This window comes from Modestobacter sp. URMC 112, assembly GCF_053502575.1.
This window is the reverse complement of the sequence record NZ_CP199957.1, coordinates 3,850,746-3,963,980: the sequence shown is the minus strand read 5'-3', so window position 1 is coordinate 3,963,980 and position 113,235 is coordinate 3,850,746. Positions and strand designations below refer to the sequence as shown.

The 113,235-nt window shown below is 74.4% G+C and carries 112 protein-coding genes, 1 other RNA gene and 1 pseudogene (1 of these 114 cut by a window edge); 79 read left to right on the top strand and 35 right to left on the bottom strand.

Features of this window, described 5'->3' with window-relative positions:
- Positions 1–105 precede the first annotated feature (105 nt).
- Entirely contained in the window at positions 106–1,155 is a 1,050-nt protein-coding gene (locus ACWIX6_RS18855; protein ID WP_448613968.1) for an App1 family protein, read from the top strand.
- Positions 1,156–1,169: 14 nt separating this feature from the next.
- Here the strand turns inward: ACWIX6_RS18855 and ACWIX6_RS18850 are convergent.
- The 3 genes and pseudogenes from ACWIX6_RS18850 to ACWIX6_RS18840 all read right to left on the bottom strand — a co-directional run.
- Positions 1,170–2,177, bottom strand: a pseudogene (locus ACWIX6_RS18850) (MsnO8 family LLM class oxidoreductase); the annotation flags it as partial.
- Positions 2,171–3,838: a SpoIIE family protein phosphatase gene (locus tag ACWIX6_RS18845; RefSeq protein WP_448613967.1), complete on the bottom strand. Its 1,668-nt coding sequence runs from the start codon at positions 3,836–3,838 to the stop codon at positions 2,171–2,173. The pseudogene ACWIX6_RS18850 and the gene ACWIX6_RS18845, both read right to left, overlap by 7 nt.
- Positions 3,839–3,936: 98 nt before the next feature.
- Entirely contained in the window at positions 3,937–5,052 is a 1,116-nt protein-coding gene (locus ACWIX6_RS18840) for a spore photoproduct lyase family protein (RefSeq protein ID WP_448613966.1), read from the bottom strand.
- 100 nt (positions 5,053–5,152) lie between these two features.
- On the opposite strand from ACWIX6_RS18840, the gene ACWIX6_RS18835 reads away from it, so the two are divergent.
- From ACWIX6_RS18835 to ACWIX6_RS18820, 4 genes are read left to right on the top strand one after another with little or no spacing between them, the layout of a single operon-like run.
- Positions 5,153–5,572: a DUF350 domain-containing protein gene (locus tag ACWIX6_RS18835; RefSeq protein ID WP_448613965.1), complete on the top strand. Its 420-nt coding sequence runs from the start codon at positions 5,153–5,155 to the stop codon at positions 5,570–5,572.
- A gap of 2 nt (positions 5,573–5,574) precedes the next feature.
- Positions 5,575–5,874, top strand: coding sequence for a hypothetical protein (locus ACWIX6_RS18830; protein WP_448613964.1), 300 nt, complete (start codon positions 5,575–5,577; stop codon positions 5,872–5,874).
- Complete coding sequence (locus ACWIX6_RS18825) at positions 5,858–6,148, top strand: SH3-like domain-containing protein (protein WP_448613963.1); 291 nt, start codon at positions 5,858–5,860, stop codon at positions 6,146–6,148. Before ACWIX6_RS18830 ends, ACWIX6_RS18825 begins: the two co-directional genes overlap by 17 nt.
- On the top strand, positions 6,145–6,735 hold the full coding sequence (locus tag ACWIX6_RS18820) for a nitrile hydratase subunit alpha (protein WP_448613962.1): 591 nt from the start codon (positions 6,145–6,147) through the stop codon (positions 6,733–6,735). Before ACWIX6_RS18825 ends, ACWIX6_RS18820 begins: the two co-directional genes overlap by 4 nt.
- Positions 6,736–6,738: 3 nt before the next feature.
- Here the strand turns inward: ACWIX6_RS18820 and ACWIX6_RS18815 are convergent, their stop codons facing one another.
- Positions 6,739–7,191, bottom strand: coding sequence for a MarR family winged helix-turn-helix transcriptional regulator (locus ACWIX6_RS18815; RefSeq protein ID WP_448613961.1), 453 nt, complete (start codon positions 7,189–7,191; stop codon positions 6,739–6,741).
- A 52-nt stretch (positions 7,192–7,243) separates the two neighbouring features.
- Here ACWIX6_RS18815 and ACWIX6_RS18810 point away from each other — a divergent pair, with 52 nt between their 5' ends.
- Positions 7,244–7,891: a maleylpyruvate isomerase family mycothiol-dependent enzyme gene (locus ACWIX6_RS18810; RefSeq protein WP_448613960.1), complete on the top strand. Its 648-nt coding sequence runs from the start codon at positions 7,244–7,246 to the stop codon at positions 7,889–7,891.
- Between the two features lie 24 nt (positions 7,892–7,915).
- Here the strand turns inward: ACWIX6_RS18810 and lepB are convergent, their stop codons facing one another.
- From lepB to glgA, 7 genes are all read right to left on the bottom strand, one after another.
- The gene (gene lepB, locus ACWIX6_RS18805; protein WP_448613959.1) at positions 7,916–8,479 is read right to left on the bottom strand and encodes a signal peptidase I; all 564 of its coding nucleotides are present in this window, start codon (positions 8,477–8,479) and stop codon (positions 7,916–7,918) included.
- Positions 8,455–9,171 carry a hypothetical protein gene (locus tag ACWIX6_RS18800; protein ID WP_448613958.1) on the bottom strand — a complete coding sequence of 239 codons (717 nt, stop codon included), beginning with the start codon at positions 9,169–9,171 and terminating at the stop codon, positions 8,455–8,457. The genes lepB and ACWIX6_RS18800 overlap by 25 nt, the downstream gene beginning before the upstream one ends.
- Entirely contained in the window at positions 9,072–10,967 is a 1,896-nt protein-coding gene (locus ACWIX6_RS18795) for a multicopper oxidase family protein (protein ID WP_448613957.1), read from the bottom strand. Before ACWIX6_RS18795 ends, ACWIX6_RS18800 begins: the two co-directional genes overlap by 100 nt.
- Positions 10,968–11,105: 138 nt before the next feature.
- Positions 11,106–12,494: a sensor histidine kinase gene (locus ACWIX6_RS18790; RefSeq protein ID WP_448613956.1), complete on the bottom strand. Its 1,389-nt coding sequence runs from the start codon at positions 12,492–12,494 to the stop codon at positions 11,106–11,108.
- Complete coding sequence (locus tag ACWIX6_RS18785) at positions 12,484–13,164, bottom strand: response regulator transcription factor (RefSeq protein WP_448613955.1); 681 nt, start codon at positions 13,162–13,164, stop codon at positions 12,484–12,486. Before ACWIX6_RS18785 ends, ACWIX6_RS18790 begins: the two co-directional genes overlap by 11 nt.
- A 183-nt stretch (positions 13,165–13,347) precedes the next feature.
- The gene (locus tag ACWIX6_RS18780) at positions 13,348–13,749 is read right to left on the bottom strand and encodes a response regulator (RefSeq protein ID WP_448617010.1); all 402 of its coding nucleotides are present in this window, start codon (positions 13,747–13,749) and stop codon (positions 13,348–13,350) included.
- Positions 13,750–13,890: 141 nt separating this feature from the next.
- Positions 13,891–15,063 (bottom strand): glycogen synthase, encoded by a 1,173-nt coding sequence (glgA, locus tag ACWIX6_RS18775; protein ID WP_448613954.1) that lies wholly within the window; start codon positions 15,061–15,063, stop codon positions 13,891–13,893.
- A 70-nt stretch (positions 15,064–15,133) separates the two neighbouring features.
- Here glgA and glgC point away from each other — a divergent pair, with 70 nt between their 5' ends.
- The 3 genes from glgC (at position 15,134) to ACWIX6_RS18760 (ending at position 17,838) form a co-directional block, all read left to right on the top strand.
- Complete coding sequence (gene glgC / locus ACWIX6_RS18770; protein WP_448613953.1) at positions 15,134–16,354, top strand: glucose-1-phosphate adenylyltransferase; 1,221 nt, start codon at positions 15,134–15,136, stop codon at positions 16,352–16,354.
- The gene (locus ACWIX6_RS18765; protein WP_448613952.1) at positions 16,252–16,983 is read left to right on the top strand and encodes a 2'-5' RNA ligase family protein; all 732 of its coding nucleotides are present in this window, start codon (positions 16,252–16,254) and stop codon (positions 16,981–16,983) included. The genes glgC and ACWIX6_RS18765 overlap by 103 nt, the downstream gene beginning before the upstream one ends.
- A 168-nt stretch (positions 16,984–17,151) precedes the next feature.
- Entirely contained in the window at positions 17,152–17,838 is a 687-nt protein-coding gene (locus ACWIX6_RS18760; protein ID WP_448613951.1) for a hypothetical protein, read from the top strand.
- A 106-nt stretch (positions 17,839–17,944) separates the two neighbouring features.
- On the opposite strand, the gene ACWIX6_RS18755 is transcribed toward ACWIX6_RS18760, so the two are convergent.
- Positions 17,945–18,622, bottom strand: coding sequence for an O-methyltransferase (locus ACWIX6_RS18755; protein ID WP_448613950.1), 678 nt, complete (start codon positions 18,620–18,622; stop codon positions 17,945–17,947).
- Positions 18,623–18,828: 206 nt separating this feature from the next.
- Here ACWIX6_RS18755 and sigE point away from each other — a divergent pair, with 206 nt between their 5' ends.
- From sigE to ACWIX6_RS18735, 4 genes are all read left to right on the top strand, one after another.
- A complete protein-coding gene (sigE, locus tag ACWIX6_RS18750; RefSeq protein WP_448613949.1) occupies positions 18,829–19,476 on the top strand; it encodes an RNA polymerase sigma factor SigE in 648 nt (215 codons plus the stop codon).
- A complete protein-coding gene (locus ACWIX6_RS18745) occupies positions 19,473–20,078 on the top strand; it encodes an anti-sigma factor family protein (protein WP_448613948.1) in 606 nt (201 codons plus the stop codon). The genes sigE and ACWIX6_RS18745 overlap by 4 nt, the downstream gene beginning before the upstream one ends.
- Positions 20,079–20,155: 77 nt before the next feature.
- A complete protein-coding gene (locus tag ACWIX6_RS18740) occupies positions 20,156–21,694 on the top strand; it encodes a S1C family serine protease (RefSeq protein ID WP_448613947.1) in 1,539 nt (512 codons plus the stop codon).
- A gap of 113 nt (positions 21,695–21,807) precedes the next feature.
- Positions 21,808–22,203, top strand: a complete 396-nt coding sequence (locus ACWIX6_RS18735) for a twin-arginine translocase TatA/TatE family subunit (protein ID WP_448613946.1) — start codon at positions 21,808–21,810, stop codon at positions 22,201–22,203.
- 95 nt (positions 22,204–22,298) lie between these two features.
- On the opposite strand, the gene ACWIX6_RS18730 is transcribed toward ACWIX6_RS18735, so the two are convergent.
- Positions 22,299–22,739, bottom strand: a complete 441-nt coding sequence (locus ACWIX6_RS18730; protein WP_448613945.1) for a VOC family protein — start codon at positions 22,737–22,739, stop codon at positions 22,299–22,301.
- A gap of 142 nt (positions 22,740–22,881) precedes the next feature.
- Positions 22,882–24,042: an Mrp/NBP35 family ATP-binding protein gene (locus tag ACWIX6_RS18725; protein ID WP_448613944.1), complete on the bottom strand. Its 1,161-nt coding sequence runs from the start codon at positions 24,040–24,042 to the stop codon at positions 22,882–22,884.
- 149 nt (positions 24,043–24,191) lie between these two features.
- Here ACWIX6_RS18725 and ACWIX6_RS18720 point away from each other — a divergent pair, with 149 nt between their 5' ends.
- The 4 genes from ACWIX6_RS18720 to ACWIX6_RS18705 are packed head-to-tail and all read left to right on the top strand — an operon-like array spanning position 24,192 to position 26,753.
- A complete protein-coding gene (locus ACWIX6_RS18720; protein WP_448613943.1) occupies positions 24,192–24,890 on the top strand; it encodes an AzlC family ABC transporter permease in 699 nt (232 codons plus the stop codon).
- Positions 24,887–25,204, top strand: a complete 318-nt coding sequence (locus ACWIX6_RS18715; protein WP_448613942.1) for an AzlD domain-containing protein — start codon at positions 24,887–24,889, stop codon at positions 25,202–25,204. The genes ACWIX6_RS18720 and ACWIX6_RS18715 overlap by 4 nt, the downstream gene beginning before the upstream one ends.
- 50 nt (positions 25,205–25,254) lie before the next feature.
- Entirely contained in the window at positions 25,255–25,908 is a 654-nt protein-coding gene (locus ACWIX6_RS18710; RefSeq protein ID WP_448613941.1) for a DUF6518 family protein, read from the top strand.
- 5 nt (positions 25,909–25,913) lie between these two features.
- Positions 25,914–26,753, top strand: a complete 840-nt coding sequence (locus tag ACWIX6_RS18705; protein ID WP_448613940.1) for an AAA family ATPase — start codon at positions 25,914–25,916, stop codon at positions 26,751–26,753.
- Between the two features lie 8 nt (positions 26,754–26,761).
- Here the strand turns inward: ACWIX6_RS18705 and ACWIX6_RS18700 are convergent, their stop codons facing one another.
- The 3 genes from ACWIX6_RS18700 to ACWIX6_RS18690 are packed head-to-tail and all read right to left on the bottom strand — an operon-like array spanning position 26,762 to position 29,302.
- Positions 26,762–27,520 carry an SDR family oxidoreductase gene (locus ACWIX6_RS18700; protein ID WP_448613939.1) on the bottom strand — a complete coding sequence of 253 codons (759 nt, stop codon included), beginning with the start codon at positions 27,518–27,520 and terminating at the stop codon, positions 26,762–26,764.
- Positions 27,517–28,071: a DUF1003 domain-containing protein gene (locus ACWIX6_RS18695; RefSeq protein ID WP_448613938.1), complete on the bottom strand. Its 555-nt coding sequence runs from the start codon at positions 28,069–28,071 to the stop codon at positions 27,517–27,519. The genes ACWIX6_RS18700 and ACWIX6_RS18695 overlap by 4 nt, the downstream gene beginning before the upstream one ends.
- Complete coding sequence (locus tag ACWIX6_RS18690) at positions 28,064–29,302, bottom strand: magnesium transporter MgtE N-terminal domain-containing protein (RefSeq protein ID WP_448613937.1); 1,239 nt, start codon at positions 29,300–29,302, stop codon at positions 28,064–28,066. Before ACWIX6_RS18690 ends, ACWIX6_RS18695 begins: the two co-directional genes overlap by 8 nt.
- A gap of 102 nt (positions 29,303–29,404) precedes the next feature.
- Between ACWIX6_RS18690 and ACWIX6_RS18685 the strand changes: the two genes are divergently transcribed.
- From ACWIX6_RS18685 to ACWIX6_RS18670, 4 genes are all read left to right on the top strand, one after another.
- Positions 29,405–30,289: a PhzF family phenazine biosynthesis protein gene (locus ACWIX6_RS18685; RefSeq protein WP_448613936.1), complete on the top strand. Its 885-nt coding sequence runs from the start codon at positions 29,405–29,407 to the stop codon at positions 30,287–30,289.
- Positions 30,290–30,444: 155 nt separating this feature from the next.
- The gene (locus ACWIX6_RS18680; protein WP_448613935.1) at positions 30,445–31,305 is read left to right on the top strand and encodes a DMT family transporter; all 861 of its coding nucleotides are present in this window, start codon (positions 30,445–30,447) and stop codon (positions 31,303–31,305) included.
- A 259-nt stretch (positions 31,306–31,564) separates the two neighbouring features.
- Positions 31,565–32,518, top strand: a complete 954-nt coding sequence (locus tag ACWIX6_RS18675; RefSeq protein WP_448613934.1) for an HpcH/HpaI aldolase/citrate lyase family protein — start codon at positions 31,565–31,567, stop codon at positions 32,516–32,518.
- Between the two features lie 138 nt (positions 32,519–32,656).
- Positions 32,657–33,052, top strand: a complete 396-nt coding sequence (locus ACWIX6_RS18670; RefSeq protein WP_448613933.1) for a VOC family protein — start codon at positions 32,657–32,659, stop codon at positions 33,050–33,052.
- Positions 33,053–33,139: 87 nt separating this feature from the next.
- On the opposite strand, the gene ACWIX6_RS18665 is transcribed toward ACWIX6_RS18670, so the two are convergent.
- Complete coding sequence (locus ACWIX6_RS18665) at positions 33,140–33,664, bottom strand: DUF4190 domain-containing protein (protein WP_448613932.1); 525 nt, start codon at positions 33,662–33,664, stop codon at positions 33,140–33,142.
- A 137-nt stretch (positions 33,665–33,801) separates the two neighbouring features.
- On the opposite strand from ACWIX6_RS18665, the gene ACWIX6_RS18660 reads away from it, so the two are divergent.
- The 4 genes from ACWIX6_RS18660 (at position 33,802) to ACWIX6_RS18645 (ending at position 37,868) form a co-directional block, all read left to right on the top strand.
- Positions 33,802–34,998 carry an acyl-CoA dehydrogenase family protein gene (locus ACWIX6_RS18660; RefSeq protein ID WP_448613931.1) on the top strand — a complete coding sequence of 399 codons (1,197 nt, stop codon included), beginning with the start codon at positions 33,802–33,804 and terminating at the stop codon, positions 34,996–34,998.
- Positions 34,995–35,510, top strand: a complete 516-nt coding sequence (locus tag ACWIX6_RS18655; protein WP_448613930.1) for a hypothetical protein — start codon at positions 34,995–34,997, stop codon at positions 35,508–35,510. Before ACWIX6_RS18660 ends, ACWIX6_RS18655 begins: the two co-directional genes overlap by 4 nt.
- Complete coding sequence (locus tag ACWIX6_RS18650; protein WP_448613929.1) at positions 35,507–36,133, top strand: LysE family translocator; 627 nt, start codon at positions 35,507–35,509, stop codon at positions 36,131–36,133. The genes ACWIX6_RS18655 and ACWIX6_RS18650 overlap by 4 nt, the downstream gene beginning before the upstream one ends.
- Positions 36,134–36,320: 187 nt before the next feature.
- Positions 36,321–37,868, top strand: coding sequence for an acetolactate synthase large subunit (locus tag ACWIX6_RS18645; RefSeq protein ID WP_448613928.1), 1,548 nt, complete (start codon positions 36,321–36,323; stop codon positions 37,866–37,868).
- Positions 37,869–37,878: 10 nt separating this feature from the next.
- On the opposite strand, the gene ACWIX6_RS18640 is transcribed toward ACWIX6_RS18645, so the two are convergent.
- The gene (locus ACWIX6_RS18640) at positions 37,879–38,535 is read right to left on the bottom strand and encodes a class I SAM-dependent methyltransferase (protein ID WP_448613927.1); all 657 of its coding nucleotides are present in this window, start codon (positions 38,533–38,535) and stop codon (positions 37,879–37,881) included.
- Between the two features lie 161 nt (positions 38,536–38,696).
- Here ACWIX6_RS18640 and ACWIX6_RS18635 point away from each other — a divergent pair, with 161 nt between their 5' ends.
- The 4 genes from ACWIX6_RS18635 to ACWIX6_RS18620 all read left to right on the top strand — a co-directional run bounded on the left by ACWIX6_RS18635 (position 38,697) and on the right by ACWIX6_RS18620 (position 41,998).
- Complete coding sequence (locus ACWIX6_RS18635; RefSeq protein WP_448613926.1) at positions 38,697–39,566, top strand: AraC family transcriptional regulator; 870 nt, start codon at positions 38,697–38,699, stop codon at positions 39,564–39,566.
- Between the two features lie 31 nt (positions 39,567–39,597).
- Complete coding sequence (locus tag ACWIX6_RS18630; RefSeq protein ID WP_448613925.1) at positions 39,598–39,840, top strand: hypothetical protein; 243 nt, start codon at positions 39,598–39,600, stop codon at positions 39,838–39,840.
- Between the two features lie 97 nt (positions 39,841–39,937).
- Positions 39,938–40,399 (top strand): hypothetical protein, encoded by a 462-nt coding sequence (locus tag ACWIX6_RS18625; RefSeq protein ID WP_448613924.1) that lies wholly within the window; start codon positions 39,938–39,940, stop codon positions 40,397–40,399.
- A 210-nt stretch (positions 40,400–40,609) separates the two neighbouring features.
- The gene (locus ACWIX6_RS18620; protein ID WP_448613923.1) at positions 40,610–41,998 is read left to right on the top strand and encodes a C40 family peptidase; all 1,389 of its coding nucleotides are present in this window, start codon (positions 40,610–40,612) and stop codon (positions 41,996–41,998) included.
- Between the two features lie 27 nt (positions 41,999–42,025).
- Here the strand turns inward: ACWIX6_RS18620 and ACWIX6_RS18615 are convergent, their stop codons facing one another.
- Positions 42,026–42,751 (bottom strand): DUF4230 domain-containing protein, encoded by a 726-nt coding sequence (locus ACWIX6_RS18615; protein WP_448613922.1) that lies wholly within the window; start codon positions 42,749–42,751, stop codon positions 42,026–42,028.
- Positions 42,752–42,870: 119 nt separating this feature from the next.
- Between ACWIX6_RS18615 and ACWIX6_RS18610 the strand changes: the two genes are divergently transcribed.
- The 8 genes from ACWIX6_RS18610 to ACWIX6_RS18575 all read left to right on the top strand — a co-directional run bounded on the left by ACWIX6_RS18610 (position 42,871) and on the right by ACWIX6_RS18575 (position 52,791).
- The gene (locus ACWIX6_RS18610; protein WP_448613921.1) at positions 42,871–44,283 is read left to right on the top strand and encodes an amidase family protein; all 1,413 of its coding nucleotides are present in this window, start codon (positions 42,871–42,873) and stop codon (positions 44,281–44,283) included.
- Positions 44,283–44,900, top strand: a complete 618-nt coding sequence (locus ACWIX6_RS18605; protein ID WP_448613920.1) for a TetR/AcrR family transcriptional regulator — start codon at positions 44,283–44,285, stop codon at positions 44,898–44,900. Before ACWIX6_RS18610 ends, ACWIX6_RS18605 begins: the two co-directional genes overlap by 1 nt.
- A gap of 82 nt (positions 44,901–44,982) precedes the next feature.
- On the top strand, positions 44,983–47,331 hold the full coding sequence (locus ACWIX6_RS18600) for a hypothetical protein (protein WP_448613919.1): 2,349 nt from the start codon (positions 44,983–44,985) through the stop codon (positions 47,329–47,331).
- A gap of 89 nt (positions 47,332–47,420) precedes the next feature.
- Complete coding sequence (locus ACWIX6_RS18595; protein ID WP_448617009.1) at positions 47,421–48,128, top strand: neutral zinc metallopeptidase; 708 nt, start codon at positions 47,421–47,423, stop codon at positions 48,126–48,128.
- 302 nt (positions 48,129–48,430) lie between these two features.
- Complete coding sequence (locus ACWIX6_RS18590) at positions 48,431–48,877, top strand: hypothetical protein (RefSeq protein WP_448613918.1); 447 nt, start codon at positions 48,431–48,433, stop codon at positions 48,875–48,877.
- Positions 48,877–51,303 carry a N,N-dimethylformamidase beta subunit family domain-containing protein gene (locus ACWIX6_RS18585; RefSeq protein ID WP_448613917.1) on the top strand — a complete coding sequence of 809 codons (2,427 nt, stop codon included), beginning with the start codon at positions 48,877–48,879 and terminating at the stop codon, positions 51,301–51,303. The genes ACWIX6_RS18590 and ACWIX6_RS18585 overlap by 1 nt, the downstream gene beginning before the upstream one ends.
- The gene (locus ACWIX6_RS18580; RefSeq protein ID WP_448613916.1) at positions 51,300–52,178 is read left to right on the top strand and encodes a hypothetical protein; all 879 of its coding nucleotides are present in this window, start codon (positions 51,300–51,302) and stop codon (positions 52,176–52,178) included. The genes ACWIX6_RS18585 and ACWIX6_RS18580 overlap by 4 nt, the downstream gene beginning before the upstream one ends.
- A complete protein-coding gene (locus ACWIX6_RS18575; protein WP_448613915.1) occupies positions 52,171–52,791 on the top strand; it encodes a hypothetical protein in 621 nt (206 codons plus the stop codon). Before ACWIX6_RS18580 ends, ACWIX6_RS18575 begins: the two co-directional genes overlap by 8 nt.
- 55 nt (positions 52,792–52,846) lie before the next feature.
- On the opposite strand, the gene ACWIX6_RS18570 is transcribed toward ACWIX6_RS18575, so the two are convergent.
- From ACWIX6_RS18570 to ACWIX6_RS18555, 4 genes are all read right to left on the bottom strand, one after another.
- On the bottom strand, positions 52,847–54,940 hold the full coding sequence (locus ACWIX6_RS18570; protein WP_448613914.1) for a dipeptide ABC transporter ATP-binding protein: 2,094 nt from the start codon (positions 54,938–54,940) through the stop codon (positions 52,847–52,849).
- Complete coding sequence (locus ACWIX6_RS18565) at positions 54,937–55,989, bottom strand: ABC transporter permease (RefSeq protein WP_448613913.1); 1,053 nt, start codon at positions 55,987–55,989, stop codon at positions 54,937–54,939. Before ACWIX6_RS18565 ends, ACWIX6_RS18570 begins: the two co-directional genes overlap by 4 nt.
- 46 nt (positions 55,990–56,035) lie before the next feature.
- Positions 56,036–56,962 carry an ABC transporter permease gene (locus ACWIX6_RS18560; protein WP_448613912.1) on the bottom strand — a complete coding sequence of 309 codons (927 nt, stop codon included), beginning with the start codon at positions 56,960–56,962 and terminating at the stop codon, positions 56,036–56,038.
- 63 nt (positions 56,963–57,025) lie between these two features.
- Positions 57,026–58,135 carry an Lrp/AsnC family transcriptional regulator gene (locus ACWIX6_RS18555; protein WP_448613911.1) on the bottom strand — a complete coding sequence of 370 codons (1,110 nt, stop codon included), beginning with the start codon at positions 58,133–58,135 and terminating at the stop codon, positions 57,026–57,028.
- A 265-nt stretch (positions 58,136–58,400) separates the two neighbouring features.
- On the opposite strand from ACWIX6_RS18555, the gene ACWIX6_RS18550 reads away from it, so the two are divergent.
- The 21 genes from ACWIX6_RS18550 (at position 58,401) to ACWIX6_RS18450 (ending at position 79,949) form a co-directional block, all read left to right on the top strand.
- On the top strand, positions 58,401–60,098 hold the full coding sequence (locus tag ACWIX6_RS18550; RefSeq protein WP_448613910.1) for an ABC transporter substrate-binding protein: 1,698 nt from the start codon (positions 58,401–58,403) through the stop codon (positions 60,096–60,098).
- A 17-nt stretch (positions 60,099–60,115) separates the two neighbouring features.
- Positions 60,116–60,856: an amidohydrolase family protein gene (locus tag ACWIX6_RS18545; RefSeq protein ID WP_448613909.1), complete on the top strand. Its 741-nt coding sequence runs from the start codon at positions 60,116–60,118 to the stop codon at positions 60,854–60,856.
- Complete coding sequence (locus ACWIX6_RS18540) at positions 60,853–61,596, top strand: amidohydrolase family protein (protein WP_448613908.1); 744 nt, start codon at positions 60,853–60,855, stop codon at positions 61,594–61,596. Before ACWIX6_RS18545 ends, ACWIX6_RS18540 begins: the two co-directional genes overlap by 4 nt.
- A complete protein-coding gene (locus tag ACWIX6_RS18535; protein ID WP_448613907.1) occupies positions 61,593–62,354 on the top strand; it encodes an SDR family oxidoreductase in 762 nt (253 codons plus the stop codon). The genes ACWIX6_RS18540 and ACWIX6_RS18535 overlap by 4 nt, the downstream gene beginning before the upstream one ends.
- Positions 62,351–63,106: an SDR family NAD(P)-dependent oxidoreductase gene (locus ACWIX6_RS18530; RefSeq protein ID WP_448613906.1), complete on the top strand. Its 756-nt coding sequence runs from the start codon at positions 62,351–62,353 to the stop codon at positions 63,104–63,106. The genes ACWIX6_RS18535 and ACWIX6_RS18530 overlap by 4 nt, the downstream gene beginning before the upstream one ends.
- Positions 63,103–63,786: a cysteine hydrolase family protein gene (locus ACWIX6_RS18525; RefSeq protein WP_448613905.1), complete on the top strand. Its 684-nt coding sequence runs from the start codon at positions 63,103–63,105 to the stop codon at positions 63,784–63,786. The genes ACWIX6_RS18530 and ACWIX6_RS18525 overlap by 4 nt, the downstream gene beginning before the upstream one ends.
- 4 nt (positions 63,787–63,790) lie before the next feature.
- Positions 63,791–65,071 (top strand): allantoate amidohydrolase, encoded by a 1,281-nt coding sequence (locus tag ACWIX6_RS18520; protein WP_448613904.1) that lies wholly within the window; start codon positions 63,791–63,793, stop codon positions 65,069–65,071.
- Positions 65,072–65,276: 205 nt separating this feature from the next.
- Positions 65,277–67,259, top strand: a complete 1,983-nt coding sequence (locus tag ACWIX6_RS18515) for a helix-turn-helix domain-containing protein (protein WP_448613903.1) — start codon at positions 65,277–65,279, stop codon at positions 67,257–67,259.
- 77 nt (positions 67,260–67,336) lie between these two features.
- Entirely contained in the window at positions 67,337–69,007 is a 1,671-nt protein-coding gene (locus ACWIX6_RS18510) for a class I adenylate-forming enzyme family protein (RefSeq protein WP_448613902.1), read from the top strand.
- Between the two features lie 43 nt (positions 69,008–69,050).
- Positions 69,051–70,316, top strand: a complete 1,266-nt coding sequence (locus ACWIX6_RS18505) for an urea ABC transporter substrate-binding protein (protein ID WP_448613901.1) — start codon at positions 69,051–69,053, stop codon at positions 70,314–70,316.
- A 38-nt stretch (positions 70,317–70,354) separates the two neighbouring features.
- On the top strand, positions 70,355–71,221 hold the full coding sequence (locus tag ACWIX6_RS18500) for an ABC transporter permease subunit (RefSeq protein WP_448613900.1): 867 nt from the start codon (positions 70,355–70,357) through the stop codon (positions 71,219–71,221).
- Positions 71,218–73,077 carry an ABC transporter permease subunit gene (locus tag ACWIX6_RS18495; protein ID WP_448613899.1) on the top strand — a complete coding sequence of 620 codons (1,860 nt, stop codon included), beginning with the start codon at positions 71,218–71,220 and terminating at the stop codon, positions 73,075–73,077. Before ACWIX6_RS18500 ends, ACWIX6_RS18495 begins: the two co-directional genes overlap by 4 nt.
- On the top strand, positions 73,064–73,768 hold the full coding sequence (locus ACWIX6_RS18490; RefSeq protein ID WP_448613898.1) for an ABC transporter ATP-binding protein: 705 nt from the start codon (positions 73,064–73,066) through the stop codon (positions 73,766–73,768). The genes ACWIX6_RS18495 and ACWIX6_RS18490 overlap by 14 nt, the downstream gene beginning before the upstream one ends.
- A gap of 81 nt (positions 73,769–73,849) precedes the next feature.
- Positions 73,850–74,074, top strand: coding sequence for a hypothetical protein (locus ACWIX6_RS18485; protein WP_448613897.1), 225 nt, complete (start codon positions 73,850–73,852; stop codon positions 74,072–74,074).
- Positions 74,075–74,079: 5 nt separating this feature from the next.
- Positions 74,080–75,495 carry an amidase gene (locus ACWIX6_RS18480; protein WP_448613896.1) on the top strand — a complete coding sequence of 472 codons (1,416 nt, stop codon included), beginning with the start codon at positions 74,080–74,082 and terminating at the stop codon, positions 75,493–75,495.
- A 235-nt stretch (positions 75,496–75,730) separates the two neighbouring features.
- Complete coding sequence (locus ACWIX6_RS18475; RefSeq protein WP_448613895.1) at positions 75,731–76,963, top strand: CpaF family protein; 1,233 nt, start codon at positions 75,731–75,733, stop codon at positions 76,961–76,963.
- Entirely contained in the window at positions 76,960–77,823 is an 864-nt protein-coding gene (locus tag ACWIX6_RS18470) for a type II secretion system F family protein (RefSeq protein WP_448613894.1), read from the top strand. Before ACWIX6_RS18475 ends, ACWIX6_RS18470 begins: the two co-directional genes overlap by 4 nt.
- A 16-nt stretch (positions 77,824–77,839) precedes the next feature.
- Positions 77,840–78,781, top strand: a complete 942-nt coding sequence (locus tag ACWIX6_RS18465) for a type II secretion system F family protein (protein WP_448613893.1) — start codon at positions 77,840–77,842, stop codon at positions 78,779–78,781.
- Positions 78,782–78,815: 34 nt separating this feature from the next.
- Positions 78,816–79,022: a hypothetical protein gene (locus ACWIX6_RS18460; RefSeq protein ID WP_448613892.1), complete on the top strand. Its 207-nt coding sequence runs from the start codon at positions 78,816–78,818 to the stop codon at positions 79,020–79,022.
- Positions 79,023–79,137: 115 nt separating this feature from the next.
- On the top strand, positions 79,138–79,497 hold the full coding sequence (locus tag ACWIX6_RS18455) for a TadE/TadG family type IV pilus assembly protein (RefSeq protein WP_448613891.1): 360 nt from the start codon (positions 79,138–79,140) through the stop codon (positions 79,495–79,497).
- Complete coding sequence (locus ACWIX6_RS18450; RefSeq protein ID WP_448613890.1) at positions 79,494–79,949, top strand: hypothetical protein; 456 nt, start codon at positions 79,494–79,496, stop codon at positions 79,947–79,949. Before ACWIX6_RS18455 ends, ACWIX6_RS18450 begins: the two co-directional genes overlap by 4 nt.
- A gap of 21 nt (positions 79,950–79,970) precedes the next feature.
- Here ACWIX6_RS18450 and ACWIX6_RS18445 read toward each other — a convergent pair whose 3' ends face one another.
- Positions 79,971–80,633 carry a hypothetical protein gene (locus ACWIX6_RS18445; RefSeq protein ID WP_448613889.1) on the bottom strand — a complete coding sequence of 221 codons (663 nt, stop codon included), beginning with the start codon at positions 80,631–80,633 and terminating at the stop codon, positions 79,971–79,973.
- A 279-nt stretch (positions 80,634–80,912) separates the two neighbouring features.
- On the opposite strand from ACWIX6_RS18445, the gene ACWIX6_RS18440 reads away from it, so the two are divergent.
- On the top strand, positions 80,913–81,428 hold the full coding sequence (locus tag ACWIX6_RS18440) for an OsmC family protein (RefSeq protein ID WP_448613888.1): 516 nt from the start codon (positions 80,913–80,915) through the stop codon (positions 81,426–81,428).
- A gap of 278 nt (positions 81,429–81,706) precedes the next feature.
- Here the strand turns inward: ACWIX6_RS18440 and ACWIX6_RS18435 are convergent, their stop codons facing one another.
- The gene (locus tag ACWIX6_RS18435; RefSeq protein ID WP_448613887.1) at positions 81,707–81,844 is read right to left on the bottom strand and encodes a hypothetical protein; all 138 of its coding nucleotides are present in this window, start codon (positions 81,842–81,844) and stop codon (positions 81,707–81,709) included.
- Between the two features lie 794 nt (positions 81,845–82,638).
- Here ACWIX6_RS18435 and ACWIX6_RS18430 point away from each other — a divergent pair.
- Entirely contained in the window at positions 82,639–83,328 is a 690-nt protein-coding gene (locus ACWIX6_RS18430; RefSeq protein ID WP_448613886.1) for a hypothetical protein, read from the top strand.
- 70 nt (positions 83,329–83,398) lie between these two features.
- On the opposite strand, the gene ACWIX6_RS18425 is transcribed toward ACWIX6_RS18430, so the two are convergent.
- Positions 83,399–84,313, bottom strand: coding sequence for a hypothetical protein (locus ACWIX6_RS18425; RefSeq protein WP_448613885.1), 915 nt, complete (start codon positions 84,311–84,313; stop codon positions 83,399–83,401).
- A gap of 519 nt (positions 84,314–84,832) precedes the next feature.
- On the opposite strand from ACWIX6_RS18425, the gene ACWIX6_RS18420 reads away from it, so the two are divergent.
- Positions 84,833–85,477, top strand: a complete 645-nt coding sequence (locus tag ACWIX6_RS18420) for a laminin G domain-containing protein (RefSeq protein ID WP_448613884.1) — start codon at positions 84,833–84,835, stop codon at positions 85,475–85,477.
- Between the two features lie 59 nt (positions 85,478–85,536).
- Here the strand turns inward: ACWIX6_RS18420 and ACWIX6_RS18415 are convergent, their stop codons facing one another.
- A complete protein-coding gene (locus ACWIX6_RS18415) occupies positions 85,537–85,773 on the bottom strand; it encodes a hypothetical protein (protein ID WP_448613883.1) in 237 nt (78 codons plus the stop codon).
- Between the two features lie 240 nt (positions 85,774–86,013).
- Between ACWIX6_RS18415 and ACWIX6_RS18410 the strand changes: the two genes are divergently transcribed.
- The 5 genes from ACWIX6_RS18410 to ftsX all read left to right on the top strand — a co-directional run bounded on the left by ACWIX6_RS18410 (position 86,014) and on the right by ftsX (position 91,675).
- Entirely contained in the window at positions 86,014–87,786 is a 1,773-nt protein-coding gene (locus tag ACWIX6_RS18410; protein WP_448613882.1) for a putative bifunctional diguanylate cyclase/phosphodiesterase, read from the top strand.
- Positions 87,787–87,827: 41 nt separating this feature from the next.
- Positions 87,828–88,796, top strand: coding sequence for a hypothetical protein (locus tag ACWIX6_RS18405; protein WP_448613881.1), 969 nt, complete (start codon positions 87,828–87,830; stop codon positions 88,794–88,796).
- A gap of 88 nt (positions 88,797–88,884) precedes the next feature.
- Positions 88,885–89,997: a peptide chain release factor 2 gene (prfB, locus tag ACWIX6_RS18400; protein WP_448613880.1), complete on the top strand. Its 1,113-nt coding sequence runs from the start codon at positions 88,885–88,887 to the stop codon at positions 89,995–89,997.
- Between the two features lie 61 nt (positions 89,998–90,058).
- Positions 90,059–90,748 (top strand): cell division ATP-binding protein FtsE, encoded by a 690-nt coding sequence (ftsE, locus tag ACWIX6_RS18395; RefSeq protein ID WP_448613879.1) that lies wholly within the window; start codon positions 90,059–90,061, stop codon positions 90,746–90,748.
- 42 nt (positions 90,749–90,790) lie between these two features.
- On the top strand, positions 90,791–91,675 hold the full coding sequence (gene ftsX, locus ACWIX6_RS18390) for a permease-like cell division protein FtsX (RefSeq protein WP_448613878.1): 885 nt from the start codon (positions 90,791–90,793) through the stop codon (positions 91,673–91,675).
- 72 nt (positions 91,676–91,747) lie between these two features.
- Here ftsX and ACWIX6_RS18385 read toward each other — a convergent pair whose 3' ends face one another.
- Positions 91,748–92,626 (bottom strand): endonuclease domain-containing protein, encoded by an 879-nt coding sequence (locus tag ACWIX6_RS18385; protein ID WP_448613877.1) that lies wholly within the window; start codon positions 92,624–92,626, stop codon positions 91,748–91,750.
- Between the two features lie 132 nt (positions 92,627–92,758).
- Here ACWIX6_RS18385 and smpB point away from each other — a divergent pair, with 132 nt between their 5' ends.
- Positions 92,759–93,235, top strand: a complete 477-nt coding sequence (gene smpB / locus ACWIX6_RS18380; RefSeq protein ID WP_448613876.1) for an SsrA-binding protein SmpB — start codon at positions 92,759–92,761, stop codon at positions 93,233–93,235.
- Positions 93,232–94,152 carry an NADP-dependent oxidoreductase gene (locus ACWIX6_RS18375; protein WP_448613875.1) on the top strand — a complete coding sequence of 307 codons (921 nt, stop codon included), beginning with the start codon at positions 93,232–93,234 and terminating at the stop codon, positions 94,150–94,152. The genes smpB and ACWIX6_RS18375 overlap by 4 nt, the downstream gene beginning before the upstream one ends.
- Positions 94,153–94,177: 25 nt before the next feature.
- Here the strand turns inward: ACWIX6_RS18375 and ACWIX6_RS18370 are convergent, their stop codons facing one another.
- Positions 94,178–94,504, bottom strand: coding sequence for a DUF1905 domain-containing protein (locus ACWIX6_RS18370; protein ID WP_448613874.1), 327 nt, complete (start codon positions 94,502–94,504; stop codon positions 94,178–94,180).
- 87 nt (positions 94,505–94,591) lie between these two features.
- On the opposite strand from ACWIX6_RS18370, the gene ACWIX6_RS18365 reads away from it, so the two are divergent.
- The 3 genes from ACWIX6_RS18365 to ACWIX6_RS18355 are packed head-to-tail and all read left to right on the top strand — an operon-like array spanning position 94,592 to position 97,435.
- Positions 94,592–95,482 carry an amidohydrolase family protein gene (locus ACWIX6_RS18365; protein WP_448613873.1) on the top strand — a complete coding sequence of 297 codons (891 nt, stop codon included), beginning with the start codon at positions 94,592–94,594 and terminating at the stop codon, positions 95,480–95,482.
- 11 nt (positions 95,483–95,493) lie between these two features.
- Positions 95,494–96,492 carry a GNAT family N-acetyltransferase gene (locus tag ACWIX6_RS18360; RefSeq protein ID WP_448613872.1) on the top strand — a complete coding sequence of 333 codons (999 nt, stop codon included), beginning with the start codon at positions 95,494–95,496 and terminating at the stop codon, positions 96,490–96,492.
- A 52-nt stretch (positions 96,493–96,544) separates the two neighbouring features.
- Positions 96,545–97,435 carry an SCO6745 family protein gene (locus tag ACWIX6_RS18355; RefSeq protein ID WP_448613871.1) on the top strand — a complete coding sequence of 297 codons (891 nt, stop codon included), beginning with the start codon at positions 96,545–96,547 and terminating at the stop codon, positions 97,433–97,435.
- Between the two features lie 22 nt (positions 97,436–97,457).
- On the opposite strand, the gene ACWIX6_RS18350 is transcribed toward ACWIX6_RS18355, so the two are convergent.
- Entirely contained in the window at positions 97,458–99,605 is a 2,148-nt protein-coding gene (locus ACWIX6_RS18350) for an acyltransferase family protein (RefSeq protein ID WP_448613870.1), read from the bottom strand.
- Positions 99,606–99,943: 338 nt separating this feature from the next.
- Between ACWIX6_RS18350 and ACWIX6_RS18345 the strand changes: the two genes are divergently transcribed.
- The 6 genes from ACWIX6_RS18345 to ACWIX6_RS18320 all read left to right on the top strand — a co-directional run bounded on the left by ACWIX6_RS18345 (position 99,944) and on the right by ACWIX6_RS18320 (position 105,672).
- Positions 99,944–100,498, top strand: coding sequence for a carboxymuconolactone decarboxylase family protein (locus tag ACWIX6_RS18345; protein WP_448613869.1), 555 nt, complete (start codon positions 99,944–99,946; stop codon positions 100,496–100,498).
- 270 nt (positions 100,499–100,768) lie between these two features.
- Positions 100,769–101,920: a magnesium and cobalt transport protein CorA gene (locus tag ACWIX6_RS18340; protein WP_448613868.1), complete on the top strand. Its 1,152-nt coding sequence runs from the start codon at positions 100,769–100,771 to the stop codon at positions 101,918–101,920.
- A gap of 124 nt (positions 101,921–102,044) precedes the next feature.
- Positions 102,045–102,420: a transfer-messenger RNA gene (gene ssrA, locus ACWIX6_RS18335) on the top strand.
- Positions 102,421–102,554: 134 nt separating this feature from the next.
- Positions 102,555–104,480: a winged helix-turn-helix domain-containing protein gene (locus tag ACWIX6_RS18330; RefSeq protein WP_448613867.1), complete on the top strand. Its 1,926-nt coding sequence runs from the start codon at positions 102,555–102,557 to the stop codon at positions 104,478–104,480.
- Between the two features lie 108 nt (positions 104,481–104,588).
- Entirely contained in the window at positions 104,589–105,137 is a 549-nt protein-coding gene (locus ACWIX6_RS18325; RefSeq protein ID WP_448613866.1) for a cupin domain-containing protein, read from the top strand.
- 100 nt (positions 105,138–105,237) lie between these two features.
- Positions 105,238–105,672 (top strand): MarR family winged helix-turn-helix transcriptional regulator, encoded by a 435-nt coding sequence (locus ACWIX6_RS18320; protein ID WP_448613865.1) that lies wholly within the window; start codon positions 105,238–105,240, stop codon positions 105,670–105,672.
- Positions 105,673–105,693: 21 nt separating this feature from the next.
- On the opposite strand, the gene ACWIX6_RS18315 is transcribed toward ACWIX6_RS18320, so the two are convergent.
- On the bottom strand, positions 105,694–106,617 hold the full coding sequence (locus tag ACWIX6_RS18315; RefSeq protein WP_448613864.1) for a universal stress protein: 924 nt from the start codon (positions 106,615–106,617) through the stop codon (positions 105,694–105,696).
- A gap of 165 nt (positions 106,618–106,782) precedes the next feature.
- Complete coding sequence (locus ACWIX6_RS18310) at positions 106,783–107,610, bottom strand: IclR family transcriptional regulator (protein ID WP_448613863.1); 828 nt, start codon at positions 107,608–107,610, stop codon at positions 106,783–106,785.
- Between the two features lie 90 nt (positions 107,611–107,700).
- Between ACWIX6_RS18310 and hutH the strand changes: the two genes are divergently transcribed.
- Positions 107,701–109,254, top strand: coding sequence for a histidine ammonia-lyase (gene hutH / locus ACWIX6_RS18305; RefSeq protein WP_448613862.1), 1,554 nt, complete (start codon positions 107,701–107,703; stop codon positions 109,252–109,254).
- Positions 109,255–109,286: 32 nt separating this feature from the next.
- Complete coding sequence (hutU, locus tag ACWIX6_RS18300) at positions 109,287–110,951, top strand: urocanate hydratase (RefSeq protein WP_448613861.1); 1,665 nt, start codon at positions 109,287–109,289, stop codon at positions 110,949–110,951.
- 21 nt (positions 110,952–110,972) lie between these two features.
- Here the strand turns inward: hutU and hutI are convergent, their stop codons facing one another.
- Together hutI and ACWIX6_RS18290 are read right to left on the bottom strand one after the other, a co-directional pair.
- Complete coding sequence (hutI, locus tag ACWIX6_RS18295) at positions 110,973–112,166, bottom strand: imidazolonepropionase (RefSeq protein WP_448613860.1); 1,194 nt, start codon at positions 112,164–112,166, stop codon at positions 110,973–110,975.
- Positions 112,163–113,235: the 3' portion of a formimidoylglutamate deiminase gene (locus tag ACWIX6_RS18290; RefSeq protein ID WP_448613859.1), read on the bottom strand. The gene runs 265 nt beyond the window's last position; only the last 1,073 of its 1,338 coding nucleotides appear in the window; its start codon lies off the right edge, out of view; it ends in the stop codon at positions 112,163–112,165. Before ACWIX6_RS18290 ends, hutI begins: the two co-directional genes overlap by 4 nt.

Below are 113,235 nucleotides of genomic sequence, written 5' to 3'. Positions count from 1 at the left end.
CCCCGCCGGCCGCCGCGGTCGTTGCGCGTCCGGGGTCGGTGCACGTCGCAGCCGGTGGACGTCGCGGAGGGCGCGACCCCGCCGCCGGGATGGCAGGCTGCCCGCGTGCCCACACTGCCCGCCCTGGCCCGTCGCGGCGACGCCGCCCTCCGGGCACTGCTCTCCCGGGCCGCCCGGCGGCGCGGCTGGACCCCCGCCGTGCTCGCCCACCCCGGCTACGGCAGCGGCGACCGGGTCCGGGTGCTCGGCCGGGTGCTGCTCGCCCCTCCCGGCGCGCACCCCGAGGAGCGGCGGGCGGTGCCGGGCTGGCAGCGCTTCCTGACCCTGGAGGCGCCGCACGCCCCCGTCACCGTCGAGGTGGCCGGGGTCCGCGCCACGGTCGGCAGCGACGCCGACGGCCTGGTCGACGCCACCCTGGAGGTCCCCGCCGACCGGCTGCGCGACCGCGGGCAGGTGGACGCCGTCCTCACCGCGGGCAGCCGCTCGGCCACCGCGCCGGTGCACCTGTCCTCACCCGGCGCCGGCCGCGGGGTCGTCTGCGACATCGACGACACGGTGCTCGTCACCGGCATCACCACCCCGCTGCGCGCCGCCTGGCGGACCTTCGTGCAGCCCATGGCCCGGCGTCGGGCGGTCCCCGGGATGGTGGCGCTCCTCCGGGAGCTGACCTCCGGCGGCCCGCACGTGCCGGTGGTGTACCTGAGCAACGGGCCGTGGAACCTGGCCGGCCCGCTGGCCGGCTTCCTGCAGCGGGCCGGCTTCCCGCCCGGTGCCCTGCTGCTCACCGACTGGGGGCCCAGCCCCACCCGGTGGTTCCGGGACGGCCGGGCGCACAAGCGGAGCTCGCTGCGGCGGCTGGCCACCGACCTCCCGGGGGTGGCCTGGACGCTGGTGGGCGACACCTCCGAGCACGACCCGGCGCTCTACCGGGAGTTCGCGGCCGCCGAGCCCGGCCGGGTCCGTGCGGTGCTGCTGCGGGACGTCTCGGTGCGGGGCGCGGCCCGGGTGGAGGAGCTGAACGGCGTGCCGGTCGTCTACGCCGGGGACGGCGCCGGCCTGGCGGCGGCGCTGCCGTCGCTGGAGCGGCGGACCGGGGACCGGCCGAACAGCTCGGCCAGCGCGGCGTCGGACTCGGCCAGCGCACCCCGGTCGTAGGTGCTGCCGGAGGAGATGAGTTCCGCCGCACCCGCCCGGTCCAGCAGCCCGGCCACCCGGTCGGCCACCTCACCGGGGGTCCCCGCGACCGCTGCCGCGGCCGTCTCGGCGACGTGCCGGCGCTGCCCGGCGGTCATCGTCCGGGCCCGGACCGCGGCCACCGGCTCCAGCGGCGGGAAGGTCCCGATGGTCCGCGCCTGCGCCATCGCCCAGGCCTCGGGCAGCAGCAGCTCCTGGGCGGCCGCGGCGGTGTCGGCGACGAGCACGTCGAGGCTGATGCCCACCCACGGCTCGGGGGCGCCGGCGGAGGGGTGGTAGTCGTCCCGGTAGCGGGCCAGGGCGGCCAGCCCGGGCCCCGGGTCGCCGGCCACGCCGAGCAGCGGCCCGCCGACCACCACGGGGAGACCGAGCTCGGCGGCCACGGCCAGGCCGCGCGCGGTGGCCAGCACGAACACCGGGACGTCGCCGTCCGGGCGCGGGTGGGCGGTGATCTCGGCCATGCCGGTCAGGTGCGCGCGCAGCTCGGCGAGGTCGGCGCCGAAGTCGCGGACCCGGTCCGAGCGCAGCGCCCGGCGCACCGGGGCGGTGAAGCCGGGGGAGCGGCCGACGCCCAGGTCCACCCGGCCGGGTGCGAAGGCGGTCAGGGTGGCGAACTGCTCGGCCACCACCAGCGGCTGGTGGTGCGGCAGCATCACCCCGGCCGACCCCAGCCGGATGGACGACGTCCGGGCGGCCAGGGCGCTCAGCAGCACCGCCGGGCTGGAGCCGGCCACGCCGGGCACGCCGTGGTGCTCGGCGACCCAGAACCGGTCGTAGCCGGCCGCCTCCGCCCGGCCGGCCCGGTCGGCGGTCCCGCGCAGCGCACCCGCGTCGTCGGACCCGGTCCGGGTGCGGGTGCGGTCCAGCAGCGACAGCCCCCACGACGACAGCCCCCACGACGACCGGCCCGACGAGGACGGGCCCGACGAGGACGGGCCCGACGAGGACGGGGTGCCGGGCGCGGGGTCCGACCCGGTCAGCACTGCAGGGCGAGCACGGCCAGGTCGTCGCGCTCGTGCCGCGAGCCCCGCAGGTGCCGGTCGACGGCGCCCTGGACCGCGGCGACGGTGGCCTCCGCCTCCTGCCCGGCGGTGTCCCGCAGGACCTCCAGCAGGCCGGTCTCCTCGAACTGGGTGCCGTCGGCGGAACGGGCCTCGGTCACCCCGTCGGTGACCAGCACCAGCGTCGTGCCCGGCGGCAGCTCGACGCAGCGCTCGGCGTAGTCGGACGCCGGGTCGATGCCCAGCGGCCGGCCGGGGGTGCCCACCGCGGCGGCCGTCCCGTCGGGGGAGCGCAGCACCGGGAGGGGATGGCCGGCCACGCTCAGCGTCGCGGTCACGCCGGTGGGGTGCGGGTGCAGCACCAGGCAGCAGGCGGTCACGAACCGCAGCGGACCGGGGGCCCCCTCGCCCAGCAGCGCGGCGTTGACCGCGGTCAGCACGCCCGCGGCCCCTGAACCGGCGGTCGCGGCGGCGCGGGCGGTGTGCCGGGCGAGCGCCGCCATCGCGGCGGCCTCGGCGCCCTTGCCGCACACGTCGGCGATCAGCACCATCCAGCGGCCCTCGGGCAGCGGGAGGACGTCGTAGGTGTCCCCGCCGACGAGCAGCCCCGCCCCGCCGGGCCGGTACCGCGCGGCCAGCCGGACGCCGGGCACGGCCGGCAGCGAGGGCGGCAGCAGGCTGCGCTGCAGGGTGTCGGCCAGCGACCGCACCTGCGACTCCGCGTCCAGCCGGGTGAGGAACTGGCCGATCTGCCGGCCCGCGGTGGCCAGGACCTCGAGCAGGTCACCGGGCACCTCCCGCTCCGGGCGGGAGAAGAGCTCGCACACCGCCAGCAGGGTGTCGCCGTGCAGCACGGGGAAGGCGACGCCGGTGCGCAGACCGTCGGCCCGGGCGCCGGACCGGCGCAGGAACCGCTCGTCGGACCACAGGTCGGGGATGACGACGGGGCCGCGCTTCTGCCAGGCCAGCCCCGGCAGTCCCTCGCCGCGGCCGAAGGTGAGCCCCCGCGCCTGCGCGTGCAGCTGCCCGGCTCCCTCCCCGGGAGCCGCCCAGGTGCCGGCGTGCCGCAGTCTCCCGGTCGTGGCGTCCGGCTGCCACATGGTGGCGGCGTCCCAGTCCAGCTCGGTGCACAGCGTGGGCAGCAGCTGCTGGAAGGCCGTGTCGGCGTCGGGTGCCCCGGTGAGCGCGATCGTGACCCGCTGGATGGCGGCCAGGTACCGGCTGACCTCGAGCTGGCGCTCCAGCAGGACGGTGGTGCTGGCGTCGCGGAGGACGGCGACGACCAGGGCGTCGCCGGGGTCCTGCCGGTCGGGCTCTCGCGCCACCCGGGACAGGGTCAGGTCGATGGCCACTTCGTGCCCGGCGGCGTGCAGCGCAGGCAGCTGGGTGGTGACCCCGACCAGCTTGCCCTGACCTGTGGCCGCGTAACGAGCGAACCCCGTGCCGTGCCCGTGCCGCAGCCGTTCGGGCATGAGCACCTGCAGCGGGCGGCCCACCAGGTCCTCCGGCCGGTGGCCCAGCAGCGTGGTGACAGCACGGCTGATGTAGGCGATCCGTCCTCCGCGGTCGGCGACGACGACGGTGTCCGGCAGTGCCTCCAGCAGCTCCGGTGCGGCGACCGGGGCAGCGTCCACTGGAGCCATCCCCTTCCCCGTGTCCGGCCGACCAGCAGCGTGGACCTCTACGATGGCACACGCGCCGTACCCGCGCCGCGACCCAGGGTCGGCGGACGACGGCGACGTCAGAACGCGTACCGGATGGTGAGCCAGGGCGCGTGCCGGCCGACCAGCTCGCGGAGCCGGGCGACTCCAGCGCGCTTGACGTCGGCCCGGTAGCGCACGTTGTCCTGCCCGTTCTGGGAGCGCTTGGCCTCCTGCAGGTCGGGCCGCCAGAGCACCTCCTCCGCGCGCGGGTGCCAGCCCAGGTTGACCTCGTGCAGCCCGGCGTTGTGGGTGAGCATGATCACCTCGGCGGCGGCCTGCGCCTTGGCGGCGGGGGAGAGGATGTCGTCCAGCTGCCGCAGCAGCGCCGTCCAGTCAGCCTCCCACCCCTCGCGGAGCATGACGGGGGACAGGTTGAGGTGCACCTCGTAGCCCGCGGCGACGAAGTCGTCGACCGCGGCGATGCGCTCGGCGACCCGGCTGGTGCGCACGTCCAGGAGCCGGGAGTCCTCCTCGGGCATCACCGAGAACCGGATGCGGGTGCGGCCGGCCGGGTCGAGGTCGAGCAGCTGCCGGTTCACGTACTTGGTGGCGAACGAGGCCTTCGCCGTCGGCAGGTCCCGGAAGGTGGCCACCAGGTCGGCGACGTTGTCGCTGATCAGCGCGTCGACCGAGCAGTCGCCGTTCTCGCCGATGTCGTAGACCCAGGCGTCCCGGTCGACCTGGTCGGGCTCGGGCTTGACCCCCTGCCGGGCCACGTGCCGGCGCAGGTAGCCGGTGATCTGGTCGATGTTGGTGAACACCGTGATCGGGTTGGCGTACCCCTTGCGCCGCGGCACGTAGCAGTAGGCGCAGGCCATGGCGCAGCCGTTGGCCGTCGAGGGGGCGATGAAGTCCGCCGACCGGCCGTTGGGGCGGGCGGACAGCGACTTCTTGACGCCGAGCACCAGGGTCTCGGACTTGACCCGCACCCAGCGGTCGACGTTGCCCTCGTTGCCGTGCAGCTCGGGGATCTGCCAGTGCGAGGGGACCTCGACGACCTCGGCGCCGGGGAAGCGGGCCAGCACCTGCCGGCCGCGGGGGGAGGCCGCCGCGTCGGGCTCGGCGTAGATGCGGTGGACGTCGAAGAGCCGGTCGGTCACCGGCGTCTCGGCCGGGGTGAGGTCGAACAGGGCCAGCGTGTCCGCGTCGGTCACAGCAGGGACAGCGCCGCCCGGACGGGGACTGTTCCACCTCGGGACGTGGCGTTGGCCCTAGGCTCGCAGCGCTCCGCCGTCCCGACCCCGGAGGTCCTCTGTGCTGGCCAGCATCGGATACGCCGTCGCCTACACCGGCGTCGGCATCCTGCTCCTCGTGGTGGGTGCGATCGCGCTCGACCTGCTCACCCCCGGTCACCTGGCCCGGCACATCTACCAGGAGCGGTCGGTGAACGCGGCCGTCGCCCTGTCGGCGGGGTTCCTCGGGCAGGGGGCGATCGCCTTCGCCACCATCTGGACCAACGCCACCAGCGGGTTCGGGACCGCGCTGGCCTACACGGTGGTCTTCGGGCTGGTCGGGATCGCGCTGCAGGTCGTCGCCTTCGTCGTCCTGGACCTGTTGACCCCGGGCAAGCTGGGCGCGACGCTCATGCAGGTGGACTTCCATCCGGCGAGCCTGGTCACCGCCGCGGCGACGCTGGCCGTCTCCGCGATCATCGTCGCCTCGATCTGGCCCTGACGATGGCCCGGGTCAACGACGTCGGCGGCATGGCCGGTTTCCCGCCGATCCGCGAGGAGGCCGACGAGCCGCGCTTCCACGCCGACTGGGAGGCGCACGTCTTCGCGCTCAACGGCGCGCTGATCAAGCGCGGGGTCTACAACCTCGACGAGTTCCGCGACGCGATCGAGCGGATGCCGGCGCAGGAGTACCTCGCCTCCTCCTACTACGAGAAGTGGTTCGCCGCGATCACCACGCTGCTCGCCGAGAAGGGCCTGGCCACCCCCGACGAGCTGGCCGCCCCCGATGAGCACGCGCACTGACCGCTTCGCCCCCGGCGACCGGGTGCGCACGCGGACCATGGACCCCGAGTGGCACACCCGGCTGCCCCGCTACGCCCGCGGCGCCGTCGGCGTGGTGGTCGAGCCGGCCGGCGCGCACCCGCTGGCCGACGACCGCGCGCGGGGCCGCTCGGGGCCGGCGCAGACCGTCTACCACGTGCGGTTCGCCGCGGCCGACCTCTTCGGCGCCGGCGACCACACCGTCACCGTGGAGCTGTGGGAGGACTACCTGATGCCCGTGGAGGAGCAGACGTGAGCGGAGACCACGGCAGTTCGCTGATCTCGGCGCAGGTCCGGCACGTCGAGGCGCTGCTGGAGCGGCGCGGGTTGCTCGACGAGGGCGAGATCGACCGGCGCATCGACGAGTTCGCCGCCGGCGGGACCCCGGCCAACGGCGCCCGGGTCGTCGCCCGGGCCTGGACCGACCCCGGGTTCGCCGGGCGGCTGCTGGCCGACGCCAACGCCGCGCTGCGCGAGGTGGGGCTGAGCATGGCCGGCGGGCTGCAGGAGCAGCGGCTGAAGGTGGTGGCCAACACCGCCGACGAGCACAACGTCGTGGTGTGCACCCTGTGCTCCTGCTACCCGATCGCGCTGCTGGGCCCGTCGCCGGGCTGGTACAAGAGCGAGGCCTACCGGTCCCGCGTCGTCCGGGACCCCCGCGGGGTGCTGCGGGAGTTCGGGCTCGAGCTGCCGGAGACCACCCGGCTGTCGGTGTGGGACGCCAGCGCGGAGTCGCGGTACATGGTGCTGCCCCGCCGTCCCGAGGGGACCGAGGGGCTGCGCGAGGAGGAGCTGGCCGCGCTGGTCACCCGCAAGGGCCTGATCGGCACCGCCGCCGTCTGAGGGTCAGCGGAAGGGGTCGGTGACCTCGCGGAGCGAGATCAACGCCGAGCGCAGGGCCGCCATCCGCTGCGCGCCCAGGTGGGCGGCCCACTCCGCCTCCACCTCCGCGACGGCGGCCGCACCCACCGCGGCCGCGGCCAGGCCGCGCTCGGCGACCTGCACCAGCCGGGCCCGCCCGTCGGCCGGGTCGGGACGGCGGCGAACGTAGCCCGCCGCCTCCAGCTGGTCGACCAGGAACCCGGCGGTCTGCTTGGTCACCTGGGCGGCCGCGGCCAGCTCGGTGAGCCGGCTGCCGGCCGGGCGGACCCGCTGCAGCACCCGGGCCTGGGCCAGCGTGAGGTCGTCGAAGCCGGCGTCCGCGACTGCCCGCAGGACCCGCGTCTCCAGCGCCCGGTAGGGGATGAAGAGCAGCAGTCCGGTGTTCAGCTCGTCGCCGTCGGCTCTGGTGTCCGCCACGCCCCGATAGTACGATTCTCTGACCGATCAGGTCGGGGCAGCGGAGGCGGCCATGGACCGGACGGCGTTCATCTGGGAGACGATCGACGACGAGCGCGCCACGCTCGCCGACCTCCTGGGCGGGCTGCCGCCCGACGACTGGGAGCGCCCTTCCCTGTGCGCGGGCTGGCGGGTCCGCGACGTCGCGGCCCACCTCGCACTCGCCCACATGGGTGCCGGGGCGGCGGTCCCGGCGCTGCTGCGGGCGCGGGGCAGCTTCGACCGGATGATCGACCAGACCGCCCGCGAGCACGCCGTCGTCCCGACCGGGCAGGTCGTCGCAGAGATCCGGGCGATGGTCGGCTCCCGCCGGCACGCCGTGGGGACGTCGATCGTCGAGCCGCTGACCGACGTCCTGGTGCACGGCCAGGACATCGCCCGCCCGCTGGGCATCGACCGGCCGGTCCCCCCGGCCGCAGCGGCGGTCTCCGCCGACCGGGTCTGGGCCCTGAACTGGCCGTTCTGGCCCCGCCGCCGGCTGAGCGGGCTGGCCCTGCGCGCCACCGACCAGCCGTGGGCGGTGGGCGCCGGGGAGCCGGTCGAGGGGTCGATGGGCGACCTGCTGCTCCTGCTCACCGGGCGGACGTCGGTGCTGCCCCGGCTGTCCGGTGCCGGGGTCGCCGCGCTGGAGAGGAGGGGCGTCGACCGGCTCCGCGGGTAGGGCGACGGCGGCCGCGGAGGCGGGTCAGCAGCGGTCGACGGGCAGCCCGCCCGGGGCCGGCCACAGCCGGGTGCGCACCACGGCGGTGACGGTCCCCGCGGGCACCGGGCCGAACGCCCGGGAGTCGATCGAGCCGCCTCGGTCGTCGCCGAGCAGGAAGACCTCGCCGTCCGGGACGGTCACCGGACCGAACCAGACGCCGTCCAGCCGGGCCGGGTCGATGCTCGGCTCGCAGACCGGGACCGCGTCGACGACCAGGACGCCGTCCTCGATGGACACCTCATCGCCGCCGAGCGCGACCACCCGCTTGACCAGCAGCGTGCCGGTGACGGGGTGCGCCACCACGACGACGTCGCGGCGGCCGACCGGGCCGGGGGTGTGCTCGGCGAGCACCAGGTCGCCGGCGGCCACGGTCGGCGCCATGCTGCCCGAGCCGACCCGCATCACCTGCACGGGCAGCAGCCCGGCGACCGACGCCACGAGGAGCGCCCCGCACCCGGCGGCGAGCCAGGACAGCCACCGGCCGGCCCGGCGCGCCGACCGCGCGGCGCCCGGCGCGCTGGTCAGGCCAGCACGCCGGTGAGCCACAGCACCCAGGCCAGCCCGCCGAGCAGGAGCAGCGCGTCGACCACGCGGCGCCGCAGGTGAGCAGGCAGCAGCGCGGTCATCGCCGCGATCCCGAGCAGCTCCAGGGCGACCGTCGCCGTCCCGAGGAGGCCGGGTGCCTCCGCGCCGGCGGTCGGCCGGTCGTCCAGCGCGACCGGGCCGCCGGTCGTGATCGACGCACCCGCGGCGTGCGCGGCCTCGCCCCCGCCGTGCACGTGCCCGGCCGCGTGGGCGGCGTCGTGCCCGGTCAGACCGGCGAGCAGGTCGGTCGTGTGAGCCAGCAGGTACAGGCCGACCAGCAGCGTCGTCCCGGCCACCGCGACGGCGAGCGGACGGACTCCTCCACGGCCGGTCCGGGCGGCGGCCACCAGCCAGGCGCCGAGGCCGAGCTGGGCGAGCGCGGTCAGCAGGAACAGGCCGACGACGAGGTCACCGGCCGCCAGGTGGCCGGCCGCCGCGGCGACGTGCAGCAGGCCGGCGCCGGCCGCCGCTGCGGAGGCGGTCCACCACCAACGCGCCGCACCGCTGCGCACCGGTGCCGGTGGGCGCCGGACCGGGGCCGCCGCGACGGCGGTCACCTGTCCCTCCGGTACGTCGTGCGCGAGGTGCTGGGCGACGACGTGGTGCTCCGCGACGACGTGGTGCTGGGCGACGACGTGGTGCTGCGCGACCACGTGCTGGTCGTCGGAGCCGTGGTCGTGGGCTTGGCCGTGGTGGTCGGTGCCGTGGTGGTCGGTGCCGCCGTGGTGGTCGGTGCCGTGGTGGTCGGCTTGGCCGTGGTGGTCGGTGCCGTGGTGGTCGGCCTGGCCGTGGTGCTGGGTGCCGACGTGCTGGTGGGCGCGGAGGAGGTGGGGGGTGCCGTGTCCTGCTCGGTCTCGGCCGGCGGGAGGGCCAGCGGGGTCTCGGGGCCGGACCTCGGGGGCACGGCGTTGATGGGGTCGCAGTCCGCGTCGTGCTCGCCGACCTGGAACTGCGTCATCATGTCGTGGTCCTCGTGCGACAGGTTGTGGCAGTGGATCATGTAGCGCCCGTGCTCGGGCCCGAAGCGCATGATCAGCTTCACCGTCTCGCCCTCGCCGATGTAGACGACGTCCTTCGGGCCGCGCTCCTGCGGCGGCGGCTTCTGGCCGTTGCGGGACAGCACCTGGAAGTCCACCAGGTGGACGTGCAGCGGGTGGAACCAGCCGCCCGAGCTGTTCTCCACCTCCCAGATCTCCACGTCGCCCACCTGGGGGTTGGCGAAGACGCGCGAGTAGTCGCTGTCGGCGACGTCGTCCCAGGTCTCGCCGTTGATGGTCCAGATGCTGTTGGTCCGCTCCAGCCGCATGTGGCGGGTGGCCTTGGACATCGCCGGGGTCAGCAGCATCGCCGGGTGCGCGGCGGTGAGGACGGCGGGCACGGTGTTGTTGGCCGTGCTCGTCGCCGGGCCGGCGACCTCGAACTGCATGACCTTGCCGGTGTGGTCGTAGTCGGTGGCGTTCTTCACCCCGCCGTTGACGAGCTGGATCTTCTGCCCCACCGTGATCCCGGCGAAGTCGATGACGATCTCGTACCGCTCGGCCATGCCGAGCTTGAGCGAGGTGACCGTCTGCGGGGAGGCCATGAAGCCGCCGTCGGTGGCGATGACCTGGAACGGCTGCCCGTTGCTCAGCCGCAGCGTGTACCCCCGGGCGATCGAGGCGTTGAGCACGCGGAACCGGTACTTGCGCTGCTCCACCTTGAGGGTGGGCCACGGCCGGCCGTTGACCAGGATGACGTCGCCGTAGACGCCGGAGTGGCTGTTGTCGTCCCACAGCAGGGCGCCGTTCTCGGCGAACGCGGCGTCGCTGATGGTGACCGGGACGTCGTAGCGGCCCTTGGGGATCGGCAGCGCGTCCTCGACGGCGTCGGTGAGGTGGTACTGGGCGGCGAGGCCCATGTAGACGTTCTCCGCGGTGTGGTGCACGCCGTGGTCGTGGTACCAGAGCGTCCGGGCCTCGCAGCTGTTCGGGTAGACGTAGTCCTTCCACTGCCCGGGCAGCGAGTTGTCCCCGGCGTAGCCGTCGTACTGCGGCTTGGACGGCATGCCGTGCAGGTGGGTGGACGTCCACGGCACGTAGCCGAGCGTCGGGTGCTTCGCCGGCAGCGCGTTGATCTGGCGCATGACCGTCTGCCGGCCGCGGCGCGCCTTGATCGTCGGACCGGGGACCGAGCCGTTGTAGCCCCACAGCGGCGTCTTGATCCCGGGCAGGACCTCGCCCACGAAGGCGCGCTGGGTGATCCGGTAGTAGTCCGCCAGCTCGTCGGTCTTCACCGGCTGCAGGACCGGGGGGGTCCAGAACGGCACGGTGTAGGGCCGCGGCAGCTTGCTCGCCGCGAGGCGCGACGCGGCCTTCGCGGAGAGGACGCCCTGCCAGGGCAGGGCGAGCGCAGCGGCGCCGAGCAGCGACACCTTGAGGGCGTCACGTCGGCTGAGCGAAGGGTTGTCCATCGGAAGAGCTCCTCTGTCTGCCGTCGCGGCGGCGGTGCTGAGCAGCCTCGCTGCCCGCCCGCCCCCGACCCAGCCGTGGTCAGGGGGGCGTCCGCCCCCCAGAAGTGGGTGGTCTGACGTCCGGTGGTCCGGTGGTGCTCAGGCCCGCCCGTCGGCCGGGAGGACGGCGGTGACGACGGCGCCGCCACCGGGGCGGTCGCCGAGCACGACCTCGCCCCCGAGGTCGGTGACTCGGTCCCGCACGAGACGCAGGCCCAGGTGGCCCTCGCTGCGCCGGTCGACGCCGGTGGCGGGGAAGCCGACGCCGTCGTCGGCCACCTCGAGCAGCACGGCGGGGTGCCCGGGGGGACCGGACTGCTCCAGCCGGACCCACACCCCGCTCGCCCCGGCATGGGTGGCGACGTTGGCGAGCGCCTCCTTGGCGATGCGGTAGACCGCGGCGGCGGTGGCCGGCGACAGGTCCGGGAGGGGGCCGGCGTCCAGCGAGACGGTCACGCCGCGGGATCGCAGCGGCTCGACCAGGTCGTCCAGGGCCACCCCGAGGCCGGGGCCGCTGAGGTCCGGTGGGTAGATGTCGACCATCAGCCGCCGCAGTGACCCGACGGCGTGCCGGAGGGCGCCGACCAGCCGGTCGACGGTGGCCTGCTGCTCCGCGGGGACGCCGGCCCGGAGTGCGCTGAGGGCGTAGGTGACCCCGGCGAGGTCCTGCACGGGACCGTCGTGCAGGTCGGCGGCCACGCCGCGCCGCTCCCGGTCGGAGTCGGTGAGCGCGCGTTCCATCAGCTCGGCCCGCTCGGCCTCGGAGCGGCGGACCCGGCGGGCCAGCGACGCGGCGATCGGGATCTGCACCAGCTGCAGGGCCACCAGCGCGCCGATGGCCACGGGCAGGATCTGCCACCGCAGGTGGGCGGCGTCCCGTTCGATGCGGTCGTAGCTGAAGTAGGCCTCGAAGGCCAGCGCCCGCCCGTCGGCGGTGAGCGGTGTGTACACCTCGACCATGGGGCCGGGGCTGACGTCCTCGTAGGCGGTCTCCGGTGCCTCGTCGACCTCGGCGACGACCTCGCCGGCCACGGCCTGGAGCAGCTCCGGTGAGGGGTCGTAGCGCTCACCGACCAGCTCCTCGTGGGTCGCGTAGAGCACCCGGCCCTCGGCGTCCCAGACGACCATGGAGGTGACCGACCCGTCGCTCATCCGGTTCCGGGCGACCCGGTCGAGGTCCTCGAAGGCGCCGGGCACGTCCCGCAGGACGTCGGTGAGGAGGGGGGCGATCAGCAGCCGGCCGAGCCGGTCGGCCGTGCGCTCGGCGTCGGCCAGCGCGTCGGCCCTCGCCAGGGGCTCGCTGGCGAGCACCGTACCGGCGGAGACGGCGACGAGCACCAGCGCGGCAACGGCCAGGAAGCCCGACAGCTCGTGCCGGGGGCGTGAGCCCCACGGCCGGCGCAGCTCCGGCCGTCGCCGGCGGGAGGTGCGGCGGATCGGGCCCGGCGCGGCGGGCCGCCCCGTGGGGACCTCGAGGTCAGCGGCCATCGGAGGACCCGATCAGCTGCAGCTGCTGGGCCTTGATGACCGCCTCGAGCTGCGAGCGGACGCCGAGCTTGGTGTGCAGCGACTTCACGTAGCCGCGGCAGGTCTCCAGGGTGATGCCCAGCACCCGGGCGATGGCCTTGACCTGCATGCCGCGGCCGAGGCAGTCGAGGACCTCCTGCTCCCGGCGGGTCAGCGGCGGGTGGGCCGGCGCCGTGGCAGGCGGCGGCGTCGCGCCCCGGGTGCCGGTGAAGGTGGACGGCGCGACGAGCATCTGGCCGGCCCGGGCGCGGGTCAGCACGTCGATCATCTCCTGCAGCGAGCCGTCCTTCGGGATGAACGCCGAGGCGCCGGCCTGCGCCGCGCGGACCACCCAGTCGGGGTCCCGGTGTGCCGTCACCACCGCCACGACGGCCTGGGGGACGAGGTCCCGGATGCGGCGGGTGGCGGTCAGGCCGTCCTGCCCGGGCATCTGGATGTCCATGACCACCACGTCGGGGCGGAGCTCGGCGGCCATCGCCACGGCGTCGGCGGCCGTGTGTGCGGTGCCCACGGACACCATGCCGGCCATGGCCAGCGCCCCCGAGAGGAGCTCGGCGAACGTGCGGTGGTCGTCCACGACCAGGACCCGCGTGGTGCCGCGGGGGTGGTCGGGGAGCGGGGCGTGCGACATGGGACTCCTGGCTGCCGAGGCCGGGTGGTTCCGGCCCTGGGAGCGGGAGTATGTGAGCGTCGTCGCGGCGATGGGAACGCTCGGTGACTGTTCAGACGGGTGGTGGGGATACCCGGTCAGGTGAATGTGATGCGCGTCGTCACTGTCCGCTGTCGACCGGTTGCGGATGCAGGCCGAGGGGTGTCACGCAGAGTCAAGGAGGCTGGCGGCGGCCGGAGCGCTCCATGCCGTCCCGCCCGCCGCCACGTCCCGCACCCGCTGCGGCAGCTGCCCGGGGTCATCCTCCTTGAGCAGGTAGCCCACCGCACCGCAGGCATGCGCCTCCCGTACCGACGCGGGCGAGAACGACCCGGTCAGCAGCACCACCCGGCTGGGCAGACCCGCCGCGGTAAGCGCGCGGGTCGCCTCCAGGCCGGTGGCCCGGGGCATGCACTGGTCCAGCAGGACGACGTCGGGGCGCGTGCGCTCGGCGGCGGCCAGCACCTCGGCGCCGTCCTCGCAGACCGCGACGACGCTGATGTCCCCGGTCGCCGCGAAGAGGTCGACCAGGGCGCCCCGGACGAGCGGGTGGTCGTCGGCGACCAGGACGGTGATCAGGGCGGACCTCCGGACGGTGGCGGGCGGGACCAGGAGCGTCGCAGGCCCACCCCCGGGGGCGCAGCCCGCCGCGGGGGAGTGGGCGCCCCCCAGGCCAGGGGGGAGGGCCGGGCCCCGGGCCGCCGCGGCTCAGCCGCGGGCGGCCAGCACCGAGCGGTAGACGTCGAGGGTCTGCGCGGCGATGGCCGGCCAGCCGAACTCGGCCAGCACCCGCTCCCGCCCGGCGGTGCCCATCGCCGCGGCCCGCGCCGGATCGGCCAGCAGCTCGCCGATGCGCGCGGCCAGCCCCGCGGCGAAGGCTGCCGGGTCCTCGGCGTCGTAGGGCACCAGCAGCCCGGTGCGGCCGTCGTCCACCACCTCGGGGATGCCGCCGACGGCGCTGGCGACCACGGCCGTCCCGCAGGCGGCCGCCTCGAGGTTCACGATCCCCAGCGGCTCGTACACCGACGGCACGACGAACACGGTGGCGCCGGTGATCAGCGGCACCAGCTGCTCGCGGGGCAGCATCGCCTCGATCCAGACCACCCCGGTGCGCCGGGACTGCAGCTCGGCCACCGCGTCGGCGACCTGCGCCCGCTCGGCCGGGGTGTCCGCGGCGCCGGCGCACAGCACCAGCCCAGCGTCGGCGGGCAGCTGCTCGGCCGCGGCCAGCAGGTGCACCAGCCCCTTCTGCCGGGTGATCCGGCCGACGAACAGCGCGTACGGCCGGTCGGGGTCCACGCCCAGGGAGCGGACGACGTCGGGGGACTCGACCGGCCGGTAGGCCTGGGCGTCGACGCCGTTGCCGACGACGACGACCTTCGCCGGGTCCAGGTCGGGGTACACGTCGAGGACGTCGGCGCGCATGCCGCGGCTGACCGCGACCACCGCGTCGGCGGAGTCGTACGCCGTCCGCTCCACCCACGACGACAGCCGGTAGCCGCCGCCGAGCTGGTCGGCCTTCCAGGGCCGGCGCGGCTCGAGGGAGTGGGCGGTGACCACGTGCGCCGCCCCGTGCACCAGCGCGGCGAGGTGGCCGGCATGGTTGGCGTACCAGGTGTGCGAGTGCACCAGGTCCGCGCCGGCGAGCCCGGCGGCGATCTCCACGTCCACGCCCAGCGCCTGGAGCGCGCCGTTGGCCGACGCGAGCCCCGGGGGGACGGCATGGCCGGTCGCGTCGTCCCGCGGACCGCCGAAGCAGTGGACGTCGAGGTCGGGGGCGTCGGGCAGCCCGCGCAGGGCCGCCACGAGGTGTTCGACGTGCACCCCCGCCCCGCCGTAGACGTCTGGGGGCCACTCCCTGGTCACGACTCCGACGCGCACGGGCTCACCCTAGGTGGTGGACCGCGCCCCAGATGGCGCGATCGGCCCGCGGACCGGTTACGTTGCGTCCATGCGTGGCGGTCCGCGGGTCCTTGGCATCGTGCTCGCTGGTGGCGAGGGCAAGCGCCTCGCGCCCCTGACCCAGGACCGGGCCAAACCGGCCGTGCCCTTCGGGGGCAACTACCGGCTCATCGACTTCGTGCTCTCCAACCTGGTGAACGCCGACATCCGCCGGATCGCGGTGCTCACCCAGTACAAGAGCCACTCGCTGGACCGGCACATCACCACGGTGTGGCGCATGTCGACCCTGCTCGGCAGCTACATCACCCCGGTGCCGGCGCAGCAGCGGCTGGGCCCGCGCTGGTACACCGGCAGCGCCGACGCCATCTTCCAGAGCCTCAACCTGATCTACGACGACCGGCCCGAGATCGTCGTCGTCTTCGGCGCCGACCACGTGTACCGGATGGACCCGGCGCAGATGATCGACCAGCACCTGCAGACCGGTGCGGGCGTGACCGTCGCCGGGCTCCGGGTCGCGCGCAAGGAGGCCACCGAGTTCGGCGTCATCGACGCCGACGCCGACAACAAGGTCCGCGGTTTCCTGGAGAAGCCGGCCGACCCGCCGGGGCTGCCCGGGTCCCCGGACGAGAGCTTCGCCTCCATGGGCAACTACGTCTTCAGCACCGACGCGCTGCTGGAGGCCCTGCGGGCCGACGCCGAGGACGAGGACTCGGTGCACGACATGGGCGGCTCGATCATGCCGATGATGGCCGACGCCGGCAGTGCCTACGTCTACGACTTCAGCACCAACATCGTCCCCGGCGCGACCGAGCGGGACCACGCGTACTGGCGCGACGTCGGGACGATGGACTCCTACTACGACGCGCACATGGACCTGCGCTCGGTCACCCCGGTGTTCAACCTGTACAACGACCGCTGGCCGATCTACACCCTGCCGCCGCAGTTCCCGCCGGCCAAGTTCGTCCTCGGTGGGCGCGCGGAGGAGTCGATGGTCAGCGCCGGGGTCATCATCGGCGGCGGCTCGGTCCTGGGCTCGGTCGTCTCGCCCGGCGTCCGGCTCGAGCGCGGCTCGCAGGTCGAGGACAGCGTGCTGATGGACGGCGTCCAGATCGGGGAGGGCGCCGTGGTGCGGCGGGCCATCCTGGACAAGAACGTCGTCGTCCCCCCGTGGGCCCGGATCGGTGTGGACCTGGAGTCCGACCGCGAGCGCTACCACGTGAGCGCCGGCGGGGTGGCCGTCCTCGGCAAGGGCACCCGCGCCATCGTGTAAGGACCCTCGTGCCCCCCAACCCTCGCTCCGCTCGGGCCGGGGCCCTGCACGAGGGCCATGCCAGTGGCGAGGGCCGTTCCGGCCCGTCACCTCTGGTGGTGACGCTGTTGCTGGGGGAGGACGCGCAGCGGCGGTTCGACCGGTTGCGGGCTGCGCACTTCCCGGCCCGGCCCCTTCCAGGGGCCCGCCCCGAGCGTGCGAGGGGTGGGGAGGAAGGGGTGTTCCGACTGGCCGCGCACGTCACGCTGTTCCACGCGCTGCCCGGCGACGAGCTGCCCCGGGTCCGCGCGGTGCTGACCGAGGCCGCCGACCGCCCGGCCTTCGGGCTGCTGGTGAGCCGGGTCCGGCTGCTCGGCCGCGGCGTGGCCTACGACCTGGAGTCCGCCGAGCTGACCGCACTGTGGGCGGAGCTGAGGGACCGGTTCGACCCGTGGCTGACCCCGCAGGACCGGCAGCCGGGGCGGGCCCACGTCACCGTGCAGAACAAGGTCGACCCGCAGACGGCCCGCGAGCTGCACGCCGGACTGGCGGCCTCCTTCACCCCGGAGACCGTGCCGGCGCGCGGCCTGGGGCTGTGGCGCTACCTCGGCGGGCCCTGGGCCCCGGAGGGCGAGCACCTCTTCCGCTGACCGCGGTGAGCCGCACGCTGGGTGAGCGGGGCCTGTGACCTGGGTCGCGCCGCGCCGGAGCGGCGCAAGGTACCCGGAAAAGTCGCTCCATCGGCAATCCACAGCTTCGATGTCACCCGAACGAGTGGTGCACGACCTGACCGAGCAGCACTCAAAGGAGAGAACGCGATGTCGAAGACCGTCCGTGCACTTGCCCTGTTCGCGCCCGTCATGGGACTGGCGCTCGTCGCCTCACCCGCCAGCGCGGGTGGCGAGGACTACGAGAAGGGCGAGGTGGTCGCCCACCTCGCGCCGATCCCCGGCAACGGGGTCGACGGCGGTGGCCACGCCGAGGTGGAGTTCGACAAGCACGGCCAGATCGACGAGTTCGAGCTGGTGGCGCACGGCCTGCTCGCCGACGCCCCGCACGCCGCACACATCCACTACGGCGAGCAGGCGCGTCACGAGTGCCCCACGCTCGACGACGACACCGACGACAACGGGCACCTGAACACCACCGAGGGCGCTCCTGCCTACGGCCCGGTCCAGGTGTCGCTGACCACCGAGGGCGACACCAGCGCGGCCAGCGTGCTGGCCATCGACCGCTACGACACCGCCACCGACGGCACCGTCGACTACGAGCGCGAGGAGCTCATCGCCACCAGTGACGAGGTGGCCGAGGCCATCGCCGCCGGCGAGGGCGTCGTCGTGGTGCACGGCGTCGACTACAACGACGACGGCGTGTACAGCGGCGAGGAGATGTCCGACCTCGACCCGTCGCTGCCCACCGAGGCCACCGACCCGGCCCTGTGCGGCGTCCTCGAGCAGCAGCACGACGACGGCGACGACGAGCACATGGACGAGCACGAGCACTGACCGACAGGGGCCGGTGCGGCCGGACACCACGTCCGTCCGCACCGGCCCTCGAAGGACCCCGTCCTCCCCACCCCTCGCACGCTCGGGGCGAGCCTCGGGACGGGGCCTAACTGCGTTTGCTGGCCACCAGCAGGCCGGCGCCGATCGGCAGCACTGCGGAGATGAGCGTCTCGTCCTCGCGCACCGTCCGGGCGATCTGCCGCCAGGCGACCGACTGCGGGTCCCGGGCCTTGCGGTCCGCGATCCGGCCGTCGGCGAGCAGACCGGAGTACACCAGCAAACCCCCTACCCGGACCAGCCCGCGGAGCAGCGCCAGGTGCTCGACGTGGTCGGTCGGCGGGCCCGCGCAGACCACCAGGTCGTAGGCGCCCGAGGACAGCCGGGGCAGCACCTCGGCCGCGGTGCCGAAGATCAGCCGGGTGCGGGAGTGCGGCACCTCCGCGTCGGCGAAGGCGCGCCGGGCCGCGCGCAGGTCCGCGGGGTCGCCGTCCAGCGTGGTGAGGACCCCGTCGGCCCGCATGCCGCGCAGCAGCCACAGTCCGGTCACGCCGCTGACCCCCCCGACGGACACCACCGCCCGGGCGTCGACGCCCGCGGCGAGCACCGCCAGGGTCGCGCCGACCGCCGGCTCCACCGGGGGCGCGGTGCCGAGCTCGGCCGCCGAGCTGAGCGCGCGGTGCCGGGCCGCGGCCAGCGCGGGGGTCTCCACGGCGAAGCCGTCGGCGTACCCCGCGGCGTCCTGCGGGGAGCCGCCCGGGGGAGGCGGTCCCGCGACGCTGGTCACCGGGCGAGGGTAGTGCCCGGCCCCGGCGGAGCCGCACCCCGGCGTACCGGACCCTGTCAACTCCCTGTGGACGCCGCTCGGCGGGAACACCGCCGAGTGGCCCGCCCGTTGGAAGGGACGTGCGTCTCCCGCGTGCCACCCGCCCCCGCACCACTGCCACTCCCGGTGGGGAGGTCCCCGGCGGTGCCGTCTGCGATCCTGGTGGGGTGTTCCTCCCCGACGCCGCGACCGGGCAGCCGCCGCTGACCGCCGGGTCCCCGGCTGCGCCCGCGGCCCCGGACGCCGGGCTCGACACCGTGCCGGCGACGGTGGCCGAGAGCTGGGTCGCCCCCACCTGGGAGCAGGTCGTCCGGGACCACTCCGCCCGGGTCTACCGGCTGGCCTACCGGCTGTCGGGCAACCAGCAGGACGCCGAGGACCTCACCCAGGAGACGTTCGTCCGGGTCTTCCGCTCGCTGGCCGACTTCTCGCCGGGCACCTTCGAGGGCTGGCTGCACCGGATCACCACCAACCTGTTCCTGGACATGGTCCGGCGGCGGCAGCGGATCCGCTTCGACGCCCTCCCGGAGGACACCGAGCGGCTGCCCGGCGCGGCCCCGTCCCCGGAGCAGGTCTACGCCGACACCCATCTCGACCCGCAGGTGCAGGCCGCCCTCGACGCGCTCTCCCCGGAGTTCCGGGTGGCCGTCGTCCTGTGCGACATCGAGGGCCTCACCTACGAGGAGATCGCGGCGACCCTCGGCATCAAGCTCGGCACGGTCCGCAGCCGCATCCACCGCGGCCGCGTACAGCTCCGCGAGGCCCTCGCGCACCTGGCCCCGCGGCGTGGGGGCATGGAGGCGACGGCACCATGAGCGAGCGCCCGAGGATGACCATCCCGGAGAGCCACCTGGCGCAGGAGGCGATCGCCGCCCTCGTCGACGGCGAGCTCTCCGGCGGCGCGGCCGGCCGCGCGGCCCGGCACCTGACCGGGTGCGCCCAGTGCCGGATGGCGGTCACGGCCCAGCGTGAGGCCAAGGCCGCCCTCCAGGTCCCGGAGGACGTCGCCGTCCCGGGTGACCTGATGTCCCGGCTGCGGGCGATCCCGTTCACCGCCGAGATGCCGTCCGGGCCCACCGCGGGTGGGGCGACCGGCGGCGCGGACGGGCTCGTCGGCACAGCCGCCGACGGCGCCTGGGCCATGCCGCCGGCCCCGGTGCCCGCGTCCGGGCGCCCGGCGCAGCACCGCTGGCTGCGGCGTGGCATGACCGGGGCGCTGGCCGGCATCGGCATCGGCGTCGTCGTGCTCGCCTCCGGCCTGCCGGCCGGGAACACGCCCGCCGACGACGTGCCGCCCCCCGGCCCGGTGGCCGGGCCGGTGCCCGCCGTCCCCGGCGAGCGGACGGAGATCGTGCCCCCCGTGGTGCGCACCGTGAACGTCGGCGCGCGCACCGGTCTGCCCGGCGGGACGCCCTGACCGGGGTCCCCGGCACCGACCCGATCCGCCGGGACACCGACGCGGACCGGGTCCCCGGGGCGTCCGCGGCCGACGAGGTGCACACCCCGCCGGTCGCCGCGGACGCCGCCTACGCCCGGCCCGCCGGCGCGACCGGCGGCTTCGGGGCCCCCGACGCCGGTCCCCGGCCGCCCGGTCCGCCTCCTCCCGGACCGGCTCCGGCCCCGACCGAGCAGGCCGCCTTCGGCCGTCCCGCCGCCGTCGCGGGCTCCTTCGCCGCCGACCGTCCCGCTCCCGCGCCGCGTCCGCTGCCGCCTCCGCCGCCGGAGGCGGTGCTGCGCGCCTTCGCGCCCCGCGACGGGGCCAGCGGTCTCGGCGAGCCGCCCGGCGGGCGCCGTCCCGGCCGGCGCACCGCCGCCGGACCGTGGTGGAAGCCGGACGCGGCCTCCGATCCGTGGCGTGACCCGCACGCACCCGCCGCCCTCGGTGCGCCCGCGGAGTACCCGGCCGAACCGTCCGACGGCCCGGTGGTCGTCGACCAGGCCGGGCGGCGCCGGCTCCGGCTCCGCGACGTGTCGGTCCGGCTGACCTCGCTGACCCTGCTGGCCCTGCTGTTCGTCGCCGCGGTCGGCGGCACGCTCGGGTGGTTCCTCGGCCGGACCGCCGACGAGCAGCCGCTGCTCGCGCCGGGCACCCAGCTGTCCGAGGTGTCCCCGGGCGTCTCCCGCCCGCCCGGGTCGGTCCCCGACATCGCGGGCCGGGTGACCCCGGCGGTGGTGTCGGTCGAGGTCCGGCTGGCCGGCGCCGGCGCCACCGGGTCCGGTGTGGTGATCGAGGCCGAGGGCGGCTACATCGTGACCAACAACCACGTGGTCTCCGGCGCCGACGGCGTCGAGGGCGCCGAGATCCGGGCGGTGTTCAGCGACGGCAGCGGCTCGGCGGCCGAGATCGTGGGCCGCGACCCGGCCAGCGACATCGCGGTGCTCAAGGTGGACAAGCCGGGACTGGTGGCCGTGCCGCTGGGCGCCGCCGACGACCTCGTCGTCGGCGACCCCGTGGTGGCCATCGGCTCCCCGCTGGGGCTGGCCGGCACGGTGACCAGCGGCATCATCAGCGCCCTGGACCGGCCGGTCCGGCTGTCCGGGCAGGGCAGCGACACCAACGCTGTCATCAACGCCGTGCAGACCGACGCGCCGATCAACCCGGGGAACTCCGGCGGCGCGCTGGTCGACGCCACCGGGTCGCTCATCGGGATCAACACCGCGATCGCCTCGGTGGGCGGAGGCGGCTCGAGCGGGCTTGGGTTCGCCATCCCGATCGACACCGTCCGCGACATCGCCGAGCAGCTCATCTCCACCGGCTCGGCCGTGCACGCCTCGCTCGGGGTGAACGCGCGCACGGTCACCGACGGCGCCCGGGACGGCGCCCTGGTGGTCAACGTCGAGCCGGGGAGCCCGGCCGCCGGTGCCGGCATCCAGGAGCAGGACGTGGTCATCGCGGTGGACGGCGAGCCGGTGGGCAGCTCGGAGGAGCTGGCCGTCGCCGTCGACGCGCACGCCCCCGGGGAGACCGTCACGATCGAGGTCGTCCGGGGCGGCGGGTCCCGCGAGCTGCAGGCCCTGCTCGGCGCAGCCTGAGGCCAGGGGCCCCGAACGGGCGGTGCCACCCTCTGCCGTCTACTGCCGTGCACCTCGCCCACCTACCCTGGACGACGACCGTGCACGGCGGCGAGAGAGCGCGAGGGGGACGGGTGTTCGACTCGATCGGCTGGGGCGAGATCGTCGTCCTCGGCCTGGCGGCTCTGTTCATCTTCGGACCCGACCGGCTGCCCGGTCTGGCCAAGGACGCGGCCACGGGGCTGAAGAAGGCCAAGGCCGCGTTCACCGGGGTGCGGGGCCAGCTGCACGACAGCCTCGGCGACGACTTCGACCACCTGCGTGACCTGGACCTGCGGCAGTACCACCCCAAGACCTTCCTCCGGCAGCAGCTGCTGGACGACGAGGCGCCGCCGGTCCGCAAGGGCAGCGGCCGGGGGACGGCGGGCGCCGCGGCGACCGCGGGCGCCGCCGGCCGGGTGCGGGGTGCCGACGTGGCCCGGAGCCGGGACCGCGCCATACCGCCGCCCTTCGACGCCGACGCCACGTGATCGGTGGTCCGCACCGACCACCACGGCCGGATGCCGGCCCTCCCGTCAGGTCACCCCCGTCGTCGACGACGTCCTCCGCCACGTCGACGGGATGATCAGCGCAGCTGCTCGGCCAGCGCGACGATGATCCCCTCGGGGCCGCGGACGTAGCAGAGCCGGAAGCTGTCCTGGTACCGCTCCACCGTCCCGACGAGTTCCGCGCCACGTGCCTGCAGGCCGGCGACGGTGGCGTCGACGTCGTCGACGGCGAACATGATGCTGCGCAGCCCCAGCGTGTTCCCCAGCGCGTCCTGCGGCTCGAGCCGGACCGCTTCCGGGCGGTGGAACTTCGTCAGCTCCAGCCGGCCGTGGCCGTCCGGGGTCCGCATCATCGCGATGTCGACCCGGACGCCGTCGAGCGCGTTGAGGCGGTCCACCCAGTCCCCCTCGATCGGGACCTCGGCCTCCAGCTCCATGCCGAGCTCGGCGAAGAAGGCCGTGGCGGCCTCGAGGTCGTCGACGACGACGCTGACGTGGTCCATCCGCTGGATCGCCATGGTGGCCACCCTCCTCCACGCGCGGCCCGTCCAGGCCACTCGTGTTCCCGGGACGGAGCCTTGGCACGCTCGTGCGGCGCTGCCCGACGGCAGGAGCGTCAGCAGCACCGCACGAGCGACCCTCGGGGCCCGGCCGCAGGGCTCAGCGGCGGACCGGCGTCAGCCCCAGTGACATGCCCGACAGGCCACGGGACCGGACGGCCAGGCCGTCGGCGATCTTCTCCAGCGCCTGGGCGGCCGGGGCGTCGGGCTGCGCCAGCACGATCGGCGCCCCGGAGTCGCCGGCCTCGCGCAGCCGGGTGTCCAGCGGGATCTGGCCCAGCAGCGGGACCCGCGCGCCCAGGGTCTTGGTCAGCGCGTCGGAGACGGCCTCCCCGCCCCCGGCGCCGAAGACCTCCATCCGGGTGCCGTCGGGCAGCTCCAGCCAGGACATGTTCTCGATGACGCCGACCACCTGCTGGTGCGTCTGGGTGGCGATCGCGCCGGCCCGCTCGGCCACCTCGGCAGCGGCCAGCTGCGGCGTGGTCACCACCAGGATCTCGGCGTTGGGCACCAGCTGGGCGATGGAGATCGCCACGTCACCGGTGCCGGGGGGCAGGTCCAGCAGCAGCACGTCCAGGTCGCCCCACCACACGTCGGCGAGGAACTGCTGCAGCGCCCGGTGCAGCATCGGGCCGCGCCACACCACCGGGGTGTTGCCCGGGGTGAACATCCCGATGGAGATGACCTTCACGCCGTAGGACTGCGGCGGCATGATCATGTTCTCGACCTGGGTGGGCTTGTCGTCCACGCCCAGCATGCGGGGCACCGAGTGCCCGTAGATGTCGGCGTCCACCACGCCCACCGACAGGCCGCGCTTGGCCAGTGCGGCGGCCAGGTTGACCGTGACGCTGGACTTGCCGACGCCGCCCTTGCCCGAGGCCACGGCGTACACCCGGGTGAGCGAGCCGGGCTGCGCGAACGGGATCACCGGGTCGGCCGCGTCGGTGCCGCGGACGGTCTTGCGCAGCTCGGTGCGCTGCTCGTCGCTCATCACGTCCAGCCCGACCTGCACCGAGGTCACGCCGGCGACGGCGGACACGGCCTGGGTGACCCGGTTGGTGATCGTCTCGCGCATCGGGCAGCCGGCGACGGTCAGGTAGACCTCGACGCGGACCGCGCCCGGGTCGCCGCCGACCCCGATCTGCACGTCCTTGACCATGCCCAGCTCGGGCAGCGGACGGTTGATCTCCGGGTCCTGGACGGTCGCCAGGGCCGCGTTCACGGCGTCGAGCGCCGGTGAGCCGGTCAACGTGTCGGACATGCGGGATGTGTCTCCTTCGACGGGGTGCCTGCGGATGCCGGGCGCCGACCTGCGACGACCCACGCGCGGGCGACCTCCATCGTACGGCGGCGGACCGCCCGACCCCGGGGCCGCGGGTGTGACCCGGGGCATCCCCCTAGGGTCGGCGGGTGCACTCTCCCGCCCGCTCGGCCACGCTGCGGGACGCCGTCGGGCTCGGCGCGGCCGTGGGCCTCTACGGCGTCGCCTTCGGGGCTGCCGCCGTCGGCGCCGGCCTGGACGTCGGGCAGGCCGCCGCGCTGTCCGCGCTGATGTTCACCGGCGCCTCGCAGTTCGCGCTGGTCGGCGTCCTCGGGGCCGGTGGTGGCGCCCTCGCCGCGCTGGGCAGCGCCCTGCTGCTGGGCACCCGGAACACCATCTACGGCGTCCGGCTGGCCCCGCTGCTCCGGCCCCGCGGCGGCATGCGCCGGGCGGGGGCGGCGCACTGGGTCATCGACGAGACCACGGCGATGGCGGTCGCCGCTCCGGACCGGGAGCTGGGCCGGCTGGCGTTCTGGGTCACCGGGGCGACGATCTACCTCGGGTGGAACCTCACCACCGTGGTCGGCGCGGTCGGTGCCGCCGCGCTGGGGGAGACGGCCCAGGCAGCGCTGGACTCCGTCGTCCCGGCGGCGTTCCTGGCCCTGCTGTGGCCGCGGCTGCGCCGCTCCTGGGCCGAGCCGGCCGCGCAGCGCCGGGTCGCGCTCGGCGGGGCGGTGATCGCGCTGGGCCTGACGCCGTTCGTGCCCGCCGGGGTCCAGGTGGTCCTCGCCGCGTCGGCCGTCGCGCTGGCCGGCCGGCCCCGGCGCAGCCTGGCGGCGCCGGCATGAGCGAGGGGGCGCTGTGGGCGGTGGTCCTGGCCGCGTCGCTGGGCTGCTACCTGCTCAAGCTGGCCGGGTTGTCGGTGCCGGCCGCCTGGGTGGAGCAGCCGTGGGTGTCCCGGGTCGTGGACTTCGTCCCGGCCGCGCTGCTTGCCGCGCTGGTCGCGGTGCAGGCTGCGACCAGCGGCCGGGAGCTGGTGCTCGACGGCCGGCTGGTGGGGCTGGCGGTCGCCGCGGTCGCCCTGGCGCTGCGTGCGCCGTTCATCGTCGTCCTGGTGCTGGCCGGCGCGGCCGGCGCGCTGGTGCACGTGCTCGCCGGGTGACCCGCGCGGCGCCGACCGCCGGAGCCGGGTGTCGGCCACCATCGACCGTCGTGCCGACCCGCGACGCGACCCGGGCGCGGACGCCGCTCCGGGAAGGCGCGCTGGTCGTCGGCCTGGCGCTGCTGGGCGCGGTCGCGGGTGCGGCGGCCAAGGCGGCCGACGAGTCGGGGACCGGCTGGCTGGCGCAGCTGGGCAGCGACCCGGCCGCCTGGGTGCTGGCCGTCGCACTGATCGGCCGGTCGGCGCCGGGGTGGCCCGCGGCGGGGACCCGGTCGGCGGCGTTCTTCGCGGCCATGACCGTCGCCTACTACAGCTGGGCGGCCGTCGTCCTCGGCTTCGGCTGGAGCTCCCGGCTGCTGGCCGGCTGGCTGCTCCTGTCGGCCACTGCCGTCCCGCTGGTGGGCGTCGGGGTGCACGAGGCGACCCGGCGGTCCGGGGCCGTGCCCGGCGCGCTGCTGGCACTGGCCGCCGGCATCGCCCTGGCCGGCGGCGCCGTCGTCCGGCAGTGGGTGGCCTGGACCGGGCTGCTGCCCGGCGCGGCCGCGCGGCCGGTGCAGGCCGCCGTCGACGTCGGGGTCGCCCTGGTCCTCGTCCTGCTGTTGCCACGGCGGCCGGCCACCCGGCTGTGGGCGCCGGCCCTGGTGCTGCCGATGGCCTGGCTGGCCGCCCGGCTGCTCGACGTGCTCCGCTCGGTGCTGGGCTGACCGCGGTGCTGGTCGTCGTCGGCGGGCTGCCCGGGGTCGGGAAGACGACGGTCGCCCGGGCGCTGGCCGGCCGGCTGCCCGCCGTGCACCTGCGGATCGACACGTTCGAGGTCGCGCTCGTCCGGCAGGGCCTGGTGCCCGGGCAGCCGGACGTCGGTCCGCACGGTTACGCGCTGGCCCTGGCGGCCGCGGAGACGTGCCTGGCCGCCGGTACCGACGTGGTCGTCGACGCGGTGTTCCCCGTCGCCGCGGCCCGCGGGCCGTTCCGGGAGCTCGCCGCCCGGGCCGGCGTCCCCGTGCACTGGGTGCGGCTGATCTGCAGCGACCCGGCCGAGCACCGCCGCCGGGTCGAGGCGCGGGGAGCGGACCTGCCCGGCCAGGTCGTCCCGGAGTGGGGCGCGGTCCGGCGCCGGGACGTCGACCAGTGGCACGAGCGGCACACCGTCGTCGACACCGCCACCGGCGACCCGGTCGCCGCCGTCGAGGCCGCGCTGCGGACCCCGGAGGCGGTGGTCCGCGCGCACGTCGCCGCGTTCGACGCCGGGGACCTGACCGCGCTGCTGGCCGGCTTCACCCCGGACGCGACCTGGCGTACCGGCCGCAGCGAGGCGACCGGCACCGACCAGCTGCGTGCGTTGTTCGGCGGCGCGCTCGCCGCGCTGTCCCCGCGGCTGACCGTGCGTTCGCTGGTGACGCGGGGGGACGTGGTCGCGGCCGAGTTGACCGAGACCCTGGTCGTCGGCGGGCGCACCGAGGTGGTCCCGATCAGCGGCTGGTACCGGGTGCGCGACGGCCGGATCGACGCGGCGACCGTCTACCGCGAGGGCAGCGCCGAGGTCGGCTGACCGGTCGGCTACAGGCCGCCGGCGACGCGCAGGACCGCGCCGGTGACGTAGGAGGCCTCCGGCCCCAGCAGCCAGACGATCGCCGCGGCCGCCTCGTCCGGCTCGCCGGGGCGGCCGGCCGGGATGCGGGACACCACCCGCTCCAGCCGCCCGGGGTCACCGGCGTCGGCGTGGATGCCGGTGCGGAGCAGCCCGGGGGCCACCGCGTTGACCCGGACGCCGTCCTCGGCCAGCTCCTTGGCCAGGCCCACCGTCAGCGCGTCCAGGCCGGCCTTCGCCGCCGCGTAGTGCACGTACTCGTGCGGCGAGCCGAGGGTCGCCGCCGCGGAGGAGACGTTGACGATCGCGCCGCCCGGCCCGCCGCGGCCGGTGGCCAGCACCCGGGCCGCGGCCCGGGCGCAGAGGACGGCGCCGAACAGGTTCACGTCGAGCACCGAGCGCACCACGGCGACCGGGGTGTCGGCGAGGTCCCCGACGTGCAGCGTGGCTCCGGCGTTGTTGACCAGCCCGGTGACCGGTCCGAGCTCGGCCGCGGCCCGGGCGAACAGCTGGTCGACGTCGTCCTCGCGGGTGACGTCGGCGGCCACGACCAGGCACCGGCCGCCGGCGGCGCGCACCCGCCCGGCCACCTGCTCGGCGTCCTCGGGGGAGCGCCGGTGGTTGACGACGACGTCGTGCCCGGCCGCGGCCAGCCGCACCGCGGTGGCCCCGCCGATGCCCCGGCTCGCCCCGGTGACGACGGTGACCGGGCGCCCGCCGGCGGTCATCCGGCGACCGGGTCGGCGGCGGGGTCGTTCCGCCGCTTCTTCGGGCCCTTCTTCCGGCGGTCGGCGCCCTCGTCGTCGGGGTCGTCGGGCACCAGCCGGTTCACCTCGCTGCGGATGAAGTCACGGGTGGCCAGCTCGCCGACCGACACCCGCAGCGACGCCAGCTCCCGCGCGAGGTAGGCGGTGTCCTCACGGGTGCTCGCCGCCCGTCCGCGGTCCTCCTCCGCCTGCACGCGGTCCCGGTCGGCCTGCCGGTTCTGCGCCAGCAGGATCAGCGGCGCGGCGTAGGCGGCCTGGGTGGAGAAGGCCAGGTTGAGCAGGATGAAGGGGTAGGGGTCCCAGCGCAGGTTCACCGCGACCACGTTGAGGACGATCCAGATCACCACGATCAGCGTCTGGACGGCGAGGAACCGGCCGGTGCCCAGGAACCGGGCGATCCCCTCGGCGAAGCGCCCCACGGCGTCGGGGTCCAGCCGCAGGAAGCTGCCCAGCCCCCGGGCGCCGCGCGGGACGTCCAGCCGCTGCTCGGGCCGCCGGTCGCCGTCAGCCACGACGGGCCCGCTCGCGCCAGTCCTCGGGCAGCAGGTGGTCGAGCACGTCGTCGACGCTGACCGCGCCGACCAGCCGGCCCTGCACGTCGACCACCGGCGCGGCCACCAGGTTGTAGGTGGCGAAGTAGCGGGTGACCTCGGCCAGCGGGGTCTCCGGGCGCAGCGGCTCCAGGTCGTCCAGCACGCCGCTGACCAGGGTGGAGGGGGGCTCGCGGAGCAGTCGCTGGATGTGCGCCAGCCCCAGGTAACGGCCGGTGGGGGTGGCCGAGGGCGGCCGGCAGACGTAGACCTGGCTGGCCAGCGCAGGGGAGAGCTCGGGGGTGCGGACCCGGGCCAGCGCCTCGGCGATGGTCGCGTCCGGGGTGAGGATCACCGGCTCGCTCGTCATGATCCCGCCGGCGGTGTCCTCGGAGTACTTGAGCAGCTGGCGGACCGGCTCGGCCTCGTCGGGTTCCATCAGCTCCAGCAGCCGGTCCCGGTCCACGTTGGACAGCTCGGCCAGCAGGTCCGCGGCGTCGTCGGGGTCCATCACCTCGAGCACGTCGGCCGCCCGGCGCTCCTCGAGGGTGCCCAGGATGGTGATCTGCTCGGCCTCCGGGAGCTCGCCGAGCACGTCGGCCAGCCGCTCGTCGTCCAGCGCCTCGGCGACCTCGTGCCGGCGCTTGATCGGCAGGTCCTGCAGCGCGTGCGCCACGTCGGCGGCGTTGAGCTCGCGGTAGGTGGCGATGAGGGTCTCGGCGCTCTGCCCGGTCTCCGGCAGGGACAGGCCGGTCACCTCGTCCCAGCCGAGCTGGTGCAGCTGACCCCGGCGGCCCAGCCGGCCGGGCTCCTGGACGGCGAGGCGGGACAGCACCCAGTCGCCGGTCCGGGTCTGCTCGATCGCGGCGTCGACGACGATGGCCGGCCGCCCGGTCTCGGTGACGGTCACCGATCGGTCGAGCAGCTCGCCCAGCACCAGCGTCTCGCCGGCCCGCTGCTCGAAGCGCTTGAGGTTCAGCGTGCCGGTGGACAGCACGACGGCGGCGGCGTCGATCCCGGTCACCCGGCCGATCGGGCAGAAGATCCGCCGCCGGGCGACCACCTCGACGATCAGGCCCAGCGCGCGAGGGGCGGCGCTGCCCACCCGCAGGGCGACGACGACGTCGCGGACCTTGCCCACCCGGTCGCCGTTGGGGTCGAAGACGGGGAGCCCGGCGATCCGGGAGACGTACGCCCTCGTCACCGTGGTCACTCGACCTCCTCGCTGCGCTCGTCGGTCGGGTGACCAAAGGTGCTCCGCCCATTGCGTGACCTCGCGAGCTCGGTCACGAGTGCGAAGGCTACCGTCGCCGTCGTGGCGTCCTCCGCACCCGACAGGCTGGACTACGAGGTCGTGGACGTGTTCGCGCCGCGCCCGTTCAGCGGGAACCAGCTGGCCGTGGTCCTGGACGCCGGTGACCTGACGACGGCGCAGTGCCAGACGCTGGCCGCCGAGTTCGGCTACTCGGAGAGCACCTTCGTCAGCCGGCCGGACGACGACGCCGCCGACTACCGGGTCCGGATCTTCACCCCGCAGACCGAGCTGCCGTTCGCCGGGCACCCCAGTGTCGGGACCGCGCACACCCTGGTCCGGCTCGGCCGGGCGCCGGCGGGGGTGCTGCGCCAGCAGTGCGGGGTCGGCGTCGTCGACGTCGAGGTCGACCCGGACGGCGCCCGGCTGACCGGCGGCCCGGTGTCGCTGCGCCCCGGGCCCGACCCGGCCGCGCTGGCCGCCGCGGTCGGGCTGACCGCCGCCGACGCCACCGGCCGCCCGGCCCCCCTGGTGGGCTGCGGCATCGACTTCGCCCAGCTGGAGGTGGGCCGCGACGCGCTGGACCGCGCCGTCCCGGACCCGGCAGCGCTGCGGGCGCTGCTGCCCGACGTGCAGGGCGGCGTCTCGGTGATCGCCTGGGACGCCGCCGCGGGCCGCGGCACCGTCCGGGTGTTCGCCGCCGGCCTGGACTGGCGCGAGGACCCCGCGACCGGGTCCGCGGCACTGGGCACCGGCATCTGGCTGGCCGACGTGGGGCTGGCCGGGGACGGCGTCACCGACTACGCCCTCGACCAGGGCGCGGCGGTCGGCCGGCCGTCGGAGCTCGCCGGCCGGGTGACGGTCCAGGGCGGCGCCGCGGTGGCCGTCAGCGTGGCCGGGGCCGTGCGCCCGATCGCCGGCGGCACCGTCCGCGTCCCCGCTCGGTGAGGGACCCGGGAGGACCCCGTCCCTCTCCTCCCTCGCGAGCTCGGGCGAGCCTCCGGACGGGGCCGTCCGGGGCTCCCGCCGGGACCCTGCCGCAGGGCCGGCCGGCGGCGTCGGCCTGGGCGGTCACCCGGCCCGGCGGCCGGGACCTGGCGCTCATGGCGGTCGCCGTCGCTGGCGTGTCGTTCTCCGGGCCGCTGACCGCACTGGTCGCGACGTCCTTCCTGGCGCTGGCGTTCTGGCGGAACGCCGCCGGCGCGGCGCTGCTGCTGCCGGTGGTCCTGCTGCGGGAGCGGACGGCGCTGTCCGGGCTGCGGCCGCGGCAGCTGGTCAGCTCGGCAGTGGCCGGGCTGTTCCTCGCCGCGCACTTCGCCGCCTGGCTGCCCAGCCTCTCCATGACCACCGTCGCCGCGTCCACCGCGCTGGTCACCACCACCCCGGTGTGGACGGCGCTGGCGGCGCGGGTCTCCGGGGTCCGGCTGCCCGGCGCGGTGTGGGCCGGGCTCGGGCTGGCCGTGGTCGGGGCGGCGATGATCGCCGGCGTCGACGTCACCGTCTCCTGGCGGGCGCTGGCCGGGGACGCGCTGGCCCTGCTCGGCGCCGTCTGCGCCGGCGGCTACATGCTGGCCGGGGCGCGGGCGAGGCAGCGGCTGCCCACGTCGACCTACGCGGTGGTCTGCTACTCCACCTGCGCGGCGGCCGTCGCCGTCGCGGCCTGGTGGGTGGACGTGCCGCTGACCGGGTTCAGCGCCCGGGACTGGTGGCTGATCGCGGCGATCACCGTCTGCGCGCAGCTGCTCGGGCACACCCTGCTCAACCTGGTGCTGTCCACGGTGGGGCCCACCGTCGTCGGGCTGGCGGTCCTGCTGGAGGTGCCCGGAGCGCTGCTGGTGGCGCTGGTGCTGCTGCGGCAGGTGCCGCCGCTGCTGGCGCTGCCGGGCATGGTCGCCGTCGTCCTCGGGGTGGCGCTGGTGATCCGCGGCAGCAGCCCACCGACGGTGGCCGAGCCGATCACGTGAAGGACCACTCCGCCCACCTGGGAGGACCCCGTCCTCCTCAGCCCTCGCAGGCTCGGGCCGAGCCTCTGGACGGGGCCACACGCGCTCGCGGCGGGACCCTGCGGAGTGGCGCTCTGGACGGGGCCGTCCGCGCTCGCGGCGGGACCCTCCGGAGCGGCCGCTCTGGACGGGGCCGTCCGCGCTCGCGGCCGTGCCCTGCTGAGGGTGGGCAGGTGGTCGCTAGGGTCCGGGCACCCTCGTCGTCGACAGCGGAGGCACCGTGGCCGAGCTCCGATCCCGCCGTTCCAACCTCGCCGTCCCCGGCAGCAACCCCCGGTTCCTGGAGAAGGCCAAGGGCCTGCCGGCCGACCAGGTGTTCCTCGACCTGGAGGACGCCTGCGCGCCGCTGGCCAAGCCCGGCGCCCGGAAGAACATCGTCGCGGCGCTGAACGAGGGCGGCTGGGGCTCGAAGATCCGCACCGTCCGGGTGAACGACTGGACGACCCAGTGGACGTTCACCGACGTGATCGAGGTGGTCGGCGGCGCCGGCGCCGAGCTGGACTGCATCATGCTGCCCAAGGTCGCCGACGCCGCGCAGGTCCAGGCGCTGGACATGCTGCTCACCCAGGTCGAGAAGGCCAACGGCCTGGAGGTCGGCCGGATCGGCATCGAGGCGCAGATCGAGACCGCGCAGGGCCTGATCAACGTCAACTCGATCGCCTTCGCCAGCCCGCGGGTCGAGACGATCATCTTCGGCCCGGCGGACTTCATGGCCAGCATCAACATGAAGTCGCTGGTGGTCGGGGCGCTGCACCCGGACTACCCGGGCGACCCGTTCCACTACATCCTCATGCAGATCCTGATGGCCGCCCGCGCCCGCGGGGTGCAGGCGATCGACGGCCCCTTCCTGCAGGTCCGGGACGTGCCGGCGTTCGAGGAGGTCGCCCGCCGCTCGGCGATGCTCGGGTTCGACGGCAAGTGGGTGCTGCACCCGGGGCAGATCGACGCCGCGAACGAGATCTACGCCCCGTCGCAGGAGGACTACGACCACGCCGAGCTGATCCTCGACGCCTACGACTGGGCGACCTCGGAGGCCGGCGGTGCGAAGGGCTCGGCGATGCTCGGCGACGAGATGATCGACGAGGCCAGCCGGAAGATGGCCCTGGTGATCGCCGGCAAGGGCCGCGCCGCCGGCCTGGCGCGGACCTCCTCCTTCACCCCGCCGGACGCCTAGGGCCTGTCCGAGCAGCTGGGGTCGGGTGCGGGACTCGGATGGGTGGGCACGCGCGCTCGCGTTGATCCCCGAGCCCGCGACCGGCGAGCCCACCGCACCCGCCGGGGACCCAGGGGCGGTGCTCGTCATGCTCGCGGGATGACCGCGCGCATCTCCCACGTCACCATCGACTGCCTCGACGCCTACGAGCTCTCGGAGTGGTGGAAGCAGGTGCTCGGCTTCGCGGACCTCGAGGACGACCCCAACGACCCGGGCGACGAGCAGTGCATGATCTCCTCCCCGACGACGGGAGAGCGGATCCTCTTCCTCGAGGTGCCGGGCTTCGACACCTCCACGCCGAAGCGGATCCACCTGGACCTGCGACCGGTGGAGCGCACCCGCGATGAGGAACTCGACGTGCTGCGCGGCCTCGGGGCGACCGAGGTGGCCGACCACCGCGGCATCCACGGCCCAGGGACCGGTTGGGTCGTCCTGGCCGACCCTGAAGGCAACCAGTTCTGCATCCTCCGCGGCGAGCACGAGTACGGCGACTGACCCGTTGCGGCAGTGGGCCGGATGCGTGGGCGCGGTCCGAGGCGCCACGAGGTCCCCGGCCGGGGTCACCAGCTCGGGGGACACGCCTCAGGGCGCGAACCCGTCGCTGGTGGCGAGGGAGGCGAAGGCGACCACCCAGAAGACGATCATCGCGACGAACAGCGCCGTGGCGATGCCGCCGACGATCATGCCGGCCAGGGCCAGCCCGTCACCCTCCTCGCCGGTCTCCTTGATCTGCCGGCGGGCGAGGACGCCGAGCACCAGTCCGGCCGGCGGGAAGACGAAGGCCATGACCAGGGCCAGGATCGCCAGGGTGTTGGTCGGCCGGCGCCAGCCCGGTCCCCATCCCTGCGACCCGTAGGGCGGGTACCCCTGTCCCGGCGGGCCGTAGCCGGGCGGCGGGCCGTAGCCGGGCGGGGGTCCGTAGCCGGCCGGGGGTCCGTAGCCGGCCGGGGCTCCGTAGCCGGGCGGCGGGCCGTAGCCGGGAGGTGTCGCGGGGTGCGCCGGCGTGTCCTGACCGGACGGGAGCCGGTCCGGGTCCGGCCCCCGTCCCGCCGCGGTCGACCCCGTGGGCGGGTCACCCCGGTAGAAGTCGTCCTGGTGCTGGCTCACGTCGTCCTCCTGTCGGTCCGGCGGGAGGACGGTAGACGGCCGGGCACGCCGATGGTGACCATCGACACGGCCGGGGACCCGGCGAGCGGCTCCATACTGCCGGTGACCGAGACACCGCCGTCCCGAGGAGCCCGCCGATGACCCGCCTCGCGCAGACCGCCGACCTGACCGACGTGCAACAGGAGATCCTGTCCACCGTCCGCAGCTTCGTGGACAAGGAGATCATCCCGAACGCGCAGGAGCTGGAGCACGGCGACGTCTACCCGACGGAGATCGTCGAGGGGCTGCGGGAGATGGGGATCTTCGGGCTGACCATCCCCGAGGAGTTCGGCGGGCTCGGCGAGTCGCTGCTGACCTACGCGCTGGTCGCGGAGGAGATCGCCCGCGGCTGGATGAGCGTCTCCGGCGTCATCAACACCCACTTCATCGTCGCCCACCTGATCACCCAGCACGGCACCCCGGAGCAGCAGGCCGACTACCTGCCGCGGATGGCCGCCGGCGACCTGCGCGGCGCGTTCTCGATGTCCGAGCCGGAGCTCGGCTCGGACGTGGCCGCGATCCGCACCCGGGCCACCCGGGACGGCGACGAGTACGTCATCACCGGGTCCAAGATGTGGCTGACCAACGGGGAGAACTCCACGCTGGTCGCCTTCCTGGTCAAGACCGACGAGGGCAGCGACTCGCCCTACAAGAACATGACCACCTTCCTGGTGGAGAAGACCCCGGGACTGGGCGAGCGGCTGCCCGGCTTCTCCATCCCCGGGCGCATCGACAAGATGGGCTACAAGGGCATCGACACCACCGACGCCAGCTTCGACGGCTTCCGGATCGGCGCGGACAAGGTCCTCGGCGGGGCGCCGGGCCGCGGCTTCTACCAGATGATGGACGGCGTCGAGGTCGGCCGGGTGAACGTCGCCGCCCGCGGCTGCGGCGTCGCCATCCGGGCGTTCGAGCTGGCCGTCGAGTACGCCCAGCAGCGGCAGACCTTCGGCAAGCCGATCGCCGAGCACCAGGCGATCGCCTTCAAGCTGGCCGAGATGGGCACCAAGGTGGAGGCCGCCCACACGATGATGGTGCGGGCCGCGCGGCTCAAGGACTCCGGCGCCCGCAACGACGTCGAGGCCGGCATGGCCAAGCTGATCGCCAGCGAGTTCGCCAGCGAGGTCACCCAGGACTCGTTCCGCATCCACGGCGGCTACGGCTACTCCAAGGAGTACGAGATCGAGCGGCTCATGCGCGAGGCGCCGTTCCTGCTCATCGGGGAGGGGACCAGCGAGATCCAGAAGACGATCATCAGCCGGGGGCTGCTCAAGGAGTACGCGGTCAAGCGGTGAGCAGCCGGGGACGGGTCACCGCACGCGACGACGCCGGGGAGTGGCGGCTGCTCGACGTCTACGACGACGGGTGGTGCGAGGTGCCCGCGCCGGTCCGCACCGCCGAGGAGACCCGGCGGCGGCTGCGCGAGCTGCTCGGCTGGATGGCCGCCGTGGTCGGGTCGTTCGGGGCCGCCGCGGCGGCCGTGGTGCTGCTCCCGTCCGCCCTCTGGGTCTCCTACCTGCTGCTGGCCGTCAGCGGCGCCGTGGTGGTGGCCGCCGGCGTCCGGGCCGCCGCCGTGCGGGCGCAGGGACGCCGGCCGGCCTTCGACACCTCCGCCGCACACGCTGCCGCCGAGGCGGGGGCCCGGCGGGTGGCGGTGTCCGACGTCCGCGCGGTGGAGCTGCTGCGGGCCGGACACGAGGACGTCGTCACGGTGACCGCGCGGCGCGGCCGGCCGCTGGTGTACCGGTCGCCGGACCGCACCCTGGGCCGGCTGTTCGCTCCCTGGGCGCCGGCGCCGCCGCGGTGAACTGGTCGGCGTACGTCTCGTTCCTGGTCTTCGCTGGCGTCCTGACCCTGGTCCCCGGTCCGGACGTCGCGGTGGTCACCCGGAACACGCTGTCCGCCGGACGGCGGCGCGGCTGGTGGAGCGCGGCCGGCGTCGCCAGCGCCTGCGCGGTGCAGGGCGCGGTGGCCGCGGCCGGGCTGGGCGCGGTGCTGCTCCGGGTGGAGCCGCTGTTCCAGGCCGTCCGCTGGGCCGGCATCGCCTACCTGGTGTTCCTGGGGGTGCAGTCGCTGCGGTCCGCCGTCGCCGGCCGGTACCCCGACGCGGACGCCGGCGCGGTGCCCCGCGGGCAGGCGCTCGCCGGCTGGCGGCAGGGCTTCCTGACCAACATCGCCAACCCCAAGGTGCTGGTCTTCTACCTCGCCGTCCTGCCGCAGTTCCTCGGCCAGGGCGCGCCGGTGGGCGTGGTGGCGGTGTTCGCGCTCAGCCACGCGGCGCTGGGGCTGCTGTACCTGTCCGGGCTGGTCGCCGTGCTGCACCGGGCACGGCGCGTGCTGTCCCGCCGGTCGGTCCGCCGCGGGCTGGACGCCCTGACCGGGACGGCGCTGCTCGGCTTCGGCCTCCGGCTGGCCACCGAGCGGACCTGACCCCCGCCGTCCCGACTCACCAGTTGCGCTTCTTCGGGCTCGAGAACGCGTGCTCTCTCAGGCTCGAGCACGGAGGGGCTCCTGTGGGCCGACTGCGGGGTCGGTGTGCCGCCCGCTGCGGCGCGTGTCAGGGTGCGGGGGAGGTCCCGCACGGCGGGGCCGACCGGTACCGACGGCGGGGGCATCCGTGAACGGCGCGCAGGCACTGATCCGCACCCTGGTGGACGGCGGGGTGGACGTCTGCTTCGCCAACCCCGGCACCTCGGAGATGCACTTCGTGGCCGCCCTGGACGACGTGCCGGAGATGCGCGCGGTGCTGACCCTGTTCGAGGGGGTGGCGACCGGGGCCGCGGACGGCTGGGCCCGGATGACCGGCCGGCCGGCCGCCACGCTGCTGCACCTCGGGCCCGGGCTGGGCAACGGGCTGGCCAACCTGCACAACGCGCACCGGGCCCGCACGCCGCTGGTGAACGTCGTCGGTGACCACGCGCTCGGGCACAAGCGGCTCAACGCACCGCTGGAGTCCGACATCGACGCCATCGCCGGCGCGGTGTCCGGCTGGGTCCGCCGGTCGCTGACCACCGGCTCGCTCGCCGAGGACGCCGCCGACGCCATCGCGGCGGCCAACCGCGCGCCGGGCTCGGTGGCGACGCTGGTGCTGCCCGCCGACGTGTCCTGGAGCGAGGGCGCGGAGGTGGCCGCGGTGCGGCCCCGCCGGCCGGCGCCGACCGTGGCACCGGACGTGGTCGAGCAGGTGGCCGGGGTGCTGGGAGAGGACACGGTGCTCTTCCTGGGCGGGGACGCGGTGACCGCCGACGGGCTGCTGGCCGCCGCGCAGGTCGCCGCCGGCACCGGGACCCGGCTGCTGGCCACCACCTTCCCGGCACGGATGGCCCGCGGCGCCGGCGTGCCCGACGTCCTCAAGCTGCCCTACGCCCCGGACCAGGGGATGGCCGAGCTGAAGGGCGTGCGGCACCTGGTCCTGGCCGGCACGCCCGAGCCGGTGGCCTTCTTCGGCTACCCGGACAAGCCCGGGCGGATGGCGCCCCCGGACTGCACGGTGCACGTGCTGTCCCTGCCCGAGGAGGACGGCGTGGCCGCGCTCCGGGCGCTGGCCGAGCGGGTTGCGCCGGACGCCGTCCCGCAGCTGGCCGAGGCGCACCGCCCCGAGCTGCCGACCGGGGCGCTGACCCCCCGCGCGATGGCCGAGGTGGTCGGTGCGCTGCTGCCCGAGCGGGCGGTCGTCGTCGACGAGGCGCTGACCTCCGGCAGGTACCTGCCGGCCGCCACCGCTGGGGCCCCGCAGCACGACTGGCTGACCCTGACCGGCGGCGCCATCGGCTACGGCCTGCCGGTGGCGACCGGCGCGGCGGTGGCCTGCCCGGACCGCCCGGTGGTCAGCCTTCAGGCCGACGGCAGCGCGATGTACACCGTCCAGGCGCTGTGGACCCAGGCCCGCGAGGAGCTGGACGTCACCACCGTCATCTGCGACAACGGCTCGTACGCCATCCTCGAGCACGAGCTGGAGAACGTGGGCGCCCGCAGCGGCGGGGAGCGGGCCGGCAGACTGCTGGACCTGGGCGGGCCGTCGCTGGACTTCGTCGCGCTGGCCACCGGGATGGGCGTCCCCGCGACCCGGGCGACGACCGCGGAGGAGCTGGCCGACCAGTTCCGTGCCGCGCTCGCCGAGCCCGGCCCGCACCTGATCGACGCCGTGCTGCGCCCGGCCGGCTGACCCGGGAGGGTCAGCGGACCGCGCGGTAGTAGGTGACCGGGCCGAAGAAGCGCACCGTGTCGCCGGTCGCGGTGACGTCGGCGAACCCGGCGGCGAGCAGCAGGTCGGTGACCTCCGCGCGGGTGGTGGCGTGCGGACGGCGTCCGTGCAGGGCCGGCCGTCCGCGTCGGTGCGGTCCGTGGTCGTGGTGTGCGGCCGTGTCGCCGCCCAGGTCGACCAGGTGCAGCTCGCCGCCGGGGCGGAGGACGCGGTGCACCTCGCGCAGCGCCTGCTCCCGGTCCCCGGCCGGCACGTGGTGGAGCATGAACGCCGACAGCACCCGGTCCGTCGAGGCGTCGGGGTGGGGCAGGGCGGCGGCGGTGCCCTGGTCCAGCCGGACGTCCAGCCGGCGGCGGCGGGCCTTGCGGCGCGCCTGGGCCAGCGCAGGCTCGTCGGGGTCGAGCCCGGCGACGGTCGCGTCCGGCTGACCGGCCTTCGCCCGCAGGGTCAGGTTGCCGGTGCCGCAGCCGATCTCCAGCACCCGGTGACCGGGGCGGAGGCCGGCGGCGTCCAGCAGTCGCCGGTGCGCCGCGCCGGCGCCGAGGAGCCGGGTGAGCGGGTCGTAGAGCGGCAGCAGCCAGCGGTGCCCCATCGCCGGCAGGTGGTCGTGGGTCGGGGTGTGCGTCATCTGGGTCCTCCTGCGCCGAGTCGGACGATCCTCCGCCCGTCGGGACTAGTCTTCGGCCGGTGGACGTGGGGGACAAGGTCGGTTCCCCGGGCAGGAGTGGACTTCCTTCCGGTCCGCCGCCCTGGGTGCCGTCCGGGAGCCGGTACGACGGGGAGGCCCCGGTGCGCGCCTTCCGCCGGGTGGCCGGCGCACCCGCCATCTCGGTGGCCCGGCTCGGCGGGCACGACCACGCGCCGGGGGTCCCCGGCGCCAGGCCGCACGCCCACGACTTCCTCGTGCTGGTCTTCGCCGACCGTGGTGGCGGGGCGGTGCGCGTCGGCGACCGGTCCTGGCCGGTGCGCACCGGCGACGCGTTCGTGATCGCGCCGGGGGAGGTGGTCGGCCCGGAGTGGACCGGGGACGCCGCCGGTGCGACCGCCTGGTCGGTGGCCTTCCCGGCCGACGTCGTCGACGTGCGGGCCGGCAGCGGGGCGCTGTCCTGGCGGGCGCACCCGCTGCTGTTCCCCTTCCTGGGCGCGGCCGCCGGCGCGGCGCAGCGGCTGCCCGTGCCCGAGGGGCAGTGGGAGCGGTGGTCCCAGCGGTTCACCGACCTGGACCGGGAGCTCGCGCAGCGGGGCGACGGTTCTGCCGAGGCCGCGCACGCGCTGCTCACCCTGCTGCTGGTGGACCTGTCCCGGCTGGCCGGGGACGTCGGCGCGCACCTGCGGCTCCGGGACGAGCCGCTGCTGGCCGCGGTGTTCGACGTGGTGGAGCAACGGTTCCGCGAGCCGATCTCGCTGCGCGACGTGGCCGACGCCGTCGGCCTGTCCGCGGGCCACCTGACGACGGTCGTCGGCCGCCGGACGGGGCGGACCGTGCAGCAGTGGATCACGGAGCGGCGGATGACCGAGGCCAGGCGGCTGCTGGCCGGCACCGACCTCACGGTCGCGGCCATCGCCGGCCGGGTCGGCTACCGGGACGCGGGGTACTTCATCCGCCGGTTCCGCGCCGCCCACGGCAGCGCGCCGCAGGAGTGGCGCCGGGCCGGGTGAGCCGCCGGCGCGAGCCCACTAGCGTCCCGACATGGACATCACCACGGTCAACGACCGGCACCTCTACCAGGCCTCGGTGACGATCGTCGACGACGGCCACCCGTCGGGTCAGGTGGAGCTCCCGCACCGGATCGTGCGGTTCGGCCCGCCCGGCTGGCTGACCGTCACCACCGGGACGGCGGAGGACGGCCTCATCGAGCTGTACCCCCTGCACCGGGTGCTGCGGGTGGACGAGCTGGAGGAGCTCTCCCCGGGCGGGGGCGTGCACGACTGACCCGCCGCGCGACCGGGAGGAAAACCGGTTGCCCGTGCCCTCGGGTCCTCGCCACCCTCGGTGGACCGTCCTGCCGACCAACCAGGGGGAGTCCACCGTGAACCTGTCCCGTCCTGCGCTCGTGGCGTTCGTGAGCACCGCCGGCATCTGCATGTCCGCGGCACCGGCCGTCGCGGAGGAGTACTCCGACGCAACGACCTACGCGACCGGCCTGAGCGTGGAGCGGATCGGCACCGTCGACGAGCACGGCGGGGCGAGGATCGACCTGACCGTGCAGTGCGCCGAGGAAGGGACCGTCTCCGGCGTGCTCGTGACGGTGGAGCAGCGGCACCGCGGACAGGTGACCCAGGGGTTCACCGACTGGTACGCCACGCCGATCCCCTGCTCCCCGGAGGGGACCGAGTACACCCTCGGCCTCGAGGTCTTCGGTGACGTCTACTTCCGTCCCGGTACCGCGGTCGTCACCGAGGCGACGGTCGACGGGGTCGACGAGAACGGCGACGGCGTCTCGACCGACTTCCCCACCGGACAGCGGATCCTGCTGCGCTCCAGCCGCTGACCGGACCGCCGGCAGCCCGGGCGGACGACGGTGTCCGCCCCGGCTGCCGGGCGTCGTGGACGCACCGTGGCGGCTCCGACACCGAGCGGGGTGCGGAGCCGGGGACGGTTGGACCCCCCAGGTTCGGGGGACGGGTGGGGTCTTCCGCCCGGTCGTCCCCGGCTGCCACCGTGTGCGTCCACGACAGGTGCGGTGCGAGCGGGGGGTGCAGTGAGGGCTGGAGGGAGCGCGGCCGGCGTCCGGCTGGCCGCGCTGACCGCCGCGGTCGCCGTCTGCCTGGTCGCCGGCGCGCAGGTCGCCGCGGCCGAGCCGCCGCCCACCGACCCCGCCGCCCCCACCGCTGCCCCCACGGAGACCGCCGCCCCTGCCGCGCCGGCCGACCCCGCCGCCCCGACCGCCGCCGCGGTCCCGGCCGACCCCGCGGTCCCGACCGGCGCCGGCCCCGAGCCGGTCGACCCGGACGCGCCCACCGCGGAGGAGATCGACGCCGCCACGGCGGCCGCGGACGACGTCGTCCGGCAGCTGGCCGGGCTCGCCGACGAGCTCGCCCGTGTCCAGGCCGAGGCGGACGCCGCGCACGCCGCAGCGGCGATCGCGATGGACACCTACCAGTCGCAGCAGGCCGAGTACGAGGCCGCGCAGGCGGCGGCCGACTCGGCCCGGACCGTGCTGGCAGAGGCCGAGGCGGACCTGGCCGCCGCCCACGAGGAGCTGGTCGCCTTCGCCCGGGCCGGTTACATCCAGGGCACGACGTCGCCCGGGCTCCAGGCGATGCTGAGCTCCGACGACCCGGCGCAGCTGATCGAGCGGGCCGTCCTCCTCGAGCACGCCGGTGGGGAGAAGGCGGACGTGCTGGTCCGGTTCACGGTGGCCGAGCACGTCGCGGAGAGCGCGGCAGATGCCGCCGAGCAGACCCTGGACCGGGCCGCCGTCCTGCACCAGCGCGCGGCAGAGGCGCTGGCCGCCGCCGAGGAGGTGGAGGCCGACACCCGGCGGCAGGTGTCGGCCGTCGAGGCCGCGCGCACCGAGGTGCTCGCCGAGCTGGCGCGGGTGCAGCAGGACCTGACCGACCTGCTGGGCGCGCGGGACGCGGCGCTGGTGTACGAGCAGCAGCTGGCCGGGATCGAGGGGCTGTCCGACGCGGGTGAGGTGGGCCTGCCGCTGGGCGAGGTCGCCGGCCCCGGTGCGCCCGCCGCCGTCGTGGCGGCCATCGACGCCGCGCTGCGGACGGTCGGCACGCCGTACGCCTGGGGTGGCGGGACGCTGACCGGCCCGGGCCCGGGCTTCGGCGTCGACGAGGGGGTCGTCGGCTTCGACTGCTCGGGGCTGACCCGGTTCGCCTACGCGAAGGCCGGCGTGGGGATCGCCCGCAACAGCCGGGCCCAGTACGCGACGCTGCCCAAGGTGGCCCGGGGTGACCTGCGGCCCGGCGACCTGGTCTTCTGGGCCAACGACGTGACCCAGCCCTCCACGATCCACCACGTGGCGCTGTACCTGGGCAACGGCCGGATCATCGAGGCCCCGCACAGCGGCGCGCAGGTCCGGGTGCGGTCGATGTACTGGTCGGGCTACATCGGCGCCGCCCGCCCGAGCGCCTGAGGGTCGCCGCGTCGGTGCGCCTCCGGGTCAGCCGGCCTCGCCGGGTGCCGGCGCGAAGGTGACGGTCACCTGCTCGAAGCCCATCGAGCGGGCCAGGGCGGTCAGCATGTCGCGGGTGTTGTCCTCGGCCCGGACGAGCAGGTCGCTCTCCGCGGCTGCGCCCTCCAGCCGCTGCTCGGCCAGGACGTAGAACTCGCCCTCGCTGGTCGGGTTCTCCTCGAACACGCCGCCGATCCGCTCCACGAGCCCGCGGTCACGGTCCAGGACCCGGCTGTTGTCCGGGTCGACGGTGGCCTCGCCCAGCTGCGGCGCCGGCAGCGCGATGGTCACCGAACGCCGGTCCTCCGACATCTCGACCCCCTCGGCGCCCAGGTCGGCGAAGTCGACGTACGCGTCGACCGAGCCGGTGGCGAGGAAGCTGGTCCGCTCACCGCTGATCACCGAGGGGACGTACGGCGTGTCCCGCTCCTGGTCGATGACGACCTGGAACGTGCCGGTCGCGGCGTGGTACTCCTCGAGGTCGGCCAGCGCGAGCATCAGCGGCGGGGTGCTGTGGTCGACGACCTCCTGCGCCAGCGGGTTGCCCCAGTCGGGGAGCAGGTCGAAGGCCCGGTCGGCGAGCGGGAGCGCGACGGCCAGGCCGATGCCGGCCGCGGCCACCCGCATGAGGCGGCGACGCCGGGCGGGGCGCCGTCCCGATCGCTCCGTCGCGGTCGGCTGGGTGTCGGGCCGGTCCTGCAGCAGGCTGCGCATGTCCGAGCGACCTCCGGTGCGTGGGGGCGGTAGTGGTGTGAACCACCCGAGGACGGCGGTCATTCCGACCGCGCCGAGGTCCCTGGACAAAAGCGACTGACTCGTTCACGATTGCGTGCATGCTGATCCCGGACAGCGACTACTGCAGGTGGGACGCCGTGGAGATGGCCCGGCTGGTGCGGGAGGGGGAGGTGACCCCGGCCGACCTGGCCGAGACCGCGCGGACCCTCGCCGAGCGGCTGTCCGCGCTCAACGCGGTCGCCGACTGGGTGCCCGAAGTCCGGCCGGCCCCGCCGGCCGACGGCCCGCTGGCCGGCGTGCCGTTCGCGGTCAAGGAGCTGCTGGCGGTCCCCGGCCTCCCCTGGGCCATGGGGTCGCGGCTGATGGCGGCCACCCCGGCGCCGGCGCTCTCCCCCTACGCCTCGCGGCTCGGGGACGCCGGGCTGACCGTGCTGTGCTCGACGACCAGTTCGGAGTTCGGCCTGCTGGGCAGCACCGAGTCGGCGCTGCGCGGTCGCACGCTCAACCCGTGGGGTGCGGGCCTGTCGGCGGGTGGCTCGTCCGGGGGGTCGGCCGCGCTGGTGGCCGCCGGGGTGCTGCCGATGGCGCACGGCAACGACGCCGGGGGGTCGCTGCGGGTGCCGGCGTCCCTCACCGGCCTGTTCGGCTTCAAGCCGTCCGCCCGGCGGTCCGTGCCGGCGGCGCCGGAGATGCCAGGTCTGCCCGCGCTGGTCGTGGAGCACTGCATGAGCCGCAGCGTCCGCGACAGCGCGCACCTGCTGGCCGCCACCGAGCGCACCGGCCCGGACGCCGTCCACCCACCGGTCGGGCTGGTGACCGGTCCCGACCCGGCCCGGCTGCGGATCGGGGTGCTCGCCCGCACGCTGATCGGCCGGGACCCCGAGGACGCCGTCGCCCGCGAACTGCACCGCGCCGCCGCGCTGTGCGAGTCGCTGGGCCACTCCGTCGAGCTGGTCGACGACCCCGGGGTCGACGGCGCCGCGCTCAGCCGGGGCTTCTTCACCGCCGCCGCGCTGACCATGGTGCAGGTCGCGCAGATGGTCGCCCCCGCGCTGGGCCGCCCGCCGGGGCCCGATGAGCTGGAGCCGTTCACCCTCGAGCTGATCGAGTGGGCGGGCACCCTGGGCCCGGACGCTCCGGCGGAGAGCGAGGCGGCGCTCGCCGAGGCCGCCCGGGCGTACCTGCGGCTCTTCGAGCGCTGCGACGTCGTGCTCAGCCCGACCCTCGCCACGGTGTGCTGGCCGCTGGGCCACCTGTCGCCGGCCGCGGGCCGGGAGACGCTGATCCGGCGCACGGAGGAGGCGGTCGGCTACACGCCGGTGCACAACGCCGCCGGCTGCCCGGCCATGTCGGTCCCGCTCGGCCGGGCCGACGGGCTGCCGGTCGGGGTGCACGCCGCCGCACCGCCCGGAGCCGACCGGCGGCTGCTGGCGCTGGCCTACGAGCTGGAAGCGGCGGCGCCGTGGTCCGACGTCCGCCCGGACACCTCCTGGCTGGCCCGGCGCACCTGATGGCCCAGGTGCTCAAGCCGGCGGTCCGGGCCCGGATCCGGGAGGCGGCGCTGCGCTGCTTCGCCGACCAGGGCTACCCCGGGACGTCGATGGCCTCGATCGCCGCCGCCGCGGGGACGGCGCCGGCGAACGTGTACCGGTACTTCCCCTCCAAGGAGGCGCTGTTCGCCGACGTCGTGCCCGCGGAGCTGCCGCGCCGGCACGACGAGCTGCTGGACACCCGGATCGCGGCGCTGACGCAGGGGACCGGGGAGCGGTCGGCGGCGGCCGCGGAGCTGCTCGACTTCTGGCTCGACCACCGGCTGGCGGTCGGGGTGCTGCTGGACCGGGCCGAGGGCACGCCGTTCGCCGGCTACCCCGCCGCGTTCGTCCGGCGGCTGGTGGAGCACGCCGAGCGGGCGCTGCCCGGACCCCCGGCGCCCGCGCAGCGCGACGTCCTCGAGCTGGTGTTCGACAACACCCGCCGCGCGATCGCCCGCATCCTGGCCACCGCCCGGGACCGCGAGCACGCCGGTGCGCTGGTCACCGGGTTCTGGAGCTACCAGCTCCCCGGGCTGGACGGCCTGCTGGCCCACCTGGCGTCGTCCGCACCGGAGGGGCCCGTCCGGCTCCGCTGAGCACGCCGACGGGGGATGGACGCTGCGGACCCGCGGTGCCACGCTGCGTGACAGGTGCTGAGGGCCGCCTCGGAGGTGGGGGATGAGGCAGGACGACGGTCGACCCGGCGGACTCGGGGTCCTGCTGGTGCACGGCATGGGCAGCGCCGAGACCGGGGACACCCTGCGCAACATCGGCGGGCCGCTGCTGGACACCCTGCGCCGCGCCCCGGCGCGCGCCGCCGGCGTGCGGGTCGGGGAGCCGACGCGAGTGGAGCTGGACGGCGACGACGACCGGCCGGCGCACGTGACCTTCGAGGTCGGGCCGGAGGAGGGCCCGGGTGCGACGACGGCCTGGTGGATGGCGGAGTGCCACTGGGGGAACACCTTCCGCCCGCCGCCGTACCGCGACGTCGTCACCTGGCTCGTGCTGGTGCTGCCGTGGACGGTGATCGGGTACTTCCAGTCCAAGCGGCGGGAGCTGCAGCGCGGCGGGAACGCCCCGGGCAGGCGGGACAGGGTGCTGGCGGTCCTGGCCCTGCTCGGCGCCCTGGTGCTGGCCCCGCTGATGGCGGCCCTGCTGGTGGTGGTCCTGGTGCTGGCCGTGCCGCTGTCCCGGATCCCGGTCAAGGTGCTCAGCGCCCCGGCGAAGGGGCTGATCCGGGTGCTGTCGGCGTCGCTGGGCGACGTCTACGTGCTCAAGTCGAGGTCCTTCGACCGGTACGCGGTCGACCAGCGTCTGCAGCGTGACCTCGACTTCCTGCTCGAGCGGTGCAGCCGGGTGGCGATCGTGGCGCACTCGGCGGGGTCCTACCTCACCCACTGCCTGCTGAACCGGACCGAGCCCGGAGCCGCCCCCGCCCCGGACCGGGTGCCGCTGCTGGTGACCTACGGCCAGGCCGTGTGGCGGGTCCACGCGGTGCAGAACCTGGAGAAGGGGGGCGCGAGGAGGAAGTGGGCCGTCGGCGCCAGCACCGTGGCGCTGGTCCTCGGCGCGCTCGCCGTCGGCCTGGCGCTGGCCGACCTGCCGTGGCAGGCGACCGTCGGCTGCGCCCTCGCCGCGTTCGCGCTCTGCGTCGCGGCCTTCTGGCTGGTGCACTGTGCCTCACGGGTGGCCGAGAGCAGCACCGGGCTGGGCCTGGCGAACCCGCCGCGCTGGCGGGACTACGTCGCCTCCACCGACCCGGTGCCCAACGGGCTGATGCCACCGGGGTTGGTCACCGAGGACGGCCGGGACCGGCCGCGCAGCTACGAGGGCGTCCGCATCCACAACGGCCGGTCGGTGGTCAGCGATCACAACAGCTACGACTCGAACCCCGACGTCTTCTTCGACGGTGTGGCGCGGGACCTGCTCTGGGCCGCCGGCCACCCGGCCCGCTCCGACGAGCGGACGCTCGAGGACCTGGACGGCACCTGGGCCCGGCGGAGGACGCGCACCCGCTGGCTGAGCACCGCGCGGGTGACCTACCTGGCGTGCGCGGGCTGGCTGCTGGTGGTGTCCGGCTGGTCGGACGGGCCCATGGCGCTGGACGTGTCGACGGCCATGCGGTTCGGCACGTGGCTGGTCGACAAGCTGCCGGCGTCCTGGACCAAGTCGCTGTTCGGGATCTCGGAGTCGGCGACCGACACCAGCACCAGGGCGAAGCTGGTCGGCCTCGCGGTGCTGACGCTGCTGCTCCTGCTGCTCTACTCGGGGCTGCGGGCGGTCTGGAGCTCGTGGGACCGGCGGGCGGCAGCGGCTGCCCTCGACCGGGTCCCCGGGGCGGTGCCGGCCGGCGACGGGAGCCCGCGGGTGCTCTTCGTCGTCGGCTGGCTGCTCTCGCTGGTGCTGCTCGTCGGGCTCAGCTGCTGGTACCACTTCGACGTGCCACCGGGGCTCCCGCGGGTCGTCTGGGAGGGCCGGCGGATGCCCGACCCGGCCTTCGTGCCGTCGGTCGTCGTCCTGGCGCTGTGCTGCCTGGGAGCTGCCGCCTACACCCTGTCGCCGGCGCGGGCGGAGCGGGACAGGAAGGACAACGGGAGCTGGGACCCCGGACGCGTCAACGACGCCTCGCCGCCGCCACCCCTCGTCCCCGCGGTACCGGACCCCGCAGGCTGGGCGGCGCGGCTCACCCTGCCCGACGCCTGGCGGGAGCAGCTCACCGACGTCGAGAGCCGACTGACCGGCGTGGTGCAGGACGGCGCCCGGGTGTGCCTGGAGAGCCGGTGGGAGGGGACGCCGACCGCGCCGGTGCGGGTGACGTCCGGCGCGCACCCGCCGGTGCTCAGCGGCTGCCGGCTGGTGCTCCGGGTGGCCCAGGTCCTCGAGCTGCAGGACGGCGAGTTCGTCACCGTGGCGCACTACGTGGACGGCGTCCTGCACCCGGCCCCGGCCGCCCTCCCGAGCACGGGCAACGGTGCCGCGCCGCACGGGGCCGGCCGCTGGACGGCTCGCACCCGGCGGACCTCCTGACGGAGTGGTTGCTCCCAGCCGACCCACAGCAATAGCCTCGTTGCCACGCTCGGCGACCAACGAGCCGAGCCCGGCCTCCCGGGGTGGCGATGCGGGTCATCGGCAGGATCGGTTCGTCCGCGGCTGCGCTGCTGGCAGCGCTGCTGATGGCCGTCATGAGCGCCACCCCGGCCCAGGCGATCAAGCCGGACGACGTCTCGGACACGATGTACGACTTCCAGACGTACTGGTTCGCCGACGTGGCGGAGTGGTGGAACTCGGTGGGTGTGGACTCGGCTGCCCACTCCCTGTTCCCGGCGACCGGCGAGGGGTTCACGACCGCGTGCGGCAGCGGCCCGGACGACGCCGCCGCCTTCTACTGCCCGCCGGACGACACCGTGGTCCTCTCCCAGGCGTTGGCGACCCGCATCTGGGAGGGCACCGTCGACCTGACCGGACAGTTCGGCGGGGAGGCCGCCGGTGACATGGGCGTGGTGTACGCGCTGGCGCACGAGTACGCGCACAACGTGCAGCACGAGCAGGGCATCCTCGACGCCGGGCACACCCTGATCGCCGTCGAGCTGCACGCCGACTGCTGGGCGGGGGTGTACTCCCGCGCCAAGGAGGACGCCGGGCAGCTGGACGCCACCGACATCGACGAGGCGATCACCACCGCGGCCCGGGTCGGGGACTACGACTCCGCCGACCCGACCCACCACGGCACCCCGGAGCAGCGGGTGGCGGCCTTCGAGCACGGCTTCGCCGCCGGTGACCCGCTGTCGTGCGACGCGGTGCTCTACGGGGACCACACCGGCTGACGCGCGCCGGTCGTCACCGGACCCGCAGAACCGCCGGGGGAAGACCCGTCACGGTCGGTAGTGGGACGGGTATCGGTGCGGTGGGTAGGCCGAACACCGCCACCGGCCAGTTCTCCGTCGAACGCCATGGCACCGCTCCGTCGACGGGCTGGAGCCGGACGGGAAAGGCGTCCGAACCTCGTGACACTGCGGTGACCTGAGGAGCATGCTGAGGCCCCCGCGAGGCGGATGAGACCGGTGGTCAGCGGTGCTGCCCTGGGCGCCCGGCGGGACCGTGACGCGCCGTCCCGTGAGGAGCGCAGATGTACCGGATCCCCGGCCAGGCAGAGGTCCGTGAGCGGATGCTCGAGGCCGTCCGCGCGAGTGTCGAGATGCTGAAGGGCGTGGCCGGGTTCTCCGTCGTGCGCACGGAGAGCCCGGGCAGTGCGATCGGTCCGCACGGCGGCATCCAGGAGGACATGCAGCTGGACAAGGTGCTCATCCGGATGCGGGCGTCCCGGCCGGACTCCTACGGCGGCAAGCTCATCATCATCTGCACGAAGCCTGAGCAGGAGTGGCGGATCGCCCGGCTCTCCGGGGTCCGTGGGATGGCACCGACGTTCGTCGGCGACCAGGTCTTCACCGACGAGCAGGAGGCGCAGGCGGAGATCTTCCGGATGCGCCTCGAGCAGTACCCGGAGGAGGACGGCATGCCGGAGCACTTCACTCCCGCCTGGAAGAGCCCGGGCGGGGAGAACTGGACGCCGTGATGACGTCGGCACAGCTGGACGGCGCGGCGTGGATGCGCCTGACCGGCTACAGCGACAAGTGGACGGTGGAACAGGGCGACACCGTCAGCTTCTACGTGAACTGCGACGGGCCGGCCGAGTACCGCTCACAGCTGGTGCGCCTGGTCCACGGTGACACGAACCCGGCCGGCCCCGGCGTGAAGGAGCCGGCGGTCGAGTCGGCCGTGGACGGCACGCACCCCGGGCGGGCCCAGCGGATCCACAGCGGGTCGTACGCACTGGTGGCCGACCGGCGGCCACTGAGGGTGGACAGCCTGACGCTGCAGTGCTGGATCTGGCCGACGATGCCGACCAAGGTCGACGGCTACTGGAAACCGGGACCGCAGGCCATCGTCGCGAAGTGGCGGGACGGGCGCGGTTACGGGCTCTTCCTGGACGAGGACGGGCGGATCTGCCTGCGCATCAACGACCAGACGCTGACGGCGGAGAACCCCGTGCGGGACCGCGCCTGGCACTTCGTGGCGGCGACGTTCGACGCCGGGACCGGTCACGCGACCCTGCACCACGAGCCGCAGCTGAACTACGCGCTCGACCCCCGCACTCGACCGGTCGAGGCGACCTTCCCGGGCAGGATCGAGCACGACGCCGTCCCGCTCGTCGTCGCCGGCCGCGCCGATCGCGAGGACGCAGGCGTGGGCGGCCGCTCGCACCAGCCGCAGGGCTGGATCGTCGGCGACCTCTACAACGGCAAGATCGACGGGCCCCGGCTGTGCAACAGGGCGCTGTCCCGGCTCGAGATCGAGATGATGAAGCTCGGTGCCGCCCCCGGGCTCGACGAGCGGCGTGGACCCGGCCCGACCGGGGACCTGTCCACCGCCCTCGTCGCCGCCTGGGACTTCTCCGAGGACATCCCCAGCCGCCGGATCGTGGACCGCGGTCCGTACCACCTGGACGGCGAGCTGGTCGGCCTGCCCGCCCGGGGCATGACGGGGCACAACTGGGCCGGCTCCGAGACCGACTGGCGGCACGCCCCGGCGCAGTACGGCGCCATCCACTTCCACGACGACGACGTGGACGACGCCCGGTGGGACGTGGACTTCACCCTCGAGGTGCCCCGCGACCTGCCCAGCGCGGTGTACGCCATGAAGCTGACCACCGACGCCGGCGACGAGGACTACATCCCCTTCGTCGTCCGGCCGCCGCTGGGGGAGTACCAGGCCAAGATCGCCGTCATCATGTCCACCACGGACTACATGGCGTACGCCAACGAGCACCTGGCGACGAACGCGGGAGCCGCCGAGCTGCTCGTCTACCGCACCCCGATCCTGCAGCCGCAGAACCTCTTCCTCACCGAGCACCGCGAGTACGGCAACTCGCAGTACGACACCCACGACGACCTCAGCGGGGTGCACATCTCCTCCCGGCTGCGCCCGATCCTCAACTTCCGGCCGAAGTACGACAGCTGGCTCACCCAGGCCCCGTGGCAGTTCAACGCCGACCTGCACCTCATCGACTGGCTCGTCGAGATGGGTTACGAGTTCGACGTCATCACCGACGAGGACATCAGCTACGACGGCCTGGAGCGCATCGAGGGCTACAACGTGCTGCTCACCGGCAGCCACCCGGAGCACAAGGACGGGCACTACCTCGACGCCGTCCACGCCTACAAGGAGCGCGGCGGGCGGTTCATGTACATGGGCGCCGACGGCTTCTACTGGCGGCACACCTTCCACCCCGCCTACCCGCGTGGCGCGGTGACCGAGCTCCGGCGCGCCGAGTCCGGGATCCGGCCGTGGCGGGCCGATCCGGGGGAGTACCACCACCAGAGCGACGGGCTGCTGGGCGGCATGTGGCGGTTCGTCGGACGGCAGCTGCACGCCGTCGCGGGCACCGGGATGGCCGCGCAGGGCTTCGACATCTCCACCTACTACAAGCGCACGGAGGAGAGCAACGACCCGCGGGTCAGCTGGGCCTTCGAGGGCGTCGACTACACCGAGCGGCTCGGCGACTTCGGGCTCGTGGGCGGCGGCGCGGCCGGGGCCGAGGTGGACACGGTGGACACCACGCTGGGCTCACCTCCGCACACCCTGCTCGTGGCCACGTCGGCCGGGCTGCACACCGACGCCTACCTGCTCGTCACCGAGCTGTTCGGGATCAACGAGGCGGGCCAGAGCGGCACCCAGCACCCGCGCGTACGGGCGGACATGGCGTACCACGAGCTGCCCAACGGCGGTGCGGCGTTCGCGTTCAGCTCGATCGCCTACTGCGGCGCCCTGTCGCACAACGGCTACCAGAACAACATCTCCCGGATCACGGCCAACGTGCTGGACCGGTTCATGCAGGACGGGCCGCTCCCGTCGCCGGACGGGGACGACGTCGTCGCTCGTGGCCGGCTGGAGTCCGACCCCGAGCTGAACTACCCCGGCGCCGCCGCGGACCGGGGATGACCCGGCCCGCCCCCGTACGGGACGGCGCCGGCCTGCGCCCCGTCGTCCTGTCGCGGCGGCGACCGCGGGCCGAGGCCGAGGACTGGACCGGGCGTTGGGTCTGCGTCGGGTTCGCCGACCAGCTCGCGCACGCCGGGGACGTGCTGCCCGCCACCGTGAGCGGGCACGGGCTGCACGTCCGCCGGGCCGCGGACGGGACGCTGTCGGCAGCGTTCAACGCGCGGCCGTTCGGCGGCTGCATGTCCGTGCCGGTGCAGTGCACGGGCGCGCACAAGGTGCGGTGCCCGCACCTGGCCTGCGGCTTCAGCGAGGACCCCGGCGTCCTCGGCGACCACGACGACCCGGACCGGACGGCGCGGCGCCAGTTCGTGGGCACCGATTCCGCCCGGCTCGTCCCGGTGCCGCTCACCCGGTGGGGACCACTGCTGTTCGTGCACGTCAGCACGGTCCCGGCGCCGCCGCTGGAGGAGTCGCTGTCGCCGCTGGGCACTGCTGTGCCGGACGACCTCCGGGCGACCGCTGTCGCCGAGCACGAGCTCCCGCTCGGCTGGAGGAGCGGTCCGCGGGCCGCGGTGGCGACCCTGGCGACCCGAGTCGGTGCGGGGACGTTGCGTGAGCAGGAGGCCGGCGGGGTCTGCACCCTCACCGCCCCGGACGGGGCCACGCCCCTCACCTGCCACCTCGTGTGGCCGCACCTGCTGCTCGCCCGGCAGCCCGGCCGGCTGACGGCCGCGCTGTTCCGGCCGGTCGGGGCGGACCGGTGCTCGGTGCTGAGCGCGGTGCTCCGGCCCGCCGACAGCCGGACCCGTGAGCGGGACGATGACCGGGACGCGCAGTCCTGGCGCGAGGTCCTGGTGGACGCGGCCGGTGGCTGAACCGGGGGCGGGGGAGCGCTGCCGGGTGCCGGACGCGGTCCTCGACCTGGTCTGCGACGAGGTCGTCGCGACGGTCGGCGTCCCGGACAGCGTGCTGGAGCTGTGGTCGGAGCGAGGGCAGATGTTGCCCCGGGTCCTGGGGGTGCTGCGGCCGGGACGCGCTCAGGCGCTGGTCAGCAGCCCGGAGGCGGTGCCGGCCGAGTTGGCCTCCGTCGCGGGCCTGCGGCTCGGCGTGATGCAGGACGACCCCGAGCCGGCGCAGGTGGTGCTGGGCGTGCCCCCCTGGCGCTGGGCGCCGAGCCCGGTGACGCTGTCCACCCGCGACGGGCCGGTCCAGCTGTGCGACGACCCCGCGCACGTGGCGCTGCTGCGCGCCTGCCTGGCCATGCCGCAGGACGGTCTCGCCGTGACCATCGTCGGCCTGGGGTTCCTGGCGCGCCGAGGTGGCGCGACGGTCGCGGCGAACCTCGGGCGCCTCGGCGTCCAGGTCACCCGGGTCGTCGCCCTCGACCGTGGCCTGTTCCGCCCGGCATCGGGGCCGGGCCGGGTGCTCGTCGCCCTCCGCCGGGAGCCGTCGCCCGCCGGCGGCCCCGCCGTGGGATCCGCGCAGTGAGCCAGGCCCCGCGGGCCATCGACATCGTGACCGTCGGCTCGACACACTGGGGCAGTCACCGCCCGGCCGGCGCCCCGATGGTCAGCGGGTAGTGGCAGGCAACCGGATGAGTGCCCTCGCGGCGGACGAGCTTCGGTTCCTCGTTGGCGCACAGGTCCGTCGCCAGCGGGCAGCGGGTCCGGAACCGGCAGCCACTCGGCGGGTCGAGCGCCGACGCGATCTCACCGGTCAACCCGCTGGACTGCCGGTTCCGCTGCCGACCCGGGTCGGGAACGGGGACGGAGCTGATCAGACCGGCAGTGTAGGGGTGCCGGGGTGCGGAGTAGACGTCCTCGCTGGGCCCGAGCTCCACCAGCTTGCCCAGGTACATCACCCCGATCCGGTCGGCCAGGTACTTCAGCAGCGAGAGGTCGTGGGAGATCACCACGTAGGTGAGCGAGTACGCGACCTGCAGCGACCGCATCAGGTTGAGGATCTGCGCCTGGATGGACACGTCAAGGGCGGACACCGGCTCGTCGGCCACCACCACCTTGGGCCGCAGCACCAGGGCGCGGGCCATGGCGATGCGCTGGCGCTGCCCCCCGGAGAACTCGTGCGCCCGGCGGTCGGCCGCCGACCGCGGCAGGCCCACCGCGTCCAGCAGCTCCAGCACCTTGCCCCGGCGCTCGCCCCGGCTGCCGATGTGCTGGGCGGCCAGCGGCTCGGCGATCAGGTCGGCCACGTCCATCCGCGGGTCCAGCGCCGCCGAGGAGTCCTGGAACATCATCTGCAGGCCGCCGCGGCGGGTCCGCCACTCCGACCGCTTCAGCCGGCTGATGTCGTCACCACCCAGCCGGACGACGCCGCTGGTGGGCTCCTCGAGACCGACCAGCATCCGGCCGATCGTCGTCTTCCCGGAGCCGGACTCCCCGACGATCCCCAGCGTCTCGCCCTCCAGCACGTCCACCGTCACCCCGGAGACGGCGTGCAGCGTGCGGTGCGGCTTCAGGAACGCCGGGTTCTTGATCCGGTACAGCTTCTCGACGTCGTCGAGGGTGACCAGCGGTAGGCCGGATCCGCCGCGCGGGGTCACCTCCTCGTCGCTGAGCTCGATGAAGGCGTGCTCGGCGGTGGGGTCGGGGATCCCCGGGGGCCGCGGGTGGAAGCAGGCGTGCGCGTGGGCGGGGCCGACCTCGACCAGCTCGGGGTCCTTCGTGCGGCAGGTGTCGTCGGCGAATCGGCACCGCGGGGCGAACCGGCACATCGGGGGCAGGTCGATCAGCTGCGGGGGCATGCCCGCGATCGAGGCGAGGGCGTGCCCGGTGTTGAGCTCCAGCGTGGGCATCGACTCGAACAGCGCCTGCGTGTAGCGGTGCCGGGGGTCGGTGAACAGCGTGGTGGTGGGCGCCTCCTCGACGATCTGCCCGCCGTACATCACCGCGACCCGGTCGGCGTGGCCGGCGATGACCCCCAGGTCGTGGGTGACCAGGATGATGCCCATCCCCAGCCGGGTCTTCAGGTCGTCCAGCAGGTCGAGGATCTGCGCCTGGATGGACACGTCGAGGGCGGTCGTCGGCTCGTCGGCGATGAGCAGCCGGGGCTCGCACAGCAGCGCCATCGCGATCATCGCCCGCTGGCGCATCCCGCCGGACAGCTGGTGCGGGTAGTCGCGCAGCCGGTCCTTGGGCCGCGGCATCCGCACCAGCCCCAGCACCTCCTCGGCACGGGCCTCCGCTTCCGCCTTGGTCGCCGACTCGCGGTGGATCCGGTAGACCTCGCGCAGCTGGCTGCCGATCGTCCGGGTCGGGTTCAGCGACGTCATCGGGTCCTGGAACACCATGGCGATGTCGTCGCCGCGCAGCCGGCGCAGCTCGGTCGAGCTCAGCCCGCTCAGGTCGCGCCCGTCGAAGACGATCGAGCCCCCGACGATGGCGCCGCCCGGGGGCAGCAGCCGGAGGATCGACATGCCGGTCATCGTCTTGCCCGAGCCGGACTCACCGACCAGCCCGAGGGTCTCCCCGGCGCGCACCGACAGGCTCACCCGGTCGACCGGGCGCACCACGCCACGCGGCGTGGAGATCTCGACCTGCAGGTCGCGGATGCTGAGGACGACGTCCCCGGTGCCCACGTCGGCGCCGGCGTCGACCCCGATGCCCGCCGTCGTGCTCATGCCCGGCCCTCCCCGGTCGTGGTCTGGTCGGTGCCCAGGGGCGCACCGACCGGCACCTGACCGGTGGCCACGGCGTCGTGGCCGGTGAAGGACTCGGCGGTGAGCGAGGCCGGCTGCCCCTGCGCCACGGCCTCCGCGGCGGGCAGCGTGGTCTTCACCCCACCCAGGGCGCGGAACCGGGTGCGTGGGCGCCGGCCCCGGGCGTCCGCGAGGGTCATGACCCAGTCGCCGGCGTAGTTGGCGACCAGGATGGTCACCGTGATGGCCAGGCCGGGGAAGGTCGACAGCCACCACGCCGTCGACAGGCTGGTGGCCCCGGCGGCCAGGTCGCTGCCCCAGTCGGGTTCGGGCAGCTGGACGCCCAGGCCGAGGAAGCTCAGCGTGGTCGCCGTCAGCACCGCCCAGCCGACCGCGCTGCTGGCCATGACCACGACCTCGGTGACCAGGTTGGGCAGCAGGTGCGTGACGGCGGTGCGCCACCCGCTCGAGCCGAACAGGCGGGCGGCCTGCATGAACTCCACGGAGCGCAGCTTGCGGACCGAGGCCTCGACCACCCGGGCGAAGCCGGGGGTGTAGGCGACGCCGAGGGCCAGGATGATGCTGTTGACCCCGGCACCGATGCTGGCGATCAGGATGAGCGCCACCAGCAGCACCGGCAGGGCGAGCAGGACGTCGACCACGCGCATCACGACGACGCTGAGCCAGCGGGGTGCCGTGCCGCCGATGATGCCGATCGCCACACCGGCCACGGTGGCCAGCAGCACGCCACCCAGGCTGGCGGTGAGCACCGACTGGGAGCCGTGGACCACCCGGCTGAAGACGTCGCGACCGAGCTGGTCGGTGCCGAACAGGTGGTCGGCGCTGGGCCCCATGAGCACGTCGGGCCCGTTGAACAGCGGGTCGATCGAGGTGAACAGACCGGGGCGGAGCAGCAGCGCCGCGTAGCCGAGCAGCACCAGGGTCATCGCGACCGAGGTGGCCAGCTGGACCGTGCGGCCGGTCCTCCGGCGACGCGGCCGGGCCACGGCCCCCGTCAGCGTTGTGCTCATGACGGACTCCCTTGCCGGCGGACGGGTGGGTGCGCCGGGCCGGCGGTCACGCGGACGCCAGCCGGGTGCGCGGGTCGATGGCGCCGACGGCGAGGTCGACGATCAGGTTGATCAGGATGTAACCGATCCCGATCAGCACGATGGCTCCCTGCACGACCGGGATGTTCTTCGTGGTGATCGAGGTGGCGAGGAAGCTGCCGACCCCCGCCCGGCCGAAGATCACCTCGGTGACGGCGGCGCCGGTGAGGATGTTGCCGAACTGCAGGCCGATCATCGTCACCGCCGGGATCGACGAGTTGCGGAAGACGTGACCGAGCAGGACCCGGCGCTCGGAGCATCCCCGCGCGTTGGCCGACTTCACGTAGTCGCTGCGGTACTCCTCGATCACCCGGCCGCGCACCAGGCGGGTCAGGATCGCCGCATAGCCCCACCCGAGCGAGAGGGCGGGCAGGACGAGTGCGGTGAGACTGCCGTCGTCGATGGCCGGCGCCCAGTTCAGGTTGATGGAGAAGGCCAGCACCAGGAGAAGGGCGAGGAAGAAGTACGGGACGGCCACCCCGATGAAGGACACGGTGCGGGAGACCAGGTCGAGGGCGGACCCTGGCCGGATGCCGGCGACCAGGCCGAGCGGTACCCCGATGACGATGGCGATGGCCATGGCGGCGGCGGTGAGCTGCAGCGTGCTCGGGGTGCGGGAGAGCAGTTCGTCCGCCACGGGGTTGTTGGTGACGTAGGAGGTGCCCAGGTCGCCCTGCAGCAGGTTGCCCATGAACGTCAGGTACTGCTGCCAGAGCGGCTGGTCGAGGCCGAGCTGTGCGCGCAGGTCGGCGATCTGGTCGGGGCTGGCGTTGGACCCGAACAGGATCGCCTGGGCCGGGTCGCCCGGGACCATGTGGATCAGCAGGAAGGCCACCACCGTGATCCCCAGGACCACCGGTATGGACGCGGCCAGGCGGTGGAGGACGAAGCCCATGCGGTGCTTTGTACTCCTACCGGGCCCTGATTGTGATGGGCCTCTCACCGGTTCCGCGGGTCGTCAGGACGGCCCACCTGGGCCCTCGATGGCGGATTCCTTCAGCGGGGTCAGTCCGGGTCCTGGCACCGGCGCCGGGTCCTGTCGGTGCTCGGCCGAGTCCCCCCAGATGGCGATCGGCACCACCCCGACGGCCCGGCCGCGGTGGTCGACCAGACGGCCCATCCGCTTCACGGTCCGCAGCACGATGAGTCGGTCGACCATCCGCAGGTGCGGGAGTTCCCGGGCGAAGGTGAGCTCCAGCCGGTGCACTTCCTCCACGGTGTGCAGCCAGGCGCAGACCAGCAGGCTGGTGGCCGAGGAGACGGTCGCGCACAGCCGCACCTGCCGGAACTGGCTGAGGGCGCGCGCAGTGGCGGGCAGCCCGGTCACCGGCGCGTCCACCCAGAGGTAGACCTGGACCGGTGACCCCGACAGCTCGGCGGCCACGTCGGTGCGCGGCAACAGGATCCGGGCGCCGAGCAACCTGCCGACGTGGCGCCGGACCGTGGTGGGGCTGATCCCGGTGGCGGCGGCCAGGTCCGTCAGCGAGGAACGGCCGTCGACCGACAGCAACCGCGCGATCTGCTGGGTGTCCGGCGTCATGGCGGCGACGTCCGTGCCGGCTGCGCCCGGGTCGGCCGGGGGGCGGGACCGCTCCAGTACCCGCTGAGCGGCCGGGGGCAGCTCCACCATGCGCCACGACGAGCCCTCGGTGTAGATCTTGGTGGCGATCCGGACCCGGGTCCGCAGCACGCTCGCCATGCTCGCGAGGTGGTCCAGCAGGTAGTGGGACATCGTGGTGAGGTCCGCGGCGGCGATGGTGAGCAGGATGTCGGCGCTGCCGGTGGTGATCTCGACGGTCAGCACGAACTCGTGTGCGGCCAGCTCGTTGGCGACCCCGATGAGGGTGGCCGGCGCGCAGTCGATCTCCACGTAGGCGAGGCACTGCTGAGCCCAGCGCGCCATCCCGGGGGCAGCCGTGACCCACGCGGTCCCGTCGCTGCTGATCCGCTTCCACCGTCGCGCGGCGGTGACCCCACTGATCCCGAGGGCCTCACCGACGTCCGACCAGGAGGCCCGGGGCGACACCTGGAGAGCACTGATCAAAGCTTGATCGTCCTCGGTGAGCATGGCGGATTCTTGCAGATCCATGCCCCGGGTGGCGGAAATGTCGAAGACGGCTTGATGGAAAGAATCTCATCCTTACGCTGCCGCCAACCCACGACCGGAGGTGGCCAGTGACGGGTCGGACGGCGCCCCCGGGGCACGGTCAGCCGGCCGTGCCGCTCGGCGGCCTCCTCACGCCCGTGACCGACCCCCGCTCCGACCGGCCGCACCGCCGTCCGGGACCGACCGGCCCCCGACCCCTGGTCCACCCCGATGAACGGAGAAGTCAATGAGCCACGCTGACATGTCGGCCGGACCGGACGCCACGACGTTCGGCGCGTCCTTCCGGGCGCCCCTCAGCCGTCGCGACGTGCTCAAGGCGGGCGGAGCGGGGCTGATCGGGCTGGGCCTGAGCTCCCTGCTGAGTGCCTGCGGCGGCTCCTCCGGCGGCGGCGGGGGCGGCCCGGCCAGCGGCACGAAGACCCTGACGGTCGGCGTGTACCAGGAGCCCGACTCGCTGGACCCGGCCGCCACCGGCCTGGCGATGGTGTCGATGATGATCTCGCACATCTTCGACCCGCTGTTCTGGTGGCTGCCGAACGAGGAGGGGGAGAACGAGTTCTACCCCGGCCTGGCCGAGAGCTACGAGGTCTCCCCGGACGCCACCAGCTACACCTTCAAGCTCCGCCAGGACGTGACCTTCCACGACGGCACCCCCTTCGACGCCAACGCGGTGAAGGCCAACTTCGACCACGTCGTCGACCCGGCCACCAAGTCGCGCAGCGCCATCGGCTCGCTGGGGCCGTACAAGGAGACGGTCGTCGTCGACCAGTACACCGCGCAGGTGGTGTTCAGCGCGCCGAACGCGGCGTTCGAGCGCTCGATGACGACGGTGCTGTTCGGCATGCAGTCACCGGCGGCCATCGAGGAGTACGGCGCCGCCGAGGTGGCCGCGCACCCGACCGGCACCGGCCCGTTCAAGTTCGTCGAGTACGTCAACCAGGACCGGGTCGCCCTCGAGCGCAACGCCGACTACGCCTGGGGCCCGTCGATCTTCGGTGAGGCCGGCCCGGCGACCCTGGAGACGCTGACCTTCAAGATCCTGCTGGACACCAACGCGCGCTACAACGCGCTGCGCGGCGGGCAGATCCAGATGGCGATGAACCTCGACCCGGACACCATCGAGTCGATCAAGGGCTCGGACCAGCTGACCCACTACGACGTGCCGTCCACCGGCCAGCCGTACGGCTACCCGATCAACGTCACCAAGGGCCCGACCGACGACGTCCGGGTGCGCCAGGCGATCCTCTTCGCCGTCGACCAGGACAAGCTCGTCGAGGGCACGTTGCGCGGCGCCTACACCCCGGCCCACAACTTCCTCACGCCCACGACGCCGGGCTACGCGGAGGAGGTCGACTCGATGTACGCCTACGACCCGGAGAAGGCCAAGAGCCTGCTGGAGGAGGCCGGCTGGGTGGCCGGTGCCGACGGCACCCGCAGCAAGGGCGGCCAGCCGCTGACGCTGGACATCCTGATCCAGACCGCCAACGGCTTCGACCTGCCGACCCAGTTCGTGGTCAACGCGCTCAAGGAGGTCGGGTTCACCTCGAACACCACGTCCCAGCCGTTCACGACGGCGGCGGCGTCCTACAACCAGGGCGTGCAGAACCTGTCGGCGATCTTCTACTACGACGTCGACCCCTTCCTGATGAAGGGCCTGGTCTCCAGCGACCAGATCGCCAGCGGCTTCAACTGGGCGCACTACAGCAATCCGGAGATCGACGCCGCGATCACCGCGGCCAACGCCATCGTGGACACCGAGCAGCGGACGGCGGCCTACGAGGCGATCACCACCAGGCTGATGGAGGACGCGATCTTCCTGCCGCTGTGGAACGTCAGCGGCATCTACTCCGGGGTCAACAACCTGCAGGACGTGCACTTCGGCGCGACCGGCTACTCCTACTACCACAAGGCGAGCTTCGCCTGACCCGGGGGACCAGCCAGATGATCTTCGACATGCACATGCACATCGAGAACTCCACGGCGCTGGGATGGCAGATGTCGGCCGCGGACTGCATCCGGGCCATGGACGAGGCCGGGGTCGAGCGGGCCGCGGTCATGACGCTCACCGACCTGCCGGGTCTCAACCCGGCGGGCCTGGAGCTGATCGCCGAGGCGTGCGAGGAGTTCCCCGGGCGGCTCTACGGCTTCCTCCGGCTCAACCCGGCGCTGCTGGAGACGTCGAAGGACCTGCTCACCCGGGCCGTGCAGCAGCTGGGCTTCAAGGGCCTGAAGCTGCACCCGGTCTCGACGCTGCAGCACCCGGGCGGCGCCAACACCATCGAGCTGGTCCGGCACGCCGGGGAGCTCGGGGTGCCCACGCTCTTCCACTGCGGCGACGAGCCGATGACCACGCCGCTGTCGATCGCCCAGACGGCGGCGGCCTGCCCCGACTCCACCATCGTGCTGGGACACATGGGGGGCTACTTCCACGTCGAGGAGGCGATCGACGTGGCGGAGAGCTTCGGCAACATTGTGCTGGAGACCTCCGCCATGCCCTACCCGGATCGCATCAGGACGGCGGTCGACCGGATCGGCGCGGACCGGGTCGTGTTCGGCAGCGACGGGCCGGTCGCCTCGCCGGCCCTGGAGAAGCAGAAGGTGGTGATCGCCGGGCTCGGCGAGCAGGTCGCCGGCCAGGTGCTCGGCGCCAACGCCGACCGGATGCTGGGGCTCACGCCGTGATCGTCGACGGGCTGGTCCACCTCGGGACGTCGCACTTCGGCCACCGGCTGGACGCGGAGACCGCGCTGGCCGGCATGGCGGCGGTGGGCACCGACGTGGCGATCGCCGTCCCGGCGCACCCGAAGGGCGCCGACTTCGGGCCGGCGAACGACGCGGTGACCGAGGCGGCCGCCGCCTCGGGAGGCCGGCTGGTGCCGCTGGCCCGGGTCGACCCGTGGGACGGCGCCGCCGCCGTGGCCGAGGTGCGGCGGGCGGTGGGCAACGGCGCCCGGGGGCTGTACCTGCACCCGGGGGAGGAGCACTTCCGGATCAACGACGACGCGGTCCGCCCGCTGGTGGAGACCGCCGCCGAGCTGGGCGTGCCGGTGGTCGCGGCGGCCGGGTTCCACCTCTACTCCGAGCCGCTGCAGCTCGGCCGGGCCGCGCAGTTCGCGCCGGGCAACCCGTTCGTGCTGACCAACGGCGGCCAGTTCAACATCTCCGGCCTCATGGGGTTCGACGCCGAGCTGGCGCTGGCCAACGACAACGTCGTGGTGCAGACCAGCGGGATGTACCGGCAGGACTTCCTGGAGGGAGTGGTCGCCACGTTCGGGGCCGAGCGGCTGATGTTCGCCAGTGCCGCGCCGCTGATGGACATGTCCTACGAGCGGGAGCGAGTGCAGCTGATGCACCTCGGCGACGCCGACCGCGCGCTGGTGCTCGGTGGCAACGCCCGGCGCGTGTTCGGGCTGGCGGCGTGACCGCCGGGGTGCTGAGCGGCCGCACCGCGCTGGTCACCGGGGCGGCCAGCGGCATCGGCGCGGCCATCGCGGTCGCCTACGCCGAGGCCGGCGCCCGGCTGGCGATCGCCGACCGCGCGCCCGGGCCGGGGCTGGACGAGGTGTCCGCCGCCTGCCAGGCGCTCGGGGCGGAGGTCGTCCAGGTGCACGCCGACGTCTCCGACGAGGCGCAGGTGGAGCGGATGTTCGCCGAGGCACGGGCCCGGCTCGGCCTGGTCGACGTCCTGGTCGCCAACGCCGGCATCCTCACCGAGTCGCACGTGGTCGACATGTCGACGGCGATGTGGGACGAGATGATCGCGGTCAACCTGCGCAGCGTCTTCCTCTGCAACCGGGCCGCGGTGCCGCCGATGGTCGAGTCCGGCTTCGGCCGGATCATCAACACCGCCTCGCAGGTGGGCCAGCGCGGCGGCGCCGGGCTGGCGCACTACGCGGCGGCCAAGGCCGGCGTCATCGGGTTCACCAAGTCCCTGGCCCGGGAGCTCGGCGGCACCGGGGTGACGGCGAACTGCATCGCCCCCGGCCCGATCAACACACCGCTGGGCGGCGAGCTGTCCGAGGAGTGGACCAGCTCGCTGATGGCCGGGCTGCCTCTCAAGCGCTCCGGGGAGCCGGCCGAGGTGGCGCCCACCGCCGTCCTGCTGGCCAGTGCCCCGGGCGGGAACCTCTACACCGGCGCGACGCTCGGTCCCAACAGCGGCGACGTGATGTTCTCGTGAGAGCCGTGCTGGTCACCGGGGGAGCCAGCGGGATCGGGCGCGCGACGGCCCTGCGCGCCGCGGCCGGCGGCGCCGGCGTCGCCGTCGGGACCTTCACCGGCGACCCGTACGACGCCGACGCGGTGGTGGCCGAGGTCGAGGCCGCCGGCGGGAAGGCGTTCGCGGTGGACGCCGACGTGCGCAGCACCGCGGGGATGGCGGCGGCGGTCGCCGCGACGGTCGAGCGGTTCGGCGGGCTGGACGCCGTCGTCGCCAACGCCGGCATCCTCAAGCGCGCGCCGCTGGAGGAGCTCACCGACGAGGACTGGCACCGCATCGTCGACGTCGACCTGACCGGGGTGATGCGCACGGTGCGGGCCGCCGTGCCGGTGCTGCCCGCCGGCGGGGCGGTGGTGGTCGTCTCGAGCATCGCCGGCGCCGCGATCGGCTGGCGGGAGCACACCCCCTACGCCTCGTCCAAGGCCGGCCTGCTCGGGTTCGTCCGCAGCGCGGCGCTGGAGCTCGGGCCGCGCGGCGTGCGGATCAACGCGGTGCTGCCCGGGGTCATCGAGTCACCGCAGTCGCTCGACCCGGTCAACTCCGGCGGCCCCGAGGGCCTGGTCCGATCGGCGCCGAGCATCCCGCTCGGCCGGGTCGGCCAGCCCGATGACGTCGCCGACGTCATCTGGTTCCTGCTCTCCGACGCCGCGCGCTACGTCACCGGCCAGCAGATGACGATCGACGGCGGGCTGACCGCCATCTGGCCGTCGTGATCCTCGTCGAGGGCAAGGAGGTGCTCACCGAGCTCGCCGAGCTGGTGGACCCGCGGCACACCGCGCTCGTGCTGGTCGACATGCAGCGCGACTTCCTGGAGCCCGACGGGGTGTTCGGCCGGCTCGGCGTCGACCTCACGATGTACGAGGACATGCGGCCGCGGCTCGCGGCGCTGCTCGCCGCCGCCCGCCGCGCCGGCGCGCTGGTCGTGCACGTGCAGAACACCACGCTGCCCGGCCGCCGCAGCGACTCCCCGGCGCAGCTGCGGTTCAACCTGCGGATGCACGCCACGGCCCGCGCGGGCGGCCCGCCGCTGCGCTACACCCTGCCCGGGACGGCGGGGCACGAGTTCGTCGCCGAGGTCGCGCCGCTGCCCGACGAGCTCGTGGTGCACAAGCACCGCTCGAGCGCGTTCTGGGGCACCGACCTGCAGCTGCTGCTGCGCAGCAACGGCATCCGCACGGTCGTGGTGGCCGGGTGCACCACCGAGGGGTGCGTGGAGTCGACGGCCCGCGACGCGATGTTCAGCGACCACTACGTCGTCCTCGCCGAGGACTGCGTCGCCAGTGACGACCCCGCCCAGCACGACGCCTCGCTGCTGCTCATGCGGCACCGGTTCGACCTGGCGACCGGCCGGCAGATCGGCGAGGTCTGGAGCGCGCTGCCCGCAGAAGGGTGAGCTCATGACGACGACCGACCCCGGCCCGACGGTCCCCCAGCTCCTCGGCGCGCTGGCCGACACCGGCCGCGACCGGCAGCGGGGCGGGTACTCCCGGCACCTGTTCACCGGCGCCGACACGGCCATGCGCGAGTGGTTCACCGCCGAGGCACTGGCCCGGGGGCTGGACGTCGAGCGCGACCGCAACGGCAACCTGTGGGCGTGGTGGCGGCCGGCGGGCGTCGCGGCGGGGGAGCGCGCCGTCGTCACCGGCTCGCACCTGGACTCGGTGCCCGGTGGCGGTGCCTTCGACGGCGTGCTCGGGGTGGTGTCGGCGCTGCGGGCGGTGGACCTGCTGCGGGCCGCCGGGGTGCAGCCGCGGCGCCCGCTGGCGCTGGTGGTCTGGGCGGAGGAGGAGGGCGGCCGGTTCGGGGTGGCCTGCCTGGGCTCCCGGTTGCTGACCGGCGCCACCGACCCGGACGCGGCCCGGGCGCTGCGCGACCCCGACGGCGTCGTGCTGGCCGAGGCCGCCGCCGGAGCAGGGCTCGACCCGGCCCGCCTGGGCCCCGACCCGGAGCGGCTGGCCGGCATCGAGTGCTTCGTCGAGCTGCACGTCGAGCAGGGCCGGGGGCTCATCGACCTCGGTGAGCCGCTCGCGCTGGGCTCGACCGTGCTGGCGAACGGCCGCTGGCGGATCAGCTTCACGGGGGAGGCCAACCACGCCGGGGCCACCCCGATGGGCGACCGGTCCGACCCGTTGCTGCCCGCGGCGGAGACCGTGCTGGCCGCCCGCCGGGTCGCGGCGGCCGCCGAGCTGCTGCGGGCCACGATCGGCCGGGTGCTCCCGCACCCGGGGGGCACGAACGTCATCTCCGACTCCGTCGACCTCTGGCTGGACGCCCGCGGCCCCGACGAGGCCGCCACCAGCGCGCTGGTCGAGGACATCGGCGCCGCGGCCCGCGCGGCCGCGGCGGCGGAGGGCTGCGGGGTGGAGGTCGTGCAGGAGTCGGTCAACCCCGCGGTGCACCTGGACGCCGGGCTGCGGGACCGGATGCACCGCAGCCTGACGGCGGGGGACACCCTGGCCGGGCTGGGTGCCGGGTCGCTGCCGGTGCTGGTGAGCGGGGCCGGGCACGACGCCGCAGTTGTCGGGGCCGCCCGGCCGGCGCGCGTGGTCCCCACCGGGATGTTGTTCGTGCGCAACCCGACGGGGGTGTCGCACTCGCCGGCCGAGCACGCGGAGGACGTCGACTGCGAGCGTGGCGCCTCGGCGCTCGCGACGGTGCTCACCGACCTGCTCGGCTGACCGGCCGACCGAGGCGGACGCCGCCTGGACCTCGGCTCGACGCCGCGGTCCACGGTCGGGAAGACGGCGCCCGTCGGCTGACGGGGCCGGGTGCCCTCGCCCCGGGTTGGCAGCCCGGCGCCGTCCACCGGGTCGGTCGCGGTGGACGGCGCGGAGCGGCGTCGCCGCAGCTCACCGGCGCGCCCGGACCCGGCATCATGACCCCGTGGGTTCCGTGGCCGAGCAGCTGATGACGCTGCTCCTCGACGACGTCCCCATCGACGTCTTCGAGAAGGCCCTCGCCGACGCGGCGCAGGCAGCCGATGCGCGGGACGAGGTCGGGTCCGCGGAGGTGCGTGGCCAGATCGACGTCGCCATCCGGCTGCGGTCGCTCCTGGAACGGCACAAACGGCGGGCCCGGGAGCTCGCCGCGCTCTACGAGACCGCCGGCGACCTGTCCTCGCTGCGGGACCTGGAGAAGGTCCTGCACGCCATCGTGCGCCGGAGCAGGCAACTCCTCCAGACCGACGTCGCCTACCTGATGCTGATCGACGAGGAGCGCGGCGACACCTACATGCGGGTGACCGACCGGACGGTCAGCCCCCACTTCAACGACATCCGGCTGCCGATGGGCATCGGGCTCGGCGGGCTCGTCGCGCAGACCGCGGCCCCTCAGTGGACGGGCAACTACCTGCAGGACAGCAGGTACCAGCACGCCATCGACGCGATCGTCGACGAGGAGCGGCTCATCGCCATCCTCGGTGTCCCGCTCAAGATCGGCCGGCGGGTGATCGGGGTGCTCTTCGCCGCGGACCGGCATCCCCGTTCGTTCAGTCAGGACGAGGTCCTGCTGCTGTCCTCGCTGGGGGCACATGCGGCCATCGCGATCGAGAACGCGTCGCTGTTCCAGGAGACCCGGGACGCGCTCGCCTCGCTGACCCGGGCCAAGTCCGTGATCGAGGAGCACAACGAGGCGCTGGAGCGCGCGACCGGGATGCACGAGCGGCTCACCAACATCCTGGTGGCCGGCGGCGGCGTCCACGACCTGGCGTGCACGGTGGCCGACGTCCTGGGCGGTGTCCTGATGGTCGTCGACGTCGACGGGAGGGTGGCCGCGCATGCGTGCGCGAGGCCCGGCGGTGCCGCGGTGGCGGGCGGCGGTCCGCACGTCCCCACCGCCGACCGCGCGTCCGCCGACCCCCTCCGCCCGGAGGTCGTCAGCGTCCTGGACGAGGCCAGGTCGTCGTTCCGGTCGGCACGGGCGCCACTGGACGGCGCGGTCGCGCGGGCAGCCCCGGTGATGGCGGGAGGCGACTACCTCGGTTCCCTCGTCTTCGTCGGGCCGGAGCTGGGCGAGGCCGACACCCGGTCACTGGAGCGGGCCGCGACCGTGACGGCACTGCTGCGGCTCAACGAGCGGGCCCGCGACGAGGCCGAGAACCGGGTGCGCGGGGAACTGCTCACCGAGCTGCTCCGCGCCCCGGTCGCGGACATGGAGTCGGTCCGCCGGCGGGCCGAGCTGACCGGGGTCCACCTCGACTGCCCGGTGACGGTGCTGGTCGCGATCACCGGGACGCCGGGCATCGCGCCCCAGGTCCGGGCCGAGGCGACGCACCTGGCCCGGGGAGTGCGCGGCCTGGTCACGACCTACGGGGGCTCGGTCGTGCTGCTGGTCCCCGGTGGTGACGCCGCCGAGATCGCGCAGGTGGCCGCCCGGCGGCTGAACGAGGCGTCACCGACCGCCGTGACGGTGGGCGCGGCCGGTCCGCTGGTCGACCTGGCGGACGTGTCCGGCGCCGAGCGGCAGGCGCGCCGGTGCGCCCGAGCGCTCGTGTCGCTCGGCCGGGAGGGCCAGGGCGGCACCCCGCAGGAGCTCGGCATCTACGGGCTCCTGCTGAGCGAGGCCGACCGCGAGCAGGTGCGGGGTCTCCTCGCCGGGACGCTCGGCGCCCTGGAGCGGTACGACGCGCACCGGGGGACGGCCCTGCTCGACACCGTCGAGCAGTACTTCGAGCACGACGGGAACGCCGCCAGCACGGCCAGCAGCCTGTTCGTGCACGTCAACACCCTGTACCAGCGACTCGACCGGGTCGATGCGGTCCTCGGCCCGACCTGGCGGCAGGGCGACCGCGCCCTGGAGATCCGCCTCGCCCTGCGGCTGCGGCGCCTGGAGCTCGGGGCGAGGAGCCCGGCGACCCGCCCGGTGTGACGGTGCACACCCGAGGCGCCGCCGGTGTGGGACGACGTCCATAGGGTGACGGTGGCCCCGGCCATAACCTCCCCGGTGTGACCCCGCGCACAGCCGTCGACGACTTCCGTCCCGAGTGGGAGAGCTTCGCCGCGTTCTTCCTCTCGCGGACGGACGGCGATGCGCTGTTCCTCGTGGAGCTGGACGGCGAGCGCGGCGCCCGGCACCAGTGGTCGGTGACCGAGTGGGTGGACCGGGTCCTCGCCACCGTCGACTGGTTGCGCGGGCGGGGCGTCGAGGCCGGGGACGTCGTCGCCACCCTCGCCGGCAACACCGCTGACGCGCTCGCCCTCGCCTACGCGTCCTGGGTCCTCGGCGCCTGCTGCGCGCCGCTCAACCCCGGCGACTCGGAGGACCGGCAGGTCTACATCCTCCGTGACTCCTCCGCGGCCCTGCTCGTCCACCGGGACGGTGACCGCGACCTGGCCGAGGCGCTGCGGGCGGCGACCGGCGTGCCGTTGGCCGCCACGGCAGAGCTGCCCGCGGGGACGGGCACGCCGTCGCCGGACGGACGACCCGGCACGGGAGCCGGGTCGTCGTCCGACGCCGGGCTCGAGGTGCCGGCGCTGCGCGTCTACACCAGCGGCACCACCGGTGAGCCCAAGGGCGTCGTGCTCACCGCCGCCAACCTGCTGACCGACTGCGACGCGCTGGCCGCCGGCCTGGACTGGGCGCCGGGCACCCGGGTGATCACCGTGCTGCCCGTCCACCACGTCAACGGCCTGGTCGTCAGCAGCCTCGTCCCCTGGTACGCGAGGCTGTCCACGGTCCTGTGCGACCGGTTCCGCAGCGAGCGGTTCTGGGCCGACGTCGACGCCGAGCGGGCGGACGTCTGCAGTGTGGTGCCGTCCCTGCTGGAGTTCCTGCTCCACTCCGCGGGCACCGCCCCGGCACACTTCCGCGAGTTCGTCTGCGGCGCCGGGCCGCTGATGGTGGAGACCGTGCTGGAGTCCGAGCAACGGCTGGGCGTCCCGGTCCGGCACCTCTACGGGCTCTCCGAGACGACCGCCGTCGTCACGTTGACGCCCCGGCTCCCCGACGAGGAACGCCGGCGCTGGCACCGGGAGTACGGGTTCCCCAGCGTCGGTCCCGCGCTCCCGCACGCCGAGGTCGCCGTCCTGGACGACACCGGCCGGCCGGTGGGGGCCGGCGTCCGCGGAGAGCTCGCCGTCCGCGGGGCGGTGGTGATGCAGGGGTACGCGGGGCAGCCCGAGGCGACGCGGGAGGCGTTCCGGGACGGCTGGTTCCACAGCGGCGACGAGGGCTTCTGGCAGGACGGTCCCGGGGGGCGTCCCTTCTTCTTCATCACCGGCCGGATGAAGGAGCTGCTGATCCGCGGCGGGGTGAACCTCTCGCCCTTCGAGATCGACGCGGTGCTGGTCAGCCACCCCGCGGTCCGCTACGCGCTCGCCATCCCCTTCGAGAACCGCTTCTACGGCGAGGAGGTGGCGGCCTACGTCGTGCCCCAGGCGGAGGTCACCGAGGAGGAGATCCTCGCCCACTGCGCCCGGTACCTCGACTACGCCCGCCGGCCCAAGGTGGTCGTCTTCGGGGACGACGTGCCGTACACCGCCACCGGCAAGGCCAAGCGGCTGGAGCTCAAGAAGCGCCTCGCCGATCGCCTCTCCGACTACCGCGACGTCCAGTTCCGGCGCTCCCGCACGGCCGGCGACGGCGACACCCGTCCGCCGCCACCACCGGGTCGCTGAGTCCCCTCGAACGGCCCTCGACCCCCCTGATGGAAGGACCCCCATGAAGCACATCCCGGCCAGCCGGTCCGTCCGACGCCGCACGGCAGCGCTCGCCTCCGGCGGCGCGGCGCTGATGCTGGTGACCAGCGCCTGTGGCGGCGGCTCGGGAGGCGGTGGGGACGCCGGGGACGGCAGCGGTCCGATCGCCGTGGGCAGCATCCTGGACGAGACGGGGGCGCTGAACATCTACGGCATCGCCATGTCGCACGCCACCGACCTCGCGATCAAGGACATCAACGACAACGGCGGCGTCCTCGGCCGGCAGCTCGAGCTGACCAGCTACGACGCGCAGTCGGACAACGCGAAGTACTCCCAGTACGCCGCGCAGCTCGGCCAGCGCGACCAGGTGTCGGTGATCATGGGCGGGATCACCAGCGCCTCCCGGGAGGCCATCCGGCCGGTGGCCGACCGGCTGGGGATCCCCTACTTCTACAACGAGCAGTACGAGGGCGGGGTCTGCGACAAGAACACGTTCCTCACCGGCGTCGTCCCGTCCCAGCAGCTCGCCGCCCTCGTCCCCTACGCGGTGGAGAACTACGGGAAGAGCGTCTACGTCGTCGCCGCCGACTACAACTTCGGCCGGATCTCGGCCGACTGGGTGACGCAGTACGCCGAGGAGGCCGGTGCCCAGGTCGTCGGCACGGAGTTCATCCCCCTGGAGAGCTCCGACTTCGGCTCGGTCATCAACAACCTGCAGAGCGCGCAGCCCGACGTCGTGGTGTCCCTGCTCGTGGGCGGGAACCACATCGCCTTCTACCGGCAGTTCGCCTCGACCGGGCTCAGCGAGCAGATGCCGATCGTCTCCTCCACGTTCGGGCTCGGCAACGAGCAGGTCGTCCTCTCGCCCGCCGAGGCCAAGGGGATCACCGTCGCCTTCCCGTACGTGCAGGAGGTCGAGAACCCCGCCAACGAGGAGTTCGTCACCGCGTGGCAGGAGGCGTACGGCGACGAGCCCGTCACCGACTCCGCGGTCGCCGTGTGGAACGGCTGGCACCTCTGGGCCGAAGCGGTCACCCAGGCCGACAGCCTCGAGCCGGAGGCGGTGACGGAGGCGATGGAGTCCGGGGTGAGCATCGACTCGCCCAGCGGCACGGTGACGATGGACGGCCCGTCCCACCACGTGACCCAGAACGTGAGCATCGCGCAGACCAACGACCAGAACGGCTTCACGGTCGTGGAGACGACCGAGGCGGTGCCCCCGTCCTACGAGCAGGAGGTCTGCGACCTGGTGGAGAACCCGGACACCAACGAGCAGTTCACGCCGTGACGCGGCCCTGCGGGCCCGGCGCGGGTGGGAGGTAGGGGATGCAACCCGACCGCCTGGCCACTCTGGCCCTCTCACTGCTCACCAGCGTGTCCCTGCTCGTCATCATCTCCATCGGGCTCGCCGTGATCTTCGGGATGATGGGCGTGATCAACCTCGCGCACGGCGAGTTCCTGATGCTGGGGGCGTTCTTCACCCTGAGCGGTCAACGGGCCGGGCTCAACGTGTGGCTCGCCATGCTGCTCGCGGCCCTGGCCGTCGGGGTCGTCGGCCTGCTCGTCGAGCGGCTCCTCATCCAGTTCCTCTACGGCCGGCTGGCCGCGACCATGCTGGCCACCTGGGGACTGAGCCTGATCCTCGTCCAGGTCGTCGTCCTGGCCTACGGGCCGGCGACCCAGGGGATCCCGACGCCGATGGGCAGCGTGCAGATCGGGCGGTACTCCGTCTCGCAGTACAACCTGATGCTCGTCGTCGCCGCGGTGGTCCTGCTCGGCGTGGTGTTCTGGGTGTTCACCCGGACCCGGTACGGCACCATGGCGAGGGCCGCCACCCAGCTGCCCAAGATGGCGTCGGCGATCGGCATCAACGCCAAACGGCTCAACATGCTCACGTTCGCCTTCGGTGCGGCGCTGGCCGGAGCCGGGGGCGCACTGCTGGCGCCGGTCGCGGGCGTCGTCCCCACCATGGGGCAGGCCTATGTCGGGCGCGCCTTCATGACGGTCGTCGTCGGGGGCCCCGGGGTCCTGACGGGTACGGCGTCCTCGGCCGGACTGCTCGGGAGCGTCGACTCGATCGTGTCGAACCTGACCACCTCGTTCCTGGGGACGGCGATGCTGCTCGTCGTCGCGATCGTGCTGCTGCGGGTGCTGCCGACCGGGATCTCCGGTCGGTTCCGGAGCCAGCTGTGAGCGGCACGACCGGCGCGACCGTGGACGACGAGCCCCGGCGGTCGCCGCTGGCGCGGGTGCTGGGCATGCCCCGGGAGATCCCCCTGGGCGCGGTGCTCCTGGCGGTCGGCGCCCTGGTGGCGTTCTCGGTGCCCGACTTCCGGGCGCAGGAGTGGTCCCTGTGGGTCATCTACGGGCTGCTGGCGCTCAGCTTCACGTTCGTCTGGGGTCACGGCGGCATCTTCAGCTTCGGCCAGGCCGCCTTCTTCGGGATCGGCGCCTACGCCTACAGCATCGCCGGGATCAACTTCTCGCTGCAGACCGGCGAGACGCTGAGCGCGCTGGCGATCGCAGCCGTCGTGGCGGCGATGGTCGCGGCGCTGCTCGGCTACTTCATCTTCTACGGCAACGTGGGCGACGTGTACGTCGCGATCATCACGCTGGCCGTGACGCTCGTCCTGCTCACCTTCATGTCCAGCACCGCTGACCCGAGCTACCACATCGGGGACGCGCTGCTCGGCGGCTACAACGGCATGATCGGCGTCCCGCCGGTGCTCGTCGGGGACGTGTTCCTCGACCCCCGGACGCTGTTCATGCTGTGCATCGCCCTGGCGGTGGTCATCGCCCTGGGCCTCCGGGTGCTGCTGCGCCGGCCGTTCGGCCGGGTGCTGGCCGGGGTCCGGGAGAACGAGCTGCGCACCCAGCTGCTGGGGTACGACGTCCGCCGCTACAAGCTCGCGGCCTTCGCCCTCGGTGGCGCGATCGCCGGACTGGCGGGTGGCCTGTACGCGGCCTGGGGGATGTTCATCAACCCGGTGGTCTTCGGCCTCCAGCAGGCGGCCCTGGTCGCCATCTGGGTGCTCGTCGGCGGCAAGGACTCGCTGATCGGCGCGTTCGTGGGAGTCGCGATCGTGCAGGGGCTGTCCTCGGCGCTCGGTGGCGGCGGAGGTGAGCTGACGCCCATCGTCCTCGGGCTGGTCCTGATCGTCGTCGTCCTGCTCCTGCCGGCCGGTGTCGTGCCCAGCGCGACGCGCCTGGTGCAGCGGGCGTTCCCGCGGCTGCGCCGGACCCCAGCCGCACCACGGACGTCGGTGACCGCCGCCCAGGCCCAGGACGTCCTGGGCAGCCGGCGCAGCGGGTCGGAGCTGAAGTCGCTGGTCGCGACCGGCCTCGAGAAGCGGTTCGGCGGCGTCCGCGCCCTGCGTGGTGTCTCCGTCGACTTCCCGGCCGGCAGCGTGCAGTGCCTCATCGGGCCGAACGGCGCCGGCAAGAGCACCTGCTTCAACCTGCTCGTCGGCCGGTACCCGCCCACCGCCGGAGAGGTGCGGCTCGGGGACAGGACCATCACCAAGCTGCGGCCCGACGCCCGGGCGAGGCTGGGGATGGGCATCAAGCTGCAGGTCCCCAGCTACTACGGCCCGCTCACCGCCTTCGAGAACGTCTGGCTCGCCGGCTACGCCCGCTCCCGGGACGTCCGCGCCGCCGACGAGCGCGCAGCGGCGATCCTGGCCTGGCTGGGCATGACCTCCCGGGCAGCCGTCCCGGCCAGCGAGATGTCGCACGGGGAGCACCAGTGGCTCGAGATCGGCATGGTCGTCGCCGGTGAGCCCGTCGTCATGCTGCTGGACGAGCCGACGGCCGGCATGACCCGGGAGGAGACCATGCGCACCGTCGAGCTGATCCGCGCCGTCGCCGAGCACGCGACGGTCATCGTCGTCGAGCACGACATGGAGTTCGTCCGCGTCCTGGACGCACCGGTCACGATGTTCCACGAGGGCAGCGTCTTCGCCCGCGGAAGCATCGAGGAGCTGCGCAGCGACGAGCGTGTGCTCGACATCTACCTGGGAAGGGCGGTGACCGCCGGTGCTGCGGATTGAGGAGGGGCGGGCCGGTTACGGCCGCACCCCGATCCTGGAGTCGCTCAGCCTGCGGGTCGAGCAGGGGGAGCGCGTCGCCGTCCTCGGCCGCAACGGCGTAGGCAAGACGACGCTGCTGCGGGCGTTGATCGGCGAGCTGCCGTTGATGTCCGGCCGGGTGTGGCTGGGGGACGACGAGATCACCAAGCTGCCGCCCTACGAACGGGCCCGCCGCGGCATCGCCTACGTCCCGCAGGGCCGCGACATCTTCCCCGGGCTCAGTGTGCTGGACAACCTCCGGGTCGCCGCGTACGGCGTGCGGGAGAAGGACTGGCGGTCGACCCTGGACGGCGTCCTGGAGCAGTTCCCGGTGCTGGCGGAGAAGTCGGCGCTGCCGGGAGGTGGGCTGAGCGGTGGGCAGCAGCAGATCCTGGCGCTGGGCCGGGCGCTGATGACCCGTCCCACGGTGCTCCTCCTCGACGAGCCGAGCGAGGGGATCCAGCCCTCGATCGTGGACCAGATCGCCGGCCACGTCCGGCGGGTCAACGAGGAGCAGGGCATCACCGTCGTCCTCGTCGAACAGAACCTCGAGTTCGCCGCCAAGATCGCCCAGCACGCCCACCTGATGGACAAGGGACGCATCGTCCGGGACCTGCCGGCCCACGACGTGCTGGCCGACCGCGACCTGCAGCACGAGTACCTGGGCGTCTGACCCGACGAGGTCAGCGCCGGACGTTCCCGCCGGGCACCCCAGCCGGCGACCCAGGCACGACGGAGGAGGAAGGAGCCGACGATGCAGGCACGAGGACCGGTGGACGACGAGGGCGTCCGGGCACTGGCGAAGGCGGCCGGGCTGCCCATCCCCGACGAGCGGCTGCCGCTCGTGGCCGCGCAACTGGGCGAGTGGCTCGCGGCCGCCAACGACCTGAACCACAAGATGAGTGCGCTGGAGCACCTGACGGTCACGCCCATCACCGTCTTCTCCGCCCCGGCCGCCGCCAACGAGATCGCGGAGTAGGACCCATGGCCGACACGGCACTGCTCGACCTGTCGCTCACCGAGGCGTCCGGCCTGGTGCGGACCAAGGAGGTGTCGCCGGTCGAGCTGGTGGACGCCTGCCTGACCCGGATCGACGCCGTCGACGACGACCTGCGTGCCTACATCGCGGTGTACGCCGACCAGGCCCGCCAGGTGGCCAAGGCCGCTGAGGCGATGCTCATGGCGGGGCACCGGCTGGGGGCCCTGCACGGTCTGCCGATCGCCCTCAAGGACAACATCGGGCTGGGTGGTCAGGTCACCACCGCGGGGAGCAAGATCCTCGAGGACTGGCGACCGGAGGAGGACGCGACGGTCGCCGAACGGCTCAAGGGCGCCGGCGCCGTCATCGTGGGCAAGACCAACATGCACGAGTTCGCCTGGGGCGGCACGTCGGCCAACCCGCACTACGGGTTCGTGCGGAACCCCTGGAACGTCGAGCGGTTCCCCGCCGGCTCGAGCGGTGGATCCGGTGCGGCCGTCGCCGCCCGGACGTGCTTCGGCGCCCTCGGCACGGACACCGGCGGGTCGATCCGGCTGCCGTCCGCCGTCAACGGGATCGCGGGGATCCGGCCGACGATCGGCCGGGTGAGCAACGCGGGCGTCATCCCCCTGGCGTGGAGCATGGACACCGTCGGCCCGATGGCCCGGACCGTCGAGGACTGCGCCGTCATGTTCAACGCGATCGCCGGTCACGACCCCAAGGACACGGGCACGGCGAACGTCCCGGTGGTCGACTACACCAGCGACCTGGGCCGCGGGGTCCGGGGACTGCGGGTGGGCGTGATCCCCGACTACTTCTTCCACCACCTGCAGGCACCCGTGCACGAGGCCGTGACGGCCGCCCTGGACACCCTCACGGGGCTGGGCGCCACGCTGATCGAGGTGACCGCCGAGCACATCCACGGCAACATCTCCGCCCAGCTCACCGTGGAGTCCTGCGAGCCGAGCACCTACCACCAGCGCTGGCTGCGCGAGCGCCCGGAGGACTACGGGGAGGACGTCCGGCTGCTGCTGGAGCTGGGCGAGCTGCACCTGGCCACGCACTACATCCAGGCGCAGCGCTACCGCTCGGTGCTCCGCGCGGAGTTCATGGACGCCTTCAAGTCCGTCGACGTCTTCGTCTGCCCGACGCTGCCGTTCACCGCGACGCGCATCGGGGAGACGCTCGTCGAGATCGAGACGGGCCTCGAGGAGGACATGCTGGCCGCGATCATGCAGTTCACCGGCGTCCCGTCGCTCACCGGGCTGCCGTCGCTCGCCGTCCCCTGCGGGTTCGACCCGGACGGCCTGCCGATCGGCATGCAGGTCATTGGTCGCCCGTTCGACGAGAGCACGCTGTTCCGGGTGGGTGCCGCGTTCCAGGGCGCGACCGACTTCCACCAGCGGGCACCGAGCCTGTGACCAGCCGGCGCGGACGCGGATGACCGCCGACTTCCGAGCACCGAGGTGGTGACGCCAGGTCACCGGGAGTGACAAAGCGTCGCGCAATCGCCTCGGCGTTCACCCGATCAGGTGAACCGGGCGCCGATGACGTCACGGTTCGTCCACAAGGGCTCGGCAGGACCCCCTGCACCTCGCTTACAGTCACCGGACTCAATCGTCGGGATGGCTGGTCAGCGGGGGTGTCGTGCCGAGTGTGACCAGTCCGGTCGAGGTCGTCGACGGCGAGGTCCGGGAGCTCATCCGCCGACGCGGGCTGGACCCGTTCACCGACCCGGTGCCGGTCCGGCTGCTGGTGCGCGACGTGGTCGCCGACTACTCCGAGCGGTCGTTGTCCTCGGCGCTGCCGCCGATCGCGGACCCGGAGACCGTGGTGCGGGAGGTGCTGGACCGGGTGGCCGGCTTCGGTCCGCTGCAGCGGTACCTGGACGACCCGGAGGTCGAGGAGATCTGGGTCAACGAGCCGGGCCGCGTCTTCGTCGCCCGCCGTGGCCGCAGTGAGCTGACCACCACGATCCTGGGTGCGGGTCAGTTGGCGGACCTGGTCGAGCGGATGCTGCGCACGTCGGGGCGCCGGATCGACATGTCGACGCCGTTCGTGGACGCGATGATGCCCGACGGGTCGCGGCTGCACGTGGTCATCCCGGACATCACCCGCCGGCACATGGCGGTCAACATCCGCAAGTTCGTGCTGCAGGCGCACAGCCTCGACGAGCTCGTGGCGCTGGGGACCCTGCCGGCACACGTGGCCCGGTTCCTGGAGGCCGCGGTCGCCGCCGGGCTCAACATCCTGGTCTCCGGCGGCACCCAGGCCGGCAAGACGACGCTGCTCAACTGCCTGTGCGCGGCCATCCCCGCCCGCGAGCGGGTGGTGACCTGCGAGGAGGTCTTCGAGCTCCGGGTGCCGCTGCCCGACGTGGTGGCGATGCAGACCCGTCAACCCAACCTCGAGGGTGCCGGGGAGATCCCGCTGCGGCGGCTGGTCAAGGAGGCGCTGCGGATGCGGCCCTCCCGGCTCGTGGTGGGCGAGGTCCGCCAGGAGGAGTGCCTGGACCTGCTCATCGCGCTGAACTCCGGGCTGCCCGGGATGTGCACGCTGCACGCCAACAGCGCCCGTGAGGCCGTGGTGAAGATGTGCACGCTGCCGCTGCTGGCCGGGGAGAACATCGGGCACGCGTTCGTCGTCCCGACGGTGGCCTCCAGCGTGGACCTGGTGGTGCACGTCGGCACCGACCCGACCGGTCAGCGGCGGGTGTGCGAGGTCGTCGCCCTGCCCGGCCGGACCGAGGGCAGCGTGGTGGAGACCGCGGACCTGTTCACCACCCGCGACGGGCGGCTGGTCCGCGCCGACGGTTACCCGCCGCACCCCGAGCGCTTCTCCGCCCTGGGCATGGACCTGGCCGGGCTGCTCGGGGAGCCGGCCGCATGAGCGTCCCGGGTGGGCTGCTGGGCCTCGTCCTGGGCGTCGGGCTGCTGCTGGTCTGGCGCAGCGGTCCCCGCGCGCCCCGGCGCCGGGACGGCGATCGCCGTCCCGGCCGGCGTCAGCGGCTGCTGTCCGCGGCCGGGCTGACCGGCATCAACGGCGTCCAGCTGGTGGCCCTGCAGGTCGCGCTGGGCGTGGCCGCGATGGTGCTGGTCCTGGCGACCACCCGGACGGTGACGATCAGCCTGGTGTTCGGTGCCTTCGGGGCCGCGGTGCCGCACCTGCTGGTCCGGCGGCTGGCCGCCAGGCGGCGGGCCGACCTGCGCGAGGTGTGGCCGGAGGTGGTGGACAACCTGACCTCGGCCGTGCGGGCCGGACTGTCGCTGCCGGAGGCGCTGGCGGCGCTGGGCGTCCGCGGCCCGGAGGTCCTGCGCCCGGCGTTCTCCCGGTTCGCCGCCGACCATCGCTCGACCGGTCGGTTCAGTGACTCACTCGACCGGCTCAAGGACGACCTGGCCGACCCGGTGGGTGACCGCATCGTCGAGACGCTGCGGGTGGCCCGCGAGGTCGGCGGCAGCGACCTCGGGCGGGTGCTGCGGACGCTGTCGTCCTTCCTGCGCGAGGACGCCCGGGCCCGCGCGGAGCTGGAGACCCGGCAGGGCTGGGTGGTCCAGGCCGCCCGGCTGGCGGTCGCTGCCCCGTGGATCGTGCTGCTCCTGCTGGCGACCCAGCAGCAGACGCTGGCCGCCTACGACAGCCCGGTCGGGACGGCGCTGCTGGTCGGCGGCGGCGTCGTCTGCGGAGCCGCCTACCGGTTGATGCTGCGCATCGGTCGGCTGCCGCAGGACGTGCGGGTGCTCCAGTGAGCGACGGGCGGCCATCGTGAGCGCCGGTCTGCTGGGGATGCTGCTCGGGCTGCTCGCCTCCACCGGCCTGCTGCTGGCCGTCTCCTACGCCCCGCCGTTCCGGCAGGTGCGGCTGGTGGACCGGCTGGCGCCCTACGTCTCCGACGCCCCGGCGCCGTCCCGGCTGCTGGGCACCGCCACCGAGCCGGGGCTGCTGTCCGCGGCCCGGCGGGTGTTCGGCCCGGCGCTGGCCGACGGGGCGCACCGGGTCGACCGGCTGCTCGGCGGGCGGGTCGCCGTCCGCCGGCGGCTGGACGCGCTCGGCGCCGACGCCACCGTCGAGGACTTCCGGGTCGAGCAGGTGGTGTGGGGCGCGCTGGGCCTGCTCGCCGGCGCGGGGCTGACCGTCCTGGGTGCCGCGCTGGCCGGGTCGGTCAACGTATTGTCCGCCGTCCTGCTGTGCGTGGCCGGGCTGGTGGGCGGGGTGCTCGGGCGGGACTGGTGGCTGACCCAGCAGGTCCAGCGCCGCGAGGAACTGCTGCTGGCCGAGTTCCCCGTCGTCGCCGAGCTGCTGGCGCTGGCGGTGACGGCAGGGGAGAGCCCCACCGCGGCGATGGCCCGGGTGACCCGGCTGTCCGGCGGGGAACTGGCCCGCGAGCTCGGTGCGGCGCTGGGCCGGGCACGCGCCGGGGTGCCGCTGGTCGAGGCGCTGCAGCAGCTGGCCGACCGCACGTCACTGGACGCGTTGGCCCGGTTCGTCGACGGCCTGGTGGTCGCGATCGAGCGCGGCACGCCGCTGGCCGAGGTACTGCGCGCCCAGGCCGCCGACGTCCGGGAGGCCGGCAAGCGGCGGCTGCTGGAGGCCGGCGGCCGGAAGGAGATCGCCATGATGGTGCCGGTCGTCTTCCTGGTGCTGCCGGTCACCGTCCTGTTCGCCCTGTTCCCGGGGCTGATCAGCATCGTCTCGCTGGCGCAGTGACGCCGGTGGCCCACAGGAGGAGGAAGGACGACGGATGCGCATGTACGCGTTCCTGATGACCGCACTGGCTGCGCTGGTCGCGCGGGTGCGGGGCGAGGACCCCGAGCGGGGTGACGTGCCCGGCTGGGTGATGATCACCGTGATGACCGCGGCCCTGGTGCTGGCGATCCTGGTGCCGTTCCGGGCGGCGATCGTGGAGGCGGTGCAGAACGCGCTGAGCTCCGTCACGAGTGCCGGCTAGTAAAGGACCCCCGTGCCCCCCGCTCCTCGCAAGCTCGCAGCGGGACCCTGCACGGGGGCCAACGCGGGACCCTGCACCGCAGCCGGCGGGGGAGTGCGAGCGGGGCAGCGCGGTCGTGGACTTCGTGCTGGTCGGCGTGCTGGTGGTCGCGCTGCTGCTCGCGGTGCTGCAGGTCGCGGTGTACGTGCACGTGCGCAACGTGGTGGTGGCCAGCGCCCAGGAGGGCGCCCGCTACGCGGCCAACGCGGACGTGCCGGCGTCGGTGGGTGCTCCGCGGACGCTGGAGGTCGTCGCCCGGGCCACCTCGGAGCGGACGGCGGCGGGGTTGGCGTGCGCGTCGGTGCAGGAGGTTGACGACAGCGGGCTGACGCTGGTCGTCGTCCGGTGCTCGGGTGCGGTGCCGAGCCTGTTCGCCGCGCTGGGGGACCTGTTGCCGCTGTCGGTGACCGGTCGGGCGGTCGAGGAGGCACCGTGAGGTCCGCCTGCCCGGACGATGGTGAGCGCGGGTCGGCGATCGTGGAGTTCGTCTTCATCGCGCTGGTGGTGTTCCTGCCGCTGGTCTACGTGGTGGCCGGGTTCTCCGCGGTGCAGCGCGGGGTGTTCGCGGCGAACGCGGCGGCGCGGGAGGCCGGGCGGGCGATGGGCACCGCGCCGGACCCGGCGACCGGCCAGTCCCGCGCGGAGGCGGCGGTGCGGGTGGCGGTGGCCGACCAGTCTGTCCAGGTGACCGACGTGGTGCTGGGCTATGCCCCGGTGGGCGGTGGATGTGGTGCGGCGGGCAGCTACGCGCCGGCGCTGACGCCGGGGGAGGAGTTCTCCGTCTGCGTGACCGTGACCGTGCGGATCCCGCTGTTGCCGGACTTCATCGACGCCAACACCGCCACCGGCCAGTTCCTCGTCGAACGCGACCGCTACGTCGACCCCTGACACCGACGTGGCCGCGACCCGTCAGCGGGCGGGTTCCTGCATCGCGAAGTGCAGGGAGGCCACCAGGACCCACAGGCCGCCGGACGTGAAGCCCAGCAGTCCGGCCGGCCCGACCGGAGCCAGGGCGACGACCAGGGGGACCAGCATCAAGGCGCTGAACCAGCGGAACCAGCCGGCGAAGACCCCGTACCCGAAGCCGGCGACCACTGCCGCGGTGACCATGACCAGCGACGGGACCGCGCCGATCCGGGCGCTCTCCCACCCGGCGGTCAACAGCACGCGCGCCGTGACGCCGTCACCCAGGTCGGCCGCGGTGGCCAGGGCGATGCTCTCGGCGGCGAGGTCGATCCACAGGGTGCCGGCCAGGACCGCCCCGGCCACCCCCATGGCGGCGACCCATCCGGCGGCAGCCCGCAACCGCCACCACAGCGGGCCGGCGAAGAGGACGGCCAGGACCGCGGCGAGGGACAGCAGCGACGCTCCGGTGGTGAGTGCGTCGACGTGCTCGTGCAGCCCGCCCGCGAGCGTCTCCGGGGTCATTGTGGGGTCGAGGCCCTTGCCACCGACGTCCGCGAACGAGATGCCCACGAACGCGACGACGACCGAGGCCGCGCCGGCCAGCGCCGTGACTCGTTCCGCGACGCCGGTCCCTTCGCTCGATGGCCGGACGACATTCGCAGCCATGTCCGCTCCCGTGCTCGCACGCGCCGGTCCCCCAGTCGCCAGCATCGTGAGGCCCCGCTCGGCTGCACAAGAGTCCTTCGCGCCTCCGCCGTTGTGCCCTGATGGCTGCGTCGGGGACGTCGAGACGACATCGGCGCACAACGGCGGGCCGCCACCGCCCAGACAGGGGGAGCTGCAGCCGGTGTGGCCGCGCGGTGCGGGGTGGGCCACGATCGGGAGGACACAATCCTCCGGCGGCCGGTCGCCGTCCGGGAGGCCTCGGACCCCACTGGAGGACAGATGGACGCCGCGGAACTCCGCGCTCTGCAGGCCCCGATCAAGCAGCGCTACCGGGAGGAGCCGGAGGCCGCGTGCGCGCCGATGGAGGCGCACGCCGCGTGGACCGACCCGGGCGTGACCGCGACCGTGGACACCTGGGCCGGCCCGGTCCGCGCCGGCCTGCACCCGACCACCGGCGGTGACGGGTCGGACGCCTGCTCCGGGGACATGCTGCTGCAGGCGCTGCTGGGTTGTGCCGGGGTGACCCTGCGCAGCGTGGCGACGGCGATGAACGTCGAGGTCCGCAGCGCCTCGTTCACCGCCCGCGGGCAGATGGACGCCCGCGGCACCCTGGGCGTCTCCCGCGAGGCGCCGGTGGGCATGCGCGAGATCGAGGTGCTCGCCGACCTGGACACCGACGCCGACGACGCCACGCTGGAGAAGCTGGCCACGCTGACCGAGCGGTACTGCGTGGTCGCGCAGACCCTCGGCTCGACGCCGAAGTTCACCGTGCGGAAGGCCGCGCCCGTCGGCTGACCGGGGACGAGGTCCGTCTCACCCGGACAGGGCCGGCTCCGACCGGGCGGCCCGGTCCTCCGAGCGCGGGCCGAGGGTCCTGCGGCTGCGCGTTCAGCGCGTGGGCGATGGGCCCACCCGTCACCGCGGTCGACACCGAGCCGAGGACCGCTGCCCAGGTCGCCGCCCTCAGATCCCGCCGTCGGCGACGCTTCTCCGTGCGGGGTGTCCTCGCCTGGCCCGGGGAGGGGCCACCCCTGTCGGCGGGGACGTCGCCCTCCGGTCAGGCCTCGGGCACGTCAGGTCGTCGCCGCGGTCACCTGATCGACGCGGACGTCGGCCGGGGCGGCCTGCCGGTCACCGTCGCGGTCCCGGGTCGACCGCACGACGAGCGACCCGTCCAGCGTCGCCTCCAGCCGCTTCCTGAGTCGGCGCACGGACGGCTCCCCACCGGTGAGATCGGAGATCCAGTCCTCGAGGTCAGCAGTCACGACCCGTACATCGGCGCCCCGACGGCCCGGTGTGACCGGGCATCCGCGGGCCGACGGAGCAGGATCCGCGGACCCCCACGGGCGCCGGGGCCGGGGTAGCTTCCCGTGGCTGTCCGCCCGACGAGGAGCCACCGTTGCCCGACGACTCGCTGCCGCCCGGCTGGCGTCGCCACCGCCCGAGCCACGGCGACACCACTCCGCGGGACGGGTCGACCCCGCCGGACCCACCCGCGCCGGAGCCCCCGGCTGCCGAGCCGCCGTCCCCGGCCAGCGGGCAGCCGGTCCTGGCGTTGCCGCCCTCCTACGCGCCGCGGCCGGTGGACGAACCACTGCCGCCCCGGCCACCGGCCCACGACCCGCCACCGGCCGACGACCCGCCCCCGGCTCACGGACCTGCGCCCGGCTACGGACCGCCTCCCGGCTACGGCACGCCCCCGGGGTACGGGCCGCCGCCTGGGTACGGACCGCCACCCGGTTACGGACCGCCGCCCGGGCACGGAGTCCCTTCCGGCTACGGAGCCCCGCCTGGCTACGGACCGCCGCCCGGATACGGACCGCCGCCGGGTTACGGACCACCGCCCGGCTACGGGCCACCGCCCGGGTACGGGCCACCGCCCGGCCACCACGTCCCCTACGGTCAGCCGCCACGCGGTGAGCCGCTCCCGGGCGGACCGCCGCGTGGAGCCGTTGGCGACCCCGGTGGGCGGACGGGTGGGTACCTCCGCTGGTGGGCGCTGGGGATGGTCGTCGTGGTGGGCGTCGTCATCGCGGCTGCCCTCACGGGCGGCGGCGGCGACCCGGGCCGCACCGCGGCCACCGGGTCCTCCGCCGGCGCCACCACCTCCGCACCGGCAACGCCCGAGTCGACGCCCGAGTCGACGCCTGAGCCGGCCCCCGCCCCACCGCCTGTCGAGGAGCACTCCGGCGTCGGGGCCACCGTGGTGATGCTGACCGCGACCGACGCCCGCGTCGTCCGGCTCACCCATGACGGGTCCAGCAACTTCGCGGTGTGGTCGGTCGGCGCCCAGGGCCAGGACATCGGTCTGCTGGCGAACGAGATCGGCGCCTACTCCGGCGTCCACCCGCTGAACTTCCTGGACGGCGACGAGGCCGTGGCCCTCCGGATCGAGGCGGACGGTCAGTGGACGGTGAGCTCCGCTCCGCTGGCGACCGCGCCGTCCTGGGACGGCACCGGCACCTACTCCGCCGACGGCGCCGCCGTCGTCCTGGTCGAGGGTGCGGCCGAAGGGCTCACCCCGGTGACGCTGACTCATGAGGGGGAGGGGAACTTCGCGGTGTGGGGCTACGGCGACTTCCCCAGCCTGCTGGCCAACGAGATCGGCTCGTACACCGGCGAGACGATCCTGCCCGGGGGCACGGTGGTGCTCGCCGTGGACGCCGATGGGCCCTGGACCATCGCCAGGTCCTGACCGCGGCCTGGGAACGCACCGAGCCCCGCCGTCGACGACAGCGGGGCCCGGGCGAGCTGGTGAGGGTCGGTCAGAAGCTGTACTCCCAGCCACCCAGCTGACCCCACGAGGGGTCGAGCACGAGCGTGCCGCCGGCCGCCGGCACGTCCAGCACGACGGCGCCCACGTAGGTCTGGCCAGGGCCGAGCTGGTCGCTGGTGAAGGTCTGGCTGTCCTCCAGGCACCCGTAGGTCGCCATGCTGTCCAGCGCGTCGACGGTGACCCCGTCGGCCCCGATGAAGGTGAAGTCGTACCCGCTGAGCGACAGGTAGTCGTCCTCGCTCACCGCCGGGCTGGTGGCCACGGTCATCTGGACGGCGACCAGGTGGCGGCCCGGGTCGACCGGGGTGCCGTAGGCCGCCCAGTCCGCGTTGCACACGGGGTCGACGGTGATCGCGTCGACGCTGAAGGTGAGGAAGTCCGCGCCGGAGTCGTCGGTCAGGCCGCCCTGCTCGCCGATGGCCTGCACGACGTTCCCGCGCTCGTTCTCCGCACCGGCACCGGCACCGGCATCGACGTCACCACCGGCGTTCGTGTCGGCCTCGGCGTCGAGCACCGCGTCGCCGCCCTCGGCGATGCTGGTGTCCGCCGGCAAGGAGGCGTCCAGCTCGGCGACGGCCTCGTCGACGGCGGCCACGAACACGATGTTGATGACGATCGCCACGACGATCGCCAGGACGGACAGCGCCGAGCCGATGACCGACATGACACGGTGCGACTTGACGATCCCGGCGATGCCCAGTCCGAGGCCGACCAGGGCCAGGACGATCGCCAGGTAGTTGACGACCGGGATCCAGGACAGCAGCAGGGCGATGATGCCCAGCACCAGCGCCGCGATGCCGAGGCCCGAGCCCTTCGGTCGCTGCTGCTCGGGGAAGGGCGGGGGTGGATAGCCGTAGACGTAGGCGCCCGGCTCCTGCTGCTGTGGATACGACTGCTGCGTCATGGTGCTCCCCGTGGGCTCTGGTCCGACGGAGCCGAAACTATGTGGAACCCAGGCGGAACGGCACTGTCAGCATGTGACGAAACGGGTGTGATTCGGCCGCCCGGCGTCGGGCAACCCCTGGCGAAGGGTCGGCTCAGGCGAGCGGCAGCAGGTCGGCGAGCTCCGCCTCGAACCAGTCGTCGCCGAGGTCCTCGACGTCACGAAGTTCCAGCTCGGCCAGCAGGGCGTATGCGCTCTCGATGTCCATGCCGACGACGTTGCGCGCCGGACCGCAGGGGCACCTCCAGCGTTACGCAAGAGTTCCGCAAGCCTGCGTCGGCTGCCCACGAGATGTGCCAGTCACCGCACCGCGGCTGCCACGAACGGCGTGCCGTCGGCGCGGCGAGCGGTGGCGCGCGGCAGACCGTCCGCCGGCCGGCCTCCGGCCCGCTAGCTTCCCGGCCAGTCCACCGACCGGAAGGCAGCGCCATGCCCCGTGCGTCCCGTGCTCCCCGACTCCTCCAGCCCCTGACCTGGTGTGTGGCCCTGGCGGCCGCGCTGGTGGTCACCTCGGCGACACCCGCCGCTGCGGCGCCGGTGCTGGTCACCTCCTGGAACATGGGCGATGGCGGCTCGACGATGTCCGACGCCACCGGCCGCGGGCACACCGGCACGCTCCGCAACGTCACCGTCCGCCAGCCGGGCGTCTCCGGCTACGGGTACGGCTTCTTCAAGACCCCGTCGTACGTGAGCGTCCCGTCGTCGGGTGACTTCCGCCCCGGCACGGGCAACATGAAGATCACCATGAGCGTGCGGTTCGCCGAGCCGCCGACCACTGCTGTCAAGGACTACGACCTGCTGCGGGTGGGCCTGTCCACGACCGCCGGCGGCAGCTACAAGGTCGAGGTGGTGCAGAACGGCCGGGGGTACTGCAACTTCCGCGGCTCCTCCGGCGGGGTCAGCATCAGCGCCGGCCCGAACCTGGCCGACGACCGCTGGCACCGGATGTCCTGCGCCCGCAGCGGGAACGCCGTCGTCCTCACCGTGGACGGGACGTCGTACTCCCGGTCGGGCCCGATCGGCTCGATCACCAGCTCGGCGACGCTGTACATCGGCGCCAAGGACGGCGGCGGCGCCGACCAGTACACCGGCCTGATGGACTCCGTCACCATCACCAAGGGCTGACCGGGGGCGCCCACCGAGGGAGACCCCGAGCCCTGCGAGGGGTCGGCGCCGGGACGGCGTCAGGCGCCGCGGTCGGCCTGCGCGCGCACGATGCCCAGCAGGGCCAGCTCCAGCGAGCCGTCCGACAGCTCCCCGCGTTCGACGGCGGCACGGGCGTCGGTGGACAGCAGCCCGAGGTCGACGTCGTCCAGCCAGGTCACGTCGTCGCCGGTCGGCCGGCCCACCTTCAGCACGCCGTCCCCGGGCTGGACCACGTAGTCCTCGCCGCCGAGCTGGATCGTCTTCGAGTCGCTCATGGCGTCCTCCTACCCGGCGCCGGGGGAGCACCACACCCGTGGCGGCGACACGCCCACCGGCCGCGACATGCCCACAGGTCTGCCGGATGGCGGCTCCGACTCGCCGGTCCTACGTGGGGGCACTCACTCTTTCCCGACACGTCGGCGTGGCGGGACGCTCCTCGGGGTTCGCGATACTGAAGCTGGACGAACACGGAGCGCCACCGACGGCGCGTCCTCAACTGCAGGCGGAGGTGCCACGTGCCAGGGCGAGCGAGCAGCCACGAGCTGCCCACCGACGTACGGCGGGGGGACAGCGCCTCGCGCGGTCACACCGTCGTGGTGGAGGCCGTCCTCGACGCGTTGCCCTCACCCACGCTGTTGCTGGACGCCGAGGGCCGGGTGCTGCTGGCCAACTCCGCCTGGACGGCGGCCGCCGGGCTCCTGGGCGACGACCGGCTGGACATCGGCGTCGGCGACGACTACTTCGAGTTGGCCCAGGCGCTGGCCGACGACCCCCGCACGCTGGTGGTGCTGGACCGCCTGCAGGAGCTTTCCCGCGGCGAGCGCGAGCTGGTCTCCTCCGACTACGCCTTCGTCACCGCCACCGGCACCCGCTGGTTCCACCTGCAGGCCTCCCGGGTGGACCGGGCCGGCCAGATCGTGGTCACCCACACCGACGTCACCTCGCGGGTGCGGGCCGAGCGGGCGTCGGCCTGGCAGGCCCGGCACGACCACCTGACCGAGCTGCCCAACCGGGCGCACCTGCACGAGCTGATCGACGCCGAGCTGCAGCGCCCCGACCACCCCTCGGTGACCGTGCTCTTCCTCGACGTCGACGGCTTCAAGGACGTCAACGACTCCCTGGGCCACGAGGTCGGCGACGACCTGCTGCGCCAGCTGGCGGCCCGGCTGAGCGGGCGCACCCGCAGCGAGGACACCGTCGGACGGCTCGGCGGTGACGAGTTCGTCGTCCTGGGCCGGGACTGCGACCCCGCCGGCGCCGCGGCGCTGGCCATCCGCTGCCAGCGGGCCTTCGACGAGCCCTTCCAGCTCAACGGCCGCAGCGCCCGGCTGACGGCCAGCATCGGCATCGCCACCGCCAGCGTCGCCGACGTCCCTGGGCTGCGGTCCACCGACCTGGTCGGGAACGCCGACCTGGCGATGTACGCGGCCAAGGCCGCCGGCCGCAACCGGGTGCGGGTGTTCAGCCCCGAGCTGCGCGCCGCCGTGCACCAGAAGGCGCTGGTCGCGACCGAGCTGCGCGGAGCGATCGACGCCGGCGACCTGGTGCTGCACTACCAGCCGGTGCTGCACCTGCCCACCGGCGCGGTCACCGGCGTGGAGGCGCTGGTCCGCTGGCAGCACCCCGAGCGCGGACTGCTGCCGCCCAGCGACTTCATCCCGGTCGCCGAGCAGAACGGGCTGATCACCCCGCTCACCCGCTGGGTGCTGGCCGAGGCCACCCGGCAGGCGGCCCGGTGGGCCGACGCCGGCCTGGACGTCGTCGTCGGGGTCAACATCAGCGCCGCGCACCTGGCCACCGGCACCCTGGTCAGCGACGTCGCCTTCGCGCTGGAGGTGTCCGGCCTGGCGCCCGAGCGGCTGCTGCTGGAGCTCACCGAGACCTGCGTGGCCGAGGACCCCGAGCGCGCCGCCGAGCAGTTCGCCGCCCTGCAGATCTCCGGGGTCGAGGTCTCCATCGACGACTTCGGCAGCGGGTTCTCCTCGCTGTCCCAGCTGGTCTCCATGCCCGCCGGCGTGCTCAAGATCGACCGGGCCCTGGTCGCCGGTGCCGACCACCGGCGCAGCCAGTCCGCCGCCGCGGTCGCCGCCGTGGTGGGGCTGGCCCAGGCCTGCGGCATGCGGAGCACCGCCGAAGGCGTGGAGACCGCCGAGCAGCTGGCCATGGCCACCGACCTCGGCTGCACCTACGTGCAGGGCTTCCACATCGCCCGGCCGATGCCGGCCGCTGAGCTGTCCGCGTGGATCGCCTGCCGGCCGGTGCCTCAGCTGTCCATCGCCGTCCCCTGACCGGGTTGTCCCCGGCGGCCGGAGCGAGCAAGGTGGTCGCGGTGCCTCCCCGATCCCCACTGACCGCGCTCCCCGGCGCCCTGCTGGTGGCGGTGCTCGCGCTCGGCGGCTGCTCCGCCGCCCCGGAGGGCGGCGGTGGCAGCCAGGCCGCGGCCGAGGACGCCGACCGGTCCGCCGCGGCGACCAGCACCGCCGCGCCGACCACCCCGCCTCCGCCGCCGCAGCTGCCGGGCGGAGGCACGCAGGTGTTCCCGGACCGCCGGCTGGTCGGCTTCTCCGGCGGGCCGGGGTCCGCCGCGCTGGGCCCGCTCACCGGCGACCTCGCCGCGGCCGCCGCCCGGCTGCGCGAGCAGGCCGCGCCCTACGGCGCCGACCGGACGGTGCTGCCGGTCTTCGAGCTGATCGCCACGATGGCCCACCCGTTCCCCGGGCCGGCCGGCACCTACAGCGCGCCGGCGACGGACGAGACCGTGCAGACCTACCTGGACGCCGCCCGGGCCGCCGGGGCCGTGCTGCTGCTGGGCATCCAGCCCGGGACCGAGGACTTCCTGCCCGCCGTCCAGCACTACGAACGCTGGCTCAAGGAACCCGACGTCGGCCTCGCGCTGGACCCGGAGTGGGCCGTCGACCCCGGTCAGCGGCCCGGCGACGTCTTCGGCTCCACGACCGGCGCCGAGCTCGACGCGGTCGCGGGCTACCTGGACGGGCTGGTCACCGCCGGCGGGCTGCCGCAGAAGGTGCTGGTCTACCACCAGCTGCACGTGGACATCGTCCGCGACGAGCAGCTGCTGACCGAGCGCCCCGGCGTCGTCCTGGTGAAGAGCGTCGACGGCATCGGCGCCGCCGCGGACAAGGTCGGCACCTACCGGCGGGTGGTCGAGGGCCTGCCGCCGTTCGTGCACACCGGCTTCAAGCTGTTCTACGAGGAGGACGTCCGCTCCGGCCCGCTGATGGCCCCCGCCGACGTCCTCGCGCTCGCGCCCCAGCCGGAGTACGTGCTGTACGAGTGAGGTCCAGGCGCGGCGTCAGCGCGCTCCGGGCGGGTCGGCCATGAGTCCGATCGGTACCCGGGCGCCGGGCGCACTACCCTGGATCGACGTGGCCGCTGACTTCTCTGTCGTACTCGACGAACTGAACACGACGCTGAAGTCGATCGAGGCCGTCCTGCGGATCGACGACATGCGCAGCGAGATCGCCGACCTGGAACAACAGGCCGCCGCGCCGGACCTCTGGAACGACGTCGAGGCCGCCCAGGCGGTCACCTCCCGGCTGTCCTACCTGCAGGGCGACCTGCGCCGGGTCGAGGACCTGCGGTCCCGGCTCGAGGACGTCGCCCTCATGCACGAGCTGGCCGAGGAGGAGGGCGACGCCGACACCACGGCCGAGACCGAGCGCGAGCTGGTCGGCATCCGGACGGCGATCGAGGAGCTCGAGGTCCGCACCCTGCTGTCGGGGGAGTACGACTCCCGCGAGGCCCTGGTGACCATCCGCTCGGAGGCCGGTGGCGTGGACGCCGCCGACTTCGCCGAGATGCTGATGCGGATGTACCTGCGCTGGGCGGAGCGGCACAAGTACCCCACCGAGGTCTACGACGTCTCCTACGCCGAGGAGGCCGGCATCAAGTCGGCCACCTTCGCGGTCAAGCAGCCGTATGCCTACGGCACGCTGTCGGTCGAGCAGGGCACCCACCGGCTGGTGCGCATCTCGCCCTTCGACAACCAGGGACGCCGGCAGACCTCCTTCGCCGGGGTCGAGGTGCTGCCCGTGGTCGAGCAGACCGACCACGTCGACATCCCGGAGAACGAGATCCGGGTCGACGTCTTCCGGTCCTCCGGCCCCGGTGGGCAGAGCGTCAACACCACCGACTCCGCCGTCCGGATGACGCACATCCCCACCGGCATCGTGGTGTCCTGCCAGAACGAGAAGTCCCAGATCCAGAACCGGGCGGCCGCGCTGCGGGTGCTGCAGGCCCGGCTGCTCGTCGTCCGCCAGCAGGAGCAGCGCGCGGAGATGGACGCGCTCAAGGGGGAGGGCAGCAGCTGGGGCAACCAGATGCGCTCCTACGTGCTGCACCCGTACCAGATGGTCAAGGACCTGCGGACCGAGGTGGAGAGCGGCAACCCCTCCAACGTGCTGGACGGCGACATCGACGCGTTCATCGAGGCCGGCATCCGCTGGCGCCGCCAGCAGGAGACTGCGGAGTCCAACTAGCGCGGGGGCGCGCCGGTCGAACAGGACATGGTGCGGCCCGGGACAGGTACCGTGGCACCCCGTGATCGAATTGCAACACGTCACCAAGATCTACCCGACCAGCCCGCGGCCGGCCCTGGATGACGTCTCGATGCAGATCGACAAGGGCGAGTTCGTCTTCCTCATCGGCTCCTCCGGATCGGGCAAGTCCACCTTTTTGCGGCTGCTGCTGAAGGAGGAGAACCCGACCAAGGGCGTCGTCACGGTCAACGACAAGAACCTGGGCACGATGAGCAAGTGGCAGGTGCCCAAGCTGCGCCGCACCATGGGCTGCGTCTTCCAGGACTTCCGGCTGCTGCGCAACAAGACGGTCGCCGAGAACGTCGCGTTCGCCCTCGAGGTGATCAACAAGCCGCAGCGCACGATCAAGCGCGTGGTCCCCGAGGTGCTGGAGATGGTCGGCCTGGAAGGCAAGGGCAACCGGCTGCCCAACGAGCTGTCCGGTGGTGAGCAGCAGCGGGTGGCGATCGCCCGCGCGTTCGTCAACCGGCCGCTGGTGCTGCTCGCCGACGAGCCCACCGGCAACCTGGACCCTGAGACCAGCCAGGACATCATGCTGCTGCTGGAGCGGATCAACCGCACCGGCACCACCGTGGTCATGGCCACGCACGACTACCACATCGTCGACTCCATGCGGCGCCGCGTCATCGAGCTCAACGACGGCATCGTCAGCCGCGACCAGTCCCGAGGCGTCTACGGCGTCGGGCGCTGACCGTCCGATGACCGCTGGACCGCAGAACACGGCAGGGAACTGATGCGCGTCAACTTCGTCCTGTCCGAGGTGGCCGCCGGGCTGCGTCGGAACCTCACCATGACCGTGGCGATGATCCTGACCACCGGGATCTCGCTGGGCCTCATGGGCACCGGCCTGCTGATCGCCAACATGATCAGCGACATGCGGGAGATCTACTACGACAAGGTGCAGGTCTCGATCTACCTGACCGACGACGTCACCGACCCGCAGCGCGACGCGATCGCCGCGGCCCTGGAGTCCTCGCCGGAGGTGCAGGACTACATCTACGAGTCCAAGGCCGAGGCCTACGCGCGGTTCACCCAGCAGTTCCAGGAGCAGCCCGCGCTGATCGCCAACACCCCCGAGGACGCGCTGCCGGAGAGCTTCCGCGTCGAGCTGGAGAACCCCGAGCGCTACGCGGTGATCGCCGAGCAGTTCCCGGTCGGGCAGAACGGCGTGGAGGACGTCCGCGACGAGGGCGACTTCCTCGACCGGCTGTTCAGCCTGCTCAACGGCGCCCGGAACGCGACGATCGCGGTGGCCGTCGTCCAGGCGCTGGCCGCGCTGCTGCTGATCTCCAACACGATCCAGCTGGCCGCGTTCAACCGGCGCAACGAGACCAACATCATGCGGCTGGTCGGCGCCTCGCGCTGGTACACGCAGCTGCCGTTCATCCTCGAGGCGGCGCTGGCCGGGCTCATCGGCGCCGGCCTCGCCATCGGCGGGCTGGTGCTCACCAAGGTGCTGTTCGTGGACAAGACGCTGGCCGGGCCGATCAAGGCCGGCATCATCCCGCCGGTCGACTGGGCGGCGATCGCGGCGATCTCCCCGATCATCGCGGCGGCCGGCGTCGGCCTGGCCTCGGTGGCCGCGTACGTCACCCTGCGCCTCTACGTCCGCCTGTAGCTCGCCCTCCTGCCGCGGCGACTTCTGCGGTCTCGTGGCATCTCCAGCCAGGGAAGCCCGAGACCGCAGATGTCACAGCCGCAGAGCGCGCCGGACGGCGGCCACGAGCTCGTGCGGGCGGCCCAGGACGTCGGCGGAGCTGAAGCGCAGCACGATCCAGCCCTCGAGCACCAGCCGGTTCTGACGGCGTAGATCCCCGACGAAGACCCGGCGCTCCCGATGGACGTCGCCGTCGAACTCCAGCAGCACCTTGCGGTCGGGCCAGGCCATGTCGCCGAAGCCGATCTGCCGGCCGCTGTCGTCGAAGGCCTGGTACTGCAGGTTCGGGCGCGGCAGGCCGGCCTCGTGCAGCAACCACCGGACCACGGACTCCATGGGAGAGTCGACGTTCGGATCAGCCACCGCCAGCACGCGACGGCAGCGCGCAGCACCGCGTCCGGCGGGGGCCCGGCCGAGCGCCTGCTCGAGGTCAGCGGGTCGGCAGAGGACATCGAGCAGTTGGTCGGTGACCGCGAGCAGCGCTGCCGGCTCGAGTTCCGCGGCGAGGTCACGCCACGTACGAGCCGGCGTGGTCACCGGCAGTCCCCACCAGCGGTCCACCTCGTCCGGCCGGAGCGGCACGCGGTGCAGACGGCGGTCTCGGCGGTTCCTGGCCTTGGAGTCCGCCGGGACGATCAGGTGGGCGGGCCGGTCGGTCCGTTGCAGTGGGATCTTCACGCGCCACAGTGCGGCAGCCGTCTGGTGGCTGATGACCGCACCGGCCGGCGCCGTCATCAGAATCGCCGGCAACCGGGTGCGCACGTCGCCGTCGTCATGGCGCGGGAGGTAGGTGTCTCGGGAGAGCCTGATCACGTCCGGATGGCGCAACTGCCAGTCGGTGATGCCCTCTGTGCGGGCAGCGGGCCGGGTGAGCGGGCGGCCGACTCGGGTCGGCGCACGGCGGCGGGGCACCGGGGCAGGGTGCCGGTCAGAGGGCGGGACGCGCTGCCGTCGTCCACAGGCACGGTGAGTCCTGCGTTGTCGTGGACTCCCAGCGGCTGAAGGCCCGAGATCGCAGAACGAGCACGTGGGTAGCCTGGGGGCATGCCGCGTGAGACCGGGCGGAAGCTCATCGCCCAGAACAAGAAGGCGCGGCACGACTACTCGATCCTCGACACCTACGAGGTCGGCCTGGTGCTGACCGGCACCGAGGTGAAGAGCCTCCGCGCCGGTCGTGCCTCGCTGGTCGACGGGTTCGCCACGGTGGACCAGGGCGAGGTGTGGCTGCAGCACGTGCACATCCCCGAGTACACCGAGGGCACCTGGACCAATCACGCCCCGCGCCGCAAGCGCAAGGTGCTCATGCACCGGTACGAGATCGAGAAGCTGATCGGCAAGACCAAGGAGGGCGGGCTCTCGCTCGTCCCGCTGGACCTGTACTTCAAGGACGGCAAGGTCAAGGCCACCCTCGCACTCGCCAAGGGCAAGAAGAACTACGACAAGCGCCAGGACATGGCCGAGCGCGACTCCCGCCGGGAGATGGAGAAGGCCTTCGGCCGCTACGTGAAGGGCCGCAGGTGAGAGGCGTCGCCTACGACCGGTTCGGCGGCGAGGACGTGCTCCGCGTCCGCGACGACCTGCCCGAGCCCCCGGTCGGCCCGGACACCGTGCTGGTCCGCACGCATGCCGCCGGGGTCAACCCGGTGGACATGGGCATCCGCGCCGGCAACCTGGCCGGGTTCTTCCCGCACCACTTCCCGATCATCCCCGGCTGGGACCTCGCGGGGGTGGTCGAGCAGGTCGGCCCGGCGGTGGTCGACTTCGCGCCCGGCGACGAGGTGTTCGGCTACCTGCGCCGGGACGACGTCCAGTGGGGGACGACGGCGGAGCTGGTGCCCGCGCCGCAGCGCTGCCTGGCCGCCAAACCCGAGACGCTGTCCTTCGCCGAGGCCGGGGCGCTGCCGCTGGCCGGGCTGACCGCCTACCAGGCGCTCACCGAGGCGCTCGACGTCGGCGAGGGCGACCGGGTGCTGGTGCACCGGGCGTCGGGCGGGGTCGGCTTCTTCGCCGTCCAGATCGCCGTCGCCCTCGGCGCGCACGTGATCGGCACTGCCAGCCCGCGGAACCACGGCTTCCTGCGCGACGCCGGCGTGGCCGAGGTGCTGGACCACGCGGCCGGGCCGATCAGCGGGCAGCTGTCCGAGCCGGTGGACGCCGTCCTCGACCTGGTCGGCGGCGACACCCTGGCCGACGCGCCGAAGCAGGTGCGCGACCCGGCGCGGATCGCCAGCGTCGTGGACCCGGGCGTGCTGGAGCTGGGTGGCCGGTACGTGTTCGTCCGGCCCGACAGCCACGACCTGGAGGAGCTGGGCCGGATGGCCGACGCCGGGCAGCTGCGGGTGCCGATCGCCAAGGCCTTCCCTCTAGAGCAGACCGCCGACGCGCAGCGGCTGGTGGCCGGCGGGCACGTGCGCGGCAAGGTCGTCGTCACGCTCTGACCAGTCGCTGTCCAGAGGCGGTGCGTCAGATGGTCGGGCCGGTGCCGTTGGCCGCCCGACCGCCGCGCGGAGCCACGCGCATCACGACCGTCACCGTGTCACCGTCGTCGAAGCGTTCCTGCGCTCGGAGGTTCTGCTTCACCGGCAGCACGTACCCGCCGGCGCGTGGCAGCAGCGAGGTCTCCCACTCGGTGCTCCCGATGCGCACGCGGACCGGGATCACCCCCCAGCCGTAACTGGTCGCCGCCGCCTCGGCCCGGACGTCGGCACACACGTCCGCAGGCAGGGTCAACCAGTGGAACGGCGCCGGCCCGCGCCACTGGAACAGCTCCGCGCTGAAGCTCGTGTCCACGCCGCGGGAGGCTAGTGGCGCGCGGGTGCCGATGGTGCCCCGGGCGCCCGGCGTCGGATCGGCCGAGCCGGCTCTAGGGTCGCTCCCGTGACCGCCCCTCCTGCCGACGACGCCGACGTCCCGCGGTTCTGGCGGGAGCTCGGCCTGCCCGGCCTGGTCGACGTGCACGTGCACTTCCTGCCCGAGCGGGTGCAGGCCAAGGTGTGGCAGTACTTCGCCGACGCCGAGACGCACTACGGCCGGCCGTGGCCGATCACCTACGCGCTGCCGGTCGAGGAGCGGCTCGCCGTGCTGGAGGCCCTCGGCGTCCGGGCGTTCCCGACGCTGCCCTACCCGCACAAACCGGGCATGGCCGCCTGGCTGAACGACTGGTCGGCGGAGTTCGCCCAGCGTGATCCGCGGGTGCTGCGGTCGGCCACCTTCTACCCCGAGCCCGGCGCGGCCGAGTACGTCGCCGCGGCGGTGGACGACGGCGTCCGGCTGTTCAAGGTGCACGTGCAGGTCGGCCGATTCGACCCCCGCGACCCGCTGCTGGATCCGGTGTGGGCGCTGCTGGCGGAGGCCGGGACGCCGGTCGTCATCCACTGCGGGTCCGGCCCGCTGGCCGGCCAGCACACCGGCCCGACCCCGATGACCGGCCTGCTGGAGCGCCACCCGCGGCTGCAGCTGGTGATCGCCCACCTCGGCATGCCGGAGTACGGCGCCTTCCTCGACCTCGCCGAGCGGTACGAGCGGGTGCACCTGGACACCACCATGTTCGCCACCGACTTCACGCAGGCGCTGATGCCCTTCGACCGCGCACTGCTGCCCCGGCTGGGCGGGCTGCGCGACAAGGTCCTGCTGGGCAGCGACTTCCCGGCCATCCCGTACCCCTACGCCCACCAGCTCGCCGCCCTGCACCGGCTGGACCTGGGCGAGGACTGGCTGCGGGCCGTGCTGTGGGAAAACGGGTCGAGGCTCTTCGGCGTCGCCGCCTAGCCTCGGGAGCCGTGCCGACCACCACCATGCCCGCGCTGCCCGAGGGGCACACCGCCCGCCCGATGCGCCCGGACGACGTCGCCGTGCTCGCCGAGCTGCTGGAGGCGGCTGAGGTCCTCGACGACACCGGGGAGCACGAGAGCCCCGAGGACCTGGCGGCCTGGTGGGTCAACGAGCTGGTCGACCTGGACCGGGACACCCGGGTGGTGCTCGACCGCGACGACCGGGTGGTCGGCTACGCCGCGACGATCGCCCCGCCCACCTTCCGCGACGCCTACGCCGTGTACCTGGAGGGCCGGGTGCACCCGGACTCCCGCGGCCGGGGCATCGGCCGGGGGCTGCTGGCCTGGCAGCTGGACCGCGGCACCGAGCTACACGCCGAGCGGCATCCCGAGGCGCTGGGCCGGCTCACAGCGCGGGTGCCCACGACCATGCCGGCGCTGGAGTCGCTGCTGCGCCGCGCCGGGCTGCGGCAGACCCGCTGGTACGCCGACATGGAGCGCTCGCTCACCGACCTGCCGCCGGTCCGGCCGGTGGACGGCGTCGAGCTGGTCCCGTTCGGCTGGGACCGGGACGACGAGGTCCGCCGCGCCCACAACGCCGCCTTCACCGAGCACCACGGGTCCAGCGAGCGCGACGCCGCCTCCTGGCAGGTCATGTTCACCGGGCAGCCGTCCTTCCGTCCGGACCTGTCGGTGCTCGCCGTGCAGGACGGCGCCGTCGTCGGGTACGCGCTGGCCTACGTCTCCGAGGCGGCCGTCGAGGTGACCGGGGTCCGCGAGACGTGGTTCGGGCAGATCGGCGTCCTCCCCGCCGTCCGCGGTCGTGGGCTGGCCACCGCGGTGATCACCGCCGCGCTGCGCGCCGCTGCCGCGGCGGACTGCGGCACGGCCGGGCTCGAGGTGGACACCGAGAACGTCACCGGCGCCTTCGGCCTGTACGAGGCCCTGGGCTTCACCCGGCGGCGGACCCTGGCGTCCTGGACCCGCGACCTCGCCCCGCTGACCTGACCCGCGGTCCCCGCAGCCAGGCAGCCCGGGGCCGGGCCGCTACGGTCGCGCCATGGTCAGCGTCGATCGGCCCGCCGCCCGCCCGAGGATCGACCTGCGGCTGGTCGGCCGCGCCCACCGGCGCCTGGAGCCGCTGCACTCGCACGTCTACTTCGCCCCGGAGACCGACGAGCACCTGACCGGGGCCGGCCTGCGCCCCGGCCGGATGGTGTACTTCGCCGGCCGCGCCGCCGCGATGGGCGCCGTCGGCCCGGGGGTGGTGACGGCGACCTTCTACAACTTCGCGCCGGCCATCGTGGCCCGGCACGTCCCGCGGGCCTGGACGCTGACCACCCCCGAGCAGGTGCTCGCCGCCCGGCTGGACGCCGCGCGGGCCTCGCTCACCCGGCTGCTCGGCGGCCCGGCAGCGGCGGAGGCCGAGGACGTGGTCGAGCTGGGCGGGCTGCTCCGCGAGGCCTGCGCCGCCCTGACGCCGGAGGGCCGCCCGCTGTACGCCGGGCACGCCGACCAGCCCTGGCCCGAGGAGCCGGTGCTGCAGTTGTGGCACGCGGCCACGCTGCTCCGCGAGCACCGCGGCGACGGGCACGTGGCCGCCCTGGTCCGCAGCGGGACGACCGGCCTGGAGGCGCTGGTCGCCCACACGCTCACCGGGCGCGGATTCACCCAGCCGGCCGCCCAGACCACCCGCGGCTGGTCCGACGAGGAGTGGGCCGGCGCGCTGGCCGGGCTCGCCCACCGTGGCCTGGTCGCCGACGGCGCGCTGACCGAGGCCGGCACCCGGGCGCGGGCGGAGCTCGAGCAGGAGACCGACGCGCTGTCCGCTGCGCCGTTCGAGCACCTGGGGGCCGAGCGCACCGAGCGGGTCGCCGAGCTGGCCGGGGTCTTCGCCGCCCGGCTGACCGCCGGCGGCGCCTTCCCGGCCGGGACGCTGGCCCGGGGCTGACGAGCGCCCGGCCCGGCGCGGGTCAGGGCCGGGCGTCCTCGAGCGCCTCGGCCATGGTGGGCGCGATCTTGCGGGCGTAGTCGGCGGTCACGTGCAGTCCGTCGAACCGGGTCAGGGTCGAGCCGACGAAGATGGGGCACTCCCCGTCGTCGGAGCAGAACCACGGCCGGGAGTCGACGTACACCGCGCCCAGTGACCTGGCCATGCCCTCCTCCGCGGCAGCCAGCTCCGACCACTCGTCGTTGACGCTGGAGACGCAGTCCTTCGGGCTGCTCAGCCGCGTGTAGCACTCCTCGGGGTTCCGGCCCTGCGGCGGCGGGGCCATGAGCACCAGCTCACCGGCGTCCGCCGAGAACTGCTCCAGGTACCCCTCGAGGGAGGTGGCCCACGCGGCCGGCGTCAGCTCCTGCCCGTCGGCGTCCTCGTGCCCGATGTAGGCGTGGGTGACGACGACCAGGTCGGGCTGCAGCCGCTCGACCAGCGCGACCGCGTCGTCCTTCCGCTCGGGGCAGGCGGCGTCGACGCTCGTCGAGTGCGGGATGGTGACGTCCACGAACTCGCAGCCGTTCATGGCTGCACTGACCACCCGCCACTCGCCGTCCGCGGACTCCACGAACTCCTGCAGCGCGGGCACGTAGGCCACCGCCGTGGAGTCGCCGATCAGCACCGCGGTCCGGTCGGCCGACGCGGGACCCCAGGTGCACTCCTCGACGTCGAGGTCCACGGCGCCGGCGCAGGGGCGCACGTCCTCCGGCGTCCGGGAGCCCGACAGCACCTCGTCGATCGAGGGCTCGAGCGCGGGCCAGGACTCGGCGGTCAGCGCTCCGTCGATCTGCTCGTCCAGCGGCCGGTCGTCGGCGGTGTCGGCCACCGCCGTAGCGGCGGTCGGCGTCCCGAGCAGGGCGCCGGTGACCGTGCCCGCGGCGAGGAGCGACAGCCCGACCGCCCACGCGGTGCGCGGCGTGAGCGGCCGGTGGTCGCTCGTTCCGGCCGACGTGTGCCGGCGCCACTTCTCGTCCTCGCGGAGGAGCCAGCCCGACCGGGCGACCGGCTGCTCGACGAGGTGGTAGGACGTCGCCGCCAGCGCGAGCGCCGCGGCGACCAGGGCGAGCCGGGACACCGGCGAGTCCAGCGGGACCAGGGCGGTGGCGACCACGAACAGCGGCCAGTGCCACAGGTAGAGCGAGTAGGAGACGTCCCCGACGTACCGGAAGGGCTGGTGGGACAGGAACAGCTCCCCGGGCGCCCACCGGCCGGCGCGGGACCCGCCGGCGATGAGCAGCGCGGCACCCCCGACGGGGAGCGCGGCGGCGAACCCGGGGAACGCCGTGTCGTCGGTGACGAGCAGGGCGGCTGCCGCGATGCCGAGCAGCCCGGTCCACGCGGCGAGGGTCAGCGCCGGCACGGGGAGGGCCGCGATCCGGCGTGCGCCGACGGCCAGCAGGGCTCCGACGCCCAGCTCCCAGGCGCGGGTCGCGGTCGAGAAGTACGCCGTCTCGGGGCTCAGCGTCGTACCGACCACCGACCAGGCGAGCGAGGCCACGACGACCACGGCGGAGGCCACGGCGACCGCCGGGCGCGGCCGGCGGGCGAGCCGCGCGGCGGCCAAGGCCACCAGCAGCAGCAGGACGGGCCAGACGACGTAGAACTGCTCCTCGACCGCCAGCGACCAGAAGTGCTGCAGCGGGGACGGGGGCGCGCTCGCCGCGAAGTAGTCGGTGCCGGCGGCCGCGAAGTGGACGTTCGCCGCGAAGACCGCCGCGAAGCCCGCCTCCACGAGGGTCTGCTGGGCGCGGGAGCCGCCGATCAGCAGCTGCATCGCCGCCACCGTGACCAGGAGGGTCACCAGAGCCACCGGGAGGATCCGCCTGACCCGGCGGACGTAGAAGTCCCGGAAGGAGATCCGCCCGGTGCGCTCCAGTTCCCGCAGGAGCAGGCCGGTGATCAGGAACCCCGAGATCACGAAGAAGACGTCGACGCCGACGAACCCGCCGCGGGGCCAGCCGAGCAGGTGGGCGGCCACGACCAGTCCCACGGCGACGGCGCGCAGGCCCTGGATGTCGCCGCGGAAGTGGCCCGCCCGGTCCGGGTCGCCTGCCGTCGCGGTCGGTCCGGTGCCGGTGCGGGCTCCCGCGGTGGCTCGGCGCCGCCACTGGAGGCCGACCGCCACAGCGGCGAGGGCGGCCAGCGCCAGGGCTGCTGTCAGGCTGTGGACGTCGATCAGTGCCTCCGCAGGTGGGCCATGGGATCCGGACGTCGCGCCGGTGGGGCGGGCGTGGGGCACGTCCACCGGGTGGGTCGGTCCGTCAGGTCGTCCCGCGTCGTCGTTGCCGGGGCCAGGTCTCGCCCGCGGGCCGGCCGGGTCGTCGAGCGATCGGGTGGCCGCGCGGTCGTCGCCCCACCCTACCCACGCGGTGCGCTCGGTGACGGTGGACGCCGGGTGGTGTACTGCCCCGGGAGCGGGCCGACGGGAGGATGCTGCGGCGGCCCGGAGGGGGAGGGGACCGGATGACTGGCCTGGCCCGGCTGCCGGACGCACCCGAGGACGGCGACCCGGCGGTGCGGGCGGCGGCCGCGGCGCTGCGCGCCCGGCGCGGCGGGGAGCTGTCCGGTCTGGACCGGATGCTGCTGCACAGCCCGCCGGTGGCGGAGGGCTGGAACGCGCTGCTCGGGGCGCTCCGGAACCGGACGACGCTGAGCCCGGACCTCACCGAGCTCGCGGTGCTGCGGATCGCGGTGCTCAACGGAGCCGACTTCGAGTGGACGGCGCACGTGCCGGCCGCCCGCCGGGCCGGGGTCACCGAGGACCAGCTGGCCGCGCTGCGCCGGCCCGAGCCGGCCGGCGACCCGGGGTTCTCCCCGGCGCAGCAGCTGGTGCTGCGGTTCACCGACGCCTCCACCCGGGACGTCGCCGTCCCCGACGGGCTGTTCGACGCCCTGCGGGAGCACCTGGACGACCGGCAGCTGGTCGAGCTGACGGCCACCGTGGCCGGGTACGCGATGGTCTCCCGGTTCCTGGTGGCGCTGCGGGTGCCACCGCCGGCCGGGGGAGTCGACGGCTGACGTCGTCCCCGGCCGTTCACCCGATGGACGGACAGCAGGAGTGCCCGCAGGTGGCACGGCGTGTCACCATGGACGACGGCCCGCGGACGCCGGGCCGTCCGACATGGGGAGGAGGGGCCGTGCGCATCGGGTCCGCTCGCAACGAGCCCCCCAGTCCGAGTCCCGGGGTCCCCTCCCGCTGACCGCCCGGTCCGGTGCCGACCGCTGGGTGTGCCGCCGACGGGGACCGCTCCGACGTCCCCGTCCCCGCGTCCCCCACCGGAGCCCGTCGTGACCGACCGCCGTCGCGTGCCGCTGAGCACCCCCTACACCGCGCTGTCCTCGCTGACCCGCCGGAGCCGTCCGGTCGTGACCCGGCTGCCCGACCGGGCGCCGGTCGAGCCGCCGGTGAGCCGGCCTTCGCCGATGGTGGACAACGCCGTCTACGCCGCCGGCCGGCGGATCGCCACGCCGACCTCGGCCGCCGAGAGCCACGAGTGGCTGGAGGAGGGCTTCGAGGACCGGATGGTGTGGCTGGGCCTCTACCGGCCCGAGCCGGCCGAGCTCGGGGAGCTGGCCGAGCAGTACGACCTGCCCGAGCTCGCCGTCGAGGACGCGATCAAGGCCCACCAGCGGCCGAAGTTCGAGCGCTACGGCAACACGCTCTTCGTCGTCCTCAAGGCCGCCCGGTACCTCGACGCCGCGGAGGAGGTGGAGTTCGGCGAGCTGCACCTGTTCCTCGGCGCGGACTTCGTGATCACCGTCCGGCACAGCGAGTCGCCGGACCTGGCCCGGGTGCGCCGGCGACTGGAGAGCGACCCCGAGCTGCTGGCCCGGGGGAGCGAGGCGGTGCTGTACGCGATTCTGGACGCCGTCGTCGACGGGTACGCCCCGGTCGTGTCCGGGCTGGCCAACGACATCGACGAGATCGAGGTCGAGGTCTTCGGCGGGGACCCGGGGGCGTCGCGGCGCATCTACGAGCTGTCCCAGGAGGTGCTGGACTTCCAGCGGGCGGTGCAGCCGCTGACCGGGATCCTCGCCGCCATCACCGCCGGGTTCGAGAAGTACCACGTCGACGAGGAGCTGCGCAGCTACCTGCGGGACGTCGCCGACCACGTCACGCAGGTCACCGAGCGGGTGGAGGGTTTCCGGCTGCAGCTGCGCGACATCCTCACGGTGAACGCCACGCTGGTCGCCCAGCGGCAGAACGACGAGATCCGCGAGCTGACCGAGGCGAGCATCGCCCAGGGCGAGGAGGTCAAGAAGATCTCCGCCTGGGCGGCCATCCTCTTCGCGCCCACCCTGGTCGGCACGGTCTACGGGATGAACTTCGAGGACATGCCCGAGCTGTCCTGGCACCTGGGCTACCCGATGGCGCTGGTGCTGATGGCCATGGTGAGCGTCGTCCTGTACCTGGTCTTCAAGCGCCGCGACTGGATATAGGACCCCGCTGCCCCCCACCGCTCGCAAGCTCGCGGCGGGACCCTGCAGCGGGGCCGGGAGTGTTCGGCGCGGCTGGGGAACAGATCCGGCTCGGCACCCGTTACCCTGGTCGCACAACTGCACAGGGGGTGATTGGTCTCGACTTCGGTCGTTTGACCAGGGGAAGCGAGCCGAGGAAGGCAACGATGATCTCGTTAACCATCCGTTGCAAAACACCAAGCGCCGATTCCAATCAGCGCGACTTCGCTCTCGCTGCCTGATAAGCAGCTAGGCGAGTCTGTCAGCCCGGGTTCGTCATCGACCCGGTCCCTGGCATCAGCTAGATGACTCACTGCGCGTGCCGGTCGCGGGTACGCGTGGGACACCAAACAGCGACTGGGCCCGTCACACCGACTCGTTCGCATGATCGGTGGGGTCGAGCAGAGGCACAGCGAACTGCGCTCGGAGAAGCCCTGGTGAGGCGTCGGAGGACGCGGGTTCGATTCCCGCCACCTCCACACGAGATCCCCGTTCCACCACGTAGGGCCCGGTCAGCCGACCGGGCCCTACGTGCGTCCTCCTGTCGAGCTCCGCCTCCCCGCCGGAGGGGCGCGATGCCCTGTCGGGTCGAGGACGGCGATCCCATACTGACCACGTGGTCCGGCCAGCCCTGAGGGTGGGGCGCGCACTCGTCGGTCGCCAGGCGGAACTGCAGGACCTGGCCGACCTGGTGGACGACGGCGCGGGACGCGTCGGCTACCTGCACGGCATCGCGGGGAGCGGTAAGTCCGTGCTGCTGCGCCGGTTCCTCCGTGCCCAGCGGGACGCCGGTGCCGACGTGGTCGAGGTCGACTGCCGGACCGTGGAGCCGACCGATCGCGGCCTGCTGCAGGCCATCGGTGGCTTCAGAGACGTCCACCAGCTGGTGACGCGTCTCCGGCCGTCGTCGTCCCCGGCGGTGCTGGCCCTGGACTCCTGCGAGGACTGTCGGCCGATGGACACCTGGCTGCGTCAGATGCTGGTACCGGCATTGCCGCACGGGGTGACGCTCCTCCTGGCCGGACGCATCCCTCCGCCCGCGGGCTGGTTCACGGTGGAGGGCTTCCACAGCCTGCCGATCGGACCCCTGGACGAGGCGGACTCCCTCCGGCTGCTGCACCAGCTCGGCGTGCCGGCGGCTGACGCGGTCCGGCTGAACCGGGTCGCCCGGGGGCACCCGTTGGCCCTGACCCTGGCGGCCGCGGGCATCGCGGAGCACCCCCAGCTGGCCGTCGAGGACGCGGCCACGGCCCGTGTCGTCGACGAGCTCGCCCGGTCCTACCTCGACGGTGAGCACGACGTGCTGATCCGACGTGCGCTGGAGGCGGCGTCGGTCGTCCGGCGCGCAACCGGCTCCGTCCTGTCGGCGATGCTCCCGGGCACCGACGGGGACGACGCCGTGGACCGGCTGCTCGCCCTGCCCTTCGTCGAGAGCTGTCGTGACGGGCTCGTCGTCGACGACGCGGTGAAGTCGGCCATCGCGGACCACCTGCGTGGCTCGCACCCGCTGAGGTACCTCGCCCACCGGCGCGCGGCCTGGCGTGAGCTCCGGGTCGAGGCCAGGGAGGCGCCGCCGCACGAGCTGTGGCGCTACACGGCGGACCTGCTCTACCTCGTCGACGACCCGGCCGTCCGGGGGGCCTTCTTCCCCAGCCGCACGGCGCCGGTGGCCGTCGAGCCGGCACGTCCCGGCGACGCCGCGGCCGTCCGGTCGATCGCCCGCCGCCACGACGGCGCCGACTCCGCCGCGGTCACCCAGCGGTGGTGGGACGTCGCGCCGCACTGCTTCTCCGTCGTCCGCGACCGCCGGGGCGACGTCGCCGGCTTCTCCATCCTGCTGAACTCGGGGCTCCTGCACACCTGCCCGGTCCCGGGCGACGTGGTCACCGCGGCCTGGCTCCAGGACCTGTGGGACCGCCCGCTGCCTCGCGGACAGGTGGCCCTGGGCCTCAGACAGTGGCTGGACACCGAGCACGGCGAGTCACCCTGCGCGTCCCAGGCCGCCTGCTGGCTCGACGTCCAGCGGAGCTGCATGGCCCTGCGTCCGGCACTCAGGCGGATGTACGTCGCCGTCCCCGACGCTGCGACCTACTGGCCCGTGGTCCAGGCACTCGGCTTCCGTCCGCTGCCGCAGGCCGACTCTCCCGAGGACGACAGGTGGTGCACCAGCGCCGTCCTCGACCACGGCCCCGAGTCGGTGGACGGCTGGCTGGCGTCGCTCGTCGGGAGGGAGCTCGGGCTGTGTCAGGGGCCGGAGGTCGACGAGGACACCCGCGAGCTGATGGTCCAGGGCCGCTCGTGCGTCCTGACGCCACTGGAGTCCGGGCTGTTCCGGCACCTGTGCGGTCGTGCAGGGCGGCCCGTCACCCGACCGGAGCTGCTGCGCGAGGTCTGGGGCACGGAGTTCACCGGGGGCAGCAACGTCGTGGACGCCGTGGTGCGGACGCTCCGGGTGAAGCTGGGTCCCGGGGCGGACGTCGTCCAGACGGTGCGGGGTTCCGGGTACCGGCTCCGCGCCGACTGGCACGACCAGCTGAGCTGAACGGACCTCATCGAAGTCTCATCCGCTCCTCATCCACCCTGCCCGGCACCGTCCTAGCGTCGGCATCGCCCGCCGCCGGGCGGGACCTCGAGCGTCAGGGAGGCAGTCGTGCGACCTGGAGTGGCGACGCAGACGAAGGTGACCGCGGTCGGTCTCGGCGCAGTGCTGGCCTTCGCACTGTCGTCGGGAGCCGCCTACGCGGACTCCGATGACGGCCCGGGCGACGGCATCGCGCCCATCCCCCCGGTGGCGCCCCTGCAAGGCGCCCTGCTGACCCAGGGATCGGCAGGCGAGTTCGAGCTGGAGGACGAAGAGGCCGGCGTGGAACTGGAGGTCACCGAACCGACGGACGTCGCCATGGTCCAGGTCACCGTCTCGCCGGGGAGCTCCACGGGCTGGCACGCCCACGCCGGACCCTCCATGGCGGTCGTGGCGAGCGGGACGCTGCGGCTGATCGAGCCGACGCACGGGAAGGGCGAGGACGACCACGGCTGCCGGGAGGAGACCTTCACCGCCGGGACCGCGTTCGCGCACCCGGCCCACGTCCACAACGTCGCCAATGACGGCACCGAGCCCACCGTCGTGTACCTCACCTACTTCCTGCCGGAGGGGACGACCCCGGCGCTGATCCCGGCCGACCCGCCGCCCGGCTGCTGACCGCAGCGGCTGACCGCCGGCGTCCGCGCTGCCGGGATCGGGGGTCGGCCGCGGATATCGTGACCCGCGTGGACGTGCGCCTGCCCGCCGGAGTCGCCGGGTGACCGTCGACGGTGCACCCGAGGACGCCGAGCCGCTGACGAAGGAGGACTTCGAGGCGCTGGCCAGGTTCCGGTCCGCGATCCGGCGCTACCTCCGCTTCAGCGAGGAGACCGTCCGGGCGCACGGCGCCACGCCGCAGCAGTACCAGCTGCTGCTGGCGCTCAAGGGCTTCCCCGGCCGCGAGTGGGCCACGGTCGGAGAGCTGGCCGACCGGCTGCAGCTGCGGCACCACAGCGTCGTGGAGCTGGTCTCCCGGGCGCAGGGCCAGGGCCTGGTCCGGCGGGGCGAGGACCCGGCGGACGGCCGCGTCGTGCGGGTGACCCTCACCGCCGCGGGCGACCAGCTCCTCGCCCGGCTGGCCGCCCTGCACCGCGACGAACTCCGCCGGATGGACTCCGCCCTCACACCGCCGACCTGGCACGGCGCCGGCTGACCCGCGCGGTCCGCGGTGTCATCACCGGCCCACCGGCCGGGCCGTCGGCCGCTCGGCGCACCGGACGCCGACGACGGCCACCGGTGCGAGCGCGTCCCGGGCGACCCGGCGGCTGACCGAGCCGAACAACCGGCTCTGCACCGGACCCCGGCCGCGGCACCCCAGCACGACCAGCGCTGCCCCGCGGGAGGCCGTGACGAGCGCCGCGGCCGGGTCGCCGCGCACCACCCGGCGCTGCACCGGCACGTCGGGGACCCGGGTGCACCAGCAGTCCAGCACCCGGTCGAGCTCCTGGGTGGCCTCTGCCGCGATCACCGCGGCGGCGCCGCAGGCGCCCTCCAGGTCGGCGGGGGCGTCCGGTGACCAGGTGTGCAGGGCGGTCAGCGGCACACCCCGCTGCGCGGCGGCCCGGAAGGCGAAGTCGACGGCCGGGACGCAGGACCTGGTGGCGTCGATGCCGACCACCACGCGGGGCACCGCCGGGGCGCCCGGCGCCCGAGGCCGCGCCCGGACGAGGACGACGGGACAGGACGCCCGGGCGGCCACCCGGCCGTACAGCACGTCGGCGGGTCGCCCGTGCGGGCCGGTGCGGTCGCGTCCGCCGAGCACCAGCAGTGCGGCGTCCCTGCTCTGCTCGACCAGCAGCCGGGCCGGCGCGCCGGTGAGCACGTGACCGGACACCGGCAGGTCGGGTGCCACGGCGGCGGCCCGGTCGAGGGCCACCGCGACCAGCTCGGAGGCCACCACGCCGGGCATCGGGGGAGCGGCGACCGGCGGCATCAGCCCGTAGGGGTCGACCACCAACCGGGGCGGCACGGCGTGCACCACGCGCAGCGGTGCCCCGCGGCTGGCCGCCTCGGCGGCCGCCCACACCACGGCGTCACCCTCGGCCGCACCGGCGCCGACCGCCACGACGACCGGGAGGGGCTCCTGCCCGTCCGGCACCCTGCGTCCCTGGTCCCTGAGCACGGTGGACCTCCTCGCGGTGGCCTCGCTCCCGCCCCACGGGGTGAGAGCCGCAGCCGGAATATCGTAACCCGATACGGTTCCGGAGCGGTCGCCGTCCGGCCGCGGGTCCTCCGGCCCATGCGGGTCCCGGTGGCGGACGGGTCAGCGGGGCGGCGGACGTCGCTGGGCGGTCTGCGGGAGGCGCCCGCCGAGCCGCCGGGTCAGCTCGGACGCCGCCCGCGCCGTGCGGACCGCCATGCGCTCCCGGGTGACGTCGTCCACCGCGTCGGATGGGAAGGTGACCGCCGTCCCCGCCACCGGGTGGCCCGTGTGGTCGTAGACCGCGGCCGCGACCGAGGCGAACCCGGGGGTGACCTGACCGTCCTCGGTGGCGTAGCCGGTCTGCCGGACCTCGGTGAGCAGCCGGCGGAGCGCGGACAGCGAGCGCGGTCCGGTGCCGTGGCGCTCGACGAAGGCGCCGACGTCGGGGAACAGAGCCCTGACCTGCGCCGGGGGCAGGTGGGCCAGGACCGCCCGGCCGCTGGCGGTCAGCTGGGCGGGGAGCCGGACGCCGACGTCGGTCACCAGGGCCGGCCGCCCGGGGGCGCGCTCCTCCACCACGTAGAGGACCTCGCGCCCGTGCAGCACCGCGAGGTGGGCGGTGTGGCCCACCGCGTCGACCAGCCGGCCGAGCACCGGGCGGGCCAGCCGGGCCAGCGGCTCCTGCCGCATGTACGCGCTGCCCAGCTCGAACGCGCTCACCCCCAGGCCGTACCGGCGCTCCTCGGGGAGGTGGACGACGAAGCCGGCCGCCTGCAGCTCGGCCAGCAGGTGGTAGGTGGTCGACCGCGGCAGCCCCAGGTCCCGGGCCAGCGCCGCGGCAGGCGCCGGGCCCGGCTGGCGGGCCAGTGCCTGCAGCAGGGCCAGCGCCTGCCGGGCGGCCGGCACCCCACCGCGACCGGCCGGTCGGGTGCCGGGGTCCTGGGCCACGGCCGGAGGGTAGGCGAATGTCTGGGATACGGGACAGCCCGGCGCCGCAGGTGATGGTGGTCGGCCCGCCCCCGGGTGTGCCATGGAGGGGTGGGATCTGAGCAGATCGAGGTGAGCTGCGGCCCGGTCCGGCCCGAGGACGTCGTCCGGGTGGCCCGCGACGGCGTCGGTGTCCGGCTGGCCGCCGGCGCCCTGGAGGAGATCGCCCGCAGCCGGGCGGTGGTCGAGGCGCTCGCCGGTGACGACCAGCCGCACTACGGGGTGTCCACCGGCTTCGGCGCGCTGGCGACCCGGCACATCCCCGTGCCGATGCGGGCCCAGCTGCAACGCAGCCTGATCCGGTCGCACGCCGCCGGCAGCGGCCCGGAGGTCGAGCGCGAGGTCGTCCGGGCGCTGATGCTGCTGCGGCTGTCGACGCTGGCGACCGGCCGGACCGGGGTGCGCCCGGAGACGGCGCGGGCCTACGCCGCGCTGCTGGACGCCGGGCTGACGCCGGTCGTCCACGAGCACGGGTCACTGGGCTGCTCGGGCGACCTCGCGCCGCTGTCCTCCGTCGCCCTGGCCGTCACCGGTGAGGGCGACGTGCGCGACGCCGAGGGCACCCTGCGGCCGGCCGGCGAGGCGCTGCGCGAGCACGGCGTCGAGCCGGTCGTGCTGGCCGAGAAGGAGGGCCTCGCGCTCATCAACGGCACCGACGGGATGCTCGGCATGCTGGTCCTGGCGCTGGCCGACCTGCGCCGCCTGCTCGGCACCGCCGACGTCGCCGCGGCGATGAGCGTCGAGGCGCTGCTGGGCACCGACGCCGTCTTCGCCGCGGACCTGCAGGCGCTGCGCCCCCACCCCGGCCAGGCGGACTCGGCGGCCAACCTCCGGGCGCTGCTGGCCGGCAGCGGCGTCATGGCCAGCCACCGGGGGCCGGAGTGCACCCGGGTGCAGGACGCCTACTCGCTGCGCTGCGCCCCGCAGGTGCACGGCGCCGCCCGCGACACCGTCGCCCACGCCGCCGCGGTCGCCGAGCGGGAGCTCGCCTCGGCCGTCGACAACCCGGTCGTCACCCCCGACGGGCGGGTGGAGTCCAACGGGAACTTCCACGGCGCCCCGGTCGGCTACGTCCTGGACTTCCTGGCCATCGCCGTGGCCGACGTCGCCGGCATGAGCGAGCGGCGGACCGACCGGTTCCTCGACGTCGCCCGCAACCACGGCCTGCCGCCCTTCCTGGCCGAGGATCCCGGCGTCGACTCGGGGCTGATGATCGCCCAGTACACGGCCGCCGGCATCGTCAGCGACCTCAAGCGGCTGGCGGTGCCGGCCAGCGTCGACTCCATCCCGTCCTCGGCGATGCAGGAGGACCACGTCTCGATGGGCTGGGCCGCCGCCCGCAAGCTGCGCCGCGCGGTCGACGGGCTCACCCGGGTCCTGGCCATCGAGGTGCTCACCGCCGCCCGGGCCCTGGACCTGCGCGCCCCGCTGCGGCCGGCGGCCGCCACCGCGGCGGTGCGCGACGCCGTCCGCGCGGCCGGGGTGCCCGGACCCGGCACCGACCGGTACCTCGCGCCGGAGATCGAGGCCGTCGTCCGGGCCGTGCACACCGGCGCCGTCCTCGCCGCCGCGCAGTCCGCACTGCCCGACCACCGACTGTCCTGACCCCGATCCGACTCCCGAGGAGGAACCGACACATGGACGGAGCACGACCGGTCCGCGCCGCGCGCGGGACCACGCTCACCGCCCGCAGCTGGCAGACCGAGGCACCGCTGCGGATGCTGCAGAACAACCTGGACCCCGCGGTCGCCGAGCGCCCCGACGACCTGGTCGTCTACGGCGGCACCGGCCGGGCCGCCCGGGACTGGGCCAGCTTCGACGCCATGGTCCGCACGCTGACGACGCTGGCCGACGACGAGACGATGCTGGTCCAGTCCGGCCGGCCGGTCGGCGTGATGCGCACCCACGAGTGGGCGCCGCGGGTGCTGATCGCCAACTCCAACCTGGTCGGCGACTGGGCCACCTGGCCGGAGTTCCGCCGGCTGGAGCGGCTGGGCCTGACGATGTACGGGCAGATGACCGCCGGGTCGTGGATCTACATCGGCACCCAGGGGATCCTGCAGGGCACCTACGAGACCTTCGCCGCCGTCGCCGCGAAGCGGTTCGGGGGCACGCTGGCCGGCACGCTCACGCTCACCGGCGGCTGCGGCGGCATGGGCGGCGCCCAGCCCCTGGCCGTCACGCTGAACGGCGGCGTCTGCCTGGTCGTCGACGTCGACGCCGCCCGGCTGCGCCGCCGCGTGGAGCACCGCTACCTCGACGAGGTGGCCGACGACCTGGACGACGCCGTGGCCCGGTGCCTGGCGGCGAAGCGCGAGCGGCGGGCGCTGTCGGTCGGGCTGGTGGGCAACGCCGCGACCGTGTTCCCCGAGCTGCTGCGCCGAGGGGTGGAGATCGACGTCGTCACCGACCAGACCTCCGCGCACGACCCGCTGTCCTACCTGCCCGAGGGCGTCGACGTCGCTGACTGGCAGGACCTCGCCGAGGCCAAGCCCGAGGAGTTCACCGACCGGGCCCGGGCGTCGATGGCGCGGCACGTCGAGGCGATGGTCGGCTTCCTGGACGCCGGGGCGGAGGTGTTCGACTACGGCAACTCCATCCGCGACGAGGCCCGGCTGGGCGGGTTCGACCGGGCCTTCGCCTTCCCTGGGTTCGTGCCGGCCTACATCCGGCCGCTGTTCTGCGAGGGCAAGGGCCCGTTCCGCTGGGCAGCGCTGAGCGGGGACCCGGAGGACATCGCGGCCACCGACCGGGCCGTGCTCGACCTCTTCCCGGACGACGACCACCTGCAGCGGTGGATCCGGGCGGCGCAGGACCGGGTGGCCTTCCAGGGGCTGCCGGCCCGGATCTGCTGGCTGGGGTACGGCCAGCGCGACGCCGCGGGCCTGCGGTTCAACGAGATGGTCGCCTCGGGGGAGATCTGCGCACCGGTGGTGATCGGCCGGGACCACCTGGACTGCGGGTCGGTGGCCTCCCCCTACCGGGAGACCGAGGCGATGGCCGACGGCTCGGACGCCATCGCCGACTGGCCGCTGCTCAACGCCCTGGTGAACACCGCCTCCGGTGCCAGCTGGGTGTCGATCCACCACGGCGGCGGCGTGGGCATCGGGCGGTCGCTGCACGCCGGCCAGGTGAGCGTGGCCGACGGCACCGAGCTGGCCGCGGCCAAGCTCGCCCGCGTGCTGACCAACGACCCCGGGACGGGCGTGATCCGGCACGTGGACGCCGGCTACGACCGCGCGGAGGACGTCGCGCGGGAGCGGGGCGTCCGTATCCCGATGCGGGAGGCCGGCGGCGCCTGAGCCAAGGGGTGCCGGTCGCCGTCAGACGGCCGGCACCCCACCCCGCCACACCCGGGCGACGAGCGGGACACCGGGCCGGTAGGACAGGTGCACGTGCGAGGGCGCGTCCAGCAGGACGACGTCGGCCCGGGCGCCGACGCCCAGGTGGCCGACGTCGGTGCGCCGCAGTGCCTGCGCGCCGCCCAGGGTGGCGGCCCACACCGCCTCGTCCGGCGTCATCCCCATGTCCCGGACGGCGACGGCGATGCAGAACGGGATGTTGGTGGTGAAGCTGGAGCCGGGGTTGCAGTCGGCGGCGAGCGCCACGGTGACCCCGGCGTCGAGGAGCCGGCGGGCGTCGGGGTAGTCGGCGCGGGTGGAGAACTCCGCTCCGGGCAGCAGGGTGGCGACCGTCGCGCTGCCGGCCAGCGCCTCGACGTCCGCATCGGTCACGTGCGTGACGTGGTCGGCGGAGGCGGCGTCGAACTCCACCGCGATCTGCACGCCCGGTCCGGGGCCGAGCTGGTTGGCGTGCACCCGGGGCCGCAGCCCCCGGGCGACGCCCGCGCGCAGGACGGCGCGGGTCTGGTCGCCGTCGAAGGCGCCGCGCTCGCAGAAGACGTCGACCCACCGGGCCGCCGGTGCGCAGGCGTCGAGCATCGCCGAGCAGACCAGGTCGACGTAGTCGTCGGGGTGGTCGGCGTACTCGGCCGGGACGACGTGCGCACCGAGGAACGTGACCTCCTCGGTGTGCGCCGCGGCGACGTCCAGGCTGCGCCGCTCGTCGGCCACGGTGAGGCCGTAACCGGACTTGCACTCGAGGGTCGTGGTCCCCGACCGCAGCGCCTCCGCGACGAGCGCGGCCGTCCGGCGGCCGAGCTCCGCGTCGGACGCCGCCCGGGTGGCCTCGACGGTCGTCCGGATCCCGCCGGCGGTGTACGGCCGGCCGGACATCCGGGCGGCGAACTCGGCCGTGCGGTCGCCGGCGAACACCAGGTGCCCGTGGCTGTCCACGAACCCGGGCAGCACCGCGCGGCCGCCGGCGTCGACGCGCTCGCGGGCTGCCTGCTCGGGGACCGCGCGCCGGGGCCCGGCCCAGGCCACGACGCCGCCATCGAGCACCAGCGCCGCGTCCCGGACGATCCCCAGCGGCCCTTCGCCGAGACCGGGGTCGTTGGTGACCAGGCTGCCGATGCCGTCGACGAGCACGCTGCCCCCGGCCTCGGCGCCGGTCACGGCAGGACCGCCGCGATCGCCGAGCCCAGGGCGCCGGCCACGTCGCCCACGGCGGTGTGCCGTCCGCCGGTGACCACCCGGCGGCCGCCGACGACGACCTCCCGGACGTCGGGGGCGGCGGCGGCGAACAGCACCGACTCGAGCAGCGTCTCCGGTCGCGCCCCGGCCAGCCGCACCGAGCCCAGCCCGACGGTCACCAGGTCGGCGAGGGCCCCCACGGCCAGCCGCCCGGCGTCGGGCCAGCCCAGGGACGCGGCGCCGTCGCCGGTGGCGGCCCGGAGGAGGTCCGGGGCGCTCCAGTGCCCGCGCCGCTCGGACGCCAGCCGCTCGTGCAGTTCCACCCCGCGGGCCTCCTCGAACAGGTCGACGACGGCATGGCTGTCGGTGCCCAGCGACAGCGGGGACCCCGCGTCGGCCAGCCGCCGGGCCGGCCCGATGCCGTCGGCGAGGTCCCGCTCGGTCGTCGGGCACAGGCAGACGGTGGTCGCGGACGTGCCGAGCGTGCTGACGTCGGCCGGCGTGAGGTGCGTGGCGTGCACCGCGGAGGTGTGCGGCCCCAGCGCCCCGGCGTCGGCGAGCAGCTGGGTCGGTGTCCGGCCCGAGGCGGCGAGGCAGGCCTCGTTCTCGGCGCGCTGCTCGGACAGGTGGACGTGCAGCGGGGCGCCGCGCTCGTCGGCCCAGGCCACCACCGTGGCCAGCTGGTCCTCGGGCACCGCGCGGACCGAGTGGACGGCGGCGCCGATCCGGGCCCCCGGCGAGCCCTGCAGCGCCGCGGCCCGCTCGGCCCAGCGCGCGGCGTCCCCGTCGCCGAAGCGGAGCTGCGGACCCTGCAGCGCCGTCCCGATGCCTCCGCGCAGGTAGCAGGCGTCCAGCAGGGTGATCCGGATGCCGGCGTCCTCGGCGGCGGCCAGCAGCGCCTGCCCCATGGCGTTGGCGTCGGCGTAGGGGACGCCGTCCGGGCCGTGGTGCAGGTAGTGGAACTCCCCGACGCAGGTGATCCCGGCCAGCGCCATCTCCGCGTAGGTGGCCCGGGCCAGCGCGTGGTACGAGTCGGGGGTCAGTCCGGCAG

Excerpts from the sequence above, each read along its gene's own strand:
- ACWIX6_RS18760 (WP_448613951.1), top strand. The coding sequence starts at position 17,152 with ATGTCGAAGACCGTCCGTGCACTTGCCCTGTTCGCGCCCGTCATGGGA.
- ACWIX6_RS18460 (WP_448613892.1), top strand. The coding sequence starts at position 78,816 with ATGCGCATGTACGCGTTCCTGATGACCGCACTGGCTGCGCTGGTCGCG.
- ACWIX6_RS18680 (WP_448613935.1), top strand. The coding sequence starts at position 30,445 with ATGGCGGTCGCCGTCGCTGGCGTGTCGTTCTCCGGGCCGCTGACCGCA.
- ACWIX6_RS18430 (WP_448613886.1), top strand. The coding sequence starts at position 82,639 with ATGGTCGTCGTGGTGGGCGTCGTCATCGCGGCTGCCCTCACGGGCGGC.
- ACWIX6_RS18580 (WP_448613916.1), top strand. The coding sequence starts at position 51,300 with ATGACCCGGCCCGCCCCCGTACGGGACGGCGCCGGCCTGCGCCCCGTC.
- ACWIX6_RS18590 (WP_448613918.1), top strand. The coding sequence starts at position 48,431 with ATGTACCGGATCCCCGGCCAGGCAGAGGTCCGTGAGCGGATGCTCGAG.
- ACWIX6_RS18830 (WP_448613964.1), top strand. The coding sequence starts at position 5,575 with ATGGCCCGGGTCAACGACGTCGGCGGCATGGCCGGTTTCCCGCCGATC.
- ACWIX6_RS18560 (WP_448613912.1), bottom strand. The coding sequence starts at position 56,962 with ATGGGCTTCGTCCTCCACCGCCTGGCCGCGTCCATACCGGTGGTCCTG.
- ACWIX6_RS18745 (WP_448613948.1), top strand. The coding sequence starts at position 19,473 with ATGAGCGAGCGCCCGAGGATGACCATCCCGGAGAGCCACCTGGCGCAG.
- ACWIX6_RS18565 (WP_448613913.1), bottom strand. The coding sequence starts at position 55,989 with ATGAGCACAACGCTGACGGGGGCCGTGGCCCGGCCGCGTCGCCGGAGG.
- ACWIX6_RS18505 (WP_448613901.1), top strand. The coding sequence starts at position 69,051 with ATGAAGCACATCCCGGCCAGCCGGTCCGTCCGACGCCGCACGGCAGCG.
- ACWIX6_RS18615 (WP_448613922.1), bottom strand. The coding sequence starts at position 42,751 with ATGCGCAGCCTGCTGCAGGACCGGCCCGACACCCAGCCGACCGCGACG.
- ACWIX6_RS18790 (WP_448613956.1), bottom strand. The coding sequence starts at position 12,494 with ATGGCCGCTGACCTCGAGGTCCCCACGGGGCGGCCCGCCGCGCCGGGC.
- ACWIX6_RS18715 (WP_448613942.1), top strand. The coding sequence starts at position 24,887 with ATGAGCGAGGGGGCGCTGTGGGCGGTGGTCCTGGCCGCGTCGCTGGGC.
- ACWIX6_RS18355 (WP_448613871.1), top strand. The coding sequence starts at position 96,545 with ATGGTCAGCGTCGATCGGCCCGCCGCCCGCCCGAGGATCGACCTGCGG.
- ACWIX6_RS18600 (WP_448613919.1), top strand. The coding sequence starts at position 44,983 with ATGAGGCAGGACGACGGTCGACCCGGCGGACTCGGGGTCCTGCTGGTG.
- ACWIX6_RS18425 (WP_448613885.1), bottom strand. The coding sequence starts at position 84,313 with ATGACGCAGCAGTCGTATCCACAGCAGCAGGAGCCGGGCGCCTACGTC.
- ACWIX6_RS18545 (WP_448613909.1), top strand. The coding sequence starts at position 60,116 with ATGATCTTCGACATGCACATGCACATCGAGAACTCCACGGCGCTGGGA.
- ACWIX6_RS18480 (WP_448613896.1), top strand. The coding sequence starts at position 74,080 with ATGGCCGACACGGCACTGCTCGACCTGTCGCTCACCGAGGCGTCCGGC.
- ACWIX6_RS18440 (WP_448613888.1), top strand. The coding sequence starts at position 80,913 with ATGGACGCCGCGGAACTCCGCGCTCTGCAGGCCCCGATCAAGCAGCGC.
- ACWIX6_RS18485 (WP_448613897.1), top strand. The coding sequence starts at position 73,850 with ATGCAGGCACGAGGACCGGTGGACGACGAGGGCGTCCGGGCACTGGCG.
- glgC (WP_448613953.1), top strand. The coding sequence starts at position 15,134 with ATGCGTGGCGGTCCGCGGGTCCTTGGCATCGTGCTCGCTGGTGGCGAG.
- ACWIX6_RS18345 (WP_448613869.1), top strand. The coding sequence starts at position 99,944 with ATGACTGGCCTGGCCCGGCTGCCGGACGCACCCGAGGACGGCGACCCG.
- ACWIX6_RS18605 (WP_448613920.1), top strand. The coding sequence starts at position 44,283 with ATGGCCCAGGTGCTCAAGCCGGCGGTCCGGGCCCGGATCCGGGAGGCG.
- ACWIX6_RS18415 (WP_448613883.1), bottom strand. The coding sequence starts at position 85,773 with ATGAGCGACTCGAAGACGATCCAGCTCGGCGGCGAGGACTACGTGGTC.
- ACWIX6_RS18845 (WP_448613967.1), bottom strand. The coding sequence starts at position 3,838 with ATGGCTCCAGTGGACGCTGCCCCGGTCGCCGCACCGGAGCTGCTGGAG.
- ACWIX6_RS18500 (WP_448613900.1), top strand. The coding sequence starts at position 70,355 with ATGCAACCCGACCGCCTGGCCACTCTGGCCCTCTCACTGCTCACCAGC.
- ACWIX6_RS18550 (WP_448613910.1), top strand. The coding sequence starts at position 58,401 with ATGAGCCACGCTGACATGTCGGCCGGACCGGACGCCACGACGTTCGGC.
- ftsX (WP_448613878.1), top strand. The coding sequence starts at position 90,791 with ATGCGCGTCAACTTCGTCCTGTCCGAGGTGGCCGCCGGGCTGCGTCGG.
- ACWIX6_RS18785 (WP_448613955.1), bottom strand. The coding sequence starts at position 13,164 with ATGTCGCACGCCCCGCTCCCCGACCACCCCCGCGGCACCACGCGGGTC.
- ACWIX6_RS18640 (WP_448613927.1), bottom strand. The coding sequence starts at position 38,535 with ATGACGCACACCCCGACCCACGACCACCTGCCGGCGATGGGGCACCGC.
- ACWIX6_RS18470 (WP_448613894.1), top strand. The coding sequence starts at position 76,960 with ATGAGCGTCCCGGGTGGGCTGCTGGGCCTCGTCCTGGGCGTCGGGCTG.
- ACWIX6_RS18630 (WP_448613925.1), top strand. The coding sequence starts at position 39,598 with ATGGACATCACCACGGTCAACGACCGGCACCTCTACCAGGCCTCGGTG.
- ACWIX6_RS18570 (WP_448613914.1), bottom strand. The coding sequence starts at position 54,940 with ATGAGCACGACGGCGGGCATCGGGGTCGACGCCGGCGCCGACGTGGGC.
- ACWIX6_RS18730 (WP_448613945.1), bottom strand. The coding sequence starts at position 22,739 with ATGGCGATCCAGCGGATGGACCACGTCAGCGTCGTCGTCGACGACCTC.
- ACWIX6_RS18700 (WP_448613939.1), bottom strand. The coding sequence starts at position 27,520 with ATGACCGCCGGCGGGCGCCCGGTCACCGTCGTCACCGGGGCGAGCCGG.
- smpB (WP_448613876.1), top strand. The coding sequence starts at position 92,759 with ATGCCGCGTGAGACCGGGCGGAAGCTCATCGCCCAGAACAAGAAGGCG.
- ACWIX6_RS18585 (WP_448613917.1), top strand. The coding sequence starts at position 48,877 with ATGACGTCGGCACAGCTGGACGGCGCGGCGTGGATGCGCCTGACCGGC.
- ACWIX6_RS18810 (WP_448613960.1), top strand. The coding sequence starts at position 7,244 with ATGGACCGGACGGCGTTCATCTGGGAGACGATCGACGACGAGCGCGCC.
- ACWIX6_RS18825 (WP_448613963.1), top strand. The coding sequence starts at position 5,858 with ATGAGCACGCGCACTGACCGCTTCGCCCCCGGCGACCGGGTGCGCACG.
- ACWIX6_RS18795 (WP_448613957.1), bottom strand. The coding sequence starts at position 10,967 with ATGGACAACCCTTCGCTCAGCCGACGTGACGCCCTCAAGGTGTCGCTG.
- ACWIX6_RS18660 (WP_448613931.1), top strand. The coding sequence starts at position 33,802 with ATGACCCGCCTCGCGCAGACCGCCGACCTGACCGACGTGCAACAGGAG.
- hutU (WP_448613861.1), top strand. The coding sequence starts at position 109,287 with ATGGACGGAGCACGACCGGTCCGCGCCGCGCGCGGGACCACGCTCACC.
- ACWIX6_RS18555 (WP_448613911.1), bottom strand. The coding sequence starts at position 58,135 with ATGCTCACCGAGGACGATCAAGCTTTGATCAGTGCTCTCCAGGTGTCG.
- ACWIX6_RS18725 (WP_448613944.1), bottom strand. The coding sequence starts at position 24,042 with ATGTCCGACACGTTGACCGGCTCACCGGCGCTCGACGCCGTGAACGCG.
- ACWIX6_RS18520 (WP_448613904.1), top strand. The coding sequence starts at position 63,791 with ATGACGACGACCGACCCCGGCCCGACGGTCCCCCAGCTCCTCGGCGCG.
- ACWIX6_RS18595 (WP_448617009.1), top strand. The coding sequence starts at position 47,421 with ATGCGGGTCATCGGCAGGATCGGTTCGTCCGCGGCTGCGCTGCTGGCA.
- ACWIX6_RS18445 (WP_448613889.1), bottom strand. The coding sequence starts at position 80,633 with ATGGCTGCGAATGTCGTCCGGCCATCGAGCGAAGGGACCGGCGTCGCG.
- ACWIX6_RS18610 (WP_448613921.1), top strand. The coding sequence starts at position 42,871 with ATGCTGATCCCGGACAGCGACTACTGCAGGTGGGACGCCGTGGAGATG.
- ACWIX6_RS18670 (WP_448613933.1), top strand. The coding sequence starts at position 32,657 with ATGACCGCGCGCATCTCCCACGTCACCATCGACTGCCTCGACGCCTAC.